We start from the raw sequence: 108,859 nt of genomic DNA, 5'->3' as shown, positions 1-108,859 counted from the left end.
GCGCACCGAGCGCACGGTGATGGTGGCGCTGATCCTGGCCGGCCTGACGCTGGTGGTGCTGGCGCTGGGCCTGGTGCCGGCGCTGTTCGCCGCGCCGGTGGTGGCGCTGGCCGGCTTCTGCTCGGGCGTGGCCGCGCCGTCGCGCGACATGCTGATCCGGCGCGTGACGCCCAAGGGCTCGACCGGCTCGGTCTACGGCCTGGTGTATTCCGGCATGGACGTCGGTTCGGCGCTGGGGCCGCTGGCTTTCGGCCTGCTGCTGGACGCGGGATTGCGCCAGGGACCGTGGATCGGCGCGGGCGTGGCGTTCGCCGCCGCCGCGCTGCTGGCGCAGTGGATCGCGGTGCAGGCGCGCCGGGCCGATCCCGCCGCCGCGGTGCCGGCGCGTTCCTGACGCGTCCGCCATCGCAGCAGGCAGAACGCCGCCCTCGGGCGGCGTTCTGTTTTGGGGCCGGCGGGTTTGCCGCCGTCTTGGGAAGGAGAGCGCTTGCCGCGCCCGGGATCAGCCTTGCACCTCGATATGGGCGGCAATGGCGCGGCCGATGTCCTCGGTGCGGGCCTGGCCGCCCAGGTCGGGCGTGCGCGGGCCGTTCTTCAGGCAGTGTTCGATGGCGGCCAGGATGGCGTCGTGTGCGTCCTGGCTGCCCAGGAACTGCAGCATCAGCGCGCCCGACCAGATCATGGCAATGGGGTTGGCGATGCCCTTGCCGTAGATGTCCGGCGCCGAGCCGTGCACGGGCTCGAACAGCGACGGGAAGGCGCGCTCCGGGTTCAGGTTGGCCGAGGGCGCGATGCCGATGGTGCCGGTGCAGGCCGGACCCAGGTCCGACAGGATGTCGCCGAACAGGTTGGAGGCCACCACCACGTCGAAGCGCTGGGGCTGCAGCACGAAGCGCGCGGCCAGGATGTCGATGTGCTGCTTGTCGGTCTTGACGTCGGGGTACTGCTGGCCGACGGCGTCGGCGCGCTCGTCCCACCAGGGCATGCTGATGGCGATGCCGTTGCTCTTGGTGGCGATCGTGAGCTGCTTGCGCTGGCGCTGGCTGGCCAGCTCGAAGGCATAGCGCATGACGCGGTCGGTGCCGTGGCGGGTGAAGACCGATTCCTGGATCACGATCTCGCGCTCGGTGCCGGGGAACAGGCGGCCGCCCAGGTTGGTGTATTCGCCTTCGGTGTTCTCGCGCACGATGAAGAAATCGATGTCGCCCGGGCGCTGGCCGCCCAGCGGGCACGGCACGCCTTCAAACAATCGGACCGGACGCAGGTTGATGTACTGGTCGAACTCGCGTCGGAATTTCAGCAGCGAACCCCACAGCGACACGTGGTCCGGCACCGTGGCGGGCCAGCCGACCGCGCCGAAGAAGATGGCGTCGTAGCCCTGCAATTGTTCCTTCCAGTCGGGCGGCATCATTTCGCCGTGCTGCGCGTAGTACTCGCAGTTGGCCCAGGGGAAGGTGTCGATCTGCAGCGCCAGGCCGAAGCGGCGGGCGGCGGCCTGAACGGCGCGCAGGCCTTCGGGCAGGACTTCATTGCCGATGCCGTCGCCGGCGATGGCTGCGATTTTGTGGACGTGGGACATGCGGAACCTGAAAAGAAAAGGGGAAGGGCGTCCCGCGCCGCGCCGTCGGGCGCGTTGCAGGGGATGGCAGCCATGGTAGGTGTCCCCACAGTCCATCTACAATGGGCTACTGCGTGAAATTACCCTGCACGAATCGTGAATAATGACCTGCTCCCCGCCGACCTGCGCGTATTCAACGCGGTGGTGCGCGCCTCCAGCTTTTCGCGCGCTGCCGAAGACCTGGGCATGTCGGCCGCCTACGTCACCAAGCGCATCCGGCTGCTCGAGGCCAGCCTCGGCACGCCGCTGTTCCATCGCACCACGCGGCGCGTGGTCGTCAGCGAGGCGGGCGAGCGCGTCTACCACTGGGCCCAGCGCATTCTTGACGACGTCGAGCACCTGGTCGAAGAAGTCGGCGTCACGCGCCGCGAACCGCGCGGCCTGCTGCGCATCTGCAGCAGTTTCGGCTTCGGGCGGCGGGTGGTGGCGCCGGCGCTGTCGGCGTTCGTGTCGCGCCATCCCGCCGTGCAGGTGCGCTTCGAGGTGTTCGACCGCCTGGTCGACGTGGCCGCCGAGGGCTACGACCTGGACGTGCGGGTCGGCGACGATATCGCGCCGCACGTGATCGCGCGCAAGCTCGCCGCCAACCACAGGCTGCTTTGCGCGGCGCCGTCATACCTGGCCGAACGCGGCGCGCCGCGCAAGCTGGACGACCTGGCCGCGCACGACTGCCTGGTGATCAAGGAGCGCGATCATCCCTTCGGCGTCTGGCGCATGCGGCGCGGCGAGCGCGAGCACACCGTCAAGGTGCGCGGACCGCTGTCGGCCAACAATGGCGAGATGGTGGTGCAGTGGGCGGTGGACGGCCGCGGCATCATCCTGCGCTCGGCCTGGGACGTGGGCCCGCTGATCGCCGCCGGCAAGCTGGTGCCGGTGCTGCCGCAGTACCGCCAGGAGGCCAACATCTGGGCGGTGTACCCGGCGCGGCTGAACGCCTCGGCCAAGGTGCGGGTGTGCGTGGATTTCCTGGAGGCGCATCTGCGCCAGCTCGACGCCAACGACTGACGCGATCGGGTCGCGCGGCCCGCCGGCCTGGCGGATCGAGGCAGTCAATTCGGATTGCGTCAGGTCAAGCCGCCGTTGCGGGGCGCGCCGACGCGCCGGCGCCCTTGACGCATCGCAAGTCGCCCGCCGGCCGGCTCCGATGTAATGACCTTTGTATGGATAAGGTTATTCAACAGGAGAAAGCCATGAGAAAGAAGCACGCGATGCTCGCGGCGGGTGTCGTCATTGCGCTGTGGGCGGGCCAGGCGTCGGGCGCGCCTCGCCAGGAACCGATCCAGCCGATCGAGGCGGCGGTGGTCAAGGACCCGGCCAAGGTGGAACTGGGCAAGAAGCTGTTCTTCGACCCGCGCCTGTCGCGCTCGGGCGCGATCTCCTGTAATTCCTGCCACAACCTGGGCATGGGCGGCGCGGACAACCTGAAGGCGTCGATCGGCCACAAGTGGCAGCAGGGTTCGATCAACTCGCCCACGGTGCTCAATTCCAGCCTGAACATCGCCCAGTTCTGGGACGGCCGCGCCAAGGACCTGCGCGAGCAGGCCGGCGGCCCGATCGCCAATCCGATGGAAATGGCCTCCACCCACGAACTGGCGGTGCAGGTGCTCAATTCCATTCCGGGCTACCGCGCCGAGTTCAAGCAGGTGTTCGGCAAGGACGGCATCACCATTGACGAGGTGACGGGCGCGCTGGCCGCCTTCGAGGAAACGCTGGTGACGCCGAACTCGCGCTTCGACCAGTGGCTCAAGGGCGACGACAAGGCGCTGACCGTCCAGGAACTGGCCGGCTACACGTTGTTCAAGAACAGCGGCTGCGTGGCGTGCCACAACGGCGTGGCGGTGGGCGGCAACTCGTTCCAGAAGATGGGGCTGGTGGCGCCGTACCAGACCGACAACAAGGCCGAGGGCCGCGCCGCCGTCACCGGCAAGGACGCCGACCGCTTCAACTTCAAGGTGCCGACGCTGCGCAACGTGGCGTTGACCTATCCGTATTTCCATGACGGCGAGGCCGCCACCCTGACGCAGGCGGTGGACGTGATGGGCCGCCTGCAATTGGGCCGCACCTTCACGCCGGACGAGAACGCGCAGATCGTGGCGTTCCTGAAGACCCTGACGGGCGACCAGCCGGCGATCCAGTACCCGCTGCTGCCGCCTTCGGCGGACGACACGCCGCGGCCGGCGCCGTTCGTGAAGTAGGGAGGCGGGCGGCGCCGTCGGGGGCGCCGCCTGTGAAGGGCGTCGTTCGCCTCGGGGCGGACGACGACCGTTTTTACTGGCGCACCGTGCGCACGTCGGCCGGCGGCGCCGTCTCGACGTTGCTGCGCCACGGGTTGATGTCCAGCCCGCCGCGCCGCGTGTAGCGCGCATAGACCGTCAGTTGCTCGGGCGCGCAGGCCTGCATGATGTCGGTGAAGATGCGTTCCACGCAGTGCTCGTGGAACTCGGCGTGCTGGCGGAATGAGATCACGTAGCGCAGCAGCGACTCGCGGTCGATCGGCTTGCCGCGGTAGCGGACCTGCACGCTGGCCCAGTCGGGCTGGCCGGTCACCGGGCAGTTGGATTTGAGCAGGCGCGAGCACAGGGTTTCCTCGACCACGTCGCCGGCGCGCGTGCGCAGCAGCTCGGGCGCCGGCTCGTAGGTGTCGATCTCGATGTCGAGCTTGTCTATATAGATACCGTCCAATTCGCCCATGCGCAGTTCGCCAAAGCGCTGCGGCAGGATGAAGTCCAGCCCCACGGGCGCGCCGGCGGCGGCGCTCAGGTCGCGTTCCAGGCGGCCGCGCAGGGCGGCCGAGTTGACCAGCCGGGTCTGGTTGAACGAGTTCAGGTACAGCTTGAACGACTTGGACTCGATGATGTTGGGACTGTCGGCCGGCACCGAGAACGTGGCCATCGCCACCCGCGGCTTGCCCTTGGCGTCGAGCCATGACAACTCATAGGCGTTCCACAGGTCCACCCCGGTGAACGGCAGCGGGCCGCTCGCCAGGTTGAGCGCCTCGCGGTTGTGGGCGCGGGCGATGGGGAACAGCAGCGAGGGGTCGTATTGCGAGACGTAGGTCACGCTCTGGCCCAGCGGGCCGTGAGACAGCGTCATGGAAAGGTCGTCGGAAAACGTGGAGATGACCGCATTGTAGGCGGTTGCGAAGGGCCTATTTTTCGCATCATGAAACGCCGCTCCCGGCATGTGAAAGTTCGTGCTGCGCCGCCGCGCGAGGCCATTTCACGGATGACAATCGCGTTCCGCAATGCGGAATTATTTAAATAAGTCATTGATTTATATAAATAATATTTTTCCTCTTATATAAGAGGCGCGGCCACATTGCTCCGCAGCACAGGCATAGACTTTCTCCAACGATTCACGCAATGCAACCCCGAAGTTTTCTTGCCTTTTCAGCCATAGACCAAGGAGCATGACCATGAGCCACCGCGAAACCGAAATCCGCAATCTGCAGAAAGACTGGGCCGAGAACAGCCGCTGGCAGGGCATCAAGCGCGACTACAGCGCCGAGGATGTCATCCGCCTGCGCGGCTCGATCGCCGTCGAGCACACCCTGGCCCGCCGCGGCGCGACCCGCCTGTGGGAGCGACTGCACAGCGAGCCTTTCGTCAATTCGCTGGGCGCCCTGACCGGCAACCAGGCCATGCAGCAGGTCAAGGCCGGCCTCAAGGCCATCTACCTGTCGGGCTGGCAGGTGGCCGGCGACGCCAACCTGGCCGGCGAGATGTACCCCGACCAGTCGCTGTACCCCGCCAACTCGGTGCCGCAGGTCGTGCGCCGCATCAATAACTCGCTGACCCGCTGCGACCAGATCCAGTGGATGGAAGGCAAGAACCCGGGCGACGAGGGCTACATCGATTTCTTCGCGCCCATCGTGGCCGATGCCGAGGCCGGTTTCGGCGGCGTGTTGAACGCCTTCGAGCTGATGAAGGCCATGATCGAGGCCGGCGCCTCGGGCGTGCACTTCGAGGACCAGTTGGCGTCCGTGAAGAAGTGCGGCCACATGGGCGGCAAGGTGCTGGTGCCGACCCGCGAAGCCGTGGCCAAGCTGGTCTCGGCGCGCCTGGCGGCCGACGTGATGGGCACGCCCACCGTGCTGCTGGCCCGCACCGACGCCGACGCCGCCGACCTGGTGACCAGCGACGTCGACGAGAACGACCGTCCTTTCATCACCGGCGAGCGCACGGTGGAAGGCTTTTTCCGCACCCGCGCCGGCATTGACCAGGCGATCTCGCGCGGCCTGGCCTACGCGCCGTACGCCGACCTGATCTGGTGCGAAACCTCCACGCCCAATCTGGAATACGCCCGCAAGTTCGCCGACGCGATCCATCGCCAGTTCCCGGGCAAGCTGCTGGCGTACAACTGCTCGCCGTCGTTCAACTGGAAGAAGAACCTGGACGACGCCACCATCGCCAAGTTCCAGCGCGAGCTGGGCGCCATGGGCTACAAGTTCCAGTTCATCACGCTGGCCGGCTTCCACGCGCTGAACTACGGCATGTTCGAGCTGGCCCACGGCTACGCCCGCCGCCAGATGAGCGCCTTCGTCGAATTGCAGCAGAAGGAATTCGCCGCCGCCGACCTGGGCTTCACCGCGGTCAAGCACCAGCGCGAAGTGGGCACCGGCTACTTCGACGCCGTGACCCAGACCATCGAGGGCGGCCAGTCCTCGACCACCGCGCTGACCGGCTCGACCGAAGAGGCGCAGTTCGAGCACGGCAAGGAGCAGAAGGCCGCCTGAGCCGGACGGGATTGATTGTGCAGTTGCAGTTGTAGTGCTGTTGTAGGGTGGATTCGGGGTGCCTTCGGGCACCCTCTTTTTTTTGGGCGGGCGCCGTCGCGCGATGGGAGCGGCGTCCTACGGCCCGGCTGCCGCCGCGTTACCCGCTTCTTCCCTTAGCCATTCGGTGAACGCCTGGATAGGGGGCGGGCTCAGGGTGAACGGTTCGGGGAGCACCAGACAGAAGGCCTTGGAGACGGTTTTTGCCTGGGGCCATGGCGCTACCAGCCGGCCCATGGCGATTTCGGTTTCCACGTAGAGCCGCGGCACCAGCGCCACGCCCAGTCCGGCCAATGCCGCTTCGATCAGCATGGCATGCAGGTCATAGCGCACGCCCAGCGCGGCGTTGGCCAGGGGGATGCCGGTTTCCCGCGCATACCGCTGCCAGGCGTCCGGATTCTGCCGCCGGTGCAGTCGCGGCAGGGCGTCCAGGGCCATCGGACCGGCGTCGCCTTCCACCAGCGCGGGATGGCACACGGGGATCAGCACTTCGTCGAGCAAATGCTGCGTATGCATTCCAGTCCAGGCCGGATGCGCGAAATGGATCGCGGCGTCGAACCCGCTGCCGGCCAGGGCAAACGGCTCCAGTCGCTCGGCCAGATGCACGGCGATGTTCGGGTGCTGCCGCTGGAATCGCGGCAGGCGCGGAATCAACCAACGCATGGCGAAGGTGGGCACCGTGGCGATGTCAAGGTTGGCGCTGTCCTGCCGTTGCCCGATCAGGTATTGGCTGTCCCGATCCAGGCGGTCGAGCAGTTCGCGCACCTGGGTTGCGTAGCGCGCGCCGTTGGGCAGCAGCCGGACGCGGTTACCGATCCGCTCGAACAATGGAACGCCGAGAAAGGCTTCCAGCCGGCCGATCTGGCGGCTGATGGCGCCTTCGGTGACGGCCAGTTCGTCGGCCGCGCGGGCGAAGCTGCCATGGCGGGCGGCCGCCTCGAAGGCCATTAAGGAAGTATTGCTGGGAATCCTGCGGCGCATGGGGCGAGTTCCGGTTTGCCTTGATGTTTGCTCACTGAAGCATACCGAAAAATCGTTTTATGGCGTCTTTTTCCGGCCCTACCATGATGAAACCTCAATTAAGGCGCCGGACACGAAACATGGCCGGCCGCGACCGAACCCATGATCTACACCGTCGAATGCAGTTTCTCGGACCCCGCCAGCGAAGGGGCCTGGAATGATTTCTACAGCCTGAAAAAGCTGCCCGCGCTCATTTCCGTAAGCGGTTTCCAGACCTCGCAGCGCTTTCAGGCGCTGAGCTCGGGTTGCCCGACCTACCTCGCCGTGCATTCGATCGACGGGCTCGAGGTGTTGCTCGGCGAGGAATATCGGCAGAAGGGCGGCGGCAACTTCGCCCGCTGGCAGCCGCACATCACGGACTGGCACCGCAATCTCTATGCCGGCCTGGCGCGAGCCCCCGCCATTGCCGCGGACGAAACCCTGCTGGTGAGTGACGTCGGCGCCGAACCGCTGGTCGCGCTGGGCCTGACGCCCGCCGCCATGCACGCCGTGGCGCTGGACAAATCGCCCGGGCACCGGTGGCTGGCGAAGTGCCCGCGGGGCGCGGATGGCCAAGCCCCCGCACTGCCGTCCGGCGTGCACCGCTATGCGCCGATGACGGCGCAGTTGGCGAATGCGCGCGGGGCCGGCCGCGATGCGTCGAAGTAGCGCCGCCATGCCCAACGTGACATTTTTCTTCGCGGCGCCATGCATGCCGGCCGACCGCGATCTGGCGGAGTTGGCCGAGGCATGCACGGGGCTGTGCGTTGACGTGCTCGGCGCGGCGCTGGAGAACGTGCACATCATCAACCTGGCGGTTCACCCCGGGCGCGGGCTTCCGGCATTCGCGGAAGTCCAATTCCGGCTCGAACCGTTCCGCCCGCCCGCCGTGATGGAGGCCTTCATGGCGGGGCTGGATGAGGCCATCCTGCGCATCACGGGGCTGACCGCGCGCATCCGCTGCTTCGGCCATGCGGCAGGAGCCATCCATGCGCGCCATTGAGCATTCTGGAGGATCGCCATGCAACCCATGACCTTGCCAAGCCTGCGGATCGGTGAGTTCTCGATCACCGCCATCAGTGACGGATACCTGTCCGCCGCCCTTGAATCGCTCTCCAACATCGACCCGGAGGATGCCGCCAAGCTGCAGCGCGACGCGGGCGTCTCCGACCCCGGCGCCATCCATATCAATGGCTATCTGGTCCGGGGCAGGGGCCGCACGCTGCTGATCGATGCGGGCGCGGGCGGATTCAAGCAATGGGGCGGCAAGCTCCTGGCCAACCTGGCGTTGGCCGGCGTGCAACCCGGCGACGTCGATACGGTGCTGCTGACCCACGCGCATCCCGATCACATTGGCGGATTGCTGGATGCCGCGGGGCGGGAAGTCTTTGCGCGGGCCGAGCTGGTTGTACATGCGCGGGAGGTGGCGTTCTGGCAAGACGATGGCAATCTCGCGCGGGCCAGCGAGCGCGCACGCGGCAACTTCCAGTTCGCCCGCGAGGTGTTCGGCGCGTATCGAGCCAGGATGCGCACGTTCACGGGCCGCGAGGTCCTGCCCGGCATCGACGCGGTGCCCCTGCCGGGGCATACCGCCGGGCACTCCGGCTTCCGTATCGAGTCCGACGGACGGAGTGTGCTGGTCTGGGGGGACATCGTGCATTTTCCGCAGATCCAGATCGCGCGCCCCGATGTGTCGATCGCCTTCGACCAGGATCCGACCCTGGCCGCCAACACGCGCTCGGCGCTGCTGGACATCGTCAGCGCGGATGGGCTCCTGGTTGCCGGCATGCATCTCGGCGAACCCGGCTTTGCCCGTATCGCGCGCCAGGGCGACGGCTACCGCATCGCCTACGAGACCTGAGCGGGACGGCCCCGGTTGTCTCAGGCGGGGCGGCCGTTCGAGGCCAGGTAGGCACTGGGCGCCTGGCCCAGCGCGCGCCGGAACGCGCTGGTGAAGGCGCTCGCGCTGGCGTAGCCCAGGTCCAGCGCGACGCGGGTCACGGGCTGGCCCTGGCTCAGGCGCTCGATCGCGGCCAGCAGGCAGGCCTGCTGGCGCCAGGCGCCGAAGCTGATGCCGGTTTCGGCGCGGAACTGGCGGGTGAAGGTGCGCCGGCTCATGCCGGCCGCGGCCGCTATCGTGTCCAGGTCCGTCGTGATCGACGGCGCCGCCCATAGCGCGCGGCAGGCGCGCGCCAGGCGCGGGTCGGCGGGCAGCGGCGCGTGCAGCGACAGCGCCGGCATGGCGGCGATTTCGGCCGCCAGCAGCGCCATCAGCTTGCCGGCGCGGCCGTCCAGGTCGTAGAGCGCGGGCAGGTCGATGGCTTCATCGAGCAGGTGGCGCAGCAGCGGCGAGACGGCGTGGACCCGGCATTCGGCGGGCAGGCCCAGGGCCTGCGCGGCGGGCGCGGTGAGAAAGGTGTTGAGCATGGTCACCGCGCCGCTCATGGTCATCTGGTGATCCATGCCCGCCGGCACCCAGCAGGCGCGTTGCGGCGGCACCAGCCAGCGGCCCGTCGGCGTGGCCACGCTGATGGCGCCGCGCGCGGCGTAGGCGAACTGGCCGCGGCGGTGGGCGTGCAGCGGGAAGGTCAGGCCGGCCGGGTAGTCGCAGGCCGTCACCACCACGTCGCGCGGAATGTCCTCGTAGGGATCGACCAGGGTATTGCGCATGGCCTGGATTCTACAGTGAATGACCCGATATCGAAGGCGGGCCGCAGGCGCCCGGCCTACGATGCCGCCATTGTCCATCGCGTTCGCTGCCCTGCGGCGGCGCATCGCCACACTCCAGGAGCCGACATGGCCAACACTTTCCATCGCGTGGGCCACGGCCCGCATCCCGTCATCGTGCTGCACGGCTGGTTCGGCGACGCGCACGCCTTCGAGCCGATCGAACCCTGGCTGTCGGGCGCGGACTTCAGCTACGTCTTCATGGACTACCGCGGCTACGGCGGCATGCGCGAGGCGGCCGGCGAACATTCGATCGACGAGATCGCCGCCGACGCGCTGGCGCTGGCCGACGTGTTGGGGTTCGAGCGCTTCAGCCTGGTGGGCCATTCGATGGGCGGCATGGCGATCGAGCGGGTCGCGGCGCTGGCGCCCGAGCGGGTGCGCGCGCTGGTGGCGGTGGCCCCGGTGCCGTGCGGCGGCGTGGCCATGGCGCCGGCCACGCGCGCGCTGTTCGACGGCGCGGCCGCGGACCTGGCCGCGCGCCGCGCCATCATCGACCGCAGCACCGGCGGGCGCCTGCCGGCGGCATGGGTGGCGTGGAAGGCCGACTATTCCGCCGCGCATTCGTCGGCGGCCGCGTTCGCCGCGTACCTGCCCGCGTGGGTCGGCACCGATTTCAGCGACCGCATCGACGGCCGCCATCCGGTGCTGGCCCTGGTGGGCGAGCACGATCCGGTGTTCACGCCGGCGCTGATGGCCGCGACCTATGCGCGGCGCTATCCGCGCACGACAGTCGAGGTGCTGGCCAATGCCGGGCACTATCCGATGAATGAAACGCCGCTGGCGCTGGCGGCGGCCATCGAGCGCTTCCTGCGGACCTCTGCCGGGGACTGAGCGCGGCGCACGCGGCGCTGCGGTCAGCCCGTTGCCGTCAACCGGCGGCGCGCATCGCCGCCAGGCATTCCGCCAGCGGCGGCACGGCGCGCGCCAGCGCCTCGACGGCGGCCGCGTCGACCCGGTCCTGCGGCGGGATCTCGGCCAGCACCCGCACATTGCCGAAGCGTTCGATCGCCTCGCGGTTGCCGGCCGACAGCGGGCCGCTCATGATCACGCCCAGCACCGGGATGGCGCGGCGGCGCAGCGCCTCCAGGCTGAGCAGGGTGTGGTTGATGGTGCCCAGGCCGCTGCGCGCGGCCAGCACCACCGGCATGCCCAGGCGCGCGATCAGGTCGATCATCATGTGGCTGTCGTCGATCGGCACGTACAGGCCGCCGGCCCCTTCGACAATCAGGGGCGCGGTCGTGGCGGGCGGCACGATGGCGGTGGCGTCGATCACCGCGTCTTCCAGCGGCGCGGCGGCCCACGGCGACAGCGGCGCCTGCAGCACGTAGGCCGGCAGGTGCAGGCGCTCGGGCGGCAGTTGCGCCAGGCGCGCGACAGTCTCGGTGTCACCCGGTTCCTCGGCCACGCCGGTCTGCACCGGCTTCCAGTAGTCGGCCTGCCAGGCGCGCGCCAGGATGGCCGAGACCAGGGTCTTGCCGATGCCGGTGTCGGTGCCGGTGACGAATACGCCGTGGGCGCGGGAGTCAGTCATGTTTCTTCCAGATTCCATAGGCCAGGTGATAGGTCACCGTGGCGCCTTGTTTGTCGAACTGCGCCAGCACCCGCCGCAATGCGGCCGGGCCCAGCGGCGCGGTGCCGGGCGCGGGCGTGGTGGCGCCGATGCCCTTGAGCGCCTTGAGGAAATGCAGGCCGTCAGGATGATCTTGTATCAGCCGTTCGCTGTGCACGCCACCGGCCAGATCGGCCATGGCCGGACGGATGGCGCCGCTCGGCGGATAGCGTGGCGTGGCGGCGGCCAGGCCGACGGCGTCATGGGCGGCGCGCCATTCCTCGAACGTGCCTTCGGCCAGCGTCGCCACCGCCAGGTGACCGCCGGGCGCGAGCAGGCCGGCCAGGCGGCCCAGGCCGCCGTTCAGGTCGGCGAACCACTGCACCGCCAGGCTGGAGCAGATCAGGTCATACCCGCCCGGCAGGTCCCGGGGGTGCTCGCCGTCCAGCACCTGGTAGCGGGCGGTGCCGGGCAGCGCCGGACCTTGTCGCGCCCGCGCCAGCATGGCGGGCGAGATGTCGGTCACGGTCCAGTCCGCCGGCCCCAGCCGTGCGGCCAGCGCCCGCGTCAGCAGGCCGGTGCCGCAGCCGATCTCCAGGATGCGCGGACGCGGCGGCAGCGGCAGCCGGCCGATCGCGTCGGCCAGCCGCCCGGCGGTGATGCGCTGGGCGGGGGCATGGTCGTCGTAGCGCGCGGCGGCGGCGCCGAAGCGCGCGCCGACCCGGGCATTGCGCAGGTCGGCGCTCATGCGGCGGGCGCCACGCGGGCCAGGAAGGCGCGGATGCGCCGCGCGCACCAGTCGGTGTCGGTCAGCGGCAGCAGGTGGCCGCCGTGCTCGCGCCAATGGATCTCGATGGCGGCGCCGAAGCCCGCCGTCGTCATCGGCGCGGTGGCGATCGGGTCGGCCGTGCCCGCCAGCGCCAGCAGCGGCATCGGCAGCGCCGCCAGCGCGGCGCGCTGGTCGGCGTCGCGCAGGAACCGCAGGTCGCGCGCCAGCGGTTCGACCTGGGGGACGCCGATGGCGCTGGTGTCGCCGCAGCGCTGGCGGAAATCGCGCAGCACGGTTTCCGGCTGCGCCGCCAGGCGGTTCAACATGCGGTCCAGCATGCGCGCCGGCACGCCTTCGGGGAAGTCGTCGGCCGCGCCGAAGCGGGCAAAGCCGTTGATCGCCACCAGGCCCAGGCAGCCGGGCGGCGGTTCGCCCAGCAGCCGCAGGGCGCCCAGCGAGTGGCCGATGGCCAGCACCGGGCCGGCGGGCGCGGGCGTATGGGCCGGCCCGAAATAGCCGGCGTCGGCCACGGCCTGCGGCCAGTCGGCCAGCGCGCCGGCCAGCGGGTCCCAGAATGCGGCGTCGAAGGTCCAGCCATGCACGAACAGCAGGGTGGGGCGGACAGGAGCGGCGGCCAGCATCAGGCGAGCGCGGCCGTCAGGCCGTCGATCAGTTGGTCGACATCGGCGTCGCGGTGCGCCGCGCTCAGGGCGATGCGCAGGCGGCTGGTGCCGGCCGGCACGGTGGGCGGGCGGATCGCCACGGCCAGCAGGCCGCGTTGTTCCAGCGCCGCCGCCAGCGCCAGGGCGCGGGCCTCGTCGCCGACGATGGCGGGCACGATCTGCGTGGACGAGTCGCCGCTGTCCACGCCCAGGCCGCGGAGCGCGGCCCGCAGGCGTTCGCCCGAGGCGGCCAGCCGGGCGCGTTCGGCGTCCAGCGTGGGCACCAGGTCGAGTGCGGCGTCCATCGCGCCCAGCACGGAAGGCGGCAGGGCGGTGGTGTAAATGAAGCCGGAACAGGCGTTGACCAGGTAGTCGCAGAGCGCGCGCGAGCCGGCCACGTAGGCGCCGAAGCCGCCCAGCGCCTTGCTGAAGGTGCCCATGGCCAGGTCGATGCCGCCCGGCGCCAGCCCGGCCAGCCCCATGCCGCCCGGTCCCAGCACGCCGGTGGCATGGGCTTCGTCCAGGTAGACAAAGGCCTGGTAGCGCTCGGCCAGCGCCGCCAGCCGCGCCACGTCGGTGCGGTCGCCGTCCATGCTGAAGACGCTTTCGGTGACGATGAAGCGCGCGGCGGGCGGCGCTGACGGGTCGGCGCGCGCCGCCAGCAAGGCTTCCAGGTGGTCCAGGTCATTGTGGCGGAAGCGGATCTGCCGCACGCCCGCCGCCTGGCAGCCGTGGTGCAGGCTGGCGTGGTTGAGCTTGTCGGCGTAGACCTGCACCTCGCCCTGGCCGGCGGCCGCGCGCAGCAGCGCGGGCAGCACGGCGGCGTTGGCCTGCCAGCCGGAGGCCAGCAGCAGCGCGGCCTCGGTGCCCTTCAGGCGGGCCAGCTTGGCCTCGACCTGCTCGTGCAGGTCGAGATTGCCGCACACCAGCCGCGAGGCCTGCGCGCCGGCGCCGTGGCGGGCGGCCCATTCGCGCGAGCGCTCGATCAGCAGCGGGTGCTTGGACAGGCCCAGGTAGTCGTTGCTGGAGAAGTTCAGCGCCGGGACGCCGTCCAGCGCGATGCGGCCGGCGGGCGCGGCGGCGGCGGTGCGCAGCCGGCGGCGCACGCGGCGCGATTCGGCTTGCGCCAGTTCGGAAGAAAAGAGGGGATCCAGCTTGGACATGACGATTTCCTGCGGCGGCCGTCGGCGGGGGCGTCCCGCAATCGGGCCGCGGCCGTTAACAGCGCCGTCAGGCCCCCGGCCGTAGAATGCGAGCCATTGTAGTGGAGGTGAAACATGCAGACGCCTGACTGGGTGGCCCGGGGCCAGCCGCATATCTGGCAGCCCTACGCCCAGATGAAGACCGCGACGCCACCGTTGCCGGTGGTGCGCAGCCACGGCAGCCGCCTGGAGCTGGCCGACGGCCGCCAATTGATCGACGGCGTGGCGTCCTGGTGGACCGCCTGCCACGGCTACAACCACCCGCATATCGCCCAGGCGGTGCGGGCGCAGTTGGACGCCATGCCGCACGTCATGTTCGGCGGCCTGACGCACGAACCCGCGCTGACCCTGGCGCGGCGCCTGGCGGCCCTGCTGGGACCGGGGCTGGACCGCGTGTTCTATACGGACTCCGGCTCGGTGGCGGTGGAAGTCGCGATGAAGATGGCGGTGCAGTTCTGGCTCAACCAGGGCGAGCGCGGCCGCAGCCGCTTCCTGGCCTTCCGCGGCGGCTACCACGGCGACACCTTCGGCACCATGGCGGTGTGCGACCCCGACGAGGGCATGCACAGCCTGTTCCGCGGCATGCTGGCCGAGCACGACATCGTCGACCTGCCGCGCGACGACGCCGCCATGGCCCGGCTCGACGCCTTCCTGGAGACGCGCGGCCCGCAACTGGCCGGCATCCTGGTCGAACCGCTGGTGCAGGGCGCCGGCGGCATGCTGCTGCACGACCCCGAGGTGCTGCGGCGGCTGCGCCGGCTGGCCGACCGCCATGGCCTGCTGCTGATCTTCGACGAGATTTTCACCGGCTTCGGCCGCACCGGCACCCTGTTCGCGTTCGAGCAGGCCGGCATCCGCCCCGACATCATCACGCTGTCCAAGGCGCTGACCGGCGGCACGCTGCCGCTGGCCGCCACGGTGGCCAGCGGCCGGGTGTTCGACGCCTTCTGGTCGGACGATCCCTCGCACGCCCTGATGCACGGTCCCACCTTCATGGGCAACGCCCTGGCCTGCGCCGCCGCCAATGCCTCGCTCGATCTGTTCGAGAGCGAGCCGCGCCTGGCGCAGGCGCGGGCGCTGTCGTCCGCCCTGGCGGCGGGGCTGGCGCCATGCCGCGAGCTGGCCTGGGTGCGCGACGTGCGGGTGCTGGGCGCGATCGGCGTGGTCGAGCTGGACCGCATCGACGACCGCGAGGCCCTGAAGCGCCGCCTGGTCGAGGCCGGCGTCTGGGTGCGGCCGTTCGGCAATGTGGTGTATTTGACGCCGGCGCTGACCATCGCCCCGGACGAGCTGGACACGCTGATGCGGGCGGTGATCGCCGTGCTGCGCGCCCAACGGCCCTGAAGGCGGGCGCCAGCGGGCGGCCCCGCGGGCCAGAGGAGCTTTCGCGGATCCTCTGGCAATGCCGCGCCTGCGCTTGTGGGACGGCAATTCTGCAAGGCCGCCGCGCGCCGTGCCCGGGCAAATCGCCCGGCGTGCCTTGATCCAGGTCAAGGCGAGCGCCGGCGGCGCTGGGTAGCATCGGCGCATGCGAGCAAAATCCATCTTCGCCGTCCCGCCATCCCTGTCCGACGCCGAGCGCCAGCAGCGCCGGCATGCGCTGGTGCGCCTGTCGCTGGCGTGGCTGGCGATGATGCAGGTGATGATGTTCGCCTGGCCCGGCTACCTGCGCCACGAGGGCATACCCAAGGACGCCCTTGATACGCTCGACTGGGCCATCGTGCTGATGAACTGGGCCAGCCTGGCCCTGACGGTGCCGGTGGTGCTGTATTCGGCCTGGCCGATCTGGCGCCACGCCGGCGCCAACCTGCGCCAGGGCCGCGCCGGCATGGACGTGCCGGTGGCGCTGGGCATCGTCGCCGCCTTCATTCCCAGCGTGCATGCCACCTACACCGGTCACGGCGAGGTCTATTTCGATTCGGTCACCATGTTCGTGGCCTTCCTGCTGACGGCGCGCTACCTGGAACTGTGCGCGCGCCAGTCGTTCGGCGGCAGCGCCGGCGGCCAGCGCCACGCCCGGGTCGAGGTGCAACGCCAACTGCTGGGCGCCGGCGCCGACCGGCTGGCCTCGCGCTTCGTCATGGCGCAGGTGGCGCTGGCGCTGGGCGCGGCGGCGGTCTGGGCCTGGATCGACCCGGCCCACAGTATCCCGGTGATGGTGGCGCTGCTGGTGATGAGCTGTCCCTGTGCCATGTCGATGGCGGTGCCCACCGCCATGGCGTCGGCCCATGCGGCGCTGGCGGCGCATCCGTCCATGCCCGACGCGGCGCTGGACGCGCTGCTGGCCGAGGCGCAACGCAAGGCGCGCCAGAACCTGTATGGCTCGCTGGCCTGGCACCTGTTGATGACGCCGCTGGCGCTGGTCGGCTGGGTCACGCCCTGGCTGGCGGCCATCACCATGCTGCTGTCGTCGCTGGCGGTGGCCTACAACTCGTGGCGGCTGTCGCGCCGCGACTGGTCCGGCAGCCCGGCGCCCGACGGCGCGCTGGAAGCCGCGCCATGACCATCCTCTACCTGTTGCTGCCCCTGTCGCTGCTGTTCGTGCTGGCGATCGGCGTGTCGCTGTGGTGGGCCGTGTTCAACGGCCAATACGACGACACTGACAACGCCGGCACCGCCATCCTGCGCGACGACGATAGCGGGCCGGCCTCGCGCGGCTAGGATCGCGCGATCTCCCCAGGCGTCTCGCGGCGGCCATTCGCTGGCCGCCCGCCCGGCCTTGGCCGGCGTCCGCGCCAGCGACGTTGCCGCCGCGCCGCGGGTTCCCCTGCGCGAGCAATGGGGTTTGACGCACATCAACCCCGGTTTACCCGCGACCCCCCATCATTGAAACCTGGAGCTACTTGTTTCTTTTTGTTTTGGGGGAAGGGTGATGAACGATTGCGCCGCAATCGCAAGCAAGGCCGACACCTTCAACTACAGGATCGTGAGGCAGTTCGCGCTCATGACCGTGGTCTGGGGCATCGTCGGCATGGCTGTGGGCGTTTTTCTCGCCGCGCAGCTGATTTGGCCTCAGTTGAATTTCGACACCGCCTGGCTCAGCTACGGCCGCCTGCGTCCGCTGCACACCAACGCCGTGATCTTCGCCTTCGGCGGCAGCGCGCTGTTCGCGACCTCGTACTACGTGGTCCAGCGCACCTGTCAGACCCGCATTTTCTGTGACAAGCTGGCCGCGTTCACGTTCTGGGGCTGGCAGGCGGTCATCGTGGCCGCCGCCATCACCCTGCCGCTGGGCTACACCAGCAGCAAGGAATACGCCGAACTCGAATGGCCCATCGACATCCTGATCACGCTGGTCTGGGTGGCCTATGCCATCGTGTTCTTCGGCACCATCATCAAGCGCCGCTCCAAGCACATCTACGTGGCCAACTGGTTCTTCGGCTCGTACATCCTCACCATCGCCATCCTGCACATCTTCAACAACATCGAGATGCCGGTGACGCTGTGGAAGTCCTACTCGGCCTACGCCGGCGTGCAGGACGCCATGGTGCAGTGGTGGTACGGCCACAACGCGGTCGGCTTCTTCCTGACCACCAGCTTCCTGGGCATGATGTATTACTTCGTGCCCAAGCAGGCCGGCCGTCCGATCTATTCGTACCGCCTGTCCATCGTCCACTTCTGGGCGCTGGCCTTCACCTACATGTGGGCCGGTCCGCACCACCTGCTGTACACCTCGCTGCCCGACTGGACCCAGTCGCTGGGCATGACGTTCTCGCTGATCCTGCTGGCGCCGTCGTGGGGCGGCATGATCAACGGCATCATGACGCTGCAGGGCGCCTGGTACAAGCTGCGCACCGATCCGATCCTGAAGTTCATGGTGACGGCGCTGTCGTTCTACGGCATGGCCACGTTCGAAGGCTCGATGATGTCGATCCGCACCGTGAACGCCCTGTCGCACTACACCGACTGGACCATCGGCCACGTGCACTCCGGCGCGCTGGGCTGGGTCGCGATGATCTCGTTCGGCTCGCTCTACTACCTGATCCCGCGCCTGTATGGCCGCGAGAAGATGTACAGCGTCAAGGCCATCGAGCTGCACTTCTGGATCGCCACCATCGGCGTGGTGCTGTACATCGCCGCGATGTGGATCGCCGGGGTGCAGCAGGGCCTGATGTGGCGCGACACCGCCGCCGACGGCACGCTGGTCTACAGCTTCGTCGAGGAACTCAAGACGCGGGTGCCGTACTACCTGATCCGTCTGCTGGGCGGGGCGCTGTTCCTGTCGGGCGTGCTGGTCATGGCCTGGAACGTGTGGAAGACGGTGCGCGGCGCGCAGGCGGTCAACCCCGCCATCCCGCAGGACGATCCCCACACCGCCCGCGCGCCGGCTGTCGCCGCGCCCGCGCCGGCCACCGTTTGACGAGGACATCATGGCCAACAAGCAACAAGGCTTTTTCTCTCACCAGACACTCGAGAAGAACATCGGCTGGATGATCATCGCCAGCATCCTGGTGGTGTCCTTCGCCGGCCTGGTGCAGATCGTGCCGCTGTTTTTCCAGCACAGCACCACGCAGCCGGTGGCGGGGGTCGAACCCTACAGCCCGCTGCGCCTGATGGGGCGCGACGTCTACATCCGCGAAGGCTGTGTCGGCTGCCACTCGCAGCAGGTGCGCCTGCTGGCCGCCGAAGTGCAGCGCTACGGCTCGTACTCGCTGGCCTCGGAGTCGGTGTTCGACCATCCCTTCCTGTGGGGATCCAAGCGCACCGGCCCGGATCTGGCGCGCGTGGGCGAGCGTTATTCCGACGACTGGCACCGCATCCACCTGCGCAATCCGCGCCAGGTGGTGCCGGAATCCAACATGCCGGCCTATCCGTGGCTGGAAAAGACCGTGATCACCGGCCAGAACGTCGAGCAGCGCATGCGCGCGCTGCGCGCCCTGGGCGTGCCCTACACCGACGAGGAGATCGCCGCGGCGCCCAAGGCCATCGAGGGCAAGACCGAAGAGGACGCGCTGGTGGCCTACCTGCAGGGGCTGGGCGTGGGCGTGCGCAAGGCGCAGCAGGCCAAAAAGGCGGAAGAAGCCAAGAAGGCCGAAGAAGCCCGCAAGGCCGCGCAGCCGGCGCCCGCCGCTACGCAACCCGCGGCGTCGGGAGGTTGATCATGGCTTTGCTGAGCGCAATCGTCACCGCCATTTCGATGGCAACCTTTTTCGGCATCGTCTGGTGGGCCTGCTCGCGCGGCCGCCAGCATGCCAACAGCGAATCGGCCATGCTGCCGTTCGCGCTGCCCGATGAGTTCGGGCCGGCACAACAAGATGGAGCGGATCGGTCATGAGCGATTTCGTCAATGGCTTCTGGGGGTATTTCATCTCGATCGTCGCCGTGGGCGGCGTGGTGTGGTGTGTGTGGCTGCTGTACACGCAGCGCCGCTGGCTCAAAACCAAGCCGGCCAACGGCCAGGTCGAGGACACGGGCCACGTCTGGGACGGCGACCTCACCGAACTGAACAACCCGGTGCCCGGCTGGTGGACCTGGATGTACCTGCTGGCCTGCGCCTTCGCGCTGGGCTACCTGTTCTTCATGCCGGGCCTGGGTTCGTACAAGGGCCAATTGGGCTACAGCAGCGCCAACGAGGTGGCGCAGCAACAGGCAAAAATGGCCGAGGCCGTGCGCCCGATCTACGCGCGTTTCGAGACCATGACGGTGCCGCAGATCGCCGCGGATCCGGGCGCCCGTGAAATCGGCCAGCGCCTGTTCCTGAACACCTGCTCGCAGTGCCATGGTTCGGACGCCAAGGGCGGCCCCAGCTTCCCCAACCTGACCGACAGCGACTGGCTGCACGGCGGCTCGCCCGAGGCCATCATGCAGACCATCACCCATGGCCGCATCGGCGTGATGCCGCCCTGGAAAGCCGCCATCGACCCCAAGACCGCCGGCGACATCGCGCAGTACGTGCGTTCGCTGTCGGGCCTGACGGCCGACCCGGTCCGGGTGTTCCGCGGCAAGCGCGAGTTCGCCAATTTCTGCGTGGCCTGTCACGGTGTCGACGGCAAGGGCAACCAGGCGCTGGGCGCGCCCAACCTTACCGATGACGTCTGGCTCTATGGCAGTTCGGAAGCCACCATCGTCAAGACCATCCTGGATGGGCGCGAAAACCGCATGCCGGCGCACGGCGACATCCTGACCCCGGAACAGATCAAGATCCTGACGGCATGGGTCTGGGGCCTGTCGAACAAGCCGGACGCGCAACCGCAACCGGCCTCGGCCGCCGCCTCGGCCAACTAGGCATCGCCACATAGGTGGGGGCGCGCCGCGACGGCAGCCCCCATATCGCATGGACTTACCGCACGGAGCAGCACATGGATGATGGGTCAACCGCAAGCGTCAGCAGTCCGCCTGGCGGCGACCCGCCACCCTGGCGGCCGCACGTGCGGCCGCCGCGTCCGGGCCAGGAAACGCTGGAGCAGACCCTGGCCGACGTGCGCGGCAAGATCTATCCGCGCTCGGTCAGCGGCATCTTCGCGCGCTGGCGCATCGCCTTCGTCTTCCTCACCCAACTGATCTTCTACGGCCTGCCGTGGCTGCAATGGAACGGCCGCCAGGCGGTGCTGTTCGACCTGGGCGCGCGCAAGTTCTACCTGTTCGGCCTGGTGCTGTGGCCGCAGGACGTGGTCTACCTGGCGGTGCTGCTGGTGATCTCGGCGCTGGCGCTGTTCCTGTTCACCGCGGTGGCGGGGCGGCTGTTCTGCGGCTACGCCTGTCCGCAGACGGTCTACACCGAGATCTTCATGTGGATCGAGCGCAAGGTCGAAGGCGACCGCGTCGCCCGCATCCGGCTCGATGAATCGCCCTGGACCTGGCGCAAGGCGCGCCTGAAGGTCACCAAGCACTTCCTGTGGATCGCGCTGGCCTGGTGGACGGGCTCCACCTTCATCGGCTACTTCGCGCCGATCCGCGAGCTGGGCCACGAGCTGTTCACGCTGCAGCTCGGGCCGTGGCAGTGGTTCTGGATGGTGTTCTACGGCTTCGCCACCTGGGGCAATGCCGGCTTCATGCGCGAGTCGGTGTGCAAGTACATGTGCCCGTACGCGCGCTTCCAGAGCGTGATGGTCGATCCCGATACCTTCGTCGTGACCTACGACAAGCGCCGCGGCGATCCGCGCGGCGGCCGTTCGCGCAAGGTCGACCACAAGGCCGCGGGGCTGGGCGACTGCGTCGATTGCAGCCTGTGCGTGCAGGTCTGTCCGACCGGCATCGACATCCGCGAGGGCCTGCAATACATGTGCATCGGCTGCGGCGCCTGTATCGATGCCTGCGAACAGGTGATGGACAAGATGCAGTATCCGTCCGGGCTGATCCGCTACACGTCCGAGCGCGCCATGCTGGACGGGCTGTCGACGCAAAGCGCGCGCTCGCACCTGTTGCGGCCGCGGGTGCTGATCTACGGCTCGCTGATCCTGGTGCTGGCGGTGGCGTTCGTGACCTCGCTGGCGATGCGCAACCCGCTGCGGGTGGACGTGATCCGCGATCGCGGCGCGCTGGGTCGAGAGGTGGCGGGCGGCATGATCGAGAACGTGTACCGGCTGCAGATCATCAATACCTCGGATTCGCCGCTGCGGCTGCGGCTGTCGGCCGACGGCATGCCTGGGCTGGCGGTGCGCGCCGGGCAAAGCGAGTCGGACGTGGTGGACGTGGAGCCGGCGGCCAACAAGCTGGTGCCGATGGTGATCCGCGCCCCGGCCGGCGCCGAGCCGGGCGCCCACCCGATCACGCTGCGGGCCCGCGCCCACGATCAGGAGAACCGGCCGGTCGAGACCGATGAAGCCGCGAGTTTTTATGTCCCCGAGTGATTCCGAATAAAGGATGCCGACGATGAATACTGCCCATGTAGCCGCGCCGATGCCGGTGAAACCCTGGTACCGCGAATTCTGGCCCTGGTTCCTGATGGCGGGGCCGTTCCTGGCGGTGATCGGTTGCGCCATCACGATCTACCTGGCCTATACGCAGTTCGCCAATCAGCCGATCCAGGAAGGCGTGGTCAAGCGCGGCCTGGTGATCGAGCCGGCGGACACGGTGCCGACGCCGCCGCCCGCGATCGGCGTTCGTTGACGATTCCCGGAGGCGCGGCATGGGGTTGAGATCGCTGATGTGGATACTGTGGCCGTCGTTCCTGGCGGCGGCCGTGGGCAGCGCGATTGTCTTTGCGCTGATCGATCCGTTGGACGTGGCGGTGTTCGGGTATGTGCCGACGGGGCGGGTGGGGTTTTATACGGTGTCGTTCTTTTTGCTTTGGGGGATGGCGGGGGCGTCGAGTGCGTTGACGGCTTATTTGATGCCTAAGGTGGAGGAGGATCCGGATCTTTAGGTCGGTTCTTTTTCTGGGGGGCTTCGTGGGGGGCGTTGTTGTGGGCGCGCTTCGTAGGTCGCCCCTCGCGGCGGGCGAGTCGGTGGCGGGCGCCCACGATTGCGGTCCGGAGCGTTCGCTCCGGACTGCCCCGTTGTCATCCTCGTCCTCGCCTTCGGCGACTCCTACGGATTCCCTCGGGCGCATCGAGGTTGCCCGCCACCGACTCGCCCGCCGCGAGGGGCTGCGAGCGTCTTGGAGCGTCGCGTTGTCAGGACGGTGGGGGCATGGAGAGGTTTGCGGGGCCCGCCCCAGGTCGGCCGCGCGGGCGGCCTTTTGGGGCTTACGCGGTGTGTTGCGTCGGGGCGGTGTTGGGGTGTTGGCGGCTGATGGGGCTGCGCCGGGGGAAGGTTGTATTTGCCCTGGGTGTCTTGCGTCTTTATTCCGTGTCGTGCAGCAGGTCCACGAAGTGCCTGGCCGGCGCGCTTAGCGGGCGGTCCTTGGGGATGATGCTGCCGAAGGCGGTCAGGGTGTGCTGGAGTTGGTAGGGGATGATCGCGAGCAGGCCGTGGCGGGCGTAGCGGCTGGCGACGGAGTCGGGGATGACGCCGAGCATGTCGGACTTCATGGCCAGGTTGGTGGTGGTGAGGATCGAGGCCGATTCGATCAGGCCCTTGGGCAGGGCGGTGTCGTGGGCGCGGAATTCCTGTTCCAGGACGTCGCGCATGGGGCTGCCGTGGGGTTGCAGGATCCAGGGGTAGGCCTGCAGCGCGTCGAAGCTGATGCGCTTGCGGCGGGTCAGGGGGTGGTCGACGGCGGCGATGACGGACAGGGCCTCGTCGCCGATGGGGCGGAAGACGTAATGGCGTTCGGACAGGGTCAGCATGCGGCCGATGACGACGTCGAGTTTGCCCTCGTTCAGCCGTTCGATCAGCAGGTCGCTGGTGCCGGTGGAGATCTCCACGGCCAGTAGCGGATAGGTCTGTTTCAGGCGCAGCAGGGCGTCGGTCAGGTGGCCCGGCGAGGCGGCCATGATGCTGCCGATGAAAAGTTTGCCGGCGCTGCCCAGGCGCAATTCCTCCAGCTCGCGCGCCAGCGACGAGACCGTGCCGCGCATGCCGCGGAAATACCCCATCACGCATTCCCCGGCGGCGGTCAGCGCCAGGCCGCGGCCGACCCGTTCGAACAGCGGCTGGCCGATGGCCAGTTCCAGTTCGTGCAGCATCTTGCTGGCGGCGGACTGGGTCATGTTGAGCTGGGCGGCGGCGGCGCGCAGGGTGCCGCGTTCCTCGATGGCCAGCAGCAGCACGATCTGCCGCATGCGCAGGCGCGACAGCAGCGCGGGGACGTTCGGGACGCGTTCCATGATTGATCGCCTGTAGTGAACGGTTGGTGCAAAAGTTTCATTTTACGGAAACAGCGGTTGTTTCTAAGATGCAGGCATAACAAAGCCCGCTACGGGCCATAAGCCCCCAAGGAGACAACCATGAAGACTCGGCTTTATGCCGCATTGGCGGCGGGCGTGCTGTGCCTGTCCGCCGCCGCACCCGCCCCGGCGCAGAGCGCCGATTGGCCGACCCGGCCGCTGCGCCTGCTGGTGGGCTCGGCCCCCGGCGGCGGCACCGACGCCATGGCGCGCGCCGTGGCCGACAAGCTTGGGCCAATGCTCAAGCAGACCGTGGTGGTGGAGAACAAGCCGGGCGCGTCCAACACGCTGGCGGCGGACCTGGCGGCCAAGTCTAGCGACGGCCACACCATGGTGATGGGCGTGTCCACCGCGCATGCGATCGCGCCGCACCTGCTCAAGCTGGGCTACGACAACGACCGCGACCTGACGCCGGTGGTGTTCGTGGGCGCGGTGCCGAACATCCTGGTGGTCAACAACCAGTTGCCGGCGCAATCGGTGCAGGAGCTGATCGCGCTGCTCAAGCGCAAGCCGGGCGAATACAACTTCGCCAGCAGCGGCTCGGGCAGCACCCAGCACATCGCCGCCGAGCTGTTCAAGGACGCCACTGGCGTGCAGATGACGCACATTCCCTATCGCGGCAGCGGCCCGGCCATGGTCGACCTGATGGGCGGCCAGGTGCAGATCGCCTTCGAGACCGCGTCCTCCGTCATCCCGCACGTCAAGAGCGGCAAGGTGCGCGCGCTGGCGGTGCTGAGCGCCAGGCGCAACCCGCAGTTGCCCGATGTGCCGACCATGGCCGAGGCCGGCGTCAGCGGCGTCGAGATGAGCGCCTGGTACGGCATCTACATGCCCAGCGGCACGCCGGCGGCGGTGCAGCAGCGCGTGCATGACTCGGTCAATGCGGTATTGGCCATGCCCGAGACCCAGACGCGCCTGCAGGCGATCGGCGCCGACATCAATCCGATGAGCCAGGCGCAATTCTCGCAGTTTCACCAGGCCGAGAACCAGCGCTACGCCGGCATCATCAAGAAGAACCATATCTCCGTGGAATGAAGCACAGCATGAGCAACGACCGCAACGCCGCCAAACCCGTCATCGCCCTGACGCTGGGCGATCCCGCCGGCATCGGCCCCGAACTGATCGCGCGCCTGCTGGCGCGGCCCGAGGCGGCGCAACTGGCCAACATCGTGCTGGTGGGCGATGAATGGTTGTGGCGTGAAGGCCAGCGGGTGGCCGGGGTGCAGGTGGCCACGCGGGCCGTGGCCGGCTTCGACGCCGTGCGGACGAGGCCGGATACCGGCGTGCCGGCGTGGCTGGCGATGGATACCGTGCGGCGCGAGGACGTCAACCTGGGCCAGGCGCAGGCGCCCGGCGGCGCCTCGGTGCTGCGGGTGCTAAACGCCTGCATGGACGCGGCGCTGGCCGGCCACATCGACGCCATCTGCTTCGCGCCGTTGAACAAGCACGCGATGAAGCAGGGCGGGCTGCGCCACGATGACGAGTTGCACCACTTCGCGCAGTACCTGGGCGTGACGGGCTACTTCTGCGAGTTCAACACGCTGGGCGAGCTGTGGACCTCGCGCGTGTCCTCGCACATTCCGCTCAAGGACGCCGCCGCCGCGCTCAGCATCGACGGCATCAAGGCCGCCACGCGGCTGATCTACCAGTCGCTGCAGGCCAACGGCGTGGCCGCGCCGCGGGTGGCGGTGGCGGCGTTCAATCCGCATGGCGGCGATGGCGGCACCTGCGGCCGCGAAGAGGTCGACATCATCGCCCCGGCCGTGCGCCAACTGAACCAGGAAGGGCTGCCGGTGCAGGGCCCGTTCCCGGCCGACACCATCTTCCTGAAGGCGCAGGCGGGCGAGTTCCAGGCCATCGTCACCATGTACCACGACCAGGGCCAGATCGCGATCAAGCTGCTGGGCTTCTCGCGCGGCGTGACGGTGCAGGGCGGCCTGCCGATCCCGATCACCACGCCGGCCCACGGCACCGCCTACGACATCGCCGGCCAGGGACGCGCCAGCGTCGACGCCACCTGGCAGGCCTTCCGCATCGCCTGCCGCATGGGCCTGTCGCACCGCGCCGCGCGCGCGGCGGCCTGAGGCGGCAGTTCCCTCCGATTCATCGCATCGTTCGATCCTTTTTTTGCAGGAATCCCCATGAAGATCAAATCCGTCCGCGCGCGCGTCTTTGAATGGACCGGCAAGACCGTGCCGCCGCAAGGCAACTTCTGCTCCAACGCCATGGACCTGCTGTATTCGCCGCAGGAAACCATGAGCACCTTCCGCTTCCACGGCTGGACCGTGGTCGAGGTCGAGACCGACGACGGCATCGTCGGGCTGGGCAACGTGGCGCTGGCGCCGCGGGTGGCCAAGGCCATCATCGACCAGTACCTGGCGCCGCTGGTGATCGGCCAGGACCCGTGGGACTACGAATACCTGTGGCAGCGCATGTACCGCGCCACCCATGCCTGGGGCCGCAAGGGCGTGACCATGGCGGCGATCTCGGGCGTGGACCTGGCGATCTGGGACATCCTGGGCAAGTCGGTCGGCAAGCCGGTCTTCAAGCTGCTGGGCGGGCGCACCAAGGAGAAGATTCCGGTCTATTACTCCAAGCTCTACCGCACTGATCTCAAGGCCATGCAGGAAGAGGCCCAGACCTACCTGGACCAGGGCTTCACCGCCTTCAAGATGCGCTTCGGCTACGGCCCGGCGCACCTGCAGCGCGGCGTGTCGGAGAACCTGAAGTCGGTCGAGGCGGTGCGCGAGGTGATCGGCTACGACACCGACCTGATGCTCGAATGCTACATGGGCTGGAACCTGGAATACGCCAAGCGCATGCTGCCCAAGCTGGAGAAGTTCGAGCCGCGCTGGCTGGAGGAACCGGTCATCGCCGACGACATCGACGGCTATGCCGAACTGAACCAGCTCACCTCGATCCCGATCTCGGGCGGCGAGCACGAGTTCTCGCTGTATGGCTTCAAGCAACTGCTGGACCGCAAGGCGGTGTCGGTGGTGCAGTACGACACCAACCGCGTCGGCGGCATCACCGCCGCCCACAAGATCAATGCCCTGTGCGAAGCCTACAGCGTGCCGGTCATCCCGCACGCCGGCCAGATGCACAACTACCACCTGACCATGAGCACGCTGGCCTCGCCCATGAGCGAGTACTTCCCGATGTTCGACGTGGAAGTGGGCAATGAACTCTTCTACTACATCTTCGACGGCGAGCCGGTGGCCAGGGAAGGCTTCATCGACCTGGACGACAACCGGCCGGGCCTGGGCCTGAGCCTGAAGACCGAATACCTGAAAGACTTCAACATCATCGAGTGAGCGCCATGACCACGACGACTGTGCCGGCGCCGCGCTATCGCGGCATCTTTCCGGTGGTGCCCACCATCTTCACCGAAGCGGGCGAGCTGGACCTGGCGGCCCAGAAGCGCGCCGTCGATTTCATGATCGACAGCGGCGTGGACGGCCTGTGCATCCTGGCCAACTTCTCCGAGCAGTTCTCGCTGTCGGACGACGAGCGCGAGGTGCTGACACGTACGTTGCTGGAGCACGTGGCCGGCCGGGTGCCGGTGATCGTCACCACCACGCACTACGGCACCCGGGTGTGCGCGGCGCGCAGCCGCCGGGCGCAGGCGCAGGGCGCGGCCATGGTGATGATCATGCCGCCGTACCACGGGGCCACCATCCGCGTTGCCGAGGAGCAGGTGGTCGGGTTCTTCCAGCAGGTGTCGGACGCCATCGACATCCCCATCATGATCCAGGACGCGCCGGTCGCCGGCACGCCGCTGCCCGCCGCGCTGCTGGCGCGCATGGCGCGCGAGATCGCGCAGGTGTCGTACTTCAAGATCGAGACCGCCGGCGCGGCCAGCAAGCTGCGCGACCTGATCGCGCTGGGCGGCGCGGCGGTGGAAGGGCCGTGGGATGGCGAAGAGGCCATCACGCTGCTGCCGGACCTGGACGCCGGCGCCACCGGCTCCATGACGGGCGGCGGTTTCGCCGACGGCATCCGGCCGATCATCGAGGCGCATCGCGCAGGCCGCGCCGACGACGCCTACCGCCTGTATGAGCGCTGGCTGCCGCTCATCAACTACGAGAACCGCCAGGGCGGCATCCTGACCGCCAAGGCGCTGATGAAGGCCGGCGGCGTGATCGCCTGCGACGCGCCGCGCCATCCGTTCCCGGCCATGCGGCCGGAAGTGCGGCAGGGCCTGCTGGACGTGGCGCGGCGGCTGGATCCGCTGGTGCTGCGCTGGGCGCGCTAAGGCGCCCGGCCGGGGACGGGCGCGGGCGTCAAGGCACCAGCGACAAGCCGATGCGGAACTGCGATTCGTTGCGCTGGTTGTAGCCCAGCAGCGTTTCGCCGTAGCCGTTGAAGTACTGCAGGTGCAGGTAGCCGTTCATGTTGAGCCAGGTGCGCTGCAGCGGCCAGGCGAAATCGAGCTGGGTGGTGCGGCGGCGCTGGTCGCCCTGGCGGTACATGGCCGAGACCACCGCGCCGTTGTCCTGCGCCCAGCGCAGGTTCCAGTCCACGCGGCCGGCATAGTCGGCGTAGTCGGAGTTCTCGCTGGCCACGCCGAAGTAGGCCTTGACCTTGGGCGCGAAGGTCAGCGTGCTGCCGCCGTCGAAGCGGTAGTTGAACTGCGGCTGGATGTAGGCGTCGTTGACCGAGCGCGAGTCGTCGCCGGCCTTGCCGTTGGAGTTGTGCTCGACGCCGGTGTTCATGCCCAGACGCCAATTCTGGTTCGCCGACTGCCACATGTTGTCGGACAGCCAGAACAGGCTGGGGTTGAAGGTGGTGTCGATGAAGGGCATGGAATCGCCCTGCAGGTCCCACAGCGAGGTCTGGGTGTAGCCCAGGTAGAAATTCTCGCCCCAGGTCGCCGGGCGGTTGCCGGACGGGCTGAACAGGCGGTACTTGGCGCTGATCTGGAAGCGCGCGGTGGTCTGGCCGCGGGTGCCGATGTCGAAGTACACCGGCTTGTATTCCGAGATCGCGCTGCGGAAATGATCGAAGGCTGATTGCTGGTAGGACGAGACAGCCACGCTGTCCGGCGCCGGTCCGCCCTCGGGCGACGCGCCGGCCGCGGTGACCACTGCCGGCGGCACGGGCTGCCCGGTGCGCGGATCGACCACGGGGCCTTGCGCGGGCGTGCTGGCCAGCGTGCCGCTGTCGCGGCCGGTGGCGTCCAGCGCCATCATCGCCGGCTGGCCTTCGATGGCGATCGCCTGCAAGCCGCGCGCCGTGGCGGGCACGACGGCCGTCCACGCCATCCGCGCGAAATTGTTGACCGGCACGCTGTAATTAGCCTTGTCTCCCTGCAGCTTGGCCAGGCTGCGCACGATCTGGCCGTCCTGGCCGCGCCATTGCAGCACCAGCTCTGGCGGGGCCTCCCAGGTGGCGCGGGCATTGCCTTCGTTGAAATACACCGCTTCGATGGTCACGGTGTCGCCGGGGGCGGCCGAAGGACGGTCGAGCCGGTAGGACACGCCGGCGGCGGCGGTGCCGGCCAGGCCCAGCGCCAGGGCGGCGGTCAGGGTGCGCAGGGGAAGGGCGATGCGTCGGGACGAAGTCATGGGAGGCGGGTGGAATCTGTGACGATGCAATGTAGCATCGGCCCGGCCTACATTTTGTAAGCCAGGCTAATCGGATGTAGGACTTGCAACATGGGCGAGGCCCGCGCATCGCCGGCGACGCGCGGGCCTCATGTCACCCGCCTTGCGGCCTATTCGCCGAACTTGATGCCCTGCGCCAGCGGCAGGTTGCGCGAGTAGTTGATGGTGTTGGTGGCGCGGCGCATGTAGTTGCGCCAGGCGTCCGAGCCCGACTCGCGGCCGCCGCCGGTTTCCTTTTCCCCGCCGAAGGCGCCGCCGATCTCGGCGCCCGAGGTGCCGATGTTGACGTTGGCGATGCCGCAGTCGGACCCCGCGGCCGACAGGAAGGTCTCGGCCTCGCGCAGGTCGTTGGTGAAGATGGCCGACGACAGGCCCTGCGGCACGCCGTTCTGCAGCGCCAGCGCCTGGTTGAAGTCGCTATAGCGCATCACGTACAGGATCGGCGCGAAGGTCTCGTGGCAGACCACGTCGGTCTGGCCCGGCATCTCGGCGATGGCGGGGCGCACGTACCAGGCGTCCGGGTACTGGTCGGCCAGCACGCGTTCGCCGCCCGTGACCTTGCCGCCCTGTTCGCCGGCGGCCTTGAGCGCGGCCTGCATGGCGTCGAACGAGGCGCGGTCGATCAGCGGACCGACCAGGTTCTTGCCGTCCAGCGGGTTGCCGATGGGTGCGCTGGCGTAGGCCTTGTGCAGGCGTTGCAGCAGATCGTCGGCCACGCTTTCGTGCACGATCAGGCGGCGCGTGGTGGTGCAGCGCTGGCCGGCGGTGCCGATGGCGCCGAAGACGATGCCGCGCGCGGCCATGTCCAGGTCGGCGGTGGGGCCGACGATGATGGCGTTGTTGCCGCCCAGTTCCAGCAGCACGCGGCCGAAGCGTTGCGCCACGCGCGGACCCACCTGGCGGCCCATGCGGGTCGAGCCGGTGGCCGACACCAGCGCCACGGTGTGCGAATCCACCAGCGCCTCGCCGATGTCGCGGCCGCCGATCAGCACTTCCGACAGGCCGGCCGGCGCGTCGCCGAAGCGCTGCAGCGCCTGCGCGAACAGCGCCTGGCAGGCCAACGCCGTCAACGGCGTCTTTTCCGACGGCTTCCAGACCACCGCGTTGCCGCACACCAGCGCCAGCGCGGCATTCCACGACCACACCGCCACCGGGAAGTTGAACGCGCTGATGACGCCCACCACGCCCAGCGGATGCCAGGTTTCCATCATGCGGTGGCCGGGGCGCTCGGAAGCGATGGTCAGGCCGTAAAGCTGGCGCGACAGGCCCACGGCGAAGTCGCAGATGTCGATCATTTCCTGGACCTCGCCTTCGCCCTCAGCCAGGATCTTGCCGGCTTCCAGGCTGACCAGGCGGCCCAGTTCGCGCTTGTGCTGGCGCAGCACTTCGCCGAACAGGCGCAGCAGCTCGCCGCGGCGCGGCGCCGGCACGTCGCGCCAGGCCAGGCTGGCCTGGCGGGCGCGGGTGATGGCCGCGTGGGCCTGCGCCACCGTGTGCTCGTGGACCTGGGCCAGCTCGGCGCCGTCGATCGGGCTGCGGGCGACGAGCGTGCCGCCGGTCAGGGTCGCGGGGTTGAGGCCGAGTGCGCGCAGGATGTCTTGGGGCGTGTCCATACCGGTTCCTTGGAGATGCCGGCGAAGGGGCGAGCCTTCGCTTAAGGGTTATGCCTAAGTGGCGATTCTGGAAATAAATTTACTATACGAAACTCCAGCGCGAAATGCGAAACCTTTTTTGAAGGCGATGCGCGTGTCAGAACCCCTGCTGCTAGTCGAGTCGGTCACCAAGACCTACCAGCGCGAAGGCCAGCCCGATCATCTGGCGCTGGCGGGCATCGACTGCCGCCTGGAGCGAGGCGAGGTGCTGGTGGTGGTGGGGCCGTCGGGCTCGGGCAAGAGCACCTTCCTGCGCACCCTCAACGGGCTGGAGCGCATCGACAGCGGCACTATCCGCGTCGATGGCGTCTCGCTGACCGACCCGGCCACCGACGTCAACCGCTGGCGCACCGAGGTCGGCATGGTGTTCCAGCACTTCAACCTGTTCCAGCATCGCACCGCGCTCGACAATGTGGCCCTGCCGCAACGCGTGGTGCGCGGCCGCGACCGCGCCCAGGCCGAGCGCTACGCCCTGGAACTGCTGGACCGGGTCGGCATGGCCGACTTCGGCCCGCGCTATCCCAGCCAGTTGTCCGGCGGCCAGCAGCAGCGCGTGGCGATCGCCCGCGCCCTGGCGATGGATCCGAAACTGATGCTGTTCGACGAAGCCACCTCGGCGCTCGATCCGGAAACCGTTGGCGGCATCCTGGAATTGATGCGCGCGCTGGCGCGCGACGGCATGACCATGGCGGTGGTGACGCACGAGATGGGCTTTGCCCGCGACGTGGGCGACCGCGCCCTGTTCATGGACGCCGGCCGCGTCGTCGAGTCCGGCACGCCGGCCGAAGTCTTCGGCCAGCCGAAAGAGGCGCGTACCCGGGCTTTCCTGGAAAAGATCCTGTAGCGGGCCGGCGGCGCCGTCGGCGCCGGCCCGCATGGCCGTTCGTATTTGCGCATCACGCAGTCTTCGCTTCATGCAGCACGCCGCATCCGCATCACGCAGCAATCGCAGTACGCAGCAAGCAGGGCCGGCCCGGCCTGACCGGGCGCCGCCGGCACCAGGTGTACGCCCGGAACGACACATGTCATCCATCTTGAAGGGGAAGCAAATGCTGAAAATCAAACAATGGCTGGGCGCCGCCGGCGTCGCGCTGGCCGTTACCGCGATGGCGCAGCCTGCCCGCGCCGACGAACTGTCGGACATCATCAAGCGCGGCGAGCTGCGGGTGGCGGTGCAGACCTCCGGCCCGCTGATGAGCTTCATGGACAAGAGCGGCAAGCGCACCGGCCTGGCGGTCGAAGTCGCCAAGCGCATGGCCGACGACCTGGGCGTCAAGCTGGTGCTGCAGGACTACGAGTGGAAGGGCCTGATCCCGGCGCTGCTGTCCGGCAAGGCCGACATGGTGGCCGCCGACATGACGCCGACGCCGCAGCGCGCCGCCCAGGTGCTGTTCTCGGCGCCCATGTTCTACGCCGACACCGTGGCCGTGGTGCCCAAGGACTCGCCCTACAAGTCGTATGCGGAACTGGACAAGGACGGCGTGACCGTCGGCGCGCTGGGCGCCAGCACCTACGCCGAGGTCGGCAAGAAGATGCTGCCCAAGGCCACCCTCAAGGAATTCTCCGGCGGCAGCGCGCCGGTCGGCCAGGCGCTGTCCACCGGCCGCCTGGACGCCGGCATCATGTCCCTGTCCACCGCCAACCAGTTCCTGGTGGACTTCGGCAACCTGCGGGTGCTGGACGGCATCATGGTGCGCGAACCGCTGGCCTTCGCCGTCGGCCCCAATGCCTTCCGCCTGAAGTTCTGGCTCGACAACTGGCAGACGCTCAAGACCGCCGACAACACATTGCCGGAACAGGTCAAGTACTGGTATTCGACCGACTGGAAGAAAGACCACTGATCGCGCGCCTTCGCCACCACCGACCGACAGGACCCGCATGGACTGGCTGATCGACTACTACAACTGGCGCATCGTCAGCCAGTACACGGGCCAGTTCGCCACCGGCCTGGCCAATACCCTGATCGCGGCCGGCGCCAGCCTGGTGCTGTCGGTGCTGGCTGGCGTGCCGCTGGCGCTGGCGCGCATGTCGCCGCGCGCCGCGGTCTGGCGGCCGGTGGCGGGCTACGTGCAGTTCATCCGCTCGACCCCGCTGCTGGTGCAGATCTACCTGGTGTATTACGCCGTGCCGATGCTGGTGCCCGGCGCCAAGGGCTGGAGCGAGATGCTGCTGGGCATCCTGGCGATGACGCTGCACCACGCCGCCTACATGAGCGAGATCATCCGCGTCGGCATCGAGTCGGTGCCGCGCGGCCAGATCGAAGGCGCCAAGGCCTGCGGCATGAACTACCACCAGCGCCTGCGCTACGTGGTGCTGCCGCAGGCCTTCGCCAACACGCTGCCGCCGCTGCTGGGACAGACCGCGGTGTTGATCAAGGACACCTCGCTGCTGTCGCTGATCACGGTGTTCGAACTGGTGGCCGCGGGCGTGCAGATGAACAGCGACCGTATCGTGCCGACCGAGAGCTTCCTGACCATCGCCGCCGGCTACCTGCTGATCTACGCCGTGATGCTGATGCTGTCGCGGGGCGTGAGCCTGTGGCTGGCCGGTCCGGCCTGGAACGCGAGGTAAGCATGCTGGATTCCTACCTGTCCACCGCCGGCGTCGTGCTGCCGTTCCTGCTCAAGGGCTTCTGGGAGACGCTCAAGATCTCGTTCCTGGCGATCATTGCCGGCTCGCTGCTGGGCTTCGTGATCGGCGTGATCCGCAGCTACCGCATCCGTGGCCTGCATCAACTGCTGGGGCTGTACATCCACGTGCTGCGCGGCACGCCGTTCCTGGTGCAGCTCTATATCTTCTATTTCGTGCTGCCCAGCACCGGCATCGAGCTGCTGCACTGGGACTCGGGCACGGCCGCGTTCGTGTCGCTGTCGGTCTACACATCCTGCTATGTGGCAGAGATCGTCACCGGCGCCATCCGCGCCGTGCCGCGCGGCCAGACCGAGGGCGCCATGACGCTGGGCCTGCGGCCCTTGCAGATCCTGAGGCTGGTGATCCTGCCGCAGGCCATGCGTTTGATCGTGCAGCCCATGAGCGGCGTCTACGTCATGCTGATCAAGAGCACCGCCATCCTGTCGGTGGTCGGCATCACCGAGCTGACGCGCCAGGGCGAGGTCTTCATCATCACCTTCCCGGCGAAATCGCTGTTCATCTACGGCATGATCGCCGCCATCTACTTCCTGTACTGCTACCCGCTGCTGCGCCTGGCCACCTGGCTGGAGAAGCGCCTGACCGGCGGGCTGCAGGGCGCCGGGCTGAACTAGGCCCGCCCACACCGACGAGAGTCCCGCACGGGCCCTGACCCACGACCATGGCTACCGAGTACATCGACACCTATTACAAGCGCACGCTGGGCGATGCGCAGACCTGCTACCCGCCGCTGGCGGGCGCGGCCGAGACCGACGTCTGCGTCGTCGGCGGCGGGCTGGCCGGCCTGACCACCGCGCTGGAACTGGCCCGCCGCGGCCGCGCCGTGACGCTGCTGGAGGGGCGCCGCGTCGCCTGGGGCGCTTCGGGCCGCAACGGCGGCTCGGTGTCGCCGGCGTTCTCGGCCGGCGCCGACGCCATCCGCAAGCATGTCGACGAGGATCACTACCGCCAACTGTACCGACTATCGATGGAGGGCGTGGAGATCATCCGCGACAACATCCGCGACCTGCGCATCGATGACGCCCACAAGGTCGACGGCCGCCTGCGGGTGGTGCGCTACGAGGCCAGCGACGCGCTGCGGCGTTATTGCGAGGACCAGTGGCGCGACTTCGGCCGCGACGTGCGGCTATTGAACCGCGCCGAGGTGCGCGAGCGGCTGGTATCCGACGTCTACTTCCAGGGCATCGAGGACCTGTCCTCGTTCCACTTCCATCCGCTGAACTACGCCCGCGCCCTGGCGCGCGAGTGCGCGCGGCTGGGGGTGCGCATCCACGAGGATTCCGCGGTCACCCAGGCTCGCCTGGAAGGGGCCGCCAAGCAATTGCGGACCGCCGCCGGGCAGGTCGACGCGCGCACCGTGGTGCTGGCCACCGGCGGCTATACCGATGGGGTGGTGCCGGCGTTGCGGCGGGCCATGCTGCCGATCGCCACCTACATCATGCTGACCGAGCCGCTGGGCGAACGGGTGCGCGAAGCCATCCGCACCCAGGCCGCCATCGGCGACGACCGCCGCGCCGGCAACTACTACCGGGTACTGGAAGGCGGACGCATCGGCTGGGGCAGTAGAATCACCACCCGTGTCGACGATCCGCCCGACCTGGCCGAGTCCCTGCGCCGCGAATTGCTCAGCGTCTATCCCCAGTTGCAGGGGCTGCGCGTCGAGACCGCGTGGTCCGGGCGCATGGCCTACGCGCGGCACCTGATGCCGCAGATCGGCAGGCTGGCGCCCGACGTCTGGTATTGCACGGCCTTTGGCGGGCACGGCATGAACACCACCGCCATCGGCGGCCGTGTCGTGGCCGAAGGAATCTCCGGTGACAGCCAGCGTTACCGGCTGTTCGAGCCCTTCGGACTGGCGTGGAACGGCGGGGCGCTGGGCACGGCGGCGGTTCAACTCACATATTGGTCTTACCAGGCGCGCGATTGGTGGCGGGAGCGGCAGTCGCGGGCATGACAGGGTGTACAGATGCAAGGCAACAAACAGAGCGTGTTGGCACAACGGCTGCGAGCCCTGCGCCAGGCGCGCGATTGGACGCTCAAGCAGGCGGCGCAGGCCACCGGCGTGTCCACCTCCACGCTCTCGAAAATCGAGAACGGCCTGCTCTCGCCCACCTATGACAACCTGATCAAGATCGCCGCGGGCCTGGAGCTGGACGTGGCCGAACTGTTCACCGCGTCGGACGCCCACATGGGCACCGGCCGCCGCAGCCTCAGCCGTCAGGGCGAGGGGCGCCAGTACGAAACCCCGTATTACGACCACCGCCTGCTCTGTACCGCGCTGTCGCACAAGCGCATGATGCCGTTCCATACCCGCGTCAAGGCGCGCTCCTTCGATGAATTCCAGGACTGGAGCCGCCACGGCGGGGAAGAATTCGTCTACGTGCTGGAGGGCGAGGTCGAGCTGTACACCGAGTTCTACGAACCGGCCCGGCTGAAGGCGGGCGAAAGCTTCTATATCGACAGCCGCATGGGCCACAGGGTGATCAGCCTGAGCAAGCAGGACGCGCTGGTGCTGTGGGTGTCCACCCACGCCGATTTGGGCGAGGAATGAACCGTTCCCGCGACTGATAAACCGGAGCGCGCGGCCCGGCGGCGCCACGGGCCGTCCGCAACAGGGTAAAATGCGCCGCCCGGACCGGTTCCGGGCAGTCACACACCGCGCGGCAGTAGCTCAGCTGGATAGAGCACGGGCCTTCTAAGCCCGGGGTCGGGGGTTCGAGCCCCTCCTGCCGCGCCAGGATCACCCACGGAGTCAGCCGTTTATGCGGTTGCGTGGGTTGCCGACCTGGCAATTACTAGAACAATCAAGCCAGCGTTGGAAAGTTGCCGACGACGCGAAGGACTGGCCTCAGGCCGCGGACGCGGACATCTCGTGTTCGGCGGCCATTGCCAGGAATGCGGAGCGTGACATGCGACGGGCTTCGGCGGCCTGATCGATGCGGTGGACCAGGTTCTCGGGCAGGCTGATGTTCAGTCTGACGGCTTTGGTGTTGACCTTTGACAGGTCGATGTCGACCATCATCCAGTAGCCGCCCTGGAAGCCTTCGCGGCTCATCCACATTTCCGGCGCGGAGGGCGCAGGGATGGCTTCGGTATCGCCATGAAAATGCGCTTCCACGGCTTCCTGGGCCGCGCGCGGCAAATCCTGCAATTCGTCAGCGGCGGCGAAACAGCCCGGAAAATCCGGGAAAGACGCCCCGTAGGCGCTGCCTTCATCCTTGTGTACATGGACCGGGTAGAGCATTCAGATCTCCAATGGGCCGTCTATCGCAGGCCGGCTTGCTTCAGGATGCTGCGCAGGGTTTGCAGCGGCAGGTCTTTCCTGGGATGCGGCACGGTGACCTTGCCAGGTTTGGCCGGATGCTTGAATTGATGGTGCGATCCAACGGTATGCACCAAGTACCAGCCATCGGCCTTCAATTGCTTGATGAGGTCGGCGCTGTTCATGCCGCGTGCCTACCTACAATACACAAATATACACAACCATTCCTGCGCCACCATGCTTGCGGGTCCATGAAAATGCTACGGGGGATTCCTGCATGAACATCGAACATTCCTACCTCGTCATCGAACCGCATATCAGCGAGTTTCCCGAGCCGCTGTTCCTGAAAAGGGGCGATCGCGTGTCGGTCGGGGAGGTCTATGACGGCCCCGAGGGCTGGCCAGACTGGTACCTTTGCTTCGCGCCCGGGCTGGAGCCGGGCTTCGTGCCGGGGCAGATCCTGGAGCGGCACGCGGACGGCACTGCGACGCTGCGGGAGGATTTCACCAACAAGGAGTTGGACGTGGTTCCGGGCGAGATCCTGTATGGCGGGCGTCAACAGAACGGGTGGGTATGGGCGACGAGACAGTCCGATGGGGCTGCCGGATGGGTTCCGCTGCAGAACGTGCGTTCGTGCACCTAGGGTGGATGGCGGGCCGCCGGTCATCGGGCGGTTCGCATCAGAAAGGCTGGGTGTTTCGGATACGGTGGGCGCGTGCAAGGAAATCCATGCTTGCAGGAAGGCAGTCTATGACGGCTGTGCCCATGCCGCGGCAGCCTTGGGCAAGAACTCGGACAGTTGGACGTGGCGTATCCTTCGCGGCATGACGCTTGATACACAAATTAGAAAGACGCCGCCGGCCGGTCTTGTGGCTCGAAACCCCTGGGTCCGTTTGCTGGCAGTGATCGCAACCGCCCTGGCCGCCTGCCTGCCCGTCCACGCCCAACTGATCGAGCACGGCCTGCTGGGACGCGCCGACGGCTCGTCGATCGCCTATTACCTGCAGCAGCGAGATCCGGCGCGCACCGCCGACAGCCTGCTGGTGGTGATGCAGGGATCCGACTGCAACAGCGTGCGCCACAACCGCGCGATCCGCGAGCAGTTGTGGCGGGCGCTGCCGGCGGCCGATGTGTTGACGGTCGACAAGTACGGCATCGATGCCGCTTTGCCGTATCAGCAGGACGACGGCGAGAACCGCGCCGATTGCCCGCGGGCGTACCTGCTGCATGACGACTTCGACCAGCGCGTGCGCGACTACGAGGCCGTGATCGCTTTGCTGCGCCGCCATGGCGCGTACCGGCGCGTGGTGGCGCTGGGCGGCAGCGAAGGCGCGGTGGTGGCCAACCTGCTGGCCGCGCGCGGCGGGTCGGTCGACGCCAGCATCGCCTTCAACGGCGGCGGGCGCTGGTTCCTCGACGACGTGCTGCACACCATCGAGGCCGCCGATACGCCCGCCGAGGCCAAGGCGGACTCGGCGGCGGGGTTCCGGGAGTTCGCCGCGTTCCTGCGCGAGACGCCGTCGTCTGACCTGGTCGCCAGCAGCCACGGCCATGCGTGGTGGCGGCAGGCGCTGGCGCTGGATCAACAGGCGGTGCTCGCGCGCGTGCGCACGCCGTTGCTGATCGTGCAGGGCGGACGGGACGCCTCGGTGTCGCCGGGGGCGGTCGAACGCATGGTCGAGGAGCTGCGGCGCGCGGGGCAGCGCCATATCGCCTATCGTGCCTATCCGCGGCTGGACCATGGTCTGCGCGACGCGGACGGCGTCAGCCGCATGGGCGAAGTGGCCGATGACATGGCGGCGTGGCTGGACGGCCTGCCCGCGCGCTGACGCGGGCTTCCTACAATAGCGGTTCGTTATTCAAGGACTCGCAATGCCCACGCCTGAAGACATCATGCGGCACTACGACTCGGATCCGGACGAGGATCCATGGGTGCGCGGCAAGCCGGCGCCGGAGGCGGTGACCGTGGCGCCGTACGACCCGGACTGGCCCGCGCGCTATGCGCGCCTTGCCGCGGAGATCTCGGCGGCGCTGGGGCCGGCGGCGCTGCGCATCGATCATGTGGGCTCGACGGCGGTGCCGGGGTTGCCGGCCAAGCCGGTGGTGGATATCGACGTGGCGGTGGCCGACCCCGCCGACGAGGCCGCGTACGTGCCGGCGCTGGAGGCGCTGGGCTACGTGCTGACGATCCGCGAGCCGTCCTGGCACCAGCATCGCTGCCTGCAATTGGCGGCGCCGCGCGTCAACCTGCATGTGTTCGCCCCGGACTGCCCCGAGAACATCCGCCATCGCATGTTCCGCGACTGGCTGCGCGCGCATGACGAGGACCGTGACCGCTATGCCCAGGCCAAGCACGCCGCGGCGCGGGGCGTGGACCGGGTGGCCGACTACAACCTGCGCAAGCAGGCGGTCATCCGCGAGATCTACGAACGCATGTTCCGGGCGGCCGGCTTCATCTAGCGCGCCGCGCCAAGGGGGCGGACGCGGCTGCGGCCAGGCCGTAGCGGCAGGGATGAGCCAGATGCGCAGGCGGGAATGGCGGTTGCTGACCTTGTGTCGTTCATTGATGCGATACCAGGAGAAACGCCATGGATGACGCCATGAAAGAATGCATCGACGCCTGCCTGAACTGTTACCGAACCTGCCTGGAAGAGGCGATGGGGCACTGCCTGGAGGCGGGAGGACAACACATCGCGCCGGGCCATTTCCGTAGCATGATGGCCTGCGCGGAAATGTGCCGCACATCGGCGCACATGATGCTGTTGGGCGCGGAAAATCATGCGCAGGTGTGTAAGGTCTGCGCCGCCGTATGCCGGGACTGTGCGGCCAGTTGTGACGCCATCGACGGGATGCGGGCCTGCGCCGACACTTGCCGCGCGTGTGCCCAGGCCTGCGAAAGCATGAGAGGCTAAGGCGCCCGGCAGGCGCGCGGCTCAGCCGCCCGGGCTGCGCGCCATGGCGCGCGCATAAGCCTCCAGCGTGCGCTGCATCTGGCTGGCCAGGCGGAAGTGCGATTCGGCGTAGCCGCGCGCATGGGCGACGGCGGCGGCGGTGGCGGCGGGGTCGGCGCGGATCTGCATGATGCGGTCGGCGAAGCCGGCGATGTCGCCCGGCTCGGCCAGCCAGCCGGTGTCGCCGGGCCGTACGATCTCGGGCAGGCCGCCGACATTGCTGGCCACCACCGGGCAGCGCACCGCGAACGATTCCGGCACCACCCGCGACCAGGCTTCGGTGGCGGAAGGCACCAGCACCACGTCAGAGGCATGGATCAGGTCTGGCACGTCTGCACGGTGGCCGGCGAACACCACGTGCTCGGCGATGCCGAGCCGCGCGGCCAGGATGCGCAGTTCGTTCGCGTACGCCTGGGTGTCGGCGGTGGCCGTGCCCACCACCAGCGCGGTGGCCGGCACGGCGTTGCGGCGCAGCCGCAGCACCACGCGCAGCAGGTCGGCCTGGCGTTTCTCGGGGCGCAGCATGCCGATTGTCGAGACCACGTAATCGTGCGGGCCCATTGCCAGCTCGCGCCGCACCTGGCGGCGCACGCCCTGCTTGTCGGTGGCGCGGAAGAATTCGTCGCCGGCCCACTCGCCCACCACGCTGATGCGGCCGGCCGGCGCCAGCCGGGCGTCCAGCAGCGCGTCGCGGCCGGCCGCGCTGGTGGCGATCACGTGGTCGCAGCCCAGTTTCCATTCCAGGCGACGACGTGCGCTGCTGCGCATGGGCTTGGCGAAATGGCGTGTGCGCACCACCGCGCACAGATCGCGGCACAACGCGCCGGTCTTGCCGTCGGCGCGGCTGTGGCTGTCGATGACGTCGATGTGCAGGCGCCGCACGGCGCGCCGCAGCCGCAGCACGGTGATCGGCGAATAGGGCGCGTCGAAGTTGATGTCGACGGTGGCGATGCCGCGCTGCCGCGCCGCCAGGTTGATGGCGCTGCCGGCGGGGGCGGCGATGGCCGTGTCGTGGCCGTGGCGCGCCAGCCAGCAGGCCTGGTCGAGGGTGCGGAACTCGAGTCCGCCCAGGCTTTTTTCGCCGAGAGTATGCAGGATCCGCATGGTGTGACCTGATGGGTAAGGACGGCCGCGCGTCAGGCGCGGGCCGCGGGCGCGTGCGACAGCACGCGAGCACAGGCGTGAGCGACCTGGTCCGGCGTGATCGAATTGATGCCGTCGCGCGGATGCTGCGGCACGACGTCGGTGGCGCCGCGGCGGCGCCAGAACCATTCGGGATTGCTGTGGTTGAAGATGCCGACGTAAGGCACGCCGGTAGCCTGCGCCACGTGCGACGGGCCGCAGTCGTTGGCCACCACCAGGCGCGCGCGCAACATGATCGCGCTCAGCTCGGACAGCGGACGGCAATAGGCCACCTCGATGTCGGCGCGCCGCAGGGCGTCCAGCTCGGCGCGCTCGCGCGCTTCCTGCTGGCCCAGCACGAAGGTGTAGCGGGTGTCGGCGCCCAGCAGCGGCTTGAGCCGGTCGGCCAGCCGCAGGTAGTGCGCCAGGCTCCAGCGCTTGAAGGGACCCGATCCGCCGCCGGGAATGAACACCACGTCCGCGCCGAGCGGGGTGTGCCGGTGCGCGCGGGCCAGTTCGGTGAAGCAGCGGCGAGCCGCCTCCTCGGCGTTCAGCGGACGGTACGATGCCAGCAGGCGCAGGTTGGCCAGGCCGATGTACTCGGCCTCGTCCTTGCGATGGCAATGGGTCCACACCAGGTCGCTGAAGCGGGCATTGCGAAAGCCCAGTCGGATGGCGGGCAGCCGCAGCAGGTTGATGAGGCCGAAGCGTTCGCTGCTGTGGTGCAGGCTGACCGACACCTGGGTCCGCGCGGTCAGGCTGCGGGCGTAATCCAGCAGGCTGCGGGCGCGCACGAATTCATCGACCCATGGCAGGCCGCGGTAGATGTGGCCGACGTCGTCGCGCGCGACGACCTTGACCTGCCGCGCGGGCCACCAGGCCTTGAGCTGGTAGAGCGTCGCGAAGGCGACGATCTGGTCGCCCAACTGGGGCTGGCTTCTGACGTAGACGACGATGTCCGACACGCTTTGCCTCTCCTCGGTAGCCATGTGTGATGGCTACGCAATCTAAAGGAGCGGGCGGCCAAACCTTCTTCGATACATTTAAGGAATGTGAAAATTTAACGGGGGCGGCTTCATAGAAATACATATCTGTGCCGCCGGCCGGATCCACCCCATCTTCTGCCCGACGGTCAGGAAAGGCCGTACAAGCTTCCCGATGTATGGACGCAAGCGGAGTTTGTCGCCATACTGTCTGGCCCTTGTATCCCCATATGTTGCGGCATTTTGGCGCAATAGAACCAATGCATAACGACGACATGTATGCATCCTGGCCGCTGAAATTCGTCCGCGGCGCCGGCCCCCGCTACCGCCAGATCGCCGATTTCATCGAGACCTCGGTGGCCGCCAACCGCATGCAGCCGGGCGACCGCCTGCCGCCGCAGCGGGGCCTGGCGCGGCACCTGGGGGTGGACCTGACGACCGTGACGCGCGCCTACGCCGAGGCGGGGCAGCGCGGCCTGCTCGAGGCGCGCGGGCCGCTCGGCACGTTCATCGCGCGACCGGCCGAGCAGCCGCTCTTGCAGATGCTGGATCTGGGCATGAACATGCCGCCGCTGCCGCTCGACTGCGACCTGCAGGACCTGCTGCGGCGTGGCCTGGCCAAGGCCATGGAACGCCACGACGTGGGGGTGATGATGACCTATCACCAGGCCGGCGGCGGTCCCGCCGAGCGCGAGGCCGGGGCGCAATGGCTGTCGCAGTCGGTCGAGCGGGTCGATCCGGACCGCGTGCTGGTGTGTCCCGGCGCGCAGGCCGCGCTGGCCGCGGTGATGCTGGCCTACAGCCAGCCGGGCGACGGCATCGTCGCCGAGCCGCTGGTGTACCCGGGCCTCCTGACCGCCGCGCGGCAACTGGGCCGCCGCGTGTTGGTGGCCGAGACCGATGCCGACGGCATGACCCCCGCCGGGCTGAAGCGCGCCTGCCGCGAGGGCGGCCGGCTGGTCTACCTGAATCCCACGTTGCAGAACCCCACCGCCCACACCATGAGCGCGGCGCGCCGCCGCGACCTGGTGCGCGCGGCCGTGGCCTGCGGCGCCCGCATCATCGAGGACGATCCCTATTCGCTGTTCCTGGACGGCGCGCCGCCGGCGCTGGCCAGCCTGGCGCCGGCCTCGGTGTTCTACATCGCCACGCTGGCCAAGACGCTGACGCCGGGGCTGCGCACCGCGTTCGTGCTGAGTCCCGACCAGGACAGCCGCCGCAACGTGCTGGCGGCAATGCGGTCCTTCGCGGTGATGGCCGCGCCGCTGATGGGCGCGTTGACCACGCAGTGGATCACCAGCGGCGCCGCGCAGCAGATCCTGGACGGCGTGCGCGCCGAGTCCCTTGCGCGCCAGCGGCTGGCGCGCCGGCTGTTGCCGGGGCCCTTTCCGGCCGCGGCGGCCGGCATCCACCTGTGGCAGCCGCTGCCCGATCGTTGGACCGCGGCCGACCTGGAGCGGGTGGCGCGCGACGAGGGCTTGAGCGTGACCTCGTCGGAAGCCTTCCACCAGGGCCCCGGCACGCCCAATGCCATCCGTATTTCGCTCGGCAGCATTCCCGAGCGCGGGGCATTGGGGCTGGCGCTGGAGCGGCTGGCCGGCCTGGTGCTGCGGCGGCCGCGCGACCCGCGCGACCTCGTCGTCTGAGGCGCGGGCCGCATACTATGGACCTGATGCCTGTCTGGTGCTGACGCCGCATGCTGTTCGAGACGTTCCATTCCCTGCAGGAGACCCTGGTCGATTTCGCCCGGACCCACGCCGACTGGCTGGCGCCGCTGGGCTTCGCGTTCGCGTTCCTGAAGTCGCTGCCGCTGGTGGCGCTGGTGATTCCCGGGACCGCGCTGCTGCTGTCGATCGGCGCCATCCTGGGGCTGGGCGATAGCGGCTTCGTGCCGGTATGGCTGGCGATCGCGGTGGGCGCGGCGCTGGGCGACTGGGTGCAGTATGCCTGCGGCGTATGGTTCGGGCCGAGCCTGACGCAATCGAAGCCGCTGCGCAAACGTCCCGAACTGCTGCATCGCAGCGCGCGGTTCATCCAGAAGTGGGGCGTGCTGAGCATCGTGCTGTGCCGCTTCTTTGGCCCCCTGCGCGCCACCGTGCCGATGATCGCCGGCATCTGCGGCATGCGCGCCGCCGCGTTCCAGGTCGCCAATTGGGCCTCGGCATTCCTGTGGGCGGCGGCGCTACTGCTGCCCGGGTGGTGGGGCACGCGCACGTTCCTGTAGCGGTCAGAACTGATGCCGGATGCCGACCGAGCTTTGCAGCGTGTGCGACTCGCGGATATCCAGGCGATTGACGTAGGCATACAGGTTGGTGCGCCTGGACAGGTCGTACTGATAGCCCAGGGCCCAGCCGGTAATGTCCGAGCCGGTGCCGCGCTGGTACGAGGCCATCACCGAACCGGCCTTGCTCGTCGGCACCGTCACGCCCGCGATGTACGAATTGACCCGGCCATAGCCCGCCGACGGGCCGGTGTTGGCGTTGCGCAGGTTGCCGTAGGTGCCGTGCAGTTTGATCCAGTCGAAATCGTACGAGGCCGCCAACTGCAGGTTGCCCGCCGTCTTCTTGTTCGGCAGTTGCGAATTCGGATTGAGCCGTTCGTACGTTAGCGCCGCCGCCACCGGACCGCCGTTGTAGCGCAGGCCGGCGGTCAGCACGCGGTCATGGGCGTTGGTGGCGAAGGCCTCGCCGTCGTGGGCCTCGAAGCTGTAGCCCAGGCCCGCCTGCCAGCCGCCCAGGCGCGGCGTGGCGTAGAACACGGCGTTGTTGACGCGGCCGCCGGCGCCGAAGTCGCCGTCGTTGTAGCCCAGGCTCGCGTTGTTGGACGACTGGCCCCAGCCGGTGCCGAACGGCGAGCCGACGCCAGCCCACTCGAAGCCATAGACCCACTGCCGTCCCAGCCGCACTTCGCCGAAGCCGCCGGCCAGGCCGACGTAGGCCCAGCGGCCGAACAGGCGGCCCTGCGCCTGCGTGCCGTTGTTGGCGTTGAAGCCGCTTTCCAGGCGGAACACGGCCTTGTAGCCGTTGCCCAGGTCCTCCGAGCCACGCAGGCCCCAGCGCGAGCCCGACTGGTTGCCGCTCTTTTGCCGCAGGCTGGACTGGCCATCCTTGCGTTCATAGGTGGTGCCCAGGTCGACGATCCCGTACAGCGTCACGCTGCTGGTCTCGGCCGCCTGCGCCGGATTCAGGCAGCTCAGGGCCAGGGCGGCGCCCAGGGTGCTGCGGTGGCGGATGATTCTTTTCATGGTGTGATCCCCTCGATTGGTATGGCGTTGGACAAAAGAAGCCCCTGCCGCCGGCTCGCCGGCGGCAAAGGATGAAGCAAGCGGAGGTGTCGGCGCGGGCGCTAGCGGGTCATGTCACGGCCCCGTGCGCGGGCAGCGGCGTCAGGTCCCGTGGCGCGGCCACGCACAGCGTGACGCTCGACGGATGGGCGGCCGACAGATGCACTGTGTTCAGCGCAATGCGCTTTTCGCGGGCGTCGGCGGCCGATTCGCCGCTGTTCGGGTTGACGTCGTACTTCGGAAAGTTGCTGCTGGAGATGTCCAGGCGGATGCGGTGCCCGCGCTGGAACAGGTTGCAGGTGGCGAACGGCTCGATGGTGATCTCGTAGACCTTGCCCGGCGCCAGCGGCCGCGCCTCGTCCCAGGTCTCGTGGAAGCGGCAGCGGAAGATGCCGTCGGTCAAGTTCAGCGCATAGCCCTGCGGGTAGTCGGCGCTGGGCGGGTAGACGTCGATCAGCTTGGCGGTGAAGTCGGTGTCGGGGCAGTCTGACGAAATGTGCAGCCGTACCGTCACCGGCCCGGCCACCGCCAGGTCCTCTGGCAGCGGCTCGGTCTGGAACACCAGCACGTCGTCGCGCGCGGCCAGCGGCAGGCCGGGCTGGCGCACGCCGAAGAAGCGCGCGTCCTCGCGCTGGTCGAAGCCGCCGCCCTCGAACACCGGCTGGCCCGAGGTCAGCGCGCCGCCGATCGTCGGCACTGGATTGCGCGGGTCGTACTGGTAGCGCAGCCGGTCCGCCTCGCCCGTCGGCGCGCGTTGGTCCAGGCGGCCGTCGGCGTGCAGGTAGAAGGCGGTGGCGCGGGCCTGCGGCACCGGCCAGGCGTCGGCCTGGATCCAGGCGCCGCCGTGGTCGAAGCGGCCCTGCGCGTCGCGCGCGCCGCTGCCGCCGCCCATCAGGAACAGGCGCGCGACCGGGTCCGGCGCGGCGCCCGCCGGCGCGTCCTGCAGCCAGCGCTGGAACCACGCCAGCCGGAAGCCCAGCCAGTGCCGCGCCAAGTTGCCGTCGAAGGCCGCGCGCGGACCGAATTCGGCGTCGCCGCTGTGGGTGGTGTTGCGGTCGCCATGCAGCCACGGGCCCATGATGAGCCGCACCGGCGACCGCCGGCCCTGCGTCAGGCCGGCGTAGTTCTCCAGGGTGGTGCGCACGTAGGCGTCGTACCAACTGGACATCAGCGCCACCGGGATGTCGGGAATCGCGTCGTAGTAGCCCTGGGCGTAGATGCCCAGTTGCCGCCAGGATTCGTCGAAGGTGTCGGCGCGCCATTGCTCGAACAGGTAGTCCTCGTATTCGGGCACGCTGGCCAGCGGCGAATGGCCGGGACGCCACGGCATGCGCATGAACCACTGGCGGATGTCCTCGGCCTCGAGCGCGGCCAGCACCAGCGGGTCCTGCTGCGCGGCCGGGCTCAGCTTGGCCTGCTTGTAGGCCCAGGTGGCCTGCTTCAGCTCGAACGCGCCCGACTGGCGGATGCCGCACTGGTAGCCGTTGGAAAACCCGCCCGAGTCCAGCACCATGCAGGCCAGGCCCGGCGGGTTCAGGCAGGCCAGCGCCATCTGCGTGTGCGCGGCATACGACAGGCCCATGGTGCCGATGCGGCCGTTGCACCACGGCTGCTGCAGGATCCAGGCCAGCGTGTCGAAGCCGTCGGGGCCTTCCGACAGGTACTTGGTGAAGTGGCCTTCCGAGCCGTAGCGGCCGCGGCAGTCCTGGAACACCACGGCAAAGCCGCGCGCGGTGAAATAGCGCGCCACCTCGGGTCGCGGCACGCCGAGCCGGCCGTCGATCTGTTCCGAGCGCGACACCTCGGCCTTGCCGTAGGGCGTGCGCTCCAGGATCACGGGCAGCGGCGCGTCCTGGCCGGAGCGATAGCCGGGCGGCAGGTGCACGTCGGTGGCCAGGCGCACGCCGTCGCGCATGCGCACCATCTGGTCCGCCAGCAGCACGGCGGGAGAAACTTCGGGGGCGGTCATTTTGCTTCCTGTATGTACAGCATTGAGGTGCGTTCGAGCTTGTTGGCGCGCATCACGGTGCCGTCGCGCGCGGCCCAGAAGGCCACCGGGAAATACAGCGGCACGATGCCGACGTCGTTGAAGGCGGTCTCCGCCGCCTGGCGCAGCAGGGCGTCGCGCTGCGCCGGGTCGAACTCCACCGCGGCCCGCGCCAGCAGGCGGTCCACGGCCGGATTGGAATAGCGCGCGCGGTTGAAGGCGCCGGTGCCGGCGGCCTTGTCGTAGGTGGCCAGCACGTTGGTCAGGCCATTGGACGAATCGCCGGTGCTGTTGCCGTACGAGAAGATGAAGGCGCTGTACTGCTGCTTGCCGCTGGCGCCGGCGTAGACGTTGTAGGGCTGGGTCACCACGCCGTTGATGCGCAGGCCGGCGCGCGCCATCATCTGCGCCAGCGCCTGGGCCAGGTCGCTGTCGCCGGCGAAGCGGTCGTTCGATGAATGCAGGGTCAGGCCGAAGCCGTGCGGATAGCCGGCCTCGGCCAGCAGGGCGCGCGCGCCCGCCAGGTCGTAGGCGGGCGCCGGCAGGTTGGGGCTGTAGCCGCCCAGGCCCTCCGGGACCATCTGTCCGGCCGGCACGCCGGCGCCGCTGAGCAGCCGCTCGGTGATCGGGCCGCGCATGAACATCTTTGAGATCGCCAGGCGCACCCGCACGTCCTTGAGCGGGTTCACCGTCATCGGCTTGCCCTGCGCGTCGGTGACGAACGGGCTGACATCGCGCGCCGAGTCCAGCGCCAGGTAGATCAGGCGCGCCGACGGCGAGCGATAGAGCGTATAGCCGGCCTTGTCCGTGAGCGTCTTGGCGTCGGTCGGCGGCACGCTGTCGATCAGGTCGACCGTGCCCGACAGCAGCGCCGAGATGCGCGCCGCGTCGTTGGCGATGTAGCGGATCACCACGCGCTCGAAGTCCGGCCGCGCGCCCCAGTAGTCGTCGTTGCGCGCCAGCTCCAGGCTGTCGCCCGGCTGCCAGCGCACGAACTTGTAGGGGCCGGTGCCGATGGCCGCCACGCCGCTGTTGAAGTCTTCCGAGCGCTTGTCCTGCGCCGCGTGGCGCGACAGGATGTAGACCAGCCCGATCTGCTCCATGAAGTCGGGCGTGGGCTCCTTGGTGCGGATGCGCAGCGTCAGCGCATCGACCACCTCGACCGCGGCGATCGAGCGCACCGCGCCGCTGAAGGGCGCCGGGCTGTTCGGCACCTTGGGCGCGCGAGCCAGTGAAAAGACCACGTCGTCGGCGCTGAACGGCGTGCCGTCATGGAAGCGCACGCGGGGCCGCAGCTTGATCTCCCAGGTATCGGGCGTAACCACCCGCCACGACAGGGCCAGGCCCGGCCGCATCTGCATGTTCTCGTCGGTCGACACCAGCCGCTCGAAGATGTTCTCGGCGGCGGCCTGGTTGTTGCCGGTGCGCGAGAACAGCGGGTCCATCGACGATGGCTCGCTGGAATGGCCGATGGTCAGCAGCGGCCGCGCCAGGGCGGGCGCGGCGCCGGCCAGCAGCGCCAGCAGGGCCAGCGCGGCGACGCCGCGGCGGATCGGAGTGGAAAAGCGGTTCATGCGGCGGGAGTTCCTTGAAGGGGCGCGGCGCCATCGAGCAGGTGACAGGCGGCCTGGTGGCCGTCGGCCGTGACGCGCAGCAAGGGCTGCTCGGTCTTGCAGCGCGCCATGGCCTGCGGGCAGCGTGGATGGAAATGGCAGCCGGCCGGCGGGTTCAGCGGCGACGGGATCTCGCCCTTGATGGCGTTGAAGCGTCGCTTGCGGTTCGACAGCCGCGGCACTTCCTCCAGCAGCGCCTGGGTGTAGGGGTGGCGCGGCGCGGCGAACACCTCGGCGGTGGGGCCGGATTCGACCACGCGGCCCAGGTACATGATGACGGTGCGGTCGCTGATGCGCCGCACCACGCCCAGGTCGTGGCTGATGAAGAGATAGGTCAGGCCCAGATCCTGACGCAGGTCCATGAAGAGGTTCAGGATCTGCGCCTGGATCGACACGTCCAGCGCCGCGATCGACTCGTCGCAGATCAGGAAGCCCGGCTTGACCGCCAAGGCCCGGCCGATGCCCACGCGTTGGCGCTGTCCGCCCGAGAACTGGTGCGGAAAGCGGTTGCGGTAGTCGGGGTCCAGCCCCACGCGCCGCATCACCTGCGCCACGTAGTCGTCGTAGTCGCGGCGCGCGATGATGCCGTTGGCCAGCGGCGCCTCGCCGATGATGTCGCGCACCCGCTTGCGCGGATTGAGCGAGGACATCGGGTCCTGGAAGATCATCTGCGTGGCCATGCGCTGTGCGTGCGCGGCGCGGCCGGTCAGGGTGGACAGCTCGCCGGCGGGCGTCTGGATGCTGCCCGAGGTGGCCGGCAGGATGCCCGCCAGCACCCGGCCCAGCGTCGACTTGCCGCAGCCGGATTCGCCCACCAGGCCGACCACTTCGCCCTGGTGGATGGTCAGGTCGACGCGGTCGACCGCGTGCACGGTGTGCGAGGCCACCCTGGCGCCCAGCAGGCCGGCCAGGCGTTCGGCGTAGTCGGGCCGCTTCACGAACAGGCGCGACACCTGGTTGGCCTGCATCAGGATCGTCGGGCTCACGAAAACACTCCAGTCTGGGGATGGAAGCAGCGCAGGCCACGGACGCCCGTGGTCTCCAGCGGCGGTTGCTCGGCGCGGCAGCGCTCGGTGGCGTGGGCGCAGCGCGGGTTGAAGGCGCAGCCGGCCGGCAGCGCCAGCGGCGACGGCGCCATGCCGGGGATCTGGTACAGGCGGTCGCCGGTGTGCTCATTGCTCGGCACCGAGCCGATCAGGCCGATGGTGTACGGGTGGCGTGGACGGTCGAGAATGTCGTCGGTGCTGCCGGACTCGACCACGCGGCCGGCGTACATCACACAGACGCGGTCGGCCAGGCCCGCCACCACCGCCAGGTCGTGGCTGACCCACACCATGGCGGTGCCGGTCTCGGCGCACAGCTTCTGCATTTCGGCCAGGATCTGCGCCTGGATGGTGACATCCAGCGCGGTGGTCGGTTCGTCGGCGATGATCAGGTCGGGCTTGTGCAGCATGGCGATGGCGATCGCCACGCGCTGACGCATGCCGCCCGACAGTTGGTGCGGGTAGGCCTTCAGGCGCTCGGCCGGTGACGGAATGCCGACCGCCGCCAGCGTGTCGCGGGCCCGGTCCCGGGCCGCCTTGCGGCTGCAGCGCTCGTGGCTCAGCACCGTCTCGACCATCTGGGTCTCGATGCGGAACACCGGGTTCAGCGTCATCATCGGGTCCTGGAACACCATGGCGATGCGGTTGCCGCGCAACTGACGCAGTTCCTCGCGCGACAGCGTCGCCAGGTCGGTGCCCTTGAACAGGATCTGGCCGCCGTCGATGCGCCCTGGCGGGTCGATCAGGCCGAGGATGGAAAAGCCGGTGATGGACTTGCCCGAGCCGGACTCGCCCACCAGGCCGAGGATCTCGCCCGGGTGGACGTCGAAGCTGACGTCGTCCACCGCCCGCACCAGGCCGGCGCGGGTGTGGAACCAGGTGCGCAGGTTGCGCACGGAAAGAGTGGGGGTTGCCGATTGCATGGCGCTTCCTATTTCTGCAGGCGCGGATTGAGCGCCTCGCGGACGCGGTCGCCGACGATGTTCATGGTGAAAACCACGGTCAGCAGCAGCACGCCGGGGAACACGCTGATCCAGTACAGGCCGGCCAGCATCTGCTGGTAGCCGTTGGCGATCAGCAGGCCCAGCGACGGCTCGGTGACCGGCAGGCCGATGCCCAGGAAGCTGAGCGTGGCCTCGGCGGCGATGGCGTTGGCGGTCTGGATCATGGCGATGACGATGACCGGCGGGATGCAGTTCGGCAGTAGCTGGCTGAACAGCGCGCGCCGGTGGCTCAGCCCCAGGCACAGGGCCGCCTCCATGTATTCCTTGCGGCGCTCGACCACGGCGGTGGCGCGCACCGCGCGGGCGAAGTAGGCCCACTGCACCACCACCAGCGCCAGGATCACCTTGTCCACGCCCTGGCCCAGGATGGCCAGCATCATCAGCGCCACCAGGATGGTGGGAAAGCCCAGCATCAGGTCCACCAGGCGCATGATCAGCGCATCGATGCGGCCGCCGAAGTACGCCGCCGTCAGGCCCAGCACCGTGCCCACGGCCATGGCGAACAGGCCGCTCAGCACGCCCACGGAAAGGCTGGTGCGCAGGCCATACATCATGGCTGACAGCATGTCGCGGCCCTGGGCGTCGGTGCCGGCCCAGTAGATGTCGCCATAGACGCCCTGGCTGCCCGGCGGCATGCGGCCGTCCAGGATGGTGATGGCGGCCAGGTCATACGGGTTCTGCGGCGCGATCCACGGCGCCAGCAGCGCGGCCAGCACCAGCAGCAGGAAGACGATCGCGGCGATCGTCGCGGGGCGGCTGTCCAGCACGCCGTGCAGCGCCTGGCCCAGGGTGGTGTCGCGGCCGGGCAGCCATTTGTTGGGAAGCAATGTCATTCGGAGGCTCCCACGCGGACACGGGGATCCAGCACGGAATAGATGATGTCCACCATCAGGTTGAGCACGATGAACATGGTGACCACGATCAACAGGTAGGCGACCACCACCGGGCGGTCCAGCTTCATGATGCTGTCGATGATGAGCTTGCCCACGCCGGGCCAGGCGAAGATGGTTTCGGTGACGGTGGCGAACGCGATCAGCGAGCCGAACTCCATGCCGACCACGGTGACGATCGGGATCATGATGTTCTTGAGCACGTGCATATAGATCACGCGCGATTCGCGCAGACCCTTGGCGCGGGCGAATTTCACGTAGTCCAGCGGCATCGTCTCACGCACGCCGCTGCGGGTCAGGCGCACGATCAGCGCGATCTTGAACAGCGCCAGGTTCAGCGCCGGCAGGATCAGGTGGCGGATGCCGTCCCACGACGCCAGGCTGGTGTGGATGCCGAGGATCTCGCCGGTGGGACCGCGGCCGGTGGACGGCAGCCAGCCCAGCGTCACCGAGAAGATCAGCACCAGCATGATGCCCTGCCAGAAGTTGGGCAGGCTGAAACCCAGGATCGAGCCAGTCATGATGCCGCGGTCCAGCGCCGAATCCGGCTTCAGGCCGGCCACCAGGCCGAGCGGCAGGCCGATGGCCAGGGCCAGCAGCAGCGCCACGCAGGCCAGTTCCAGCGTGGCCGGCAGGCGTTGCAGGATCAACTGGATGGCGGGCTGGTTGAAGACGAACGAGTTGCCCAGGTCGCCGTGCAGTGCGTTGCCGACAAACTTCAGGTACTGCTGGTACAGCGGCAGGTCCAGGCCCAGCGACTGCACCGCCTGCGCGATCTCGGCCTGCGTGGCGTCGGCCGGCACCAGGATCTCGATCGGGTCGCCGATGGCGTAGACGCCGGCGAACACGATCAGCGAGGTCAGCGCCAGGATCACCAGGCTCTGGCACAGCCGGCGGATAATGAACGCGGTCATGGCGCCTCGCGGCGACAGGAAGCGGGAAACGGAACGGCGCGCATTGGTGGGGCTCCTTGCCGGACAATATCGGCGATATCGCGTATTGATTGCGGATTCGTGAATGGCGAGAATCCGGATGGGCGGAATGTTCGATCCATCGCGCCAGGCTGGCAACCGTATGCGAAGGCGGCATACGGCTATGTGAATGACGAGAAATTTGGTGTTAACCCTAGGCCCTGCGCGTCGATTCGCCGCGCGGGGCCGGCATCGAGAACCCCGCGGGACAGGATGAACTTCAAGCAGCTAGAGGCTTTCCTCGCCTTCATGACCACCGGCTCGACCATCGAGGCCGCGCAGCGGCTGGGCTCGTCGCAGCCGGCCGTCAGCCGCCTGCTGAGCCAGTTCGAGACCGACCTGGGCGTGCCGCTGTTCGTGCGCCGCAAGGGCCGCCTGCATCCCACCGCCGAGGCCGAATCGCTGCTGCCCGACGTGCAGAACATGATCTCGGACGCCGAGTCGCTGCAGCGCCACGTCAACCAGTTGCGGCTGGGCGGACAGCGTCGCACGCTGATCCGCGTGCAGTTGCCCAGCACGGTGGCGCAGTCGGTCATGCCCGCCGTGGTCGAGTCGTTCCTGGCCGATCACCCCGACGTCGCGCTGGAAGTGCTGGTGGGCACCTACGAAACCAGCGAAGTGGCGGTGCTGGGCCGCGAGGCCGACCTGGCGCTGGTGCGTTCGCCGCCCATGAATTCGGGCCTGTCCATGATGCGGCGGCTGGCGACCGAGGCGGTCTGCATCATGCCGCCCGGCCATCCGTTGGAGGCGCTGGACGAGATCGGCCCGGCCGACCTGATCGGCGTCGACCTGGTGCTGCTGGGCCGGCAGCGATCGCTGCGCCTGCAGATCGACCAGGCCTTCCGCCAGGGCCGCATGATGCCGCAGATCAAGGCCGAGGTGCATTCGGTGGAAATGGCCTGCCGCCTGGCCGCGCAGGGCATCGGCGTGTCGATCGTCAACGGCCTGTTCGCGCGCCTGTGCCTGGACATGGGCATCGCCTGCCGGCCGTTCCGGCCGCGCATCGACTACTGCGTGGGCATGGCCACGCTGGCCGGCCAGCCGCCGCACCCGCTGGTGCCCGAACTGGTCCAGCGCATCCTCGACGCGATGGCGCGGCGGGCGGGACCGGACGCGTTCACGCTGCTGGCGCCGGACGACGCCGCCGCGCCTGCCGCGCCGGCCTGAGGCGCGCGCCGCCGCCGGCTCGGACGCGGGATACAGTACGACGCAAAAGCGGCGGTCTTGCGACACAGGCGGGATACAGCGCCTTGGTGCAATGCGGGTTCCTCAATTCCGATACCAGGAGCCATCATGTCCCAAGCGCTGGAAACCGTGCTGTACACCGCCCACACCCACACCACCGGGGGCCGCGACGGCGCCGGCCGCAGCGACGACGGCGCGCTGTTGCTGCCGCTCAGCCCGCCGGGCTCGGGCCGGCCCGGCACCAACCCCGAGCAACTGTTCGGCATCGGCTATTCCGCCTGCTTCATCGGCGCCATGCAACTGGCCGGCGCCAAGCTCGGCATCGCCGTGCCGCGCGACGTGGCGGTCGATGCCGAGGTCTCGCTGGGCAAGACCGACGGCGGCGCGCGCTACGCGCTGGCGGTCAGGCTGAACATTTCGCTGCCGGGACTGTCGGACGAACAGCGGCGCCAACTGGTCGACACCGCGCACCAGACCTGCCCCTACTCGGGGGCGATCCGGGGCAACATCGACGTGGAACTGGCGATCGTCTGAATCCCCCAACGCCAAGCGCCACGCCCCGCGATGACACATCGCGGGGCGTTTTTCGTGCAGCCGGGAACCGGGGCGGGCGGGAGCAGGGCGCGTCGATGCGCCGTCCGGCGCGCAGGCTCAGGCGCCGGGCCGCAACAGCACTTGCGCCTCCAGCCCGCCGCCCTCGCGGTTGCGCAGGCGCAGTTCGCCGTCGATCACATCGGCCAGTTGCCGCGCGATCGCCAGCCCCAGGCCGGTGCCGCCGCTGTCGCGGTTGCGCGAGCCTTCCAGCCGGTAGAACGGCTGCAGCACCGCCTGCAATTCCTGTTCGGGAATGCCGGGACCGCGGTCCAGTACGCGGATCGACACGCCGCGGCCATCGTCGGCCGCGCCGACCTCGACCTCGGCGGCGCCGCCGAATTTCAGCGCGTTGTCGATCAGGTTGCCGAGGATGCGCCGCAGCGCGCGCGGGCGTGTCTGCCAGGGGCCGGGGCAGTGTCCTTGCAGCGTCACCGGCTTGCCGATGTCGGTGTAGTCGCACACCAGGCTGTCCAGGAACGCGTCCAGGTCGATTCGCGCCGGCGGCTCGGTGGCCGCGCCGGCGCTGCGCGCGTAGGCCAGGCCGTCGCGCACCAATTGTTCGACCTCTTGCAGGTCATGCGCCAGCTTGTCGCGGTCGGCCGAATCGTCCATGAATTCCGAGCGCAGCTTCATGCGCGTGATCGGCGTCTGCAGGTCGTGCGAAATCGCGCCCAGGATCTGCATGCGCTCGGCCAGGTGCGCGGCGATGCGGTCCTGCATGGCGTTGAAGGCGGCCGAGGCCTGCGCCACTTCGGCCGGCCCGTCCTCGGCCAGGCGCGGGCTGCGGCGGTCGGGGCTCATCGCGTCGGCCGCGCCGGCCAACCGCGTCAGCGGGCGGATCGCCAGCCGCACCGCCAGCCAGGCGCACAGGATCAGCAGCGCCAGTTGCGCCAGCAGCACCACCGGCAGCCACATCGCCAGCGGCATCACGGTCATGTGGATGTCGAGCGTGACCGGCTGGCCATCGGCCAGCGTGGCGCGCGCCTGGATGTGCTTGGGATCGTCGCCGACGGTGCCGAACGCCAGCGGGTAGGCGTTGCCCAGCGCCGCCTGGATCGAGTCGCGCACCGCCTCGGCGGCGGGCGTCTGCAGCGGGCGGTCGATGTCGCCGGGGCCGAGCAGGTATTGACGGTTGTTGCCGCTCAGGCGCGGCAGCCAGGCCGCGCGTTCGTCGGCCGGCAGGCGGTTCAGGATCGCCAGCGCCACCACCACGTCGCGCTCCAGGTTGTCGAGCATGACGCTCTTGGCGGACTGATAGCGTTCGTAGAACTGCAGCCCGAACGACAGCCCGTGCGCCAGCACCAGGCCCACCAGGAAGATCAGGAACAGCCGGCTCGCCAGGGTGCGCGGCCAGCGGCGCAGCGCCGGAACCAGCGTGGCCATCTACGTCGCCTCGGACACGTCGACCTGCGCGGCGAACACATAGCCTTCGCTGCGCACGGTCTTGATGTACATCGGCTCGCGCGCGTCCTCGCGCAGCCGCTGGCGCAGCCGGCTGACCAGCAGGTCGATCGAGCGGCCGAAGAAATCGGCGTCGCGGCCCTGCGTCAGGTTGAGCAACTGGTCGCGGTTCAGCACCCGCTGCGGGTGGTCCAGGAACACCCGCAGCAGCCGGTACTCGGCGCCGCTGAGCGACACGATGGTGCCTTCGGCGTCGACCAGGTGGCGCGCGGTGGTGTCCAGCGTCCAGGCGCCGAACCGCACGGCGCGGCCCGGTTCGGTGACCTGGAAGTTGGGCGGCAGCATGCGGGTGCGGCGCAGGATCGCCTTGATCCGCGCCAGCAGTTCGCGCGCCACGAACGGCTTGACCAGGTAGTCGTCGGCGCCCATCTCCAGTCCCAGCACGCGGTCCATGTCCTCGTCGCGCGCGGTCAGCAGCAGGATCGGGGTGCGGCGGTGCTTGCCGGCGCGCAGTTCGCGGCACAGCACCAGGCCGTCGTCGCCGGGCATCATGATGTCCAGCACGATCAGGTCGACGGTCAGCGTTTCGAGCAGCGTGCGCATCTGCCGGCCGTCGGCGGCCAGGGTGACGTTCAGGCCGTTCTTCTTGAGGAAGTTGCCGGCCAGTTCGCGGATCTCGCGGTCGTCGTCGACGATCAGGATGTGGTCTGGATTGTCCATGGCGCATTCTACTCAGCGGGCGGCGTGCGGCGGCGCGCCTGGCTGTTGACGATCAACTGGCAGGGGCCGGGCTGGACGGCTTCGGCGCCCAGCCCGCCGGCCAGCAGCGCCAGCACGGCCAGCAGGCGCCGCCAGGAAAGGCGGGGGCGGGGAAGGGGAACGGTGTTCATGCGCGGGCTCCGGCAACGGGTGTCCGGCAGGTTATAGCGCCGCCCGCGCCGCCAAGTGTGTCGTAGTGTATGCGGGGCCGGACACGATACAAAAGCCGGGTAAAAACCCGCTTTCCGGGCACAGGACGGATACCCGGCGCGCGTCCAATGCGGTCATCGAGACACAAACGGACCGCCGCGCCATGACCACCTTCATCGACACCCCCCTTGCCCTGGCCGCCGGCATGCTGACGGTGGCCTCGCCCTGCGTGCTGCCGCTGCTGCCCATCCTGCTGGGCAGCGCGGTCGAGCGCGGCGGCCGGCTGCGTCCCCTGTTCATTGTGCTGGGCTTCGTGGCGGCGTTTTCCGGGCTGGGCATCGCGCTCAGCCTGTTGTCGGGCGCGGTCGAGTCGGCCCACGAGGCGGTGCGTTCGGTGTCGGTGGCGGCGCTGGCGCTGTTCGGCCTGGCGCGCATCTGGCCGCGGCCCTACGACTGGCTCGCGGCGCGCTTGAGCGGTCCGCTGCAAGGGGTGATCGGCCTGGGCGACAAAGGCGGTTCGGGCAATGCCGGCGGCTTCCTGCTGGGCATGTCGCTGGGCGCCGTCTGGACCCCCTGCGCCGGCCCGGTGCTGGCCTCGATCCTGATCCTGGCCGCGCGCGCCGACAACCTGGCCCATTCCAGCCTGCTGCTGCTCGTCTACGGGCTGGGCGCGGGCATCCCGATGCTGGCCATCGCCTACGGCGGCGGCTTCGCCGCGCGCCGGGTCGGCGCCATCGCCCGCCACGCCGTGCGCCTGCAGCGCGCCTTCGGCGTGCTGCTGGTGGCTTCGGCCGTCGCCATCCATTTCCAATACGACGTGCTGGCCTATGCCTGGATCAGCCGCCTGTTTTCCTGAGCCGTTTATCCGCAACCTGAAGGAGCGCACCATGCCATCCATCCGCCTGCCGGCCCGCCGGGCCCTCATCTCCGCCAAACTGGCCCTGGCCGGTCTGCTGCTCGGCGCCGCCGCGCACGCCGCCGCGCCCGCGCCGGCCCCCGCGCCGGAATTCACCGGCATCCAGACCTGGCTCAACAGCGAGCCGCTGACCCTGGCCGGCCTGCGCGGCAAGGTCGTGCTGGTGGATTTCTGGACCTACACCTGCATCAATTGCATCAACACCCTGCCGTACGTGAAGCAGTGGAACCAGAAGTACAAGGACCAGGGCCTGGTCGTGGTCGGCGTGCACACGCCGGAATTCCCGTTCGAGCGCACCACCCGTAACGTGGCGGACGCCATCAAGCGCTTCGGCATCGAATATCCGGTGGCGCAGGACAACCAGTACAAGACCTGGGACGCCTACCGCAACCAGTACTGGCCCGCGTTCTACCTGATCGACAAGGGCGGCAACATCGTCTACCGCCACTTCGGCGAGGGGCGCTATGCCGAAACCGAGGCCGAGATCCAGCGGCTGCTGGCGCAGCCCCAGTCTTGAGCCCTGCGCACGGCGCCGCCATCGCGACGGACCGCCGCTGGGCACGCCAGTGGGCGTGCGACGGCACGCGGGAGCGGCGCGTGACGCGGCCGCGGGCTGTCAGCCGCCGGCCAGCGCCAGCATCAGCAGCGCGCCCAGCAGCGCCGGCGGCATCACCCACGCGCCCAGCTTGAGAAAGCGCAGCGCGCCGACGTGCTGGCCCTCGCGCCGCACGGCGATCAGCCACAGCAGCGTCGCCAGCGAGCCGGTGATCGACAGGTTGGGGCCCAGGTCCACGCCGATCAGCAGCGCGCCGGCGGTCTGTGCCGGCAGGTCGGCGATCTGGCCGACCGAGCCGGCGATCAGGCCGGCCGGCAGGTTGTTGATGACATTGCTGGCCAATGCCGCCACGATGCCCGCGCCCCACAGCGCGCCGCCGGCCGAGTCGCCTGCCAGCCGCAGCAGTGCCCGCGCCAGCGCGTCAATGGCGCCACTGAGCGCCAGGCCCTCGACCAGCACGAACAGGCCGGCCACCATCGGCAGCACGCCCCAGGCCACGTGGCGCAGCACCGGCAGCGGGCTGAGCCGCTGCTTCAGGTGGATCAGGCCGGCGGTGGCCAGCCCGGCGATGAAGGTCGGCAGGCCCAGGTCGGCGTGCAGCGCCGAGGCCAGCATCAGCACCGCCGCCGTCAGCAGGATGCCGATGCCGGTCAGGCGCGCGTCCGCGGCCAGCGGTTGCGGCACGATGTCGGTGCGCAGCGGCTGGCGCAGCGCCTCGCGCTGGCTGAAGCGCAGGGCCAGATAGGTCAGGCCGATGGCCGCCAGCGACGGCAGCGTGAAGCGTTGCAGCCAGTCCAGCAGCGGCGGCATCTGGCTGCCGTACACCACCAGGTTGGCGGGGTTGGAGATCGGCAGCACGAAGCTGGCGGCGTTGGCGATGAATGCGCAGATGAACAAATAGGGCAGCGGCCGCGCGCCGGCGGCCCGCGCCGCGGCGTACACCGCCGGTGTCAGCACCACGGCGGTGGCGTCGTTCGACAGGAAGACGGTGACCAGGATACCCACCAGGAACACCAGGTCGAACAGCCGCCGCGCCGACCCGCGCGCATGGCGCGCCGCCACCATCGCCAGCCAGTCGAACAGCCCCTGCTGGCGCGCCAGCTCAGCCAGCACCATCATGCCGATCAGGAACAGGTACACGTCCAGCCCCTTGCCGACCGCGCCCAGCGCCGCCTGCCACGGGATCAGCCCGGTCGCCGTCAGCAGCAGCGCGGCGCCGCCGGCCCAGACGTATTCGGGCAGCTTCCAGGGGCGCAGCAGGATGCCGACGATCGCCAGGGCGGAAATGCCCCAGAGGGCGAGGGAGGGTGCGGGAAAGGACATGGGCGGCGACGGCGAGAATCCAGGGCGGGAAGCATTATCGCCGGTTCGGCGCGCCTACTGGATCTGCAAGGTATACATCGCCCGGCCGCGCACCAGCGTCAGCAGCAGCGGCTGCCCCGGCGCGGCGCCGGCCAGCAGGCCGCGCAGGTCGGCCAGCCGGCTGACCGGGCGCTGGTTGACGCCGATGATGACGTCGCCGCGCTGCATCCGCGCCGCCACCGCGCCGCGCTCGGGATAGGTGGCGCTGACCGCCACGCCATCGTTGCCCTTCAGGCGCTGTTCGCGGCCGATCTCGGCGAATTCCACGCCGTTCAGGCGCGCATCCAGCGAACCGCCGTGCAGCCGCTCGTTCTTCTCGGGTTCGATGCGCAGCGTCACCTCCGAGCGCTGGCCGCCGCGCGACAGCGTCAGCCGCACCTGCTTGCCCACCGGCAGCAGGCCCTCGGCGTTGCGCAGTTGCGCGCTGCTGCCGATCGGCTTGCCATCCAGCGCCACGATCAGGTCGCGCGCCTGCACCCCCGCCTGTTGCGCCGGCGAGCCGTCCGCCACGCGCGCCACCACCACCCCCGTGGCGTTGGGCGCCATGCCCAACTGGCGCGCGTTGCGCGGCGTGACGTCGATGGTGTCCAGTCCCAGGCCGCCGCGCTGCACCTGGCCGTGCTGCAGCAGTTGGCGCATGACCTCGCCCGCCAGGTTCGACGGAATCGCGAAACCGATGCCGACGTTGCCGCCCGAGGGCGTGTAGATCATGGTGTTGATGCCGACCAGCTCGCCATTCAGGTTGACCAGCGCGCCGCCCGAGTTGCCCGGATTGATGGAAGCGTCGGTCTGGATGAAGTTCTGGTAGCCGGCCGCGCGCAGGCTTGAGCGCTCCAGCGCTGACACAATGCCCGACGAGGCCGATTGCCCCAGGCCGTAGGGATCGCCGATGGCGACCACGAAATCGCCCACCCGCAGGTCGCTGGAATCGGACAGGGTCAGGGCCTGCAGCCTGTCGGGCGGAATGCGCAGCACCGCCAGGTCGGTGTCCGGATCGCTGCCGACCACCGTCGCGGTGAAGCTGCGGCCGTCCTGCAGCGACACGCGGATGGAGGTGGCGCCGCGCACCACATGGTGATTGGTCAGGATGTTGCCCTGGGCCGCGTCGACGATCACGCCCGAGCCGATGCTCTGGCGTCCGCCGGCGCGGGCCGGGCCGAAGGCGGGCGCCTGCCCGCCGTCGCCCTGGGCGGAAATGTTGACCACCGCCGGCGTCACGCGTTCGAGCATCGGCGCCAGCGAGGGCAACGGCTGGCCGTCCACGGCCATCGGCAGCGCGGCCAGCGCGCGGCAGGGCAGGGCGGACGGGATTGCCAGGGAGGCGGCCAGGGCCGCGGCGGACAGGATTCGGTTCATGGGGGGCCTTGCTGAGTCTGCACGGCAGTATCGCCGCGCCCGGCGTCGCCCATATGACCGATCAAGCCCCTTTCCGGCGGCGTGTTCCGCCGCCGCGCCCGGCGCGCCTAGAAACCGACCGCCTGACCGTCGCGGCGGGAATCGGACGCCGCCACATATCCGCCCTGCGGCAGCCGGCGGATCAGTTGCGCCGAACCGAACTCCAGGCTGTCGACCGGCGCCACCGCCACGTTGTGGCCGCGCTGGCGCAGCGTGTCGACCACGTCTGCGGGCAGGTGCGATTCGACGTTCACCACCGGACCCTTTTCCACCCGGAAGCGCGGCGCGTCGCTCATGGCCTGGGGATTCTGGCCGAAGGCCGCCAGCCGCGTCATCATCTGCAGGTGACCCTGCGCCTGCATCGAGCCGCCCATCACGCCGAACGACATCACCGGCTCGCCGCCGCGGGTGACGAAGGCCGGGATGATGGTGTGCATCGGCTTCTTGCGCGGCGCCACCTGATTGACGTGGCCGGGCGTCAGCACGAAGTTCAGGCCGCGGTTGTGCAGGCTGATGCCGGTGCCCGGCACCACCACGCCCGAACCGAAGCCGTGGTAGTTGGACTGGATGAACGACACCATGGTGCCGGCCGCGTCGGCGGCGGTCAGGTAGACCGTGCCGCCGGTCGCGGGCGTGCCGGCCACCGGCACGGCGGCGCGATCCATCGAGATCAGCCGCGCGCGCTCGGCCAGGTAGGCCGGGTCGAGCAGGGCGCGGGCGTCGGTGCGCATGTGGCGCGGGTCGGCCACGTGGTGATGCAGGTCGGCGAAGGCCAGCTTCATGGCCTCGATGCTGACGTGGTAGTAATCGGCGCTGTCGCGGCCCATCGATTCCAGGTCGAACTGTTCCAGCATGCCCAGCGCCATCAGCGCCGAGATGCCCTGGCCGCTGGGCGGGATTTCATGCAGTTGGTAGCCGCGGAACGATTGCGAGATCGGCTCGACCCACTCGGGGCGATGCTGGTCCAGGTCGGCCGCGCTCAGCGCGCCGCCGGTGCGGGCGGCGAAATCGGCGATCCTGTTGGCCAGCGCGCCGCGGTAGAAGCTGTCGCCGCCGCTCTCGGCGATCTCGCGCAGGGTGCGCGCCTGGTCCGGAAAGCGCCACCATTCACCCGCCTGCGGCGCGCGGCCTTGCGGCAGGAAGGCCTGCGCGAAGCCCGGCTCCTGCGCCAGCTTGGACGCCTGGTTGGCCCATTGGCGCGCGATCGTCGGGCTCACCGCGAAGCCATTCTCGGCGTAGGCGATGGCCGGCTCGAACAACTGCGCGAACGGCAGCTTGCCGAAGCGGTCGGACAGCGCCTTCCAGCCCGCCACCTGGCCGGGCACGGTGACCGTGCCCCAGCCGGTGCCCGGCATCGCCTCGCGGCCGGCGAAGTACGCCGGCGTCCACGCCGCCGGCGAGCAGCCGCTGGAGTTCAGGCCATGCAGTCTTCCTTCGTGCCACACCAGCGCGAACATGTCGCCGCCGATGCCGTTCATCACGGGCTCGACCACGGTCAGCGCGATGGCGGTGGCGATGGCGCTGTCCACGGCGTTGCCGCCGGCCAGCAGCATGCGCAGCCCGGCCTGCGCCGCCAGCGGCTGGCTGGTCGCGACCGCGTTGGCGGCCAGCACCGGCATTTTTCGGGAAGCGTACGGAAAAGACCAATCGAAGGAAGAAGACATGGTGGCGTGGGGACTCTGTGGAAAATTACTGCGGGGTGATGCCGGCCTGGTCGATCAACTGCTTGGTGCGGGGAATCTCGGCCTTGATGAAGGCGGCGAATTCCTCGCGGCTGCCGCCACGCGGCTCGGCGCCGGCTTCGGCCAGCTTACCGCGCAAGGCGGGATCGGCCAGCACCTTGTTGACGGCGCGGTTGAGCTTGTCCAGGATCGGCGCGGGCGTGCCTTCCGGCGCCACCAGCCCGTACCAGGGGGCGATGTCGTAGCCGGCATAGCCCTGCTCGGCGATGGTGGGGATGTCCGGCGCCAGCGACGAGCGCTGCGAATTGGACATGCCCAGCGCCAGCAGCGCGCCGCTCTTGACCTGCGGCAGGCCGGTCATGATGGTGTCGAAGTACATCGACACCTGGCCGCTCAGCAGCGCCGGAATCGCTTCGCCGGCGCCCTTGTAGGGCACGTGCAGGATGTCGATGCCGGCCACCGACTTGAGCATTTCGCCCGCCATGTGCGAGGTGGTGCCGGTGCCGAACGAGGCGTAGGTCAGCTTGCCGGGATTGGCGCGGGCGTACGCGATCATCTCGGGCAGGGTCTTGAACGGCTGCTGCGGATTGGCCAGCAGGATGTTGGGCGTATACGCCACCATCGACACCAGCTCGAACTTGTCCGGATCGTAGGCCAGGCGCTTTTGCAGGAATCGGTTGGTGACGACGGCGGCCGGGCCGCCCATCAGCAGTGTGTAGCCATCGGGCGCCGAGCGCGCCACCGAGGCGCTGCCGATCGCGGCGGCGGCGCCCGGGCGGGCCTCCACCACGAAGGGCTGGCCCAGTTCGGTCGACAGCGCCGCGCCAAGCTGGCGCGAAATCAGGTCGGTGGCCGAACCAGCCTGGAACGGCACCACGATGCGCACCGGATGCTGCGGCCAATCGGTGGCCTGGGCGCCGGCTTGCGCGGCGAAGGCCACGGCGGCGGCGCCCGCCAGGGCGCGGATGAGACGGAAAGGCATGGATTCCCCTTGAATGCGTTGTATCGATGGAGCGCCAGGCGGGTCTATCGCCCGTTGCGGTCCCGGCGGACGCGCAAGGTCGGCGCGCCAGTCACGGATTTGACGCGAGCGCCGGCGATCCGAACATAGGTATTTGCATCCATGGATCACTGGATCCAATTTGTGTTATTTTTGCGTTTATCTATCATGGCGGCTTTGAAAACCCCGGGGACGAGAATGCTGCAGTTTCAGAAGACAGCCGTCAGCGCCGAAGAAGAGGCCTACCAGCACCTGCAGCGCGAAATCCGGCTGGGCAACTACCCGCCCGGCCACCGCCTGGTGCCCGAGGTCATCGCCAGCGAGATCGGCACCAGCCGCATGCCGGTGCGCGGCGCGCTGCGCCGGCTCGCCTCCGAGGGCCTGGTCGAGATCCGCGCCAATCGCGGCGCCGTGGTGCGCGGCCTGAACCAGCAGGAAATGCGCGAAGTCTTCGAAATGCGCTCGGTGCTCGAAGGGCTGGCCGTGCGCAACGCCGTGCGTCACATGAGCGCCGAACACATCCGCCGCCTGGCCAACATGCTGGACCAGCTCGAACAGGGCTCCGGCGATTACCTGGACTGGACCAGCGCCCATCGCGACTTCCACGAATACCTTTGCAGTTTCTGCCAGCAGCCGCGCCTGTTGCGGCAGATCTCCGAACTGCACTCGGTGGTCGAGCCCTACATGCGCCTGTGGGCCGCCCAGCCGGGACGCGTGCTGCGGGTGCGCGAATCGCACCAGGAACTGATCGACGCGCTGCTCACCGGCGACGCCGACCGCTGCGAGGCGGCGATGCGCCAGCACGTGCTGAACACGGTGCCGGCGTTGCAGGCCTTCCTCGAACGGGCAAACTGAGGTCCGGCGGTCAGGCCTCGCGCGGCAGCGGCTTCGGTTTGCGCTTGAACTTGATCTCGCTGGCCAGGACCCCGGCCACGATCAGCGCCGCGCCCACCAGCGCCACGCCCGGCAGGCGTTCCCCGGCCAGCCGGCCGACGATGCCGCCCCACACCGGCTCGCCGGCATAGATCACCGTGGCGCGGGTTGGCGACACCGACTTCTGCGCCCAGTTCATGGTCAACTGGATCACCGCGCTGGCCAGGCCCAGCCCGATCGCTCCGCCGGCCCATCGCCACGAGAACGCCGGCACGGGCTCGCCCAGCAGCGGCATCAGCGCGAACGACACCAGCCCCGCCGTCAGCAACTGCACCGCCGTGACACGGCGGCTGTCCACCGAGCTGGCGAAATGGCCGATCAGGATGATCTCGGCGGCAATCGCCGCCGCGCCCGCCAGCGTCGCGACCTCGCCCGGACTGAAATGCAGCGCGCCCGCCTCGGGCCCCGCCAGCAGCACCAGCCCGGTGAACGCCAGCGCCACGCCGACCCAGCTCATCAGGCCCGGCGGGCGCTTGAGCACCGCCCATTGCAGCAACGGCACGATCGGCACGTACAGCGCGGTGATGAAGGCCGACTGGCTGCTGGTGATGGTGCGCAGGCCGTAGGTCTGCAGGTAATACCCCAGGAACAGGGCGCAGCCGATCGCCACCCCCGCCCCGGTCTCGCGCCGCGTCAGCCCCGCCATGTGCCGGCGGAACAGCAGCATCGACCCCACCCCCGCCAGGGTGAACCGCACGCCCACGAAGAACAGCGGTCCGCTATGCTGCATGGCGATATGGATAATGAGGAAAGTGCTTCCCCACAGCATGGTGACCAGCACCAGGGCGATTTCCTGGCGCGACAGGGCAAACATCGATTCGGATTTCACGGCGGACTTCAGGTGTCACTAATTTGAGCAATATACTGCACATTACCAATTCCGACAGTGATGTCCTCACGCACGTGGGGGCCAATCTGAAACGCCTGCGCAAGCTGGCCGGCCTGAGCCAGTCGGCGCTGGCCGACGCCTCCGGCATCAGCCGCCGCATGATCGCCGGCCTGGAAGCGGGCAACGCCAACATCAGCCTGTCCAGTCTGGACAAGCTGGCGCAGGCGCTGGATGTGGGGTTTGTCGACCTGGTCAGCGATCCGGCGCGCGAACGGCGCCGCATCGAGGCCCGCGCCTGGCGCGGCAAGCGCCCCGGCAGCCAGGCCGTGCTGCTGGGCGCGGCGCCCGCCAGTTGCGAGGCGCAGCTCTGGATCTGGTCGCTGGGACCGGGCGAAACCTACGTGGCCGAGCCCGACCCGCAAGGCTGGCACGAAATGATCTACGTCATCGAGGGCACGCTGCTGCTGGAGCTGTCGGGCGTGACGCAGCCGGTGCGGGCCAACGACTTCGCCATCTACAGCAGCGCGCAGCCGTATTCCTATCGCAACGACGCCGACGCGCCGCTGCGCTTCGTGCGCAACGTGTTGCGCTAGGTCCGCATTGGCGGGGCGCCCGCCGCCCCGGGACGTCGGTTTGCCGCCACGGCCCGGATTTTCTTGCGCCACGGCGTCGCGGCGGTCGGCTAGAATCGAGAATAATATTCATTCCTAGGCCGCTCGGTTGCATGGGCGTCAAGTGCGTTCCATGTCCGATCAGGCTCCCGCTCCCACCCTCGAAGCGCTGTACAGCGACCACCATCCCTGGCTGGTGGGCATGTTGCGCCGCAAGCTCGGCGACGGCGACAGCGCCGCCGATCTGGCCCAGGACACCTTCCTGCGCGTGCTCGCCAACCGCAACGTCGAGGCGATCCTGCGGCCGCGCGAGTATCTCGCCACCATCGCCCGCGGCCTGGTCACCGATGCCTACCGCCGCCAGGCCATCGAGCGCGCCTACCTCGAAACCCTGGCGGCTCGGCCCGAGCCGGTCGCCATCTCGCCCGAGACCCGCGCCATCCTGCTCGAAACCGTGCTGGCCATCGACCGCATGCTGGATCAATTGGGCCCGCGCACCCGCGAGATCTTCCTGCTGGCGCAGTTCGAGGAATTGACCTACGCCCAGGTGGGCGCGCGGCTGGGCGTGTCCGTCACCACCGTCAAGAAGCACATGGTGCGCGCGCTGACGCAGTGCCTGTTGCTGGCCGCCGACTGATGCGGCCCGCGCCGGAACTGCTGGAGGCCGCCGCGCACTGGTACGTCGCCCTGCGCGACGCCGATGCCGACGATCCCGCCCGGACCGCCTGGCGCCGCTGGCTGGAGGCCGACGCGCGCCACCGCCAGGCCTGGGAGCGCATGCTGGCGCTGCAGCAACGGCTGGGCAGCGTGCCCGGCGACCTGCTGTTGCCGACCCTGCGCGGCGCGCGCCGGCAGCAGCGCCGCCGCCTGCTGGCGCTGGCGCTGCTGGCCGGCGGCGGCGCCACCTTCGGCTGGGTCGCCGCGCCGCCCTGGCGCGTCCTGACCGCCGGATTGCGCACCGCCACCGGCGAGCGCCGCACCGTCACGCTGCCCGACGGCGGCACCCTGTATCTCAACACCGCCTCCGCCGTCGATATCGACTATGGGCCTGAACGCCGCCTGCTGCGCCTGCATCAGGGCGAAGTGCTGGTGCAGACCGCGCCCGACCCCGCCGGCCAGCGGCCGTTCGAGGTCTGGACCGAGGACGGCGGCGCGCGCGCGCTCGGCACCCGCTACAGCGTGCGGCGCGAGGCCGGCGGCACGCGCGTCGCGGTGTTCCAGGACGCGGTGCTGCTGCAACCCGCCGATCCGGCGGCGCCATCGCGGCGCCTGGAGGCCGGCCACCAGAGCCTGCTGACCACCCGCGCCGCCGCCGCGCCCGAACCGGTGGCGGCGGGCCAGGCGGACTGGGTCGAGGGCCGGCTGGTCGCCATCGACCAGCCGCTGGGCGACTTCATCGCCGAACTGGCGCGCTATCGCCAGGGCAGCCTGAGCTGCGATCCCGCGGTGGCGCACCTGCGCCTGTCGGGCGCCTTCCGCCTGGCCGACACCGACGCGGTGCTGGAGAACATCGCCGCATCGCTGCCGGTGGCCTTGCGCAGCCGCACCCGCTATTGGGTGCGGGTCGTCCCGCGTTGAATTTTTTTCGTCGCGGGGGTTGCTCTTTTTGATTCTCATCCGGCCTATCAGGGAAGGCCGCCGGGTCAGGACCTGGCGGCGTCCCGTGTCCCGTCCGTGAGAGCCACCGTGTCCCGCAAGCCGCCAGCCGCCGTCCCCCGTTTCGCTTCCCCTCATCGTCGACCGACGGTCGCGCGCCCGCTCGTCCGGGCCAGGCCGCGCCTGCTGCCGGCGCTGGTCGCCGCCGCCGTCTGCGCCGCCATCTCCGCTGGACCGCTGACCCCCGTGGCGCAGGCCCAGGCCGTGTCCGCGACGCGCAGCTACGACATCGCCGCCGGGCCGCTGGACGTGGTGCTGAGCCGCTACGCCGCGGCCGCCGATATCACCCTGTCGTTCAACGCCGACCAGACCCGCGGACGCCAGTCCGCCGGCATCCGCGGCGCCTATGGCGTCGAGGCCGGCCTGGCCCACCTGCTGGCCGGCAGCGGGCTGGAGGCGCGCCATCGCGGCGGCGGCAACTACGTGCTGCGCGCGCTGCCCGCCGCCGGCGTCGCCACCCTGGATGCCGTGACCGTCACCGGCGAGACCGCCTTCGGTCCGGTGCCGGGCTATGCCGCCAGCCGCACCGCCACCGCCACCAAGACCGACACCCCGATCCTGGAGGTGCCGCAATCGGTCTCGGTGATCGGCCGCGAGGAAATGGAGGCGCGCGGCGCCCTCGACGTGATGGACGCCATCCAGTACACCCCGGGCGTGTCCGTCAACACCTACGGTCCCGACAACCGCGGCTGGGAATACATCAGCCTGCGCGGCTTCATGACCTACAACGTCACCATGCGCGACGGCCTGGCGCAGAGTCCGGCCGGCGTCACCTACTACTCCACCGAGCCCTACGGCCTGGAGCGCATCGAGGTGCTGCGCGGCCCGTCGTCGATGACCTTCGGCCAGAGCGATGCCGGCGGCCTGCTCAACCGCGTCAGCAAGTTGCCCAGCGGCGACCGCATCCGGGAAGTCGAGGTGCAGTACGGCAGCTTCGAGCGCAAGCAGTTGGCGTTCGACCTGGGCGATGCGTTCGGCCCCGGCGATGCCCTCAGCTACCGCCTGGTGGGCGTGGGGCTGGACAGCGATGACCAGGACAAATATCCCAACGGCGACAAGATCAACCGCAAGCGCCTGTACCTGGCGCCGTCGCTGCGCTGGCAGCCCAGCGCCGCTACCTCGCTGACGCTGCTGGGCGAATACATCAAGGACAAGTCCGGCGAGGATCCGTACTACTTCGCCAAGGACTACAAGCTCACCGACGTCAAGATGGGCGATCCGGGCTTCAGCCGCATCAGTCGCGAGCAGGCCTCGGTCGGCTATCAGTTCGAGCATCGCTTCAACGACGCCTGGACCTTCCGCCAGAATTTCCGCTACAGCCATCTGTCGCTGGATCGGCGCGTGGTCTGGACCGACGAGGTCAATGAAGACGTCACTGCCATCACCCGCGTGGCCCGCACTTGGGACGATCCGCTGAGCCAGTCCGTGCTGGATACACAGATGCTGGGCAAGCTGCGGCTGGCCGGCGCCGAGCACACGGTGCTGTTCGGCCTCGACTGGAACGACCAGCGCGCCAAGGCCAACCGCTATATCGGCCCCGCGCCCGGCCTGGATCTGCTCAATCCGGTCTATGGCGTGCCGATCCCCACGCCCACCCAGCCGCTCGCCAACTACCGCCAGACCATCCGCCAGGCCGGCCTCTACCTGCAGGACCAGATCAAGCTCGACGATCATTGGATCGTGACCCTGGGAGGACGCCAGGACCGCGTCACCGCCACCACCGACGACCGTCTCAACGGCACCTACACACGGGTCCGCGACAACGCCTTCAGCGGCCGCGCCGGGCTGACCTACGTGGCCGCCAATGGCGTGGCCCCGTATGTCAGCTACTCGGAATCGTTCCTGCCCAGCAGCGGCGTGGATGGCGACGGCAATCCCTTCAAGCCCAGCCGCGGCAAGCAGGTGGAAGTCGGCGTCAAGTACCAGCCGGCTGGATCGCGCAGCCTTTACACCGTGGCCGTGTTCGATCTGAACAAGACCAACATCGTCAGCTACAACCCCATCACCAACGAACAGCGCCAGATCGGCAAGCAGCGCGCCCGCGGCATCGAGTTCGAGGCCAAGGGCGAGCTGGCGCGCGGCCTGAACCTGGCGGCTTCCTACACCTGGCTCGACATCACCGTGCGCAACAGCGGCGACGCGCTGGAAGTGGGCAAGATCCCGATTGGCGTCCCCAAGCAGACCGCGGCGCTGTGGCTGGACTACACGCTGGCCGAGGGCCTGGGCGTGGGCGGCGGCCTGCGCTATATCGGCCGGCGCCAGGATGACGAGCACAACACCACCAGCCGGCCCGGCGTGACGCTCGCCGACGCCGTCGTCCACTACGAAAAAGGCCCGTGGCGGCTGGCGCTCAACGCCACCAACCTGTTCAACCGCGACTACTACTCGATCTGCTACGTGGGCGAGTGCTATCGCGGCGCGGAGCGCACCGTGGTGCTCACGGCGCGCTATCGCTGGTAGGGATGCGCGCTGCCGGGCACCCGGCCGGCACCGCCGCCGCGTCGCGCCGCGTCCGTCGCGGCGCTCCCGCCGCGGCTCCCGTTATGCGGCTCCCGTTATGCGGTGCCCGTTGCGCGGCGCCCGTTGCGCGGCGCCCGTTACGCGGCGCCCGCTACGCGGAGCCCGTTACGTGGCTCCCGTTACGCCAGTTCGGGCCGCGCGAAGCGGCGGTTTTTCAGCACCGGCAGCACGTCGCGCGCATGCGCGATGCGCGCCGGATCCAGGTCGGCGAACACCAGTGCCTCCTGCTCGCCGGCCTGCGCGATCGCCACGCCCAGCGGATCCACCACCAGGCTGGCGCCGATGTTGCGCGGGCCGCATTCGCCCACCGCCGCCACATAGCAGGTGTTCTCCAGCGCCCGCGCCGTGCTCAGCACCGACCAGTGCGCTTCCTTGAGCGGTCCCTTTACCCAGGCCGACGGCGCCACCAGCACGTCGGCGCCATCCAGCGCCAGGCGGCGCGCCAGCTCGGGAAAGCGCAGGTCGTAGCAGGTCATCATGCCGACCCGCATGCCGGCCACCGGCACCAGCGGCGGCACCTCGTCGCCCGGCACCACGTTGACCGACTCCTGCATCGAGAACGCGTCGTACAGGTGCAGCTTGCGGTACTGCGCCACGATCTCGCCGCGGCGCAGCGCCACCTGCGTGTTCCAGACGCGCTCGCCCGCGGCGGGCGTGTGCACGGTCATGATGACCGTCAGGTCGAGCCCGCGCGACAGCGCCTGCAACTGCGTCATGAACGGGCCGTCCAGCGGCTGGGCGGCGCGCCGCACCAGGTCGGGGTCGGCGATGTCGCGCGCCAGGATGCCCTCGGGCAGCACCAGCAGGTCGGCGCCGGCCTCGGCGGCGCGGCGCATCAGGTCCAGGCAGACGCGGGCGTTGTCTTCCCAGACCGGGCGGACGGCGAATTGCCCCATGGCGATTTTCATAATGGATTCCTCGGTGTTCAGTGCGCGTGCGGAAACAGCTCGGTCGGCGTCATGACGCGGTCGGCCAGTTGCTGGGCGTGCAGCTCGGCGGCGAAGTCGCCGATCATCTTCAGGTTCGGTTCCAGGCCGTTGCGGTTCCAGGCCTCGGGCAGGTCGCGCGAGGTCTGGATCAGTTCGTCCAGGATCCACGGCGTGGTGTCGGCATACTTGCGGCGCTTGTCCAGCCACAGCGCGGCTGATGCGTCCAGCGCCTCGCTCAGCGCCTGCGCCACCCAGGGATGGGCGTTGGCCAGCGCCGGCTTGAGCCCCAGCAGGTGGATGCCCGGCACGTAGCCGACCTGACGGAAGTAGTCGACCTCGCTGTCGCGGCAAGAGGGCAGCAGTTGACGCAGGTCCGACCCGGCGTCGAAGAAGCCGTCCGGCATGAAGGGCGTGAACACCGCCTCCAGTTCGCCGGCGCGCAGCAGGTCCACCAGCGGGCGCTCGTCGGCCACCGCCTCGATCACGCCGGGCCGGCCGAAGCCGCCCAGCCGGTCGGTGATCGGGTGCGCGCCGGTCAGGCGTCCCACCTTCCACACCGCGTCCTCCACGCCGATGCCCTCGCGCCGCAGCAGCGCGCGGGTCCAGGTATTGCCGGAGTCCTGCCAGCCGGTCATGCCGATGCGGGCGCCGGCCAGTTGGTCCAGCCGCGTGATGCCGCTGCCGCGCGTGGTGATGATGCAGCGGTGGCGAAAGCCGCGCATCAGGAAGTGCGGCACGCCGACGATGTCGTCGCGGCCCCGGGCGCGGCCCAGGCAATAGCGGCTCATCGACATTTCACCGGCGTCGAAGCGCGGGTCGCTGGCCAGGTCGTCGGGCAGGGCGCCGACCCGGTGGATCTCCAGGTCAATGCCGCGGGCGGTCACATCGCCGAGGGCGAGCGGGACGATGTAGTCCCAGTCGCGCACGGCGAATCGGATCTTGATGCTCATGGATGGTGTCCTCGCGGCCGGACGGCCGCGGTGGGGGGAGGGAAGGGAATTGCCGGCCCGCGCCTAGTCCAGGCGGATGCCGCGCGCCTTGACGACGTCGCGCCAGAAGTCCTGCATGCCGACCTGCATCTTGAGCAGGTCGTCGCCGTACAGGTCCAGGATGTCGTTGCCCGAGTTCAGGATGAACTCGCGCAGCGCGGGCGTCCTGAGCGCCTGGCGCAGCGCTTCGCGCAGCTTGGCCAACGCCGCGGGCGGCGTGGCGGCCGGCGCGTACAGCGCGGTCCAGCCGTACAGCGTCAGGCTCGGATAGCCCAGCTCGGCCACCGTGGGCACCTCGGGCGCATCGGCCACGCGCTTGTCGCTGGTGGCGGCAATGGCCACGGTCTTGCCGGCCTTCACGTACGGCAGCGCCGAGGACGGCGTATCGAACAGGATGTCGATGGTGCCGCCGATCAGGTCGGACTCGGCGGCGGCCGGCCCCTTGTACGGAATGTGCGACAGTTGGATGCCGGCCAACTGGCTCAGCAGCTCGCCCAGCAGGTGCGGGTTGGTGCCGGGGCCGGCGCTGCCGTAGGTCAGCTTGCCCGGCTCGGCCTTGGCGCGCGCGATCAGGTCCTGCACGCTGCGGATGCCCGAGGCCTTGCTGGCCACCAGCACGAACGGCGAGCGCGAGATCACGCCGATGGGCGCGAAGTCCTTGTTCTCGTCATACGGCAGCTTGCGGCTCAGCACGATCGGCAGCATCACCATGGCGCTGGAGGCGCCGGCCAGCAGCGTATAGCCGTCCGGCGCCGCCTTGGCCACGGCGTCCACGCCGATGGCGCCGCCCGCGCCCGAGCGATTCTCGACCACGAAGGACTGCCCGAGCTGCTCGCCCATCGTCTTGCTGACGGCGCGCGCCAGCACGTCGGACGACGCGCCCGGCAGCGTGTGCACGATGACCTTGATGGGTTTGGACGGATAGGCGTCCTGCGCCTGGGCCGGGCCGGCCAGGGCCAGGCCCAGCGTCGCGGCGACGGCCAGGCGGTGGATAGCGTTCATGGATTTTCCCCTTGCTGTTCTGGTCCGGGCGCCCGCGTCGGGCGCCATCGGCAGGGCCATTGTCGGCAGGCGGGCTAATATGCGTCAATGTCGAAATTCGGCGTGATACTTGCATAACGCACAACTGTTTGGAGGCCCGCCATGAACTTCATGGCCTTGGAGGCGCTGCGCGCCTTCGTCGAAGGCGGCAGCATCGCCGAAGCGTCCCTGCGCATCCATCGCAGCCCGTCGCAGGTCAGCCGGCTGCTGGCCATGCTGGAGGACGAGGCCGGCTTTCCGCTGCTGCTCAAGGAAGGGCGGCGGCTATCGCTGACCGAACAGGGGCAGGGCTTCTACCAGCGCATCGACGAGATGCTGCGGGCCGGTGACGCCGTGCGCGAATACGCTCGCGGCGCCCGGCGCAAGAACCGCACCCATGTCAACGTGCTGGTGGCCCAGCACCTGATCGAGGGCCTGCTGGTCGACGCCGTGGCCCGCGCCGTGCAGGAGGACAATGCCTTCGGCGTCACCATCAATGCGCGCATGCCGCCCAATGTCGATGCCTGGATCAGCCAGCAGCAGTTCGACCTGGCGCTGGCGCAACTGCCGGTCGAGCATCCGCTGCTGACCACCGAGATCCTGGCCGAATCGCGCGCCGTCGCCGTCCTCAGCGGCGCCGACGCGCGCGCCGCGCAGGCCGTCATCACGCCGCGGATCCTGGGCCAGGGCCGCTTCATCGGCCTGCCGCAGCGCGGCGCCCTGCATCACCGCTATGCGCGCGCCTTCGCCCAGGCCGGCTACGAGCCCGATGCGCAGTTCGATGTCTCGTTTGGCTTCATCGCCTGCCAGTTGGCGGTGCGCGGTTGCGGCGCGGCCCTGAGCGACCCGCTGTCGGCCCTGTCGCAGATCCACCTGGGCGCGCAGATCCGCCGCTTCGAGCCGGAAACGCCGCTGCAATATGGCCTGATCTACCCCAAGGCGCGCCCGCCGTCGCCGGCCGCGCAACTGCTGATCCGGCACCTGCGCGCCGTCGCGGCCGAAAAGCTGCGCCACGTCGAGACGCTGGTCGCCACGCCGGCTGACGGCGCGCCCAGGCCGCGCCGTCGCAAGCCGCGCGCCGCCTGACCGCTCACCGGACAGGATTTCATCGCCGCCGCGCCGCCCACATATAGCCGGGAGTAATATGGCGCGTCTGGCGGCCGGCTTCCGTCTCCTCGCATCCCTCGCGGTGTCCGTACTGAAGCGCCCCAGCGCGACAAGAAGACACAAGGAGAGAGGCAAGTGGAGAAGCAAGAATCGGCCGGCTGGTATTTCGGCTGGAACATCGTCGGCGCCGCAACGGTGCTGACGCTGCTCACGGTGGGCCTGCGCATGGGCATCGGCCCGTTTTTCCTGCCCATGGCGGACGGCCTGGGTTTTTCGCGCAGCCTGCTGTCGGGCATCGTCGCGGCCGGCATGCTGTGCTATGGCCTGGCGATGCCGCTGGCCGGCTACCTGGTCAGCACCCGCGGCACCCGCTTCGTGCTGCTGACCGGCGCCGCCATCGTGGTGGCCTCGTCCATCTGGACCGTCTTCGCGCGCGGCCCGATCGAATTCCTGCTGTCCTTCGGCGTGGCGTTGTCGGTCGGCCTGGCCTTCACCAGCCCGGTGGCGCTGACCCCGGTCATCAGCCGCTGGTTCACGCGCCAGCGCGGCATGGCGCTGTTCTTCCTGTCCACCGGGTCCATGGCGGGCATCGCCCTGATGACGCCCACGCTCACCTTTGCCATCGGCGCCGTCGGCTGGCGCGAAACCCTGCTGGCCTTTGCCACCCTGTTCGCGTTGCTGACCGTGCCGGTGGCCTTGTTCGTGATGCGCGACCAGGCGCCCGAGCACACCGACCTGCTGCCGCACCAGATCGTCGAGAAAAAATCCGCGTCGCGGCCCGCCGCCAAGGGGCCCGAGCCGCGCGTCAAGGACGCCGTGCGCACGCTGCCGTTCTGGCAGGTGGCGCTGGGCCTGTTCGCCTGTGGCTTCAGCATGAACCTGCTGGGCACGCACGGCATGCCCATGTTGATGGACCATGGCTTTGACGCCACCACCAGTTCGCTGGGCATCGGCCTGATCGGCCTGGTGGCGATCTTCAGCACGCTGGTGCTGGGCCGCATGTCGGATCAGGTCGAACGGCGCAATATCCTGGCCGTCATCTATCTGGTGCGCGGGCTGGGGTTCTTCGCGCTGGTCATGGTCGGCGCGCATTGGGAACTGTACGCGGCCGCCACCATCGGCGGCATCGTCTGGGCCGGCAGCATCGCGCTGTCGTCGGCCATCCTGGCCGACGTCTACGGCGTGCGCCTGGTGGGCGTGCTGTACGGGCTGACCTACCTGGGCCACCAGGTCGGCGGCATGATCAGTTCATGGCTGGGCGGCTGGGCCTTCGAGGCCTTCCAGACCCACTGGGTGGCGTTCGGCGCGGCCGGCGCCCTGCTGCTGCTGGCCGCGGCCATCTCCCTGCAACTGCCGCGGCGCGGCGCCTTGCGCGCCGTGCCGGCGATGGCGGCGGGCGGGCGCTGAGCCCGCGCCGCCATCCGGCTCAGCGGTCCTTCAGCAGCGACACCAGCTCGGGCACGTAGCGCTCGCCGCCGCCCTGGCTGACCGCCTGGTCATAGGTGTGCAGCACGGCCGCGCCGATCTCGCGCACCGCGCCGGTCTCGGCCGCCATGGTGTTGTAGTAGGAAAGATCCTTCTGCGCATTCGACATGAAAAAGCGCAGCGACGACGGGTCCTGTTCCAGCAGATACGGCTTGAGGCGCTCCAGCGCCACGCCGCCGCCGCCGCCCTTGGTCAGCACCTCGGCGAACACCGCCGGGTCGATATCGGCGCGCAGCGCGCAGGCGGCCGCTTCCGACAGCAGCGCGATCGCGCCCAGCGACACGTAGTTGTGCAACAGCTTCATGCGGTGGCCCGCGCCCACCGGACCGGCGTGCGCGATATTCTCGGCAAAGCACGCCAGGATCGGTTTGCATTCCTCGAACAGGGACTTGTCGCCGCCCACCAGCAGGTTCAGGCGGCCTTCGGCGGCTTCCTTCGGCGTGCGCGTCATGGGGGCGTCGAGGAAACGGCCGCCCTTTTCGGTGACGGCCTCAGCCACCTTGACGGTGGAGGAGGGAATGGCGGTCGAGCAGTCGATGATCACCGTGCCGGGCCGCAGGCCTTCCAGCACGCCGCCGGGCGACAGCAGCACCGCCTCGACCTGCGGACTGCCCGTGACGCACAGGATGATCACGTCGGACTGCGCCGCCAGCGTCGCGCCGTCGGCGCAACTGGTGGCGCCCGCCGCCTTCAGCGCGTCCAGCGGCTGGTTGCCCGGATGTTCCAGCACCGTCAGCGCGTGACCATGCTTGACCAGATTGCTTGCGATGCCATGGCCCATCAGGCCGATGCCCACCATACCGATTTTTGCCATCTTCCACTGCTCCTGCCACACGGGCTGTTTGTTATGGCATAAATCTTACTCTCAGATCCGCGAGGATCCGGACGCCGCACCGCCGTGGGGCACGGCGCCGCGGTCCTTGCCGGACGGCCTTACGGCGCCCCGCCGCATGCCGGGCGGCGAGGCGCCAAGACCAGGCTGGCGCCGGGGAGGGCGGCAGGGCCAGCCGGCGCCGCGCATCACACGATGCGGATGCTCAGTTCCGGCAGGCCGTCCACGTGCGCCACGATCACATCGCCGCGCACCACCGGGCCGACGTTCTCCGGCGTGCCCGAATAGATCAGGTCGCCGGGAAACAGCTCGAACGCCTGCGACAGCCGCGAGATCTGCTCGGCCACCGACCAGATCATGTGCGACAGCGTGGCCTGCTGCTTGCGCTCGCCGTTGACCGCCAGCCAGATGTCGCCTTCCTTGTAGTGACCGGTCTGGGCTACAGGATGGATCGGGCCGATCGGCGCAGCGTGATCGAAGCTCTTGCCGATCTCCCACGGCTTCTTCTGGTCGCCCATGCCGCGTTGCAGGTCGCGCCGCGTCATGTCCAGCCCCAGCGCGTAGCCGTAGACGCAGTCCAGCGCCTTGTCCAGAGGAATGTCGCGGCCGCCCTGGGACAGCGCCGCGACCAGCTCCACCTCGTAGTGGTAATTCTGCGTCAGCGGCGGGTAGGGATGGTCGGTCACCGTGTCCGGCAACACCACCTGGATCGCGTCCGTCGGCTTCTGGAAGAAGAACGGCGGCTCGCGGCTCGGGTCCGAACCCATCTCGATGGCGTGGGCGGCGTAGTTGCGGCCGATGCAGTAGATGCGGCGCACCGGAAAGCGCAGCGCGCTGCCGGCGATCGGCACGGTGGTCTGCGCCACGGTAAACGGGGTTTGGACGGCCTGGGTCATCGCGGGTCTCCTGAAGGTTGCGAGGGTTGCCGCCAGCTTAGGTCGGCCTGGCCTGCCCGGCCTGGAGACGATTACGCAATCCGTGGACGATTCCACGCATTTCGCCGCGCGTCCTGTCGTGTCCTTTTTGCGCGGCTTGTGGCGGGTAGTCGCCCAGGGTGGGGGCTTCGCAGCGGGTCGACCTTACCGCCGGCGGCCTCACCGCGCCTCACTGGGCATCGGCCCTGCCGCGCCTCGGCTTCACCGCGCCTCCGCCTCGCCGCCGCGCAGGCGCTCGCGGTAGCCGGTCGGGCTGACCCCTTCCAGTTGGCGGAAGCGGCGCGAGAAATAGGCCTCGTCCGCGAACCCCGCCGCATGCGCCACCTGCGCCACCGTGCGCGCCGTGTGCGCCAGCAGGTCGCGCGCCAGCGCCATGCGGCGCTCGGCCACCAGCTCGGTGAAGGTCTTGCCGGTCTCTTTCTTGAGCAGGTGCGCCAGGTAATTGGGCGACAGGAATGCCGCCGCCGCCGCGTCGTTCAGCGTCAGGTTCTCGGCCAGGTGCGCGCCGATGTAGGCCAGCACCCGCCGCACGCTCTCGCGCCGGCTGCTGCCGGCATGGTGCCGCGCCAGGTGCAGCAGGTCGGCCTCGTAGCGGCCGCAAACCAGCCCGATCAGTTGCAGCATCAGGCCGCGGATGACCGTCGTCGACCCGAACCCGCGGCGCCGGTTCTGGTCCGTCAGGCGTCCGATCAGCGTCTCGGCCTCGGCCAGCCCGTCCGCGTCCAGCGCGAAATCCAGGTACTCCTGGAACAGGAACGGCGCCAGCGCCGGCGCCTGCGCCATCGGCACGTCCTCCAGGTCCAGCGGATCGACCGCCAGCTCCGGCCACAGGAAGCGCTGCGCGAAATTGATGATGACGTAGCGCGCGCCCGGCGGATGCGGCACCAGGTGCACCCGGTACGGCAGCACGAAACTCAGCCCCCCGCGCGGAAACGGCCGCGTGGTGCCGCTGATGGTCTGGCGCGTGTCGCCCTCCAGGTTCACCTGGATCTGGAAATACTCGTGCCGGTGCGGCTGCTCCAGCGGTTCGCGCACCTGCTGCGCGCGGATATCGAAATCGAAATAGTCCGCGCGCTCGGCCATGCCGTAGGTCTTGATGCGGTTCATGCGGGCGGTGAAGAAAGGGGCAATTGCATGGGAAGACTGTAGCGCCGGCGCGACGCCGGCGCCAGTTGCGCCGGATATTGTCCGTTCACCGGTCGCCAGGCGCCGCCGCTGGCGCGCGCCCGGCGGTTTGCGCTACCGTGGGGCATTGCGCAGCGCACCTTTCCCTCGCCATGACAGACACCATTCCCGCCGGCTTCGCACCCTGGCTTCCCAGCAGCCAATTCATGCGCCACCTGGCGGACCTGGGCGGCTTTTACCGGCGCGACGCCGACGACGTGCTGGCCATGCGCATTGGCACGGCCCACGGCAACATGCATGGCATGGCCCACGGCGGCCTGCTCGCCACCCTGGCCGACAGCGCGCTCGGCTTCGTCATCGCTCACCAGTGCCAGGCGTCGGTCGTCACCGCGCAGATGTCGGTCGAATACCTCAACGCCGTCATGCCCGGCGACTGGCTCGAAGCCCACGTCACCATCGACAAGCGCGGCAAGCGCCTGATCTACGCCACTTGCCACCTGAAAGTGGACGAACGCCTGGTGCTCAAGGCCAGCGCCGTCTTCGCCGTGCGCCAGGCTGCGGTGCCCACCTCGGACGGCTGAACGGTCGGCTTGCCCTTGGGCCGATGGGGCCGCCGTGGCTTCGCCCCACGCCGCGGAATCGGCGGCGGCAAGCCGCCGGCGCTGTCACCGGCCTACAGATACGGCGTCGCCAGCCAGATCACCTTGTTGCGCAGCCTCTTGGCGAACGGCGCCTGCTGCAGCTCCTCCAACGTCTGGCGGCGCCCCGCGGCCACCTGCGCGTCGATCCGGGCGCTCACCCAGCGCGCCACGTCCACGTCGTAGATCTCGGTATCCAGCTCGAAATTGAGCCGCAGGCTGCGCGGATCCAGATTCGACGATCCCACGTAGGCCCAGCCGTCGTCCACCGTCATCAGCTTCGAGTGGTCGAACGCTCCTCGCGAGCGCCATACCCGGCACCCCGTGCGCACCACCTGGTCCAGTTGCGCCGTCATGGCGTAATCGACCAGCCGCAGATTGTTCTTGCCCGGAATCACGATATCCACCACCACCCCCCGCCGCGCCGCCGTCGCCAGCGCGCCGATCAGTGGCTGATCGGGCAGGAAATAGGGAGACTGGATCCGCACATGCCGCTGCGCCACCGCCAGCGCACCCAGCAGGATGCTGTGCGCGCTGCCCATGGCGCGGTCCGGCCCCGACGGCACGCAGCGCATCGGCACCGCGCCATGCGGCGGCTGCGCCTGCGGATCGAACCATGGCTGCGCCGGCAGCGACTCATGCGTCGTGAAATTCCAATCGTGCGCGAACACCGACATCAGTTGCGTCACGATCGGCCCTTCCACCCGGAAATGCGTATCGACGTTGGTCGCCGCGCCCGACAGCGCCGTCACGAACGCCGCCCGCACATTCATGCCGCCGGTGAAACCGATGCGCCCATCGACCACCAGCACCTTGCGGTGGCTGCGCAGGTTGGCGTACGGCATGCGCAGCACGCCCAGCGGATTGGTCATGAACCGCGCCACCGGCACCCCGCCACGCGCCAGCATCCGCACGATCGGCGGCCGCGAATACTTGGCGCCGATCGCGTCGATCAGCACCCGCACCTGCACCCCGCGCTCCCGCGCCTCGATCAGCGCCTGCGCCATCTCGCGTCCGATCGCGTCGTTGTCGAAGATGTAGCTTTGCATCGCCACCGCGTGCCGCGCCTCGCGGATCGCCCGCAGCATCGCCGGATAGGCTTCATCGCCGCCGGCCAGCGGCTGCACCGCATTGCCGCCCAGCAACCGGAACCGGCTGACGCGGTCCCCCAGCACCTTCAGCGACGCAAACTGCGGCCCGGAGATCGGCGCCACATCCACGCTCGGGGTCTCCACCAGCGCCGCGTCCACCAGCATCGCCTCGTCGCGCTGCTGCGACAGCCGCGTCTTGCGGATCCGATTGATCCCCGCCACGAAATAGACGGCCGCTCCGAACAACGGCGAAAACAGCGCCAGCCCCACCCAGCCGATGGCCGATCGCACATCCTGCTTGGTCATGGCCGCATGCACCGCCGCGCCCGCGCCCGCCACCACGCTGAGGGTGAACACCATGTGGGGCCAGTAATCGATCAGTAGTTGGTGTATGCGATCCATAGCAACGGCGAAGCGCGGGCCTCCAGGGAATGATCCGAGCGCCAAGGATAGCAAGGCCCGCGCACGAGCGCGGCGGGCCGCGCGCGGATTTGTCACGCGGCGAGGGGAGGAAGGCTCCCGTTGGCCCGCCGAGGTGTCATCCGTTTTACACGCCTCAAAAAAACGTGCTAGAATTCGGCCTCTTTGCAGTTGAGCACGAAACTTGTCGTGTCAACGGCGAAGCAGATCAAGTGGTGGCTGTAGCTCAGTTGGTAGAGTCCCGGATTGTGATTCCGGTTGTCGTGGGTTCGAGTCCCATCAGCCACCCCAAAGAATTCAAATGAAATCAGGCACTCGCGCGAAAAGCGGAGTGCCTTTTTTCTTTTCCGGATGGTGGCAAGATCCGGCCATGGTGGCATGCGTCAGGCGCTGCCCTTGATCTTGACGACGCGCCGGCGGTCGTACACCTGCCTGGTGGTGGCGGGGTTGGCGTGGGTTTCCGGGTTCTCATCCCGGCCCACCAGGACGGTCGCATAGTAGGCGCGCATAGTAGGCGCGCAGAGTAGGCGTGCAGGTCGTGAAAGGCGAACCGCTCGCGCCCCGGCGCCTTGATCCTGTCGGCCATGATCTTCGACCAGAGCGCCTTAAAGCCCTGCTCGGTGTACGGCTGCCCCTCCCGGTTGGTGAACACGAACATCGATTCCGGGATGGCCGACTTGCCGTCCCGCGCTTTCCGGTCCAGGTTCGCAAGCTCGGCGAACAGGTGGCGCAGCGCCGGCGTCCATTCGATCAGCCCGCGGCGGAGGGCGTCGCCCGCCTTGGCCTTGGCGAACCCCACCACAATACCGTCCTGGCCGAGGTCAGTCCTGCGCAGATTCAGGAACTCTGCGCGGCGCCGGCCGGTGAGCGCGACGAACTTGGCCATCAGCCGGCGGTCGGATGGACGAGGTGGCCCGCCGCCTTGCCGGCCTTGGCGTAAGCGGTGACGGCATCGATCAATTCGCTGAATTTGCCGCCCGCCGAGTCCATGATGGGCAGCAGTTCGCCGTCTTCAGTGATCTCGTCGGGCGAGATCAGGCTGTTGGGCGTCAGCCCTGCGCTGACGGATTGAGTAACCACCCTGGTGGCTTCCTAAAAATTACCTGTAGGTAAGTTTTATAGAAATACCTGTAGGTAACCTTGGTGGGAGGCGAAAGTAGGACTCTTCCCCGCGCTAGGCGATAGGACCAGATTTAAGAATCAATCTATTACGATTAATTCATGGCACATCACATCGCCAATGCCAAAGGGGCATGCGGAGCATGCTGGTTCCTATGGGGAGTGGTGCTCGGCCCGTTGGCGCTGTTGGCCACGATTGGGACGCCTAGGCGCTCTTCTTGGTGTTTTCCACGCCAGGTGCGTGCGTGTCGCCGAATGCTTCCACTTGCCTGGCAACCCATTGTTCGATGCCACGGCGTTGTTCGGGAGTAAGCGACTCATACGCCGCTCGGCTGACGCTAGGGAAGGGCCACGCGGTAGTATCGGCGAGCCCGTCAAACCAATACGCGGGAAGGTCCAGGGATGTCTCGAATTCTCGGACGATTTCTTCGCCCAGCTTTTTATTCCCGCTGATGATGCGGGAGACATAGTTGGCTGGCTTGCCTACCGCAGTAGCGATCGCGGCTTGTTTGCCGCCGAACCGGTCTTCCATCAGGGTCCGAAAGCGCTGCAGGCGGACTGCGTGGATATCGTCAATTTTCATGGTGTGAAGTGTTGCCTGAGAGCTACCCGCAGGTAAACAACCTGCGGGTAATTTTTCTTGTCTAAATAATTACCTTTAGGTAATATTCTGGGGTGAGTCAACAATCCCTATCCCGAACAAGAGTGCCTGTGGAGCCTCTGCTTCAGTGTTTGCGGAAGACCCCAAAACTGGAAGCGCAGGTGCGCTGTCGCCCCTTCGCGTATGGGAGGGCGGCATGACGGCACCCCTGACACCACCCGATTGCGATCTGCGGGACTTCCCGTTCATGCCGCTGTATGTCCAGCAACTGCGTGACAGCAAGCTCACTACTGCGGTGAAGCCCGACCGTGCATTTCTCGCCGTGATCCTCTGGTGCGCGTCATGGCACCAGGTGCCCGCCGCGTCATTGCCTGACGATGACACGGAGCTGGCGAAACTGGCCGGCTTTGGTTTCGTCGTGAAGGAATGGAAAAAGTACCGAGAGGGTGCCTTGTACGGCTGGATCAAATGCGACGACGGCCGTCTGTACCACCCCGTGGTTGCTGAAAAGGCGCGCGACGCCTGGGCCGCGAAGAATGCGCAGCGCTACAAGACGGAGTGCGCGCGCATCAAGAAGCACAACCAGCGGCACGGGACAGGCATTCAATTTCCGGCGCTGGAAGAGTTCTTGTCCCCCGAATATGCCGATCCAGTCCCCAAGGACATGAAGCAATCGTCCCGAGGGACAAAAAACGAGTGTCCCCAGGGACGAGATGGTGGTGTCCCTCGGGAAACAGCATCCAAGGGACAGGGAGAGGGATATATAAAAGATAGTGTGGGGAACGCGCGCGCGAGCGGCGACGACTACCTGCCCAACCCAACCCCCCACGGGACCGTCGCCAAGGCGCTGCGCGCTGCCGGCGTTCAGGTTCTCCCCAGCCAGCTCGACTTCCGCGCCTGGGTGGACAAGGGCCTGACGGCCGACGAAGCCCTGGCGGGCCTCGCCGTGGCGCGCCAGTCCAAGCCCCCGCCAGAAGCCATCCCCTGGGCCTACCTTGCCAAGGTGCTGACGGCTCAGCGCCAAGCCGCGCAGCAAATCCCGGAGAAGGGCGCCCCTCCGCAACGCCCTCCCAGCGCCAACGAACGGCGCGCCGCCTGGAACGCCAAATTGCAAAACGTCATTGCCAACGCTGGCGCACAGCCGTGGCACGAAATCGACATGGGAGTTATCGATGCAACTGGTACACGCGACTGAAGTGCCGCCTCCGGTTCCCGTGGCCTGGGCCGCTCGCGTGATCGAACGCATGCAGGCCTTGTACGGCGCGAAGTTCGCCCAGCAGTGGGAGGGTATCGAGCCTGCCCGCCTTGCCGAGGCCTGGGCGCAGGAAATCGCCGACTACACCGCCGAGGAAATCCAGCGCGGCCTGGCGTCCTGCCGAGGGCGAACCTTCCCGCCCACGCTGCCCGAGTTCCTGGGCCTGTGCCGTCCGACCTTGAACCCCGAGACGGCCTACCACGAAGCCGTGGCAGGCATGTCCGCCCGCTCGCGCGGCGTCATCGGGCAATGGTCACACCCTGGCGTGTTCTGGGCTGCCCGGCGCGTTGGCGCGTACGACCTGCTCAACATGGGCTGGCAGGCCATTCGCGGCCGCTGGGAGTATGCCCTGCGCGACGTGATGGCCCAGGGCAAGTGGGAACCTGTTCCCCACCCGCGCCAGCGCCTGGCCGCGCCTGGCGGCACTGTTTCCACCCGCGAGGAATCCCTGGCATTCCTGCGCGAGATCAAGGAGCGCACCGGCGGCGGTTTGCCGCCGGCCGTCGCGGATCACCGCTCCTGGGCCCATCGCCTCGTTGCCCGGGCCCGGAAGGACGATTCCGTTTCCCTCACCGTGCTGCGCATGGCCCAGCGGGCTATCGCCGCACCCATTGGCGCGAGCAGCGAATGAAGACACCACAAACCCTCACCCAATCCCCGGCGTTGCCTCTCTCCACGCTGTTGCCGCCGGAAGCAGTGCGCGTGTTGCAGCAGGCGGCACGGACGCCCATCACGCGGGCCGATCCGCTGGCGCGGGTCAAGGCCATCGAGAAGGCCTGCGAGCGGGTCAGGCTGGGCAACCCCGATTTTTTCCGGTGAACCCGTGCGCAAGACCGTGGCGGTCAATGAGGCGGGGTTGCGCGTTGGCGAAGACCACCCGCGCGCCAAGTACACCGACGGCGAGATCGCCATGGTGCATGCCTTGCGGGATGCGGGGTGGGGCTATCGGGCCATCGCCAAGAAGCTGGAGATGCCCCGGTCCACGGTGCGCAACATCTGCCGCGGGACGCAGCGCTGCCAGACCGCCGTGCGCGTCAAGGTCATCGCCAGTAAGCAATGCGGGTAGCGCCCATGCCAGGGGGGCCTATACCGGACCGCCTGGGGGCTAGTCTTGCGATGGTTTCTCAGAGGTTCGTACCATGCCTATCCAAAATACCCGCAGGGTCTGCGGGCCATATGCCTGCGATGGCCAGATCACGCAGTTTCCATTCGACTTCAAAGTGTTCGAGGGCGAGCAAGTCGCGGTTCAGGTGGGCGACGCGCTCGACAGGGCCAGGTCGCTGACCTTCGGCGCGGACTATAGCGTCGCACTCAACGATGACCAGGACGCCCATCCCGGCGGAACGGTGACGCTGCACACCGCCTACGCTCAGGAATACCGGGTCGCGATCATCAGCGACGTTCCCAATACCCAGCCCGACACGTTGATCAACCTGGGCGGGTTCGATCCGAAGGTGATCGAACGCGCGCTTGACCGGTTGGAGGCGCAGGTTCAGCAGGTCGATTCGATCGCGCAGCGCTCGGTGCGCGTACCGATTTTCAGCAACACCAAGCCCGATGATCTCTGGCAGGAACTGAAGAACGACACGCGTGAGGCAAAGCTGGCGCGTGAAGAGGCGCAGGGGTGGGCCGATAGCGCCCTTGGGCACGCCCGGTCAGCCGCCTCCAGCCAGCAAGCGGCCGAGGCGAGCTGGAGCAGCGCGGCCTGGCACTCCGCCAGGGCCTGGAAAAGCCAGGAGCAAGCGACGGCATCGGCAGCCGCTGCGCAAGGATCGGCGGACAGAGCTGCTGCGAGCGAGAGCGCTGCCGAACTACATGAACTGGCGGCCAGCAACCACGAAATCAAAGTCAGCGAAGACGCCGCCAACGCGCTCGGCTACGCCAACGAAGCCCGTGTCAGCGCGGCCGCCGCCAAAGAAAGCGAGACAGCGGCCGGGGCCTTCTCGACAGCGGCCAAGAATCACGCCCAAGGATCCCTGGACAGCCAGGTGATGGCGGCCAGCGCCCGCGATGCCGCGCAAACGTCCGCTGCGGCGGCTGCGAAAAGCGAGACAGCCGCGCAAGGATGGGCGAACCAAGCCAAGGCGAGCGCAGCCCTGGCGGATGACTGCATCCCACTCAGTCAAAAGGGGGCCGCCAATGGCGTGGCAGGCCTGGACGACAGCCGGCGAGTCCCCGAACTGAACAGCCGATATCCCGGCGTGCAGACGCTGCTGAACGGGACTGACTTCGACACCTGCCTGACCAGCGACGACTATTACATCAGGACCGCAGGCCCGAACGCCCCGGACGGCTTCCCCGGATTTGGCCTGCTGCGAGTTCGCACGTACGGCGAACTGACGTTGCAGGAACTGGTGCGGTGGAGCAATACCACCCACCGGTGGTGGCGGATGCGGATCAGCCATGACGGAACGTGGGGGCCTTGGCGCAAGGTGGTGGCCGAGGGCGAAGCGATGCGCCGCGTACGCCTGTTCGCCGCAACCGACGCCAACACGCTGATCGAAGACAACGTGAATTACGCCTGGTCCAACTCAGTCGTCATGGGCGTCAATTTCCCTAACATCAGGGGCGCGGGCTATCTGCTGTCCTATCACATGGCAGGCGACCTTTTCGCCCAGGAACTGACGATCCTCAGCACGGGCCGTAAGCCGTATTGCTTCCACCGGTTAGGCAATCCTCAGACCAATATCTGGCAACCCTGGCGGGTGACGGGTGCCTTCAGTAGCCCCAATTCCATGCCCAATTGGGACGCGGGCGACATCTACGTGGACGGCATTGGCTGGCACCGCTGGAATGGAACGAGGTATATGGCCGCTGTGGCCGCTGGCGCCTTGGGGCCGGGGCAAATGCTGACCGATGTGACACATTCCCGTTCGTTAAGTGTCGTCTACACCAATAGCACAGAACAGCCCATTATGGTCTATGTGCGGGTCGTGGCTAGAGGGGCCGGAATCCAGTCATTTCTGGCACTGCAAGTAGGCACCCCAATGGATACGGTTGCTGTCTGCCGCACCACACCGTCCATGGCAACTGGCGAATATATAACAGTCTCGACACTCGTCCCGCCGGGTGAGCAATATATGGCCGCCTTCAGTGACGGAGTGACCCTCGATATGTGGAAGGAGTACCGATAATGCAGACCTTCAAAGACACCGCAACCGGTCAATTCTGGCAATTCGAGGACGACGTGATTGCCGACAATTCGTCCGGCGCGTACCTGTTTTACCAAGCGGTCGCACCGCAGATGCCCGAAGACGGCGCTGACAGTGACAGCAGTGACGCCAGCAGCCCGTCCGCCCCGGCGCGCGGCACGCAGTTGAGCGTGCCGCCAACGCTCGAACCGGCCAATATCGAAGACATGCCCGCGCCCGATCCTGCCGCAAATCCACCGCAGGCTGTCACCCGCTACCAATTGCGCGAAGCGATGCGGCTGACGCCGTGGCCGCGGGACGACCGGCCGGATTGGACGCTGTTCGATGCTTTCGAGGCGATGATGAATGATCCGGCCACGCCAGCGTATTACCGCCGCGCTTGGGACGAGCTGCAAACCGTCGAGCATGGCAGCGCCATGTTCAACGCGGCGGCGGACGTACTGGGAATTGATCAGGACAAGCGGGACGACTTGTTCCGCTTCGCGGCCACGCTGAAAGCATAAAAGCAACTATGAACGAACAACGTGAAACGCAGGTCTGCCAGCAAGCGGCCGACCTTGCCGTGAAGAAGTTCTTCGCCATTCTGGGCGTGGATGTGGACGTGCCGGAACAGGTCGAAGAATTCCGCGCTGATCTGCGCTTTGGCAGAAAACTGCGCAAGGTCGCCGATCAGGGAACCGTTGCATTTATCGGCGTGGCCGCGGCCGCGCTGGCCGCTGCATTGTGGGCCGGCATCGTGTCCAACATCACAGGCGGCAAATGATGAATTTTGATACTGCATTCGATCGTCTGATCGGCCATGAAGGGGGTTACGCGAGCCACCCCGACGATCCGGGCGGCGAAACCAATTGGGGCATCACGCTGCGCACCGCGCGTGAGGCTGGCTACACCGGCTCCATGCGTACCCTGACGCGCGAGCAGGCCAGGGAAATCCACCGGGCTGCCTATTGGCGCCGCGCCAAGGCCGAGCAATACGACGGCGCGATCGCGTTCCAGGTGTTCGACGCTGCCGTCAATCACGGAATCGGCCAGGCCATCCGCTTTTTGCAGCGGGCGGTGGGCGTGGCTGACGATGGGATCGTCGGCCCGGCGACACTGGCGGCGGTGCGCGCTGTGCCCGTCGCGAATGTGCTGGCGCGCTTCAATGCGGAGCGTCTGGATTTCTACACGAAGCTCTCGACCTGGCCGGCCTTCGGCAAGGGCTGGGCGCGGCGTGTGGCGGGCAACCTGAAGTATGCGGCGGAGGATGCGTGATGGACTGGAAGGATTTGGCGGGTGTCGTCAGCAAGGCCGCGCCCGTGCTCGGCGGCATCCTGGGCGGGCCGGCCGGCGTTGCCGTGGGCGGCCTGGTGGCTACGGCGCTGGGCACCGATGCGTCGCCGGATTCCGTGTCGGCGGCCATCCTGCGAGACCCCCAGGCCGCTATAAAACTCAAGGAGCTGGAAACTAATTCTCGGGTGCAGCTTCAGCAGTTGGCGGTGACGGCCGAACAGAACCGGCTCCAGGCGGCGGCAGCGCAGCACGCCTCCCAGGCGGCCGACCGCGACAGCGCCCGTCGCTTGGCCGCGCAGCAACCCAGGGATTGGGTGCGCCCGGCCGTCACCGTCCTGTTGCTGCTGGGCGCGGCGGGCATCGTCTTCTTCGTGTTCTCCGGCATGGCCGAAGGGCTGCTGCGCGATGCCACCGCCAGCCTGACCGTTGGGACCGTGATCGGGTATTGGTTCAACGAACTTAAGCAGGTGCTGGCGTTCTGGTTCGGGACGACCGGGGAGACGCAACGCGCCAACGCCGAAGTGCGCCAGTTCGCCGTGTCGCCGGGCAGTGTGACGTTCCCGGATGACGCAGGGGGCCGCTGAGCGGCATTTGACGAGCATAGCCGCATTTATACGAGGCGCCTCGTTGCGATACCCGAGCCGACGGGTAATGGCATGCTTAGATCTGTGACAAGCCCTGTAGGAAGGAAGAATCACGAATGGAAGGTAGCACCGACTCAAAATTCACTCAAGCGTCCCAGGCGCCGGAGGTTGCCTATCTGCCTACCGCCGACCTGCAGCCGGTGAAGAATGCCGCGCGGCGAGGACGGCTGCCCCGCGGGGTAGCTTCGATCCGTAAACCTGCTGCTGCTGCTGCTGCTGCTGCTGCTGCTGCTGCTGCTGCTGCTGCTGCACCAGCGGAGCGGGTTGCGCAATCAATGACTGATCCTATTGAAGCCGTACGGCAGATGTTGGCGTCGATGCAGGCATCGCTGAATTTCGCGATGGCCGTGATCGCGGAGTACGAGAAGGCTCCGCGGCGAGCGGGGTAGGGGTGGTCATCGGAGGCCGGCGCGAGAGTATCAACTCTCCGACGGATGCGCTTGGAAAATGTGCCTGTTTAGATCTAGGCCGCAGACGCATGCAGGCGTAATCCGAGCGCGCGCGCCACCTTCAGGATGGTGGAAAAGTCCGGGGCACGTTCACCAGATAATGCCTTGTATAGGCTCTCGCGCGACAGACCGGCGTCTTTCGCTACCTGGGTCATGCCTTTAGCCCGAGCAATATCGCCAAGCGCCTTTGCAATGAATGCCGCATCACCGTCACTTTCTTCGATGCAGGCGTCCAGGTAGAGCGCCATTTCTTCCGGCGTCCGCAAACGCTCCGCAATGTCGTATTCGCGTGTCTTCAGTTTGATCATGAATTGCTCCGGTCGTTGTTGGAGCGGCCTCGCTTAATGGCTCGATGTCGTCTTGCCGTCAAGCGGCGCATGCTTACAGTTGATCCGCTAATTCATAGGCAACGGCAATATCTCGCTGCTGGGTGGATTTGTCGCCGCCAACAAGCAGGACTACGATTGTTCCGTCCCTTCGTTCCGTGTAATAGACACGGTAGCCAGGTCCTACGTCGATACGCAGCTCGGAGACCCCATGCCTCAAGTTGCGATGATCGCCGGGGTTTCCATGGGCCAGTCGCTGTATGCGTGCTTGAATGCGCGCGCGGCCCGCAAGATCCTTAAGTTTTGCTTCAAAGGCATCGTAGACTTCGGTCGTCAGAATTGTCTTCATGCGATGTGATCATGGTATCTGTCCGCGAAAAGCCTAGATACGAGTTTTATTGTAGCCTACCGGCTACAGAATGTTCAAGCTACTTGTGCCGTTTGCCATGCAATCGGTCACTCGTACACCCACAGCCTGGATCAGGCCGGCGATGCCCAGGGGCGGGCCGTCGGCCCGGGTGAACCGGGTAGCGACCGAGGTCTTGCTCCGGTACGCCATGCCACCAGTTTCCAGCGGAGACCCGCATAAAACCTAGAAATTGCGCCGGATTGTGATTCCGGTTGTCGTGGGTTCGAGTCCCATCAGCCACCCCAAAGAATTAAAATGAAATCAGGCGCTTGCGCGAAAAGCAGAGTGCCTTTTTTCTTTTCCGGACGGTGGCAAGGCTGGCATGGGCTGCGAGGTTCTCGTGCCGCCAGGCCGGTCCCTACGAATGTCGCGGTGTGGCGCAATGGCTGGAGGGCTTCGTCGCTGAGGGGCAGTTGACAGAGCCGAGGGGCAACACGGTGCGGGAGATGTTGGGCGCAGGTCGGGTCGGCGTGCGCGAACGGGCCCGCCGCCCGGGCCGGGATGTGAAGCGCGTTCACCAGGATGCGCGCGCGCTCGTCGAGCTATCCGCCCGTCGCAGGATCACCCCACATTCCGATCCAGGAACTCCCGGATCACCCCGCCAATCTCCGCCCCATGCGTCTCCAGCGCCAGGTGCCCCGTGTCGTAGAACCGCACGTCCGCGCCCGGGATGTCCCGCTTCCACGCCTCGGCGCCGGCGGGCAGGAAGAACGGATCGTTCCTGCCCCAGACGGCCAGCAGCGGGGGTTGGTGCTCGCGAAAATACGCCTGGAACGCCGGGTACTTTGCCACGTTCGACGCGTAGTCCAGCAGCAGGTCCAACTGCACCTCGGCGTTGCCCGGGCGGGACACCAGATAGCTTTCCAGCGCGATCGCATCGGGCGCGACCAGGGTCTTGTCGGGCACGCCTTCGAGATACTGCCATTCGATGGAAGCCGGCGTCGGGAAGTCGCGCAGCGCCTCGCGATTGGCCTGCGACGGCTCCTTCCAGTACCGCTGGATCGGCGCCCAGCCCTGGCCCAATCCTTCCTCGTAGGCGTTGCCGTTCTGCGAAATGATGGCGGTGATGCGGTCGGGATGCGCCGCCGCGAGGCGCCAGCCCACCGGCGCGCCGTAGTCGAACACCTGGATGGCGTAGCGGTCCAGCCCGAGCTGCTGGGTGAACTGGTCGATGGTCCGGGCCAGTTGGTCGAACGTGTAGGCGTACTCGCCGCGGGCGGGCGCTTCGGTGAAGCCGAAACCCGGCAGGTCCGGCGCGATGACGTGGTACTTGTCCGCCAGCATCGGAATCAGATTGCGGTACATGAACGAGGACGCGGCATAGCCGTGCAGCAGCAGCACCGTCGGCGCGTCGGGCGCGCCCGCCTCGCGGTAGAACACCTTCACGTCGCCCACCTGCTCGAAGCGGTGGCGGACCTGGAGGCGGGCTGCCTGCGTGTCGCCAGCCTGCGCCAGCGCCGCCAGTCCGGCCGCGCCCATCGATGTCTTCGTGGTCATGACTAATCTCCTTGTAACCGATAAATTGGATTTAAAAGGTTACTCATGATTTTGGTAACTGGTCAATTTATTTTTTATGGGTTACATTGGACGCATGCTGGAAACCGCCAAAAACCCGAAGGCCCCGCTGTTCGTCGGAGACGACCTCGCGCTCGATTTCATCAATAGTGAATTCGGGGTGGGGGCGGCGCATCACGATTGCTTCGTCGACGACGAGGCCGTGCTGGCCTGGCTGAAGCTCGCCGGGGTGCTGCCCGAGGACGTCGGCGCCGCGCCCAAGGGGTTGAAGACGCTGGCCCTGCGGCTGCGCGACAACGCCAGGTCGCTGGTGCATGCCGCCAAGCAGGAAGGGGCCTCGGATGCCAGCGTCGTCAACCAGGTGCTCCAGGCGGGGCGCGCGTCCAAGGAACTGCGGTGGGATGACGCCAGCGCGTCGTTCAAGGTGGTGCGTCAGCGCCGTCGCGACGATGCGGCCAGCTTTCTCGAACCCGTCGCGCAGGCCGTCGTCAGGCTGCTGACCGACACGCAGCTCGAACTGGTGCGGCAATGCGAGGCGCACGACTGCACGCTGATGTTCCACGACAAGACCAAGTCGCACCGGCGCCGCTGGTGCAGCATGGCCCTGTGCGGCAACCGCATGAAAGTGGCGGCGTTCCGCTCGCGCAGGAAAGGGGAATGATCCCCGCGGAGATCTCGCGCCGGGCGCGGGCGCTTCGCCGGACGAGCGCTGCCGCCTCGCGCGTGGGCCCGAAAATCGGTCGGCCCGAACGCCTGTGACGGTATGCGCCGATGGCGACGACAACGGAGAAAAACATGTTTGATCATATCGGTTTTGGTGTCAGCGACATGGATCGGAGCCGCGAGTTTTTTCTCAAGGCGTTTGCGCCGCTCGGCGTAGGGCTGGCCATGGAGGGGCCGGCAAGCATCGGCCTGGGCAGGCAGGGCAAGCCATCGCTGTGGTTGTATGCGCAATCCCGCGTCAGCGCGCCCTTGCATATCGCCATTGCCGCCGATTCCCGGGAACAGGTGGACTTGTTCTACGCCGCGGCGCTGGCGGCCGGCGGAAAAGACAACGGTCCGCCGGGCCTGCGTCCTCACTATCATTCCAATTACTATGCGGCTTTCGTGATCGGGCCGGATGGGCACAACGTCGAAGCCGTCTGCCATCGGCCCGTGGATTGAATCCGCCGTTTGGGCGGCGATTCGGCGTGCTGCTCGGCCAGCCACGCCGCCTATAGCGGCGTCAACAACGCTTGCCCCGCATACAGCCGCCGCGCATTCTCCAGGAACTTGTCCACCATCCGTTGCATCGCCTCGGGCGACCAGCCAGCGACGTGCGGCGTCACGACCAGATTGGTGAGGTCGGCAAGCCCGGCGGGCAGCAGCGGCTCGCCTTCATAGACGTCCAGTGCCGCGCCGGCGATGGTCTGGCGGCGCAGCGCGCGTTCCAGGGCGTCGGTGTCGACGACGCTGCCGCGCGCGATGTTGATCAGGTATCCCTTCGGGCCGAGCTGCGCGAGCATGGCGTCGTTGATGAGGTGGCGGGTCGAGTCGCCGCCGGGAACGGCCACGAGCAGCACGTCGGCCCACTGCGCCAGCTCCATCACGGACGCAAAATAGCGATGCGGCGAGCCCGCGCGCGGGCCGCGGTTGTGGTAGCCGACCTGCATCTCGAAGGCCTTCGCCCGCAACGCCACCTTCTCGCCGATCCCCCCCAGGCCGATGATGCCCAGCTTCTTGCCCGACACATTGGGTGGAAGCGGCAGTTGCGTGCGCCAGGCGCCTTGTCGCGTCAGTTGGTCCAGGCGCGGAATGCCGCGGATGATGGCGATCATCATGCCCATGGCGTGGTCGGCGACACAACTGTCGTTGGTGCCCGCGCCGTTGGCGACGGGGATGCCGCGCCGCCGCGCGTGTGCCAGGTCGATTCTCTCGTGGCCGGCGCCCATGGAGTACACCAGCTTCAGGTTGGGCAAGGCGTCCATCTGGTCGGCGGTCAGGCCGATGGCGCCGATGGTCATCACCACCTCGACCCGCGGCGCATGGTCGGCGACGGCTTGGGCGTACTGCTCCGGCGTCGGGGCGAAGACGACCTCGAAATGGCGGGCGATCTGGTCCCGGTCGCCTTGCGTGACCGGATTCATGATGATGAGCAGGGGCTTGGGGCAGGGCATATCGGTGGAGCAATCCATGTCAGATCTCGGTGTGCCGCGCGACCAGGCCGATGCGCACGTTGCAGAGATGCGCCTGCATCGCGGCGCGCGCGGCGTCCGGGTTGCGATCCAGGATCGCCTGCAGGATGGTCATGTGTTCTTCGCAGCCTGGAATCAGCCGCTCGGGTGCGCCGTTGCGGTCGAAGCACCGCGCCTTGATGCGCAGGTCGTGGATTGCCTGCGCCATCAGCCTGTTGCCGCTGGCCTGGGCGATGCTGTCGTGCAGCAGGTTGTCGATGCGATGGTTCTCTTCGTGGGTGGTCTGCCGCCGCCGCCGGATCTCGCTGACCTGCTCCAGCAGGGCAGCGGCCTGCTCCGGCGGCATGCGGGTGGCCGCCGCCGCCGCGGCGTCGCCTTCCAGCAGCACGCGCATCTGGAATATCTCGAGGTATTGGCGCAGCGTCGGCTCGGGCACGATCAACTGGCCGCGGGCGGTGCGCACGGCGAAGCCGGCGCCGATCAGGCGGCTCATCGCTTCGCGCAGCGGCGTGCGCGATACGCCCAGGGCGCTGGCCAGGTTGCGCTCCTGCAGGGGCTGGTTGATCGGCACCTTGCCGAGCTGGATCATGTCCAGCAGGGTCGAGTAGGCCTCGTCGACCAGGTCGCGCGCGTCCTCGGCGGGCGTCGCGGCGGTCGCCAGGGACGGGCTCGATGGGCTTTCCGTGGCGGGAAGGATGGACATGGGGATCATGGATACAGTAGGGGGAAAATGGGAAAGTTCGGATCGGCCCGCAATGCGGTCTCGCGGGCGCTGATCCAATCCGAATAGTCGCGCCAACGCCGCACGGCCTGCGCGGGTTCCAGCGCCTCGAAGCGCAGCGGCTGGCCCGGCCGCATCTGCGCCAGTCGCGGCAGGTCGGCCGAAATGACGGTCGCTATCTTGGGGTAGCCGCCGGTCGTCTGGCGGTCGTTCATGGCGATCAGGGGCTGCCCCGCGCCCGGGATCTGAATGCTGCCTGCCGCAATGGGATCGGTGATGATGTCGGCCCCCCGGGCATGCGCGATGGCGGGACCCGTCAGGCGCAGGCCCATGCGGTCCGACTGCGGGGCCAGGTGATACGTGGCGCCCAGAAACCGCGCGATTTCGCCGGGCGCGAAATGATCCTGCTGCGGACCGAGGACGACGCCAATCGGCCCGTCCCGGTAGAACCACTGGGCCTCTCGGGCCGTCAGCCAGCGCCGCGGCGACCGGCGCCGGCCCGCGCCGGTCGCCAGCAGATCGCCGCGGGCCAGCGCGCGTCCGTCCAGGCCCCCGAGCCGGGCGCGCGTCAGGGTGGAGGCGCTGCCCAGGACCGGCGTGACGGCGATGCCTCCGCCGACAGCCAGATAGCCGCGCACGCCGCATTCCAGCGGGCCGATGGTCAAGCTGGCGCCCGCGGGCACGCGGTGCGATTGCCAAGGGGCCAGCGCGCGCGCGGGCGAAGTGCCGATCGCGCCCACGTGCAGTGCGGCGCCGCCGGCGAAGGCGATGACGCAGTCCGCGCCCAGCACCCGCAGCCGGCCGCCCAGCAGTGTGAACTCCAGCGCGGCGGCGTCGGGCGCGTTGCCGATGAGCGCGTTGGCAACGCGCAGTGCGCCCGGATCCATGGCGCCGGAAGGGGGCACGCCCATGTGCTCATGGCCGGGGCGGCCGAGGTCCTGCACCGTGGTCAGCATGCCGGGCGCTTCGACGAGCAGTCGCGCGCTCATGGGTCGACTCCGGGACCCGGTTGCGGACGATGGGCGGGATCGTCCTGCCAGGCGGCAAGGCGTTCGAACGTCGCCTCGTCGATGGGCCGGAACACGATCTCGTCGCCAGCCTCGAACAGAAAGGGGTTGGCGTGGCGCAGATCGAAGCTGCGCCACGGCGTGCGGCCGATCAGGTGCCAGCCGCTGGGGCCAGGCACCGAGGCGATGGCGGTCTGCTGGCCGCCGATGTTGATGCTGCCGGCTGGCGTATGCGCGCGCGGCATGGCCCGGCGCGGGGTGTGCAGGACGGGATCCAGGCCGCCCAGATAGGCAAAGCCAGGCAGGAATCCCACCATGTAGACGCGGTAGACCGGCGCCGTGTGGCGCGCGATGAGCTGCGCGGGGTCGAGCTGATGTTGCCGCGCGATGGCCAGCAGATCCTCGCCGTGTTCGCCGCCGTAGCAGACGGGCACCTCCCAGCGGCGCGGGACGGGCGCCGGCGCCAGCGCGCTGGCGTCCAGGCTGCGCGCGATCAGGTCGCGCACCGCGTCATGTTCGATTGCCAGCGGATCGAAGCCCACCGCCAGCGAGCGGTACGCCGGCACCACGCTCGACAGGCCGGCGGTCTTGCGCTGGCGCTGCCGCAGGACGTGCGCCAGCGCCAGCACGCGCGCGTTGGTCTCGGCGTCGATGTGGTCGGCGAATTCGACCAGCAGCGTGCTGTCGCCCGCGGCCACGATGCGCGGCGCGGCCGCGCCGCCGGAAGAAGGCGTGGCGGACGTCATGCTGCGCTGGCGAATGCCATGGCGTCGGTCGGATGGAAGCCCCAGGTCACCGCCTGGCCAGGCGTGCGCTGGACCGTGTCCAGGTCCAGCGGCGCATAGGCCAGGATCACCTTGTCATAGGCTTCGATGAAGACTTTCCAGTGCGCGCCGCAGAAGGTCGAGGCCACCACCTTGCCGGCATGGCGCTGGTCGCCGCCCGCCAGGCGGTTGCCCAGCCGCAGGTGTTCGGGCCGCACGCCTAGCACGCCGTCGTTGGCGGGCAGAAAATTGCACTCGCCCAGGAAGCCGGCGACGAACGCGCTGGCGGGCTTGCGGTACAGGCTTTCCGGCGAGCCGGCCTCGACGATGCGGCCCTGCTCCAGGATGACGATGCGGTCCGACAGGTTCATCGCCTCTTCCTGGTCATGCGTGACGAAGACCACGGTCAGGCCCAATTCCTGGTGCAACCGGCGCAACTGGAGCTGGATCGACTGGCGCAGGTTCTTGTCCAGCGCGCCGAGCGGTTCGTCCATCAGCAGGATGTCCGGCGTGAACACCAGCGCGCGCGCCAGCGCCACGCGCTGTTGCTGCCCGCCGGAAAGCGCGCCGGGCTTGCGGTCCGCCAGGGGCGCCAGGCTCACCAGGTCCAGCGCCTCTCCCACGCGGCGGCGGATGTCGTCGTCGTTCAGGCGCCGCATGCGCAACGCAAAGGCGACGTTCTCGAATACGCTCATGTGCGGAAACAGGGCGTAGTTCTGGAACACCATGCCGATGTTGCGGTCCGCGATCGGGGTGTGCGTGACGTCGCGTCGCCCGATCGTCACGGTGCCGGCGTCCGGATGCTCGAAGCCGGCGATGATCTTGAGCAGCGTGGTCTTGCCGGAGCCGGACGCGCCCAGCAGCGTGCAGAACTCCCCGCGCGCCACGGTCAGGTCTACCTCGGGCAGGGCGACCGAGTCGCCATAGCGCTTGTGGATGCCCGCGAGCGTCAGTTCCTTGCCCTGGCTTTCCGGCGGGCGTTGCGGGAGGATGTCGTTGGCGATATGCATGTCAGTGTTCCTTCTTCCTGCCGATCAGCAGGTTGGCGAGCAGGATCAGCGCCGTTGCCCCGACCAGCAGGCAGGAGGCGGAGATCACGGTGGGATCGAAGTCGTTGGCCAGTCCTTCGAACATCAGCTTGGGGAGGGTGCGGTTGCGTATGGTGGTCAGGAAGAGCGCCATGACCACGTCGTCGAACGAACTGACGAAGGCAAAGACGGCGCCGCCGATCAGGCTCGGGATCAGCGCCGGAAGCATGACCAGCCGGAACATCGTCGGCCAGGACGCGCCCATGCCCAGCGCGGCCAGCTCCAGACTGGGGTCCAGGCTGCGCAGCGCCGCGCGCATGGTGATGTAGACATAGGGGGCGGCCAGCACCGTGTGGCCCAGGATGACGGCCATGGAATTGGCGACCCAGCCCATGGGCGCGAACAGGTAGTACAGCGCCACCGCCGTGACGATGGCCGGCACCGACATCGGCACGATGAAGAAGGCATCCAGCCAACCCTGGCGACGCTTGGCCAACCGGCTGACCCCCAGCGCGGCGGCGGTGCCCAGCGCCGTGGCAAGCAGCGTCACGACCACGGCGATCCGCGTGCTGGAGGCCAGGGCCGACAGCCATTTGCCGTCGGTGAAGAAGTTCTCGTACCAGCGCAGGCCATAGCTGGGCGGCGGGAAAATCGGGAAATCCGTGGTGCCAAAGCTCATCGGGATGACCACGATGATGGGCAGCAGCAGGAACATGGCGCACGCCACGCCCAGAAGGGCCGACACCCGCCCGCCCGGCGTGCGGCGATATCCCGTGTGGTTGCTGCCCTTGCCGGAACTGGCGCTGATCAGGTTGTTCAGGCCGAACAGCCGGTTGAACAACCACAGCGAGAGCAGCACCGTGGCGAGCAGCACGCCCGCCAGGGCCGAGGCCAGCCCCCAGTTGAGTTCTTCGGTGATGTTGTGCGAAATCAGTTCCGCCGCCATGCGCTGGGCCGGCCCGCCCATCAGCGACGGCGTGATGTAGTAGCCCACCGCGTTCATGAAGACGATGATGCCGCCGGCGACCGCGCCGGGGCTGGTCAGCGGCAGGATGACCTTGCTGAAGATACCCGCGGAGCCGGCGCCCAGGCCTTGCGCGGCCTGCACCAGGCTGCCGTCCAGGGACCGGAACGAGGCATACAGCGGCAGCACCACGAAGGGCATCAGCACGTGCGTCATGCCCACCATCACGCCGGTGAAGTTGTAGAGGAACGCCATGGGCTGGTCGAGGATGCCCACCGTCGTCAACAGGGTGTTCAACGGGCCGTTCTTGCCCAGCAGCGCGATCCATGCCGAAGTGCGCACCAGCGCGCTGGACCAGAAGGGCAGCAGCACCGCGAAGAACAGTACGCGCGCCACCGTGGGCGATACGGTCGCCATCAGGTAGGCCAGCGGGTAGCTCAGCACCACGCATGCCAGCGTGACCGCGGCGGCGATCGTGAATGTGTTGACCAGCACGATGCGGTAGATCGGCGTGTCCAGCAGGTGGCGGTAGTGCGCCAGCGTCAGGCCGCCATCTTCGCCCTTGAAGCCGTTGCCGAGCAGCCCCGCGATCGGGCCGGCGAAGAACAGCAGCAGGAACAGCAACAGCGGCAGCGCGGCGAGGGCCGCGACGCGGCCGCGCCGCGATGCCGCGCCAGGGCGGCGTCTGGCGACAGGCAGGGGGAGGGCTTCGGTGCTCGTAGTCATGGCTTCGGGACGCCGGCGCGCGCGCCGGCGTCGGGGTAGGTAAGCAGGAAGATCAGCGGGCGCGGACCTGGTTGTAGCGCTCCGTGATGGCGGGGCCGTTCGCGTCCCAGAACTCCGAATTCAGGAAGGTGCTGTGCTTGAGGCGTTCGGACGTCGACGGCAGGCGCTCCAGGCGCTTGGCGTCGATCAGGGGCAGGGCCTTCTCGGTGGTCGGGCCGTAGGCGATGTATTTGCTGAATTCGGCCTGGTGTTCGGGCTGGATCATGTAGTTCAGCAGTTTGATTGCCGCATCGCGATTGGGCGAACCCTTGACGATGGCGAAGTAGCCGACCTGGGCGATGCTGTCGCCCCAGCCCATGGCGATGGGCAGGCCCGAGTCGATGCCGGCCTGGAAGCGGCCGTTCCAGCCCAGCGCCATCACCACTTCGCCGCTCGCCAGCGCGTTCACCGGTTCCGCGCCGTTCTTCCACCAGCGGGCGACATGGGGCTTGATCTCGTCGATCTTCTTGAAGGCGCGGTCCAGGCCCTCGGGCGTCGCCAGCACCTTGTACACGTCGGCAGGCGCGACGCCGTCGGCGATGAGCGCCGCCTCGATCACCGTCGCGGGGTCGTCCTGCAGGGTGCGCTTGCCCGGGAATTTCTTCACGTCCCAGAAGTCGGCGAACGTGCTGGGCTGCGGCTTCCCCGCCGGGAAGGCCTGGGTCGAGAAGCCGACGTTGGTGGCGAAGATCTCCGACGGCACCCCGTAGTCGTTGCGGGCGTTGGGGATCACGTGGTCCTGCTTGACCATGTCCGGCGTGATCTTCTCGAAGACGCCGAGCTTGATGCCGCGAGTCAGGCGGGCGCTGTTCTCGGTCACCACGTCCCACGTGATCGACTTGGTGTCGATCATGGCGCGGATCTTCGCGACCTGCGGATCCGTGTCCTCATGCACCGTGATGCCGGTCTCCTTGGAGAAGGGCTTGAGCCAGGCGTCGCGGATGGCGCCCTGGTAGTTGCCTCCCCAGCTCGCGAAATTGAGTTCGTTCGCCTGGGCCGCGCCCGTTGCCATCACCAGCGCGGCGGCAACGGCGCACGTGGCGTTCTTCCATGTGAAATTCATTGTTGGGACTCCATTCCATAAGAAAAGCGCGTTGGGTCGATCCGCCCGATCCCGGGCATTTCGCCTCGGCAATTCCTTGGCATGCAAATTGCATGCCAACGGTATGCCAAACATTCAAATCCGCTTTTTTCGGGAGTGCTTCAGATGCTCGACGTAGATCTCAATTCCGACCTGGGAGAGAGCTTCGGCCCCTACAGGATCGGCGCCGACGAGGCCATGCTGGACCTCATCACGTCGGCCAACGTGGCCTGCGGTTTTCACGGCGGCGATGCGTCGGTGATGCACCAAACCGCGGCATCCGCCCTGAAACGGGGCATCGACGTGGGCGCCCATCCGGGCTTCAACGACTTGTGGGGATTCGGCCGGCGCAAGATCATCGGCGACAGTCCGCAGACCCTCGGCGACATGCTCGCGTACCAGATCGCCGCGATGCAGGGCATGGCCCGCGTGGCCGGCCATCGGGTGACGCATGTGAAGGTGCACGGCGCCCTTGCCACGCAGGCTTTCGAGGATCGCGCGCTGTCCGAGGCGCTGGCCTGCGCCATGCGCGCGCTGGACCCGGATCTGGTGCTGGTCTGCACGCCCCATAACGAAACCGAGCGCGCCGCGCGCCGCGCGGGCATCCGCGTGGCCTGCGAGGTATTCGCCGATCGCCTTTATGGCGACAACGGCCTGACGCTGCCGCGCAGCGAGCCGGGCGCCGTGATCCACGACCCGGCCGCGGCGGCCGCGCAGGCGCTGCGCATGGTGCGCGAACAGGCAATCCGCACGGTGGGCGGAAAAGTCATCGCGATGCCGGTGCACACGATCTGCGTGCATGGAGACAACCCGCAGGGCGTGGAGATTGCGCGCGCCGTGCGTCTGGCGCTATTGGAAGAGGGCGTGCGGCTGCGGCCCATCTCGCAACTGGATTTTCAGTAGGCGGCGCCTTGCTGCGCCTGCCTGATCAGGGCCTTGATCACCGTGGCAAAGCGCTTGGTGGTGCTGGAGAGCGGGCTGCTGGCCGGATGCAGCAGGTGGATGGCGTGGCCCAGCGCCGGTTCGGTGGGCAGCAGGATGAAATCCTTGCGGAAGTTCGGGTGATAGCCGAACGACTCGATCAGCGCCACCCCCACGCCCTGTCGCACCAGCGCCAGCGCTTCGGGCGTGGAGCGGATTTCGATCTGGGGCTGCACGGGCACGGGGCCGGAATGCAGAAAGCGGCTGGCCAGGCGCCCGAATGGCGTGTCCGCGCCATAGCCGATCAGCAGATGGCCTTGCAGGTCTTCGGCGCGCACATGGCTGCGCTTGGTCAGCGGATGGCCGCGCGGCACGGCGCAGCCCAGCCAACCCTGGCCGATTTCCTCGCTGACGATATTGGCGTTGACCGGCGGCGGCATCGAGGCGATGCCGAAGTCGGCCTGTCCGAGGAGCAGGTGCGGCAGCAGCGCGTCGAAGGCCAGCGGCCGATAGCGGATCGGCGTATCGGGATGCCGTTCGCGGAATTTCTGGATCGCGTGGGGGATGAGCCACTCGCTGAAACTGGGGCTCGAGACCAGGCTTACCGCGCCCGCCGCGCCCGCGCCCAGGGCGCCCGCCAGCTCGTTGAAGCGGCTGACGCGGCCGAAGATCTCCTCGGCTTCGGCAAACAGGCGGCGGGCCTCTGGCGTGGGATGCAGCCTTCCCTTGACGCGCTCGAACAGCCGATAGCGCAGGCGGTTTTCGGCCGAGGCCAGCAGCCGGCTCACGGCGGGCTGCGTGACCGACAGCATGCGGCCCGCTTCACTGAGCGAGCCGGTCAGCATCACGGCATGGAAGACCTCGATCTGGCGGAGCGTCAGCGCGCCAGGCGTGGCGGGGAGCGGGCAGGACATAAGGCGGGCGTCGAGGACGGGAATGCGTTGCCCGCCATTTTATTCCCCGGGGAATCCGCGCGGCGCGCGCGCCGCCGATTTCCCATGATGTTTTGCGCGCAGTCCATAACTAAATGCACAGTCCTGTTGGCTTTTCCGATGGCCGGGCGCGTAGGAAAAGATATTTGTTTTCATGGGCTTGCGAGCGCCGTGGCGCGTCGTCGGCGGCGGCGTGGCCAAGCGTGGGCCGTCTTTTCGCGCGGCCGACGCCGCGTCATGCTGCCGGTGAATTCGCAACCTCTCTCTCAGGATTGATTCATGTCCCGCATCGTCACCGTCGCTGCCGCCCAATTGGGCCCGATCCAACGCGCCGAGGGGCGCGATGTGGCGATCGACCGCATGATCCGGCTGTTGGAGCGGGCGCGTCAGCGCGGCGCCCAGGTCGTCGTGTTCCCGGAACTGGCGTTGACCACCTTCTTCCCGCGCTGGTATTGCGAAGACCTGGACGAGGCGGATGGCTGGTTCGAAACCAGTCTGCCTTCGCCCGCCACGCAGCCGCTGTTCGATGCCATCAAGCGCTACGGGCTGATGGTCTACCTCGGCTACGCCGAACTGGCCTGGGAGCCCGATGAGCACGGCGTGGTGCGCAAGCGCCGCTTCAATACCTCGGTCGTCATCGCGCCCAATGGCGAGGTCGTCCTGAAGTACCGCAAGGTGCATCTTCCCGGCCATGCGGAATTCGCCGAGCATCGCCAGGTGCAGCATCTCGAAAAGCGCTATTTCGAAGTCGGCAACCTGGGCTTCCCGGTGGTGCGCGCGCCCGTCGCGCCCGGCGTGGACGCCAATCTGGGCATGCTGATCTGCAATGACCGCCGCTGGCCCGAGGCCTGGCGCGTGCTCGGGTTGCAGCAGGTCGAGCTGGTCATGCTGGGCTACAACACGCCCAGCCGCAACCAGGACAACCGCGGCTTCGAGGCGCACCATCTGCGGGTGCTGCATTCGCATCTCTCCATCCAGGCGGGCTGCTACCAGAACGCCACCTTCGCCGCGGCGGTCGCCAAGGCCGGCACGGAAGACGGCCACGAACTGCTGGGCCATTCCATCATCGTCAACCCGCAAGGCGAAATCATTGCCATGGCCGCCACCTGGGACGATGAGCTGATCGTCGCCGATTGCGACCTGGACTTGTGCGAGCTGGGGCGCAGCACCGTTTTCAACTTCGCCAAGCATCGCCGTCCCGAAGCCTACGGCCGCCTCATCGAACAGACCGGCAGCGTCGCGCCCGCCGTCTGGACTCCCTCGGCGTAACGCGCCTGACTCCCTTCATCCCGCAGGACAGCCCCATGACCGCGATGTCTCTACCCACGACCATCGAGCACGAACTGCTCGGCACCCTGCGTGTGCCGCAATTGCGCGATGTGACCGCCGCCGCCGAGCGGCTGACGCCCTACGTGCGCCGCACCATGCTGCTGCGCTCGCCCGCCCTGGACGAGCGGGCGCAGGCGCCCATCTGGCTGAAGCTGGAAAACCTTCAGGTGACGGGCTCGTTCAAGGCCCGTGGCGCATTCAATGCCCTGTTGAACATGGACCCGGCGCAGCGCGAGCGCGGCGTGGTCGCCTACTCGACCGGCAACCACGGCCAGGCCGTCGCCTGGGCCAGCCGCTGCCTGCGCGTGCCCGCCACCATCGTGATGCCGGTCGATGCGCCGGAGAACAAAGTGGAAAAGGCGCTGCGCCATGGCGCCAGGGTCGTGCGCTATGACCGCACGCGGGAAAGCCGCGAGGAAATCGGCCTGCGCCTGCTGGCCGAGACCGGCGCCACGCTGCTGCCGCCCGGCGATCATCCCGATGTACTGGCCGCGCAGGGCACGCTGGCCCTGGAAGCGTTGCAGGACCTGCCCGCCGCGGCCCGCGCCAACCTGGGCCTGTTCGCCACGCCGTGCGGCGGCGGCGGCATGGCCGCGGGCTGTTCGCTGGTGTTGCGCGAACTGGCGCCGCAGGCGCGGATCGTGGCCGTCGAGCCGCGCGAATTCGATGACACGGTGCGCTCGCTGGCCTCGGGCCGGCGCGAAACCAACCCGGCCGGCGCCAAGACCCTGTGCGATGCGCTGCAGGCTGCGACGCCCGCCGAACTGCCCTACGCGATCAACCGCCGCGCCTTGAGCGCCGCCGTGTCGGTGAGCGACGAGGAAGTCGTCGCCGCCATCCGGTTCGCGCTGGAGGAATTGCGGCTCGTGGTCGAGCCGGGCGGGGCGGTGGCGCTGGCCGCGCTGCTCGCGGGCAAGCTGTCGGCCGAAGGCCGTGATGCGGTCATCGTGCTGTCTGGCGGAAACATCGATCTGCCGCTATTGCGTCAGATCGCCCTGGACTGAGCGTTCGCGCCGCAGTCCGGAACGGCGGCGCCGCAAGGCCCCGCCGCGCAGTGCCGGCGTCCGTGAGGCGTCCAGCAAGACCCGCGAGGGCCGCAGAGTCCGAGCGGATACACCTATAACAGTCCAAGGAAGAAAACCATGTCCACGTATCAAAGCAGCGCCAAGCGCTGGCTCGCGGCCGCGAGCGCGGTGCTGGCCCTGACCGCGGCATCCGCCGCGCAGGCCGCCTATCCCGAGCATCCCGTCACGATCGTCGTGCCGTTCAACACCGGCACGACGCCCGACCTCGTGTCGCGCCTGCTGGCCGCCGAAATGGCCAAGCAGACCGGCGGCAATTTCGTGGTGCAGAACCGCACCGGCGCCTCCGGCATCATCGGCACGCAGGCCGTGGCCAATGCCGCGCCCGACGGCTACACCATCGGCTTTGCCAACGTGGCCACGCTGGCCATCAACCAGAGCCTCTACGCCAAGCTGTCCTATGACGCCGACAAGCAGCTCGCGCCCGTCGCCCTGACCGGCTCGGTGCAGAACCTGTTGGCCGTGCGCCCGGGCTTGAACGTCAAGAGCGTGGCCGACCTGATCGCCATGGCCAGGAAAGACCCGGGCAAGCTGGTCGTCGCGTCCGGCGGCAACGGCACCACCGGGCACCTGAGCGCGGCCATGTTCAGCGCGATGGCGGGCGTGGAATTCATGCACGTGCCGTACAAGGGCGGCGTCGAGGCGGACCTGGCCGTGTTGCGCGGCGAGGCCGATCTGGTGTTCGACAACATTTCGTCCATTGCCGGATTCGTGGAGCAGGGCAAAGTGGTGCCGCTGGCGGTGACCGACCTGCGGCGCGACCCGACCATGCCCGAGCTGGCGACGCTGGACGAGCAGGGCCTGAAAGGCTATCGCGCGGTGGCCTGGACCGGCTTTGTCGCGCCCGCGGGCACCGATCCCCAGGTGCTGGATTACCTGAACGATGCCTTCAACAAGGCGTTGCAATCGCCGCAGGTGCAGGAAAAGCTCAAGAGCATGGCCTACGTGCCGAACGTGGGACCGCGCCAGCAGCTCTTTGACCGCGCGCATGCCGAGCGTCCCGTCTGGGCGCAAGTGATCAAGCAAGCCAACGTCAGGATCGACTGAACCTCATGGACCTCGAACGCTACGACCTGCTGATCCGCGGCGGCACGGTGATCGATGGAACGGGCGTGGACCGCCTCCGCGCCGATGTGGGCGTGCGCGGCGGCCGCATTGCGGCCGTCGGCGACCTGGGCGGCGCCATCGCCGGCCAGGTGCTGGAGGCTGGCGGCCGCGTCGTGGCGCCGGGCTTCATCGATACGCATACCCATGACGACCGCTACCTGTCGATCGATCCCGGCATGCCCGCCAAGCTGAGCCAGGGCGTCACCACCGTCATCACCGGCAATTGCGGCATCAGCCAGGCGCCGTGGCGTTCCGGCTGGCGCAGCGACGTGCCTGCGCCGGTCAACCTGTTGGGCAACGACGTTGGCGACTTTCCCTACGAGACGTTCGGCGCCTACCTGGACAACCTGGACAGGAATCCGCCCGCCGTCAACGCGGCATGCCTGGTGGGCCACACCTCGCTGCGCGCCGCCGCGATGGACGACCTGGACCGGCCCGCGACCGAGGCGGAAATCGAACATATGCAGGCGCTGCTGCGCGAAGCCATGCTGAGCGGCGCCATCGGCCTGTCCTCCGGCACCGCGTATCCCGCCGCCATGCCGGCGACGCTGGATGAACTGGTCGCGGTGGCCAGCGTGTTGCGCGAGCATGGCGGGCTGTACGCCAGCCACATCCGCGACGAAGGCGACCGCATCTTCGCCGCGCTGGACGAGGCCTTCGCCGTGGGGGCCGCGGGCGATGCGCCCGTGCTGATCTCGCACCACAAGCTGATCGGCCCGCGCAACCATGGCCGCTCGGTGCAGACGCTTGCGCATATCGACAAGGCTGGCCTGCGCCAGGAGGTGGCCCTGGACTGCTACCCCTATGTCGCCGGCTCGACCATCCTGCGCAAGGACCGCCTGGCGGTGTCCAGCCGCGTCATCGTGACCAAGTCGGTCCCGTATCCGCAATACGCTGGACGCGACCTGGACGACATCGCCCGCGACATGGGCCTGAGCCCCGAAGCCGCGGTCGATGCGTTGCAGCCGGCCGGCGCCATCTACTTCATCATGGACGAAGCCGACGTCGAGCGCATCCTGGCCTATCCGGGCACCATGATCGGATCCGATGGCATGCCGCACGACCCCGCGCCGCACCCGCGCCTGTGGGGCACGTTCCCGCGCGTGCTCGGCCACTATTGCCGCGACGTCGGGCTGTTCAGCCTGGAACAGGCGGTTCACAAGATGACGGGCAAGCCGGCGGCGTACTTCCGGCTGCCCGGCCGCGGGCGCATCGCGCCAGGCTACGCCGCTGACGTGGTCGTCTTCGATGCGGATCGGATCAAGGACGTCGCCACCTGGGCATCCCCGACGAGCCAGGCCGAGGGCATCGATTATGTCCTTGTCAACGGCGAGATTGCCTGGGCGTTCGGGGCAGGGTCGGGCAGGCGCAGCGGCCAGGTGCTCAGGCGTCGGGACGCCCGCGCGCGGGCGTGACACCCCTGTGCGCGCGCCGGCCGCCAGCCCTAACGGATCGCCGCCAGCTTCACCGCGAACCCCAGCAGGAACACGCCCGCCAGCCGCTCCAGCAGATTCGCCACGCGCGGGTTGGCGCGCATGCGCTCGGCCAGGTGGTGCGTCAGCAGCACCGCCGCCAGGCCGTAGAGAAACGTCAGCGCCGCCACCGTGACCGCCATGAAGGCGAACGTCACCAGGCCCTGATGCCGGACCGGGTCGATGAACAGCGGGAAGAACGCCATGTAGAACATGATCGCCTTGGGGTTCAGCAAGGTGATCATCGCGGTCTGGCGCAGGTAGCGGCCGTTGTCCATGCGGCTCGGACGCGGCGCGGCGCCGGGCTTGCTGCGCATCATCTGCAGGCCCAGCCAGGCGAGATACGCGGCGCCGGCCCACTGCACGATATGGAACGCCGTGGGATAGGCCGCCAGCAGCGCCGAGACGCCGGCCACCGCCAGCCACATCAGCACCTGGTCTCCCAGGATCACGCCGCAGGTCGCCGCCAGGCCCGCCTTGATGCCGCCCTTGCCGGTGGCGGTCAGCAGGGCGAAATTGCCCGGGCCGGGGATGATCAGCAGCATGATGAAGGCGAGCACGAATGCGCCATAGTCGGTGACACCGAGCATGGAAAGACTCCCGAAAAGGTAACGGGCATTGTAGATCCGCCCGGCGTGACGCGCGGCCGATCTCGCCGGCAACGAAAAGGCCGGCCCCCGCCCGCCGCAACGCGCGACGGAGGGGGCCGGCCCGATGGGCTGGCTGACTACGCGATCAACGCAGCAGCGACAGCACCGTCTGCGGCACCTGGTTGGCCTGGGCCAGGACCGACGTGCCGGCCTGTTGCAGGATCTGGGCGCGCGACATGTTCGACACTTCCGTGGCGTAGTCGGCGTCCAGGATGCGCGAGCGCGCGCCGGACAGGTTGTTGATCACGTTGTTCAGGTTGTTGATCGTCGACTCCAGGCGGTTCTGCACCGCGCCCAGTTGGCCGGACACTTTGTTCAGAAGGTTGAAAGCGGAATCTAGCGTTTTCATCGGGTCGCCAGTCTTGTCGCCCTTGCTGGTGCTTTCGAGCGTCAGGCTGCCGGCTTTACTGCCGGCTCTGGCGACGTACAACTTCTTGCCGTAGTCGTTGACGGCGACGTCTTTGTTGTCGGTGACGTCTGTGCCGATAGCAGCGCCAACCTGATGATGGAACGTGCTGCCGCCCGCGATGGCAGTGATGTTGCCGGTATCCGGATTGAACTCGTAGCGTCGGACAGTTTTGGACACCGTCGTCAGTTGCTGCTTGTCATCCATATACAGCAAATGATCGGCATCGGTGTCGAGTTGGCCAATTTGCGTTACCTGCAGGGTCAGGCTGAACGCGCCCGCTTCAATCTTGACTTCGGCAGGCGTAGCGGTAGGCTGGGCTTTGAGGTCCGCCGCCAGCTTCTCCTTGGTGATGGTCGCCTGGAACTTGATGTCTGCCGTCCCGGCGGCCTGGCTCTGGTACGTCGTGCCGTTCACGGTCAGTTTGACGCCTTCAGCAGTGGCGCCGGTACCGATGTAGGTCGTCACGTCGGCTAGCGTTGCCTGAGTAAAAGCAGCGGCACCCGGAGCGGCACCACCCGTCAGGCCGTCATTGACTGACAGATTGCCCGCGGGGTCCCAGTAC

The 108,859-nt window shown here is 68.3% G+C and carries 114 protein-coding genes, 2 tRNA genes and 1 pseudogene (2 of these 117 running past the window's edge); 65 read left to right on the top strand and 52 right to left on the bottom strand.

Annotated features, from left to right (window positions below; translation table 11 throughout):
* Positions 1-394 carry the final stretch of an MFS transporter gene (locus tag ACUDCK_RS20810; RefSeq protein ID WP_175143989.1) on the top strand. The gene continues 893 nt to the left of window position 1, outside the view, so 394 of the gene's 1,287 nt are visible here — the last part of the coding sequence; its start codon lies off the left edge, out of view; its stop codon occupies positions 392-394.
* Positions 395-502: 108 nt separating this feature from the next.
* Here ACUDCK_RS20810 and ACUDCK_RS20805 read toward each other — a convergent pair whose 3' ends face one another.
* Entirely contained in the window at positions 503-1,579 is a 1,077-nt protein-coding gene (locus tag ACUDCK_RS20805) for a tartrate dehydrogenase (RefSeq protein WP_175166558.1), read from the bottom strand.
* Positions 1,580-1,714: 135 nt separating this feature from the next.
* Here ACUDCK_RS20805 and ACUDCK_RS20800 point away from each other — a divergent pair, with 135 nt between their 5' ends.
* Complete coding sequence (locus ACUDCK_RS20800; protein ID WP_006384814.1) at positions 1,715-2,623, top strand: LysR substrate-binding domain-containing protein; 909 nt, start codon at positions 1,715-1,717, stop codon at positions 2,621-2,623.
* Positions 2,624-2,808: 185 nt separating this feature from the next.
* Entirely contained in the window at positions 2,809-3,813 is a 1,005-nt protein-coding gene (locus ACUDCK_RS20795; RefSeq protein ID WP_054503220.1) for a cytochrome-c peroxidase, read from the top strand.
* A gap of 73 nt (positions 3,814-3,886) precedes the next feature.
* On the opposite strand, the gene queF is transcribed toward ACUDCK_RS20795, so the two are convergent.
* Positions 3,887-4,711, bottom strand: a complete 825-nt coding sequence (queF, locus tag ACUDCK_RS20790; RefSeq protein WP_054503219.1) for an NADPH-dependent 7-cyano-7-deazaguanine reductase QueF — start codon at positions 4,709-4,711, stop codon at positions 3,887-3,889.
* Between the two features lie 322 nt (positions 4,712-5,033).
* Here queF and aceA point away from each other — a divergent pair, with 322 nt between their 5' ends.
* Positions 5,034-6,353 carry an isocitrate lyase gene (aceA, locus tag ACUDCK_RS20785; protein WP_064523506.1) on the top strand — a complete coding sequence of 440 codons (1,320 nt, stop codon included), beginning with the start codon at positions 5,034-5,036 and terminating at the stop codon, positions 6,351-6,353.
* Positions 6,354-6,470: 117 nt separating this feature from the next.
* On the opposite strand, the gene ACUDCK_RS20780 is transcribed toward aceA, so the two are convergent.
* On the bottom strand, positions 6,471-7,373 hold the full coding sequence (locus ACUDCK_RS20780; RefSeq protein WP_064523509.1) for a LysR substrate-binding domain-containing protein: 903 nt from the start codon (positions 7,371-7,373) through the stop codon (positions 6,471-6,473).
* A gap of 141 nt (positions 7,374-7,514) precedes the next feature.
* Between ACUDCK_RS20780 and ACUDCK_RS20775 the strand changes: the two genes are divergently transcribed.
* From ACUDCK_RS20775 to ACUDCK_RS20765, 3 genes are read left to right on the top strand one after another with little or no spacing between them, the layout of a single operon-like run.
* Positions 7,515-8,060 carry a hypothetical protein gene (locus tag ACUDCK_RS20775; protein ID WP_064523511.1) on the top strand — a complete coding sequence of 182 codons (546 nt, stop codon included), beginning with the start codon at positions 7,515-7,517 and terminating at the stop codon, positions 8,058-8,060.
* Between the two features lie 7 nt (positions 8,061-8,067).
* Positions 8,068-8,394, top strand: a complete 327-nt coding sequence (locus ACUDCK_RS20770) for a hypothetical protein (RefSeq protein ID WP_063581311.1) — start codon at positions 8,068-8,070, stop codon at positions 8,392-8,394.
* An 18-nt stretch (positions 8,395-8,412) separates the two neighbouring features.
* Positions 8,413-9,252: an MBL fold metallo-hydrolase gene (locus ACUDCK_RS20765; protein ID WP_054503215.1), complete on the top strand. Its 840-nt coding sequence runs from the start codon at positions 8,413-8,415 to the stop codon at positions 9,250-9,252.
* A 20-nt stretch (positions 9,253-9,272) separates the two neighbouring features.
* Here the strand turns inward: ACUDCK_RS20765 and ACUDCK_RS20760 are convergent, their stop codons facing one another.
* Positions 9,273-10,061 carry an AraC family transcriptional regulator gene (locus ACUDCK_RS20760; RefSeq protein WP_175143993.1) on the bottom strand — a complete coding sequence of 263 codons (789 nt, stop codon included), beginning with the start codon at positions 10,059-10,061 and terminating at the stop codon, positions 9,273-9,275.
* Positions 10,062-10,187: 126 nt separating this feature from the next.
* On the opposite strand from ACUDCK_RS20760, the gene ACUDCK_RS20755 reads away from it, so the two are divergent.
* Entirely contained in the window at positions 10,188-10,952 is a 765-nt protein-coding gene (locus tag ACUDCK_RS20755) for an alpha/beta fold hydrolase (protein ID WP_175166559.1), read from the top strand.
* A 37-nt stretch (positions 10,953-10,989) separates the two neighbouring features.
* On the opposite strand, the pseudogene bioD reads toward ACUDCK_RS20755, so the two are convergent.
* The 3 genes and pseudogenes from bioD to bioF all read right to left on the bottom strand — a co-directional run bounded on the left by bioD (position 10,990) and on the right by bioF (position 14,264).
* Positions 10,990-12,418 (bottom strand): annotated as a pseudogene (gene bioD / locus ACUDCK_RS20750) (dethiobiotin synthase).
* A complete protein-coding gene (locus ACUDCK_RS20745; protein ID WP_175166560.1) occupies positions 12,415-13,080 on the bottom strand; it encodes an alpha/beta fold hydrolase in 666 nt (221 codons plus the stop codon). Before ACUDCK_RS20745 ends, bioD begins: the two are co-directional and overlap by 4 nt.
* Positions 13,080-14,264, bottom strand: coding sequence for an 8-amino-7-oxononanoate synthase (gene bioF / locus ACUDCK_RS20740; RefSeq protein WP_175166561.1), 1,185 nt, complete (start codon positions 14,262-14,264; stop codon positions 13,080-13,082). Before bioF ends, ACUDCK_RS20745 begins: the two co-directional genes overlap by 1 nt.
* A gap of 114 nt (positions 14,265-14,378) precedes the next feature.
* On the opposite strand from bioF, the gene ACUDCK_RS20735 reads away from it, so the two are divergent.
* The 10 genes from ACUDCK_RS20735 (at position 14,379) to ACUDCK_RS20690 (ending at position 22,608) form a co-directional block, all read left to right on the top strand.
* Complete coding sequence (locus tag ACUDCK_RS20735; protein ID WP_064523530.1) at positions 14,379-15,647, top strand: adenosylmethionine--8-amino-7-oxononanoate transaminase; 1,269 nt, start codon at positions 14,379-14,381, stop codon at positions 15,645-15,647.
* Between the two features lie 184 nt (positions 15,648-15,831).
* Positions 15,832-16,806, top strand: coding sequence for a P-type ATPase (locus ACUDCK_RS20730; protein ID WP_175166562.1), 975 nt, complete (start codon positions 15,832-15,834; stop codon positions 16,804-16,806).
* Entirely contained in the window at positions 16,803-16,964 is a 162-nt protein-coding gene (ccoS, locus tag ACUDCK_RS20725; protein ID WP_006390533.1) for a cbb3-type cytochrome oxidase assembly protein CcoS, read from the top strand. The genes ACUDCK_RS20730 and ccoS overlap by 4 nt, the downstream gene beginning before the upstream one ends.
* A 211-nt stretch (positions 16,965-17,175) precedes the next feature.
* Positions 17,176-18,663, top strand: coding sequence for a cytochrome-c oxidase, cbb3-type subunit I (ccoN, locus tag ACUDCK_RS20720; RefSeq protein WP_116792114.1), 1,488 nt, complete (start codon positions 17,176-17,178; stop codon positions 18,661-18,663).
* Between the two features lie 10 nt (positions 18,664-18,673).
* Positions 18,674-19,402 (top strand): cytochrome-c oxidase, cbb3-type subunit II, encoded by a 729-nt coding sequence (gene ccoO / locus ACUDCK_RS20715; RefSeq protein ID WP_175166563.1) that lies wholly within the window; start codon positions 18,674-18,676, stop codon positions 19,400-19,402.
* Positions 19,402-19,578 (top strand): cbb3-type cytochrome oxidase subunit 3, encoded by a 177-nt coding sequence (locus tag ACUDCK_RS20710; RefSeq protein ID WP_080977556.1) that lies wholly within the window; start codon positions 19,402-19,404, stop codon positions 19,576-19,578. Before ccoO ends, ACUDCK_RS20710 begins: the two co-directional genes overlap by 1 nt.
* The gene (ccoP, locus tag ACUDCK_RS20705) at positions 19,575-20,528 is read left to right on the top strand and encodes a cytochrome-c oxidase, cbb3-type subunit III (protein ID WP_054503207.1); all 954 of its coding nucleotides are present in this window, start codon (positions 19,575-19,577) and stop codon (positions 20,526-20,528) included. Before ACUDCK_RS20710 ends, ccoP begins: the two co-directional genes overlap by 4 nt.
* A 74-nt stretch (positions 20,529-20,602) precedes the next feature.
* Entirely contained in the window at positions 20,603-22,093 is a 1,491-nt protein-coding gene (ccoG, locus tag ACUDCK_RS20700; RefSeq protein WP_054503206.1) for a cytochrome c oxidase accessory protein CcoG, read from the top strand.
* Between the two features lie 22 nt (positions 22,094-22,115).
* Positions 22,116-22,352, top strand: coding sequence for a FixH family protein (locus ACUDCK_RS20695; RefSeq protein WP_054503205.1), 237 nt, complete (start codon positions 22,116-22,118; stop codon positions 22,350-22,352).
* 19 nt (positions 22,353-22,371) lie between these two features.
* Complete coding sequence (locus ACUDCK_RS20690) at positions 22,372-22,608, top strand: hypothetical protein (RefSeq protein ID WP_026383281.1); 237 nt, start codon at positions 22,372-22,374, stop codon at positions 22,606-22,608.
* Positions 22,609-23,026: 418 nt separating this feature from the next.
* On the opposite strand, the gene ACUDCK_RS20685 is transcribed toward ACUDCK_RS20690, so the two are convergent.
* On the bottom strand, positions 23,027-23,953 hold the full coding sequence (locus tag ACUDCK_RS20685; protein WP_064527261.1) for a LysR family transcriptional regulator: 927 nt from the start codon (positions 23,951-23,953) through the stop codon (positions 23,027-23,029).
* 120 nt (positions 23,954-24,073) lie between these two features.
* Between ACUDCK_RS20685 and ACUDCK_RS20680 the strand changes: the two genes are divergently transcribed.
* The 4 genes from ACUDCK_RS20680 to ACUDCK_RS20665 are packed head-to-tail and all read left to right on the top strand — an operon-like array spanning position 24,074 to position 28,268.
* Entirely contained in the window at positions 24,074-25,048 is a 975-nt protein-coding gene (locus tag ACUDCK_RS20680) for a Bug family tripartite tricarboxylate transporter substrate binding protein (RefSeq protein ID WP_175166564.1), read from the top strand.
* 8 nt (positions 25,049-25,056) lie between these two features.
* Entirely contained in the window at positions 25,057-26,097 is a 1,041-nt protein-coding gene (locus tag ACUDCK_RS20675; protein WP_054503202.1) for a 4-hydroxythreonine-4-phosphate dehydrogenase PdxA, read from the top strand.
* A 57-nt stretch (positions 26,098-26,154) separates the two neighbouring features.
* Entirely contained in the window at positions 26,155-27,327 is a 1,173-nt protein-coding gene (locus ACUDCK_RS20670) for an L-rhamnonate dehydratase (protein ID WP_064527265.1), read from the top strand.
* Positions 27,328-27,332: 5 nt separating this feature from the next.
* Positions 27,333-28,268 carry a dihydrodipicolinate synthase family protein gene (locus ACUDCK_RS20665; RefSeq protein WP_175166565.1) on the top strand — a complete coding sequence of 312 codons (936 nt, stop codon included), beginning with the start codon at positions 27,333-27,335 and terminating at the stop codon, positions 28,266-28,268.
* 28 nt (positions 28,269-28,296) lie between these two features.
* Here ACUDCK_RS20665 and ACUDCK_RS20660 read toward each other — a convergent pair whose 3' ends face one another.
* Together ACUDCK_RS20660 and amaB are read right to left on the bottom strand one after the other, a co-directional pair.
* Positions 28,297-29,580 (bottom strand): phospholipase A, encoded by a 1,284-nt coding sequence (locus ACUDCK_RS20660; protein WP_064527269.1) that lies wholly within the window; start codon positions 29,578-29,580, stop codon positions 28,297-28,299.
* A gap of 149 nt (positions 29,581-29,729) precedes the next feature.
* Complete coding sequence (amaB, locus tag ACUDCK_RS20655; protein ID WP_054503198.1) at positions 29,730-31,232, bottom strand: L-piperidine-6-carboxylate dehydrogenase; 1,503 nt, start codon at positions 31,230-31,232, stop codon at positions 29,730-29,732.
* Positions 31,233-31,359: 127 nt separating this feature from the next.
* Between amaB and ACUDCK_RS20650 the strand changes: the two genes are divergently transcribed.
* The 7 genes from ACUDCK_RS20650 (at position 31,360) to ACUDCK_RS20620 (ending at position 36,657) form a co-directional block, all read left to right on the top strand.
* Positions 31,360-32,115 (top strand): amino acid ABC transporter ATP-binding protein, encoded by a 756-nt coding sequence (locus ACUDCK_RS20650; protein ID WP_054503318.1) that lies wholly within the window; start codon positions 31,360-31,362, stop codon positions 32,113-32,115.
* A gap of 205 nt (positions 32,116-32,320) precedes the next feature.
* A complete protein-coding gene (locus tag ACUDCK_RS20645; protein WP_049072791.1) occupies positions 32,321-33,112 on the top strand; it encodes an ABC transporter substrate-binding protein in 792 nt (263 codons plus the stop codon).
* 37 nt (positions 33,113-33,149) lie between these two features.
* A complete protein-coding gene (locus tag ACUDCK_RS20640; RefSeq protein WP_054503196.1) occupies positions 33,150-33,842 on the top strand; it encodes an amino acid ABC transporter permease in 693 nt (230 codons plus the stop codon).
* Positions 33,843-33,844: 2 nt separating this feature from the next.
* Positions 33,845-34,534 carry an amino acid ABC transporter permease gene (locus tag ACUDCK_RS20635; protein WP_049072792.1) on the top strand — a complete coding sequence of 230 codons (690 nt, stop codon included), beginning with the start codon at positions 33,845-33,847 and terminating at the stop codon, positions 34,532-34,534.
* A 47-nt stretch (positions 34,535-34,581) separates the two neighbouring features.
* A complete protein-coding gene (locus ACUDCK_RS20630; protein WP_175166566.1) occupies positions 34,582-35,874 on the top strand; it encodes an NAD(P)/FAD-dependent oxidoreductase in 1,293 nt (430 codons plus the stop codon).
* A gap of 12 nt (positions 35,875-35,886) precedes the next feature.
* Positions 35,887-36,471 carry a helix-turn-helix domain-containing protein gene (locus tag ACUDCK_RS20625; protein WP_049072794.1) on the top strand — a complete coding sequence of 195 codons (585 nt, stop codon included), beginning with the start codon at positions 35,887-35,889 and terminating at the stop codon, positions 36,469-36,471.
* 109 nt (positions 36,472-36,580) lie between these two features.
* Positions 36,581-36,657 (top strand) — tRNA-Arg (locus ACUDCK_RS20620).
* Between the two features lie 111 nt (positions 36,658-36,768).
* Here the strand turns inward: ACUDCK_RS20620 and ACUDCK_RS20615 are convergent.
* Both ACUDCK_RS20615 and ACUDCK_RS20610 read right to left on the bottom strand, forming a co-directional pair.
* Positions 36,769-37,164: a type II toxin-antitoxin system HicB family antitoxin gene (locus ACUDCK_RS20615; protein WP_121449954.1), complete on the bottom strand. Its 396-nt coding sequence runs from the start codon at positions 37,162-37,164 to the stop codon at positions 36,769-36,771.
* A 20-nt stretch (positions 37,165-37,184) separates the two neighbouring features.
* Entirely contained in the window at positions 37,185-37,367 is a 183-nt protein-coding gene (locus ACUDCK_RS20610; RefSeq protein WP_175166567.1) for a type II toxin-antitoxin system HicA family toxin, read from the bottom strand.
* A gap of 92 nt (positions 37,368-37,459) precedes the next feature.
* On the opposite strand from ACUDCK_RS20610, the gene ACUDCK_RS20605 reads away from it, so the two are divergent.
* From ACUDCK_RS20605 to ACUDCK_RS20590, 4 genes are all read left to right on the top strand, one after another.
* Entirely contained in the window at positions 37,460-37,825 is a 366-nt protein-coding gene (locus ACUDCK_RS20605) for a ligand-binding protein SH3 (protein ID WP_175166568.1), read from the top strand.
* Between the two features lie 259 nt (positions 37,826-38,084).
* Complete coding sequence (locus ACUDCK_RS20600) at positions 38,085-39,011, top strand: alpha/beta hydrolase family protein (RefSeq protein ID WP_244976800.1); 927 nt, start codon at positions 38,085-38,087, stop codon at positions 39,009-39,011.
* A 43-nt stretch (positions 39,012-39,054) separates the two neighbouring features.
* Complete coding sequence (locus tag ACUDCK_RS20595; protein ID WP_054503194.1) at positions 39,055-39,642, top strand: GrpB family protein; 588 nt, start codon at positions 39,055-39,057, stop codon at positions 39,640-39,642.
* A gap of 128 nt (positions 39,643-39,770) precedes the next feature.
* Complete coding sequence (locus ACUDCK_RS20590; RefSeq protein WP_054503193.1) at positions 39,771-40,094, top strand: four-helix bundle copper-binding protein; 324 nt, start codon at positions 39,771-39,773, stop codon at positions 40,092-40,094.
* A gap of 21 nt (positions 40,095-40,115) precedes the next feature.
* Here the strand turns inward: ACUDCK_RS20590 and ACUDCK_RS20585 are convergent, their stop codons facing one another.
* Together ACUDCK_RS20585 and ACUDCK_RS20580 are read right to left on the bottom strand one after the other, a co-directional pair.
* Positions 40,116-41,237 carry a glycosyltransferase family 4 protein gene (locus tag ACUDCK_RS20585; protein WP_175166570.1) on the bottom strand — a complete coding sequence of 374 codons (1,122 nt, stop codon included), beginning with the start codon at positions 41,235-41,237 and terminating at the stop codon, positions 40,116-40,118.
* Positions 41,238-41,269: 32 nt separating this feature from the next.
* Positions 41,270-42,220, bottom strand: a complete 951-nt coding sequence (locus tag ACUDCK_RS20580) for a glycosyltransferase family 9 protein (protein ID WP_175166571.1) — start codon at positions 42,218-42,220, stop codon at positions 41,270-41,272.
* Between the two features lie 278 nt (positions 42,221-42,498).
* Between ACUDCK_RS20580 and ACUDCK_RS20575 the strand changes: the two genes are divergently transcribed.
* Both ACUDCK_RS20575 and ACUDCK_RS20570 read left to right on the top strand, forming a co-directional pair.
* Positions 42,499-43,884 carry an aminotransferase-like domain-containing protein gene (locus tag ACUDCK_RS20575; protein ID WP_144654609.1) on the top strand — a complete coding sequence of 462 codons (1,386 nt, stop codon included), beginning with the start codon at positions 42,499-42,501 and terminating at the stop codon, positions 43,882-43,884.
* 50 nt (positions 43,885-43,934) lie between these two features.
* Positions 43,935-44,462: a DedA family protein gene (locus ACUDCK_RS20570; protein WP_064527280.1), complete on the top strand. Its 528-nt coding sequence runs from the start codon at positions 43,935-43,937 to the stop codon at positions 44,460-44,462.
* A 3-nt stretch (positions 44,463-44,465) separates the two neighbouring features.
* Here ACUDCK_RS20570 and ACUDCK_RS20565 read toward each other — a convergent pair whose 3' ends face one another.
* From ACUDCK_RS20565 to ACUDCK_RS20535, 7 genes are all read right to left on the bottom strand, one after another.
* On the bottom strand, positions 44,466-45,482 hold the full coding sequence (locus ACUDCK_RS20565) for a porin (RefSeq protein WP_064527285.1): 1,017 nt from the start codon (positions 45,480-45,482) through the stop codon (positions 44,466-44,468).
* Between the two features lie 109 nt (positions 45,483-45,591).
* Positions 45,592-47,490 (bottom strand): CocE/NonD family hydrolase, encoded by a 1,899-nt coding sequence (locus ACUDCK_RS20560; protein WP_175166572.1) that lies wholly within the window; start codon positions 47,488-47,490, stop codon positions 45,592-45,594.
* Positions 47,487-49,082, bottom strand: coding sequence for an ABC transporter substrate-binding protein (locus tag ACUDCK_RS20555; protein ID WP_175166573.1), 1,596 nt, complete (start codon positions 49,080-49,082; stop codon positions 47,487-47,489). Before ACUDCK_RS20555 ends, ACUDCK_RS20560 begins: the two co-directional genes overlap by 4 nt.
* The gene (locus tag ACUDCK_RS20550; RefSeq protein ID WP_116791960.1) at positions 49,079-50,107 is read right to left on the bottom strand and encodes an ABC transporter ATP-binding protein; all 1,029 of its coding nucleotides are present in this window, start codon (positions 50,105-50,107) and stop codon (positions 49,079-49,081) included. Before ACUDCK_RS20550 ends, ACUDCK_RS20555 begins: the two co-directional genes overlap by 4 nt.
* Positions 50,104-51,087 carry an ABC transporter ATP-binding protein gene (locus tag ACUDCK_RS20545; protein ID WP_175166574.1) on the bottom strand — a complete coding sequence of 328 codons (984 nt, stop codon included), beginning with the start codon at positions 51,085-51,087 and terminating at the stop codon, positions 50,104-50,106. Before ACUDCK_RS20545 ends, ACUDCK_RS20550 begins: the two co-directional genes overlap by 4 nt.
* 8 nt (positions 51,088-51,095) lie before the next feature.
* Positions 51,096-52,001: an ABC transporter permease gene (locus ACUDCK_RS20540; protein ID WP_054503185.1), complete on the bottom strand. Its 906-nt coding sequence runs from the start codon at positions 51,999-52,001 to the stop codon at positions 51,096-51,098.
* On the bottom strand, positions 51,998-52,972 hold the full coding sequence (locus tag ACUDCK_RS20535) for an ABC transporter permease (RefSeq protein WP_054503184.1): 975 nt from the start codon (positions 52,970-52,972) through the stop codon (positions 51,998-52,000). Before ACUDCK_RS20535 ends, ACUDCK_RS20540 begins: the two co-directional genes overlap by 4 nt.
* A 270-nt stretch (positions 52,973-53,242) precedes the next feature.
* Between ACUDCK_RS20535 and ACUDCK_RS20530 the strand changes: the two genes are divergently transcribed.
* Positions 53,243-54,196 carry a LysR family transcriptional regulator gene (locus ACUDCK_RS20530; RefSeq protein WP_049072816.1) on the top strand — a complete coding sequence of 318 codons (954 nt, stop codon included), beginning with the start codon at positions 53,243-53,245 and terminating at the stop codon, positions 54,194-54,196.
* Between the two features lie 126 nt (positions 54,197-54,322).
* Positions 54,323-54,748, top strand: coding sequence for an organic hydroperoxide resistance protein (locus ACUDCK_RS20525; protein ID WP_049072817.1), 426 nt, complete (start codon positions 54,323-54,325; stop codon positions 54,746-54,748).
* 117 nt (positions 54,749-54,865) lie between these two features.
* Here the strand turns inward: ACUDCK_RS20525 and ACUDCK_RS20520 are convergent, their stop codons facing one another.
* The 3 genes from ACUDCK_RS20520 to ACUDCK_RS20510 are packed head-to-tail and all read right to left on the bottom strand — an operon-like array spanning position 54,866 to position 57,099.
* Positions 54,866-56,191 (bottom strand): ATP-binding protein, encoded by a 1,326-nt coding sequence (locus ACUDCK_RS20520; protein ID WP_144654614.1) that lies wholly within the window; start codon positions 56,189-56,191, stop codon positions 54,866-54,868.
* Complete coding sequence (locus ACUDCK_RS20515) at positions 56,192-56,929, bottom strand: response regulator (protein ID WP_054417700.1); 738 nt, start codon at positions 56,927-56,929, stop codon at positions 56,192-56,194.
* An 8-nt stretch (positions 56,930-56,937) separates the two neighbouring features.
* On the bottom strand, positions 56,938-57,099 hold the full coding sequence (locus tag ACUDCK_RS20510; protein ID WP_155755589.1) for a hypothetical protein: 162 nt from the start codon (positions 57,097-57,099) through the stop codon (positions 56,938-56,940).
* Positions 57,100-57,281: 182 nt separating this feature from the next.
* Here ACUDCK_RS20510 and ACUDCK_RS20505 point away from each other — a divergent pair, with 182 nt between their 5' ends.
* Together ACUDCK_RS20505 and ACUDCK_RS20500 are read left to right on the top strand one after the other, a co-directional pair.
* Positions 57,282-57,974, top strand: a complete 693-nt coding sequence (locus ACUDCK_RS20505; protein ID WP_054417701.1) for a cytochrome c biogenesis CcdA family protein — start codon at positions 57,282-57,284, stop codon at positions 57,972-57,974.
* 31 nt (positions 57,975-58,005) lie between these two features.
* Positions 58,006-58,551 (top strand): thioredoxin family protein, encoded by a 546-nt coding sequence (locus ACUDCK_RS20500; protein ID WP_144654616.1) that lies wholly within the window; start codon positions 58,006-58,008, stop codon positions 58,549-58,551.
* 99 nt (positions 58,552-58,650) lie between these two features.
* Here the strand turns inward: ACUDCK_RS20500 and ACUDCK_RS20495 are convergent, their stop codons facing one another.
* From ACUDCK_RS20495 to ACUDCK_RS20480, 4 genes are all read right to left on the bottom strand, one after another.
* A complete protein-coding gene (locus tag ACUDCK_RS20495) occupies positions 58,651-59,913 on the bottom strand; it encodes an arsenic transporter (RefSeq protein ID WP_175166575.1) in 1,263 nt (420 codons plus the stop codon).
* Positions 59,914-59,967: 54 nt separating this feature from the next.
* Entirely contained in the window at positions 59,968-61,308 is a 1,341-nt protein-coding gene (locus ACUDCK_RS20490; RefSeq protein ID WP_064527300.1) for a trypsin-like peptidase domain-containing protein, read from the bottom strand.
* Positions 61,309-61,415: 107 nt separating this feature from the next.
* The gene (gene ggt, locus ACUDCK_RS20485) at positions 61,416-63,011 is read right to left on the bottom strand and encodes a gamma-glutamyltransferase (protein WP_054503179.1); all 1,596 of its coding nucleotides are present in this window, start codon (positions 63,009-63,011) and stop codon (positions 61,416-61,418) included.
* A gap of 25 nt (positions 63,012-63,036) precedes the next feature.
* Positions 63,037-64,011, bottom strand: coding sequence for a Bug family tripartite tricarboxylate transporter substrate binding protein (locus ACUDCK_RS20480; protein WP_054503178.1), 975 nt, complete (start codon positions 64,009-64,011; stop codon positions 63,037-63,039).
* A gap of 216 nt (positions 64,012-64,227) precedes the next feature.
* Here ACUDCK_RS20480 and ACUDCK_RS20475 point away from each other — a divergent pair, with 216 nt between their 5' ends.
* Positions 64,228-64,884 carry a GntR family transcriptional regulator gene (locus ACUDCK_RS20475; RefSeq protein WP_049072824.1) on the top strand — a complete coding sequence of 219 codons (657 nt, stop codon included), beginning with the start codon at positions 64,228-64,230 and terminating at the stop codon, positions 64,882-64,884.
* A gap of 10 nt (positions 64,885-64,894) precedes the next feature.
* Here the strand turns inward: ACUDCK_RS20475 and ACUDCK_RS20470 are convergent, their stop codons facing one another.
* Positions 64,895-65,776 carry a DMT family transporter gene (locus ACUDCK_RS20470; RefSeq protein WP_054503311.1) on the bottom strand — a complete coding sequence of 294 codons (882 nt, stop codon included), beginning with the start codon at positions 65,774-65,776 and terminating at the stop codon, positions 64,895-64,897.
* A gap of 38 nt (positions 65,777-65,814) precedes the next feature.
* Between ACUDCK_RS20470 and ACUDCK_RS20465 the strand changes: the two genes are divergently transcribed.
* From ACUDCK_RS20465 to ACUDCK_RS20450, 4 genes are all read left to right on the top strand, one after another.
* Positions 65,815-66,384 carry a helix-turn-helix domain-containing protein gene (locus ACUDCK_RS20465; protein WP_054503177.1) on the top strand — a complete coding sequence of 190 codons (570 nt, stop codon included), beginning with the start codon at positions 65,815-65,817 and terminating at the stop codon, positions 66,382-66,384.
* 151 nt (positions 66,385-66,535) lie between these two features.
* Positions 66,536-67,039, top strand: a complete 504-nt coding sequence (locus ACUDCK_RS20460; protein WP_116791969.1) for a sigma-70 family RNA polymerase sigma factor — start codon at positions 66,536-66,538, stop codon at positions 67,037-67,039.
* Entirely contained in the window at positions 67,039-67,980 is a 942-nt protein-coding gene (locus tag ACUDCK_RS20455; protein WP_175166576.1) for a FecR domain-containing protein, read from the top strand. The genes ACUDCK_RS20460 and ACUDCK_RS20455 overlap by 1 nt, the downstream gene beginning before the upstream one ends.
* Positions 67,981-68,088: 108 nt before the next feature.
* Entirely contained in the window at positions 68,089-70,518 is a 2,430-nt protein-coding gene (locus ACUDCK_RS20450; protein ID WP_244976801.1) for a TonB-dependent siderophore receptor, read from the top strand.
* A 179-nt stretch (positions 70,519-70,697) separates the two neighbouring features.
* Here ACUDCK_RS20450 and ACUDCK_RS20445 read toward each other — a convergent pair whose 3' ends face one another.
* The 3 genes from ACUDCK_RS20445 to ACUDCK_RS20435 form a co-directional block, all read right to left on the bottom strand.
* Positions 70,698-71,486 (bottom strand): deaminated glutathione amidase, encoded by a 789-nt coding sequence (locus ACUDCK_RS20445; protein WP_054503173.1) that lies wholly within the window; start codon positions 71,484-71,486, stop codon positions 70,698-70,700.
* Positions 71,487-71,503: 17 nt separating this feature from the next.
* Positions 71,504-72,457 (bottom strand): nitrate ABC transporter substrate-binding protein, encoded by a 954-nt coding sequence (locus tag ACUDCK_RS20440; protein ID WP_175166577.1) that lies wholly within the window; start codon positions 72,455-72,457, stop codon positions 71,504-71,506.
* Positions 72,458-72,520: 63 nt separating this feature from the next.
* A complete protein-coding gene (locus ACUDCK_RS20435; protein WP_054503171.1) occupies positions 72,521-73,498 on the bottom strand; it encodes a Bug family tripartite tricarboxylate transporter substrate binding protein in 978 nt (325 codons plus the stop codon).
* A 141-nt stretch (positions 73,499-73,639) separates the two neighbouring features.
* Here ACUDCK_RS20435 and ACUDCK_RS20430 point away from each other — a divergent pair, with 141 nt between their 5' ends.
* Together ACUDCK_RS20430 and ACUDCK_RS20425 are read left to right on the top strand one after the other, a co-directional pair.
* Positions 73,640-74,602 carry a LysR family transcriptional regulator gene (locus ACUDCK_RS20430; protein ID WP_144654621.1) on the top strand — a complete coding sequence of 321 codons (963 nt, stop codon included), beginning with the start codon at positions 73,640-73,642 and terminating at the stop codon, positions 74,600-74,602.
* A 156-nt stretch (positions 74,603-74,758) separates the two neighbouring features.
* The gene (locus ACUDCK_RS20425) at positions 74,759-76,030 is read left to right on the top strand and encodes an MFS transporter (RefSeq protein ID WP_054503169.1); all 1,272 of its coding nucleotides are present in this window, start codon (positions 74,759-74,761) and stop codon (positions 76,028-76,030) included.
* Between the two features lie 19 nt (positions 76,031-76,049).
* Here the strand turns inward: ACUDCK_RS20425 and ACUDCK_RS20420 are convergent, their stop codons facing one another.
* From ACUDCK_RS20420 to ACUDCK_RS20410, 3 genes are all read right to left on the bottom strand, one after another.
* Complete coding sequence (locus ACUDCK_RS20420) at positions 76,050-76,922, bottom strand: NAD(P)-dependent oxidoreductase (protein ID WP_049072832.1); 873 nt, start codon at positions 76,920-76,922, stop codon at positions 76,050-76,052.
* Between the two features lie 206 nt (positions 76,923-77,128).
* A complete protein-coding gene (locus tag ACUDCK_RS20415; RefSeq protein ID WP_175166578.1) occupies positions 77,129-77,836 on the bottom strand; it encodes a fumarylacetoacetate hydrolase family protein in 708 nt (235 codons plus the stop codon).
* Between the two features lie 240 nt (positions 77,837-78,076).
* On the bottom strand, positions 78,077-78,982 hold the full coding sequence (locus ACUDCK_RS20410; RefSeq protein WP_144654623.1) for a helix-turn-helix transcriptional regulator: 906 nt from the start codon (positions 78,980-78,982) through the stop codon (positions 78,077-78,079).
* A 170-nt stretch (positions 78,983-79,152) separates the two neighbouring features.
* On the opposite strand from ACUDCK_RS20410, the gene ACUDCK_RS20405 reads away from it, so the two are divergent.
* Positions 79,153-79,581, top strand: a complete 429-nt coding sequence (locus ACUDCK_RS20405) for a PaaI family thioesterase (protein WP_054503166.1) — start codon at positions 79,153-79,155, stop codon at positions 79,579-79,581.
* Between the two features lie 92 nt (positions 79,582-79,673).
* Here ACUDCK_RS20405 and ACUDCK_RS20400 read toward each other — a convergent pair whose 3' ends face one another.
* Positions 79,674-81,131 carry a phospholipase D-like domain-containing protein gene (locus ACUDCK_RS20400; RefSeq protein ID WP_054503165.1) on the bottom strand — a complete coding sequence of 486 codons (1,458 nt, stop codon included), beginning with the start codon at positions 81,129-81,131 and terminating at the stop codon, positions 79,674-79,676.
* Positions 81,132-81,364: 233 nt separating this feature from the next.
* On the opposite strand from ACUDCK_RS20400, the gene ACUDCK_RS20395 reads away from it, so the two are divergent.
* Positions 81,365-81,440: transfer RNA gene (locus ACUDCK_RS20395), tRNA-His, on the top strand.
* Between the two features lie 16 nt (positions 81,441-81,456).
* Here ACUDCK_RS20395 and ACUDCK_RS20390 read toward each other — a convergent pair.
* The 3 genes from ACUDCK_RS20390 to ACUDCK_RS20380 all read right to left on the bottom strand — a co-directional run bounded on the left by ACUDCK_RS20390 (position 81,457) and on the right by ACUDCK_RS20380 (position 82,851).
* Positions 81,457-82,035, bottom strand: coding sequence for a hypothetical protein (locus ACUDCK_RS20390; protein ID WP_244976802.1), 579 nt, complete (start codon positions 82,033-82,035; stop codon positions 81,457-81,459).
* Positions 82,035-82,229 (bottom strand): hypothetical protein, encoded by a 195-nt coding sequence (locus tag ACUDCK_RS20385; protein ID WP_175166579.1) that lies wholly within the window; start codon positions 82,227-82,229, stop codon positions 82,035-82,037. The genes ACUDCK_RS20390 and ACUDCK_RS20385 overlap by 1 nt, the downstream gene beginning before the upstream one ends.
* A 244-nt stretch (positions 82,230-82,473) precedes the next feature.
* The gene (locus tag ACUDCK_RS20380; protein WP_175166580.1) at positions 82,474-82,851 is read right to left on the bottom strand and encodes a helix-turn-helix transcriptional regulator; all 378 of its coding nucleotides are present in this window, start codon (positions 82,849-82,851) and stop codon (positions 82,474-82,476) included.
* Positions 82,852-83,065: 214 nt separating this feature from the next.
* Between ACUDCK_RS20380 and ACUDCK_RS20375 the strand changes: the two genes are divergently transcribed.
* The 10 genes from ACUDCK_RS20375 (at position 83,066) to ACUDCK_RS20330 (ending at position 89,581) form a co-directional block, all read left to right on the top strand.
* Positions 83,066-84,064, top strand: coding sequence for a DUF1376 domain-containing protein (locus tag ACUDCK_RS20375; RefSeq protein ID WP_175166581.1), 999 nt, complete (start codon positions 83,066-83,068; stop codon positions 84,062-84,064).
* The gene (locus tag ACUDCK_RS20370; RefSeq protein WP_175166582.1) at positions 84,042-84,755 is read left to right on the top strand and encodes a hypothetical protein; all 714 of its coding nucleotides are present in this window, start codon (positions 84,042-84,044) and stop codon (positions 84,753-84,755) included. The genes ACUDCK_RS20375 and ACUDCK_RS20370 overlap by 23 nt, the downstream gene beginning before the upstream one ends.
* Complete coding sequence (locus tag ACUDCK_RS20365) at positions 84,752-84,943, top strand: hypothetical protein (RefSeq protein ID WP_116791981.1); 192 nt, start codon at positions 84,752-84,754, stop codon at positions 84,941-84,943. The genes ACUDCK_RS20370 and ACUDCK_RS20365 overlap by 4 nt, the downstream gene beginning before the upstream one ends.
* A gap of 4 nt (positions 84,944-84,947) precedes the next feature.
* Positions 84,948-85,190, top strand: a complete 243-nt coding sequence (locus ACUDCK_RS20360) for a helix-turn-helix domain-containing protein (protein WP_144654629.1) — start codon at positions 84,948-84,950, stop codon at positions 85,188-85,190.
* A gap of 73 nt (positions 85,191-85,263) precedes the next feature.
* Positions 85,264-87,258, top strand: coding sequence for a hypothetical protein (locus ACUDCK_RS20355; RefSeq protein WP_175166583.1), 1,995 nt, complete (start codon positions 85,264-85,266; stop codon positions 87,256-87,258).
* Positions 87,258-87,779 carry a hypothetical protein gene (locus ACUDCK_RS20350; protein ID WP_175166584.1) on the top strand — a complete coding sequence of 174 codons (522 nt, stop codon included), beginning with the start codon at positions 87,258-87,260 and terminating at the stop codon, positions 87,777-87,779. Before ACUDCK_RS20355 ends, ACUDCK_RS20350 begins: the two co-directional genes overlap by 1 nt.
* 8 nt (positions 87,780-87,787) lie before the next feature.
* On the top strand, positions 87,788-88,039 hold the full coding sequence (locus ACUDCK_RS20345) for a hypothetical protein (RefSeq protein ID WP_144654632.1): 252 nt from the start codon (positions 87,788-87,790) through the stop codon (positions 88,037-88,039).
* The gene (locus tag ACUDCK_RS20340) at positions 88,036-88,530 is read left to right on the top strand and encodes a glycoside hydrolase family 108 protein (RefSeq protein WP_338077835.1); all 495 of its coding nucleotides are present in this window, start codon (positions 88,036-88,038) and stop codon (positions 88,528-88,530) included. The genes ACUDCK_RS20345 and ACUDCK_RS20340 overlap by 4 nt, the downstream gene beginning before the upstream one ends.
* Positions 88,530-89,132 (top strand): hypothetical protein, encoded by a 603-nt coding sequence (locus ACUDCK_RS20335; protein ID WP_175143296.1) that lies wholly within the window; start codon positions 88,530-88,532, stop codon positions 89,130-89,132. The genes ACUDCK_RS20340 and ACUDCK_RS20335 overlap by 1 nt, the downstream gene beginning before the upstream one ends.
* Before the next feature lie 116 nt (positions 89,133-89,248).
* The gene (locus ACUDCK_RS20330) at positions 89,249-89,581 is read left to right on the top strand and encodes a hypothetical protein (RefSeq protein ID WP_445659256.1); all 333 of its coding nucleotides are present in this window, start codon (positions 89,249-89,251) and stop codon (positions 89,579-89,581) included.
* A 74-nt stretch (positions 89,582-89,655) separates the two neighbouring features.
* Here the strand turns inward: ACUDCK_RS20330 and ACUDCK_RS20325 are convergent, their stop codons facing one another.
* From ACUDCK_RS20325 to ACUDCK_RS20315, 3 genes are all read right to left on the bottom strand, one after another.
* Positions 89,656-89,949 (bottom strand): addiction module antidote protein, encoded by a 294-nt coding sequence (locus ACUDCK_RS20325; protein ID WP_116791987.1) that lies wholly within the window; start codon positions 89,947-89,949, stop codon positions 89,656-89,658.
* 73 nt (positions 89,950-90,022) lie between these two features.
* Complete coding sequence (locus ACUDCK_RS20320; protein WP_116791988.1) at positions 90,023-90,316, bottom strand: type II toxin-antitoxin system RelE/ParE family toxin; 294 nt, start codon at positions 90,314-90,316, stop codon at positions 90,023-90,025.
* A 621-nt stretch (positions 90,317-90,937) separates the two neighbouring features.
* A complete protein-coding gene (locus ACUDCK_RS20315) occupies positions 90,938-91,855 on the bottom strand; it encodes an alpha/beta fold hydrolase (RefSeq protein WP_418629225.1) in 918 nt (305 codons plus the stop codon).
* A 112-nt stretch (positions 91,856-91,967) separates the two neighbouring features.
* Between ACUDCK_RS20315 and ACUDCK_RS20310 the strand changes: the two genes are divergently transcribed.
* Positions 91,968-92,552: a CGNR zinc finger domain-containing protein gene (locus ACUDCK_RS20310; RefSeq protein WP_054503308.1), complete on the top strand. Its 585-nt coding sequence runs from the start codon at positions 91,968-91,970 to the stop codon at positions 92,550-92,552.
* A 134-nt stretch (positions 92,553-92,686) separates the two neighbouring features.
* Positions 92,687-93,055 (top strand): VOC family protein, encoded by a 369-nt coding sequence (locus ACUDCK_RS20305; protein ID WP_054503164.1) that lies wholly within the window; start codon positions 92,687-92,689, stop codon positions 93,053-93,055.
* Between the two features lie 50 nt (positions 93,056-93,105).
* Here the strand turns inward: ACUDCK_RS20305 and ACUDCK_RS20300 are convergent, their stop codons facing one another.
* From ACUDCK_RS20300 to ACUDCK_RS20270, 7 genes are read right to left on the bottom strand one after another with little or no spacing between them, the layout of a single operon-like run.
* Positions 93,106-94,065: a 2-hydroxyacid dehydrogenase gene (locus tag ACUDCK_RS20300; RefSeq protein WP_244976803.1), complete on the bottom strand. Its 960-nt coding sequence runs from the start codon at positions 94,063-94,065 to the stop codon at positions 93,106-93,108.
* 1 nt (position 94,066) lies between these two features.
* Positions 94,067-94,768: a GntR family transcriptional regulator gene (locus ACUDCK_RS20295; RefSeq protein WP_244976804.1), complete on the bottom strand. Its 702-nt coding sequence runs from the start codon at positions 94,766-94,768 to the stop codon at positions 94,067-94,069.
* Positions 94,769-94,773: 5 nt separating this feature from the next.
* Positions 94,774-95,775: a 5-oxoprolinase subunit C family protein gene (locus tag ACUDCK_RS20290; RefSeq protein WP_175166587.1), complete on the bottom strand. Its 1,002-nt coding sequence runs from the start codon at positions 95,773-95,775 to the stop codon at positions 94,774-94,776.
* Positions 95,772-96,539, bottom strand: a complete 768-nt coding sequence (pxpB, locus tag ACUDCK_RS20285) for a 5-oxoprolinase subunit PxpB (RefSeq protein ID WP_175166588.1) — start codon at positions 96,537-96,539, stop codon at positions 95,772-95,774. The genes ACUDCK_RS20290 and pxpB overlap by 4 nt, the downstream gene beginning before the upstream one ends.
* Complete coding sequence (locus ACUDCK_RS20280; RefSeq protein ID WP_064526107.1) at positions 96,536-97,567, bottom strand: ABC transporter ATP-binding protein; 1,032 nt, start codon at positions 97,565-97,567, stop codon at positions 96,536-96,538. Before ACUDCK_RS20280 ends, pxpB begins: the two co-directional genes overlap by 4 nt.
* Before the next feature lies 1 nt (position 97,568).
* On the bottom strand, positions 97,569-99,275 hold the full coding sequence (locus tag ACUDCK_RS20275; protein WP_082401953.1) for an ABC transporter permease subunit: 1,707 nt from the start codon (positions 99,273-99,275) through the stop codon (positions 97,569-97,571).
* 52 nt (positions 99,276-99,327) lie between these two features.
* Positions 99,328-100,377, bottom strand: coding sequence for an ABC transporter substrate-binding protein (locus ACUDCK_RS20270; RefSeq protein ID WP_064526109.1), 1,050 nt, complete (start codon positions 100,375-100,377; stop codon positions 99,328-99,330).
* A gap of 144 nt (positions 100,378-100,521) precedes the next feature.
* Here ACUDCK_RS20270 and ACUDCK_RS20265 point away from each other — a divergent pair, with 144 nt between their 5' ends.
* Complete coding sequence (locus tag ACUDCK_RS20265; protein ID WP_054503157.1) at positions 100,522-101,298, top strand: LamB/YcsF family protein; 777 nt, start codon at positions 100,522-100,524, stop codon at positions 101,296-101,298.
* Here ACUDCK_RS20265 and ACUDCK_RS20260 read toward each other — a convergent pair.
* Positions 101,292-102,230 carry a LysR family transcriptional regulator gene (locus tag ACUDCK_RS20260; protein WP_054503156.1) on the bottom strand — a complete coding sequence of 313 codons (939 nt, stop codon included), beginning with the start codon at positions 102,228-102,230 and terminating at the stop codon, positions 101,292-101,294. The two genes, ACUDCK_RS20265 and ACUDCK_RS20260, sit on opposite strands and share 7 nt — an antisense overlap.
* A gap of 297 nt (positions 102,231-102,527) precedes the next feature.
* Between ACUDCK_RS20260 and ACUDCK_RS20255 the strand changes: the two genes are divergently transcribed.
* The 4 genes from ACUDCK_RS20255 to ACUDCK_RS20240 all read left to right on the top strand — a co-directional run bounded on the left by ACUDCK_RS20255 (position 102,528) and on the right by ACUDCK_RS20240 (position 107,181).
* The gene (locus tag ACUDCK_RS20255; protein WP_054503155.1) at positions 102,528-103,517 is read left to right on the top strand and encodes an N-carbamoyl-D-amino-acid hydrolase; all 990 of its coding nucleotides are present in this window, start codon (positions 102,528-102,530) and stop codon (positions 103,515-103,517) included.
* A gap of 35 nt (positions 103,518-103,552) precedes the next feature.
* A complete protein-coding gene (locus ACUDCK_RS20250) occupies positions 103,553-104,581 on the top strand; it encodes a threonine ammonia-lyase (protein ID WP_081273534.1) in 1,029 nt (342 codons plus the stop codon).
* 138 nt (positions 104,582-104,719) lie between these two features.
* Positions 104,720-105,706: a Bug family tripartite tricarboxylate transporter substrate binding protein gene (locus ACUDCK_RS20245; RefSeq protein ID WP_054503154.1), complete on the top strand. Its 987-nt coding sequence runs from the start codon at positions 104,720-104,722 to the stop codon at positions 105,704-105,706.
* A gap of 5 nt (positions 105,707-105,711) precedes the next feature.
* Positions 105,712-107,181 (top strand): N-acyl-D-amino-acid deacylase family protein, encoded by a 1,470-nt coding sequence (locus ACUDCK_RS20240; protein WP_175166589.1) that lies wholly within the window; start codon positions 105,712-105,714, stop codon positions 107,179-107,181.
* A gap of 29 nt (positions 107,182-107,210) precedes the next feature.
* Here ACUDCK_RS20240 and ACUDCK_RS20235 read toward each other — a convergent pair whose 3' ends face one another.
* Entirely contained in the window at positions 107,211-107,828 is a 618-nt protein-coding gene (locus ACUDCK_RS20235; RefSeq protein ID WP_054503152.1) for a LysE family transporter, read from the bottom strand.
* A gap of 145 nt (positions 107,829-107,973) precedes the next feature.
* Positions 107,974-108,859 carry the 3' end of a flagellin N-terminal helical domain-containing protein gene (locus ACUDCK_RS20230; protein ID WP_175166590.1) on the bottom strand. It continues 935 nt past the right edge of the window, so 886 of the gene's 1,821 nt are visible here — the last part of the coding sequence; its start codon lies off the right edge, out of view — the gene reads right to left on this strand; it ends in the stop codon at positions 107,974-107,976.

The sequence above is a fragment of the Achromobacter sp. CF-sbj1-Ac2-l genome (assembly GCF_052698165.1).
This window is presented reverse-complemented; position numbering and strand designations above follow the sequence as displayed.

Coding starts and splice junctions, on each gene's coding strand:
- ACUDCK_RS20805 (WP_175166558.1), bottom strand. CDS start 1,579: ATGTCCCACGTCCACAAAATCGCAGCCATCGCCGGCGACGGCATCGGC.
- ACUDCK_RS20795 (WP_054503220.1), top strand. CDS start 2,809: ATGAGAAAGAAGCACGCGATGCTCGCGGCGGGTGTCGTCATTGCGCTG.
- queF (WP_054503219.1), bottom strand. CDS start 4,711: ATGACGCTGTCTCACGGCCCGCTGGGCCAGAGCGTGACCTACGTCTCG.
- aceA (WP_064523506.1), top strand. CDS start 5,034: ATGAGCCACCGCGAAACCGAAATCCGCAATCTGCAGAAAGACTGGGCC.
- ACUDCK_RS20780 (WP_064523509.1), bottom strand. CDS start 7,373: ATGCGCCGCAGGATTCCCAGCAATACTTCCTTAATGGCCTTCGAGGCG.
- ACUDCK_RS20775 (WP_064523511.1), top strand. CDS start 7,515: ATGATCTACACCGTCGAATGCAGTTTCTCGGACCCCGCCAGCGAAGGG.
- ACUDCK_RS20770 (WP_063581311.1), top strand. CDS start 8,068: ATGCCCAACGTGACATTTTTCTTCGCGGCGCCATGCATGCCGGCCGAC.
- ACUDCK_RS20765 (WP_054503215.1), top strand. CDS start 8,413: ATGCAACCCATGACCTTGCCAAGCCTGCGGATCGGTGAGTTCTCGATC.
- ACUDCK_RS20760 (WP_175143993.1), bottom strand. CDS start 10,061: ATGCGCAATACCCTGGTCGATCCCTACGAGGACATTCCGCGCGACGTG.
- ACUDCK_RS20755 (WP_175166559.1), top strand. CDS start 10,188: ATGGCCAACACTTTCCATCGCGTGGGCCACGGCCCGCATCCCGTCATC.
- ACUDCK_RS20745 (WP_175166560.1), bottom strand. CDS start 13,080: ATGCTGGCCGCCGCTCCTGTCCGCCCCACCCTGCTGTTCGTGCATGGC.
- bioF (WP_175166561.1), bottom strand. CDS start 14,264: ATGTCCAAGCTGGATCCCCTCTTTTCTTCCGAACTGGCGCAAGCCGAA.
- ACUDCK_RS20735 (WP_064523530.1), top strand. CDS start 14,379: ATGCAGACGCCTGACTGGGTGGCCCGGGGCCAGCCGCATATCTGGCAG.
- ACUDCK_RS20730 (WP_175166562.1), top strand. CDS start 15,832: ATGCGAGCAAAATCCATCTTCGCCGTCCCGCCATCCCTGTCCGACGCC.
- ccoS (WP_006390533.1), top strand. CDS start 16,803: ATGACCATCCTCTACCTGTTGCTGCCCCTGTCGCTGCTGTTCGTGCTG.
- ccoN (WP_116792114.1), top strand. CDS start 17,176: ATGAACGATTGCGCCGCAATCGCAAGCAAGGCCGACACCTTCAACTAC.
- ccoO (WP_175166563.1), top strand. CDS start 18,674: ATGGCCAACAAGCAACAAGGCTTTTTCTCTCACCAGACACTCGAGAAG.
- ccoP (WP_054503207.1), top strand. CDS start 19,575: ATGAGCGATTTCGTCAATGGCTTCTGGGGGTATTTCATCTCGATCGTC.
- ccoG (WP_054503206.1), top strand. CDS start 20,603: ATGGATGATGGGTCAACCGCAAGCGTCAGCAGTCCGCCTGGCGGCGAC.
- ACUDCK_RS20695 (WP_054503205.1), top strand. CDS start 22,116: ATGAATACTGCCCATGTAGCCGCGCCGATGCCGGTGAAACCCTGGTAC.
- ACUDCK_RS20690 (WP_026383281.1), top strand. CDS start 22,372: ATGGGGTTGAGATCGCTGATGTGGATACTGTGGCCGTCGTTCCTGGCG.
- ACUDCK_RS20685 (WP_064527261.1), bottom strand. CDS start 23,953: ATGGAACGCGTCCCGAACGTCCCCGCGCTGCTGTCGCGCCTGCGCATG.
- ACUDCK_RS20680 (WP_175166564.1), top strand. CDS start 24,074: ATGAAGACTCGGCTTTATGCCGCATTGGCGGCGGGCGTGCTGTGCCTG.
- ACUDCK_RS20675 (WP_054503202.1), top strand. CDS start 25,057: ATGAGCAACGACCGCAACGCCGCCAAACCCGTCATCGCCCTGACGCTG.
- ACUDCK_RS20670 (WP_064527265.1), top strand. CDS start 26,155: ATGAAGATCAAATCCGTCCGCGCGCGCGTCTTTGAATGGACCGGCAAG.
- ACUDCK_RS20665 (WP_175166565.1), top strand. CDS start 27,333: ATGACCACGACGACTGTGCCGGCGCCGCGCTATCGCGGCATCTTTCCG.
- ACUDCK_RS20660 (WP_064527269.1), bottom strand. CDS start 29,580: ATGACTTCGTCCCGACGCATCGCCCTTCCCCTGCGCACCCTGACCGCC.
- amaB (WP_054503198.1), bottom strand. CDS start 31,232: ATGGACACGCCCCAAGACATCCTGCGCGCACTCGGCCTCAACCCCGCG.
- ACUDCK_RS20650 (WP_054503318.1), top strand. CDS start 31,360: ATGCGCGTGTCAGAACCCCTGCTGCTAGTCGAGTCGGTCACCAAGACC.
- ACUDCK_RS20645 (WP_049072791.1), top strand. CDS start 32,321: ATGCTGAAAATCAAACAATGGCTGGGCGCCGCCGGCGTCGCGCTGGCC.
- ACUDCK_RS20640 (WP_054503196.1), top strand. CDS start 33,150: ATGGACTGGCTGATCGACTACTACAACTGGCGCATCGTCAGCCAGTAC.
- ACUDCK_RS20635 (WP_049072792.1), top strand. CDS start 33,845: ATGCTGGATTCCTACCTGTCCACCGCCGGCGTCGTGCTGCCGTTCCTG.
- ACUDCK_RS20630 (WP_175166566.1), top strand. CDS start 34,582: ATGGCTACCGAGTACATCGACACCTATTACAAGCGCACGCTGGGCGAT.
- ACUDCK_RS20625 (WP_049072794.1), top strand. CDS start 35,887: ATGCAAGGCAACAAACAGAGCGTGTTGGCACAACGGCTGCGAGCCCTG.
- ACUDCK_RS20615 (WP_121449954.1), bottom strand. CDS start 37,164: ATGCTCTACCCGGTCCATGTACACAAGGATGAAGGCAGCGCCTACGGG.
- ACUDCK_RS20610 (WP_175166567.1), bottom strand. CDS start 37,367: ATGAACAGCGCCGACCTCATCAAGCAATTGAAGGCCGATGGCTGGTAC.
- ACUDCK_RS20605 (WP_175166568.1), top strand. CDS start 37,460: ATGAACATCGAACATTCCTACCTCGTCATCGAACCGCATATCAGCGAG.
- ACUDCK_RS20595 (WP_054503194.1), top strand. CDS start 39,055: ATGCCCACGCCTGAAGACATCATGCGGCACTACGACTCGGATCCGGAC.
- ACUDCK_RS20590 (WP_054503193.1), top strand. CDS start 39,771: ATGGATGACGCCATGAAAGAATGCATCGACGCCTGCCTGAACTGTTAC.
- ACUDCK_RS20585 (WP_175166570.1), bottom strand. CDS start 41,237: ATGCGGATCCTGCATACTCTCGGCGAAAAAAGCCTGGGCGGACTCGAG.
- ACUDCK_RS20575 (WP_144654609.1), top strand. CDS start 42,499: ATGCATAACGACGACATGTATGCATCCTGGCCGCTGAAATTCGTCCGC.
- ACUDCK_RS20570 (WP_064527280.1), top strand. CDS start 43,935: ATGCTGTTCGAGACGTTCCATTCCCTGCAGGAGACCCTGGTCGATTTC.
- ACUDCK_RS20565 (WP_064527285.1), bottom strand. CDS start 45,482: ATGAAAAGAATCATCCGCCACCGCAGCACCCTGGGCGCCGCCCTGGCC.
- ACUDCK_RS20560 (WP_175166572.1), bottom strand. CDS start 47,490: ATGACCGCCCCCGAAGTTTCTCCCGCCGTGCTGCTGGCGGACCAGATG.
- ACUDCK_RS20555 (WP_175166573.1), bottom strand. CDS start 49,082: ATGAACCGCTTTTCCACTCCGATCCGCCGCGGCGTCGCCGCGCTGGCC.
- ACUDCK_RS20545 (WP_175166574.1), bottom strand. CDS start 51,087: ATGCAATCGGCAACCCCCACTCTTTCCGTGCGCAACCTGCGCACCTGG.
- ACUDCK_RS20540 (WP_054503185.1), bottom strand. CDS start 52,001: ATGACATTGCTTCCCAACAAATGGCTGCCCGGCCGCGACACCACCCTG.
- ACUDCK_RS20535 (WP_054503184.1), bottom strand. CDS start 52,972: ATGACCGCGTTCATTATCCGCCGGCTGTGCCAGAGCCTGGTGATCCTG.
- ACUDCK_RS20530 (WP_049072816.1), top strand. CDS start 53,243: ATGAACTTCAAGCAGCTAGAGGCTTTCCTCGCCTTCATGACCACCGGC.
- ACUDCK_RS20525 (WP_049072817.1), top strand. CDS start 54,323: ATGTCCCAAGCGCTGGAAACCGTGCTGTACACCGCCCACACCCACACC.
- ACUDCK_RS20520 (WP_144654614.1), bottom strand. CDS start 56,191: ATGGCCACGCTGGTTCCGGCGCTGCGCCGCTGGCCGCGCACCCTGGCG.
- ACUDCK_RS20515 (WP_054417700.1), bottom strand. CDS start 56,929: ATGGACAATCCAGACCACATCCTGATCGTCGACGACGACCGCGAGATC.
- ACUDCK_RS20510 (WP_155755589.1), bottom strand. CDS start 57,099: ATGAACACCGTTCCCCTTCCCCGCCCCCGCCTTTCCTGGCGGCGCCTG.
- ACUDCK_RS20505 (WP_054417701.1), top strand. CDS start 57,282: ATGACCACCTTCATCGACACCCCCCTTGCCCTGGCCGCCGGCATGCTG.
- ACUDCK_RS20500 (WP_144654616.1), top strand. CDS start 58,006: ATGCCATCCATCCGCCTGCCGGCCCGCCGGGCCCTCATCTCCGCCAAA.
- ACUDCK_RS20495 (WP_175166575.1), bottom strand. CDS start 59,913: ATGTCCTTTCCCGCACCCTCCCTCGCCCTCTGGGGCATTTCCGCCCTG.
- ACUDCK_RS20490 (WP_064527300.1), bottom strand. CDS start 61,308: ATGAACCGAATCCTGTCCGCCGCGGCCCTGGCCGCCTCCCTGGCAATC.
- ggt (WP_054503179.1), bottom strand. CDS start 63,011: ATGTCTTCTTCCTTCGATTGGTCTTTTCCGTACGCTTCCCGAAAAATG.
- ACUDCK_RS20480 (WP_054503178.1), bottom strand. CDS start 64,011: ATGCCTTTCCGTCTCATCCGCGCCCTGGCGGGCGCCGCCGCCGTGGCC.
- ACUDCK_RS20475 (WP_049072824.1), top strand. CDS start 64,228: ATGCTGCAGTTTCAGAAGACAGCCGTCAGCGCCGAAGAAGAGGCCTAC.
- ACUDCK_RS20470 (WP_054503311.1), bottom strand. CDS start 65,776: ATGTTTGCCCTGTCGCGCCAGGAAATCGCCCTGGTGCTGGTCACCATG.
- ACUDCK_RS20460 (WP_116791969.1), top strand. CDS start 66,536: ATGTCCGATCAGGCTCCCGCTCCCACCCTCGAAGCGCTGTACAGCGAC.
- ACUDCK_RS20455 (WP_175166576.1), top strand. CDS start 67,039: ATGCGGCCCGCGCCGGAACTGCTGGAGGCCGCCGCGCACTGGTACGTC.
- ACUDCK_RS20445 (WP_054503173.1), bottom strand. CDS start 71,486: ATGAAAATCGCCATGGGGCAATTCGCCGTCCGCCCGGTCTGGGAAGAC.
- ACUDCK_RS20440 (WP_175166577.1), bottom strand. CDS start 72,457: ATGAGCATCAAGATCCGATTCGCCGTGCGCGACTGGGACTACATCGTC.
- ACUDCK_RS20435 (WP_054503171.1), bottom strand. CDS start 73,498: ATGAACGCTATCCACCGCCTGGCCGTCGCCGCGACGCTGGGCCTGGCC.
- ACUDCK_RS20430 (WP_144654621.1), top strand. CDS start 73,640: ATGAACTTCATGGCCTTGGAGGCGCTGCGCGCCTTCGTCGAAGGCGGC.
- ACUDCK_RS20420 (WP_049072832.1), bottom strand. CDS start 76,922: ATGGCAAAAATCGGTATGGTGGGCATCGGCCTGATGGGCCATGGCATC.
- ACUDCK_RS20415 (WP_175166578.1), bottom strand. CDS start 77,836: ATGACCCAGGCCGTCCAAACCCCGTTTACCGTGGCGCAGACCACCGTG.
- ACUDCK_RS20410 (WP_144654623.1), bottom strand. CDS start 78,982: ATGAACCGCATCAAGACCTACGGCATGGCCGAGCGCGCGGACTATTTC.
- ACUDCK_RS20405 (WP_054503166.1), top strand. CDS start 79,153: ATGACAGACACCATTCCCGCCGGCTTCGCACCCTGGCTTCCCAGCAGC.
- ACUDCK_RS20400 (WP_054503165.1), bottom strand. CDS start 81,131: ATGGATCGCATACACCAACTACTGATCGATTACTGGCCCCACATGGTG.
- ACUDCK_RS20390 (WP_244976802.1), bottom strand. CDS start 82,035: ATGGCCAAGTTCGTCGCGCTCACCGGCCGGCGCCGCGCAGAGTTCCTG.
- ACUDCK_RS20380 (WP_175166580.1), bottom strand. CDS start 82,851: ATGAAAATTGACGATATCCACGCAGTCCGCCTGCAGCGCTTTCGGACC.
- ACUDCK_RS20375 (WP_175166581.1), top strand. CDS start 83,066: ATGACGGCACCCCTGACACCACCCGATTGCGATCTGCGGGACTTCCCG.
- ACUDCK_RS20370 (WP_175166582.1), top strand. CDS start 84,042: ATGCAACTGGTACACGCGACTGAAGTGCCGCCTCCGGTTCCCGTGGCC.
- ACUDCK_RS20365 (WP_116791981.1), top strand. CDS start 84,752: ATGAAGACACCACAAACCCTCACCCAATCCCCGGCGTTGCCTCTCTCC.
- ACUDCK_RS20355 (WP_175166583.1), top strand. CDS start 85,264: ATGCCTATCCAAAATACCCGCAGGGTCTGCGGGCCATATGCCTGCGAT.
- ACUDCK_RS20350 (WP_175166584.1), top strand. CDS start 87,258: ATGCAGACCTTCAAAGACACCGCAACCGGTCAATTCTGGCAATTCGAG.
- ACUDCK_RS20345 (WP_144654632.1), top strand. CDS start 87,788: ATGAACGAACAACGTGAAACGCAGGTCTGCCAGCAAGCGGCCGACCTT.
- ACUDCK_RS20340 (WP_338077835.1), top strand. CDS start 88,036: ATGATGAATTTTGATACTGCATTCGATCGTCTGATCGGCCATGAAGGG.
- ACUDCK_RS20335 (WP_175143296.1), top strand. CDS start 88,530: ATGGACTGGAAGGATTTGGCGGGTGTCGTCAGCAAGGCCGCGCCCGTG.
- ACUDCK_RS20330 (WP_445659256.1), top strand. CDS start 89,249: ATGGAAGGTAGCACCGACTCAAAATTCACTCAAGCGTCCCAGGCGCCG.
- ACUDCK_RS20325 (WP_116791987.1), bottom strand. CDS start 89,949: ATGATCAAACTGAAGACACGCGAATACGACATTGCGGAGCGTTTGCGG.
- ACUDCK_RS20320 (WP_116791988.1), bottom strand. CDS start 90,316: ATGAAGACAATTCTGACGACCGAAGTCTACGATGCCTTTGAAGCAAAA.
- ACUDCK_RS20315 (WP_418629225.1), bottom strand. CDS start 91,855: ATGGGCGCGGCCGGACTGGCGGCGCTGGCGCAGGCTGGCGACACGCAG.
- ACUDCK_RS20310 (WP_054503308.1), top strand. CDS start 91,968: ATGCTGGAAACCGCCAAAAACCCGAAGGCCCCGCTGTTCGTCGGAGAC.
- ACUDCK_RS20305 (WP_054503164.1), top strand. CDS start 92,687: ATGTTTGATCATATCGGTTTTGGTGTCAGCGACATGGATCGGAGCCGC.
- ACUDCK_RS20300 (WP_244976803.1), bottom strand. CDS start 94,065: ATGGATTGCTCCACCGATATGCCCTGCCCCAAGCCCCTGCTCATCATC.
- ACUDCK_RS20295 (WP_244976804.1), bottom strand. CDS start 94,768: ATGTCCATCCTTCCCGCCACGGAAAGCCCATCGAGCCCGTCCCTGGCG.
- ACUDCK_RS20290 (WP_175166587.1), bottom strand. CDS start 95,775: ATGAGCGCGCGACTGCTCGTCGAAGCGCCCGGCATGCTGACCACGGTG.
- pxpB (WP_175166588.1), bottom strand. CDS start 96,539: ATGACGTCCGCCACGCCTTCTTCCGGCGGCGCGGCCGCGCCGCGCATC.
- ACUDCK_RS20280 (WP_064526107.1), bottom strand. CDS start 97,567: ATGCATATCGCCAACGACATCCTCCCGCAACGCCCGCCGGAAAGCCAG.
- ACUDCK_RS20275 (WP_082401953.1), bottom strand. CDS start 99,275: ATGACTACGAGCACCGAAGCCCTCCCCCTGCCTGTCGCCAGACGCCGC.
- ACUDCK_RS20270 (WP_064526109.1), bottom strand. CDS start 100,377: ATGAATTTCACATGGAAGAACGCCACGTGCGCCGTTGCCGCCGCGCTG.
- ACUDCK_RS20265 (WP_054503157.1), top strand. CDS start 100,522: ATGCTCGACGTAGATCTCAATTCCGACCTGGGAGAGAGCTTCGGCCCC.
- ACUDCK_RS20260 (WP_054503156.1), bottom strand. CDS start 102,230: ATGTCCTGCCCGCTCCCCGCCACGCCTGGCGCGCTGACGCTCCGCCAG.
- ACUDCK_RS20255 (WP_054503155.1), top strand. CDS start 102,528: ATGTCCCGCATCGTCACCGTCGCTGCCGCCCAATTGGGCCCGATCCAA.
- ACUDCK_RS20250 (WP_081273534.1), top strand. CDS start 103,553: ATGACCGCGATGTCTCTACCCACGACCATCGAGCACGAACTGCTCGGC.
- ACUDCK_RS20245 (WP_054503154.1), top strand. CDS start 104,720: ATGTCCACGTATCAAAGCAGCGCCAAGCGCTGGCTCGCGGCCGCGAGC.
- ACUDCK_RS20240 (WP_175166589.1), top strand. CDS start 105,712: ATGGACCTCGAACGCTACGACCTGCTGATCCGCGGCGGCACGGTGATC.
- ACUDCK_RS20235 (WP_054503152.1), bottom strand. CDS start 107,828: ATGCTCGGTGTCACCGACTATGGCGCATTCGTGCTCGCCTTCATCATG.